Genomic DNA, 111,347 nt, shown 5'->3' on the forward strand with positions numbered 1-111,347 from the left:
GGGTGCCGGCGGCATCGCGCAGTTGCACGCGGTGCAGGGGCCGGTCCGCGTCGAGGGCGCGGCTGTGGCTCCAGAGGTCTTCCTCGACCAGGCCGAGGTGGTCCGCCTCGGCGCCGCCGAAGTGCCGGGCGATGCCCAGCGCTTCGGTGGAGCCGACCCCGTCCAGCACCTGGCCGCTGCGGGCGTCCACCGCGCGGTTGCCGCTGGCGTAGCCGAGCAGGTAGCGCGGCTGGCCCGCCACCTGGGCCAGGCGCAGGCTGCGCGGCGCCTCGCCGCCGGCCGCCTGCAGGGCCTGGGCCGGCGACACGCAGCCGGTACAGGCCAGCGGCGCCTGGTGCTGCAGGCGCTCGGCCTGGGTCAGCTTGGGGTAGCCGACGTAGAGCATGACGATGCCGGAGACGAACCACAGCGCCATGAACAGGCACAGCGCGATGCCCAGCCAGCGGTGCCAGAGGTAGAGGTGGCGTTTCATCACGGCCGCCTCAGAAACGCAGGTCCAGCGCTACTTCGAGGCTGCGCGGCTCACCCAGGTAGTACTGCGCGTTGCTCTGGTGGATGAAGCGTGCGTAGACCTCGTCGGTCAGGTTGCGCAGCCGCGCGCTGACCTTGGTGTTGGCGTCCAGCTGGTGCTCCACGAAGGCGCCGTAGAGGGTGTAGGAGGGCACCCACTGGGTGTTGGCGTTGTTGGCGTACACCGCCGACACGTAGCGCGCGTCCACGCCGGTGCGCCAGCCCTGCACCGGCTCCCAGGTGAGCCAGAGGTTGGCCAGGCGGTCGGGGATGTTCACTGGGGTCTTGCCCTTGCGCGAGACGTTGACGCCGCCGACGGTCTCGTTGAAGTCGTCGAAGCGGGCGTCCACCCAGGAGAAGTTACCTTCCAGGGTCCACTGCGGGGTGAAGCGGTAGGAGGCCGCCAGTTCCACGCCGTCGGAGGTCTGCTGGCCGGCCTGGACGGTGCCGTTGGGGTTGTTGACGTCGCTGATGGGGAAGTCCTTGCGGACGATCCGGTAGGCGGCGACGGTGGCGCTGCCACGGCCTTCGTCGAAGTCCAGCTTGCTGCCCACTTCCAGTTGCTTGCCGGTGCTCAGGTCGTAGTCGCGCACCTGGGTGAAGGAGGCGCCGGTGAGGGTGCCGCCCGGCGGCTCGGCCGAGGTGCTGTATTGCACATAGAGGTTGGCGTCGGAGGTGAACTGCCAGACCAGCCCGGCACGCCCGGTGATGGCGTCCCAGCGGCGCTCGAAGGAGGACGGCGCGTTGGCGCTGACGGCACCGTGGTTGGTGGCGTCCAGCTCGATGTGGTCGTAGCGCAGGGCGGTGATCAGCGAGAGGCTGTCGGTCAGCTGCTGGCGGTTCTCGGCGAAGCCGGAGGTGGTACGCACCTCGTTGCTGCGGGCCTTGACCAGCCCGCTGGCCATGCCGGGGATGTCGTCGAAGCTGCCGGGGTCGGGGTTGCCCGGGGTGACGATGTCGACGGTGCCGCTGCTGGAGCGCGGGTAGACGCTCTGCTGGTTGACGCTGTAGTCGAGGCCGAAGGCCCAGTCGCTGACGCGGCCGAACAGCTCGCCCTTGTGCAGCAGCTCCAGGCGGTTGCCGTTGAGCTCCTGGTCGTGGCGCTGCAGGTAGGCGCTGCTGCGGGCGATGTTGCCGGCGGCGTTGTACTTGTAGACCTCGAGGTTGCGGTAATCGCGCTGGCCTTCGTAGTGGTAGAAGGTGTTGCGCAGGCTGGTGGCGTCATCCACCTGGTAGTCGGTGATGGAGCGCAGCCAGCGGGTGCGTTGCTCGTAGCGGCCGTCGTCGACGTTGTAGTTGCTGAAGCGGTCGTGGCGGTCGATCTTCAGCTCGCCGGTGCGGTTGGCGTTGAGCGTCGGTGCGCCCCAGTAGGGGCTGTCTTCCTTCTCTTCCAGGTACTCCACCGCCAGGGTGTGGGAGAGGCGGTCGGTGAGGTCGCTGAGCAGGGAGAAGGCGACGTTGCTGGCGCCGCGCTCCTGGCGGTCGATGTAGCCGTTGCTGTCGTTGCGGCTGAAGTCCAGGCGCGCGTAATGACGCGGGCCGGGGCCGTCGTTGAGGGCACGGTTGATGCCGATGGAGGTTTCCCGGTCATCGAAGCGGGCGTAGCGGATGCGCGCTTCGCCGCTGTCCTCACGGCTGGCCAGGCGGGTGATGTAGTTGAGGCTGCCGCCCACCGAGCCGCTGCCGTGGAGGAAGGAGGAGGGGCCGCCGACCAGCTCGACGCGGTCGTAGATCCAGGCGTCCACCGGGCGGTTGGCGGCGCTGTACTGCAGGCTGATGCCGTTGAACAGCTGGTTGACCTGGGCGCCGTTGAAGCCGCGGTAGGCGACGTAGCCGCCCCAGCCGGGCGGGGCGGAGGCGTTGACGCCGGGCAGGGCGTTGGCCACGTCGAGGAAGTTGCGCGCGCCGATGCGGTCGATCTTCTCGCGGTCGGCCACGGCCACCGAGGCGGGGTTCTCCCGCAGGCTCAGGCCCAGGCGCGAGGTGCCGGGGGACTGGCTGTCCAGGTCCAGGCCGGGTTGCTTCTCACGGTCGGCGTTGACGGTGCTGGTGGGCAGTTCGAGGGCGTCGTGCTTGTTTTCAGCGGCGTAGGCGAGGTTGCAGGCGCAGATCGCCAGCGCCAGGCAGGTGTACTTCGGAGTCATGGAGGCTCTTTCCTTGCAAGCGTGCAGCAGCGGGCCGGCGCGTCAGGCGCCGGGGCGGTTCAGGCGGGCAGGAAAGGGGTGGGGGAGGCGCGGGGGTTGAGCGAGGGCCAGCGTTCGCGGGGAGGCGGCTGGGGGTGCTGGTTGGCGTCGAGGGGCACCACGCGCGGGGCGATGCCCAGGTCGAGCTGCCAGGCGTCGCTGTTCAGCGCAACGGCGGCAGCGTAGGAGGAGCACAGCGGGCAGGTGAACTGCATCTGCGCGTGGTCGCTGCCGTTGTCGCCGAGGCTGTCGGACGCATCGTGGCCGAGGCTGCAGTAGCCGCCATCAAGACCGCTGAGCTCCAGGCCGGTCATCTGGCCGTGGTGCAACCCGCAGGCGAACAGGCTGAACAGGACGCTCGCGTAGAGCAGCCAGGCGGTCAGTGTCCGGGTCGAGGGGGCGGGTTTCATGGGCGGCGACTTTATCAGTCGGCGGTACTGGCGCGATACGGACGTGTCCGAAATTTCCTTGCCAAATGAAGGAGTTGGGCCTCTGGCGCGGCCTTGGAAGCAGGGCTGCGACCATTGGGCGCAGCCCCGTGGCTAACGCGGCTACTGCCCGCCGCTGATGCCACCACTGGCGCCGCCGCTGGAGCCCCCGGTGGCACCGCCGCTCGCGCCCCCTGTGGAGGAGCCGCCCGTGGAGCCACCGGAGCCAGTGCCCGTCCCGGAGCCCGTGCCCGAGCCGCCGTTACCCATGCCGTCGCTGCCCATGCCGCCGGACCCGTTGCCGCCCGGGGTGGTGGGGCTGCCCGAGGTGCCGGTCCCGTTACCGGTGCCGTTCGACGAGCCATTGCTGCCAGGGCCGGTGTTGTTGCCCGGCAGCGCGCCCGGCGAACTGGGCGAGGCGGGGGAACCGGGGCTGGTGGCGCCGGGTTGGGTGGGGCCGGTGCTGCCGTCGTTGGCAGCGAGCGCCGGCAAGGCACTGGCACCGAGCATGGCGCCGAGCAGCAGGGCGCAGAGGGGGCGTTTCATGTCCATGGTCGTCTCCTGGGTTGCATTGACTGACACAGGGTTCGGCCTGTGCCGGCCCCGCAAGGTTCGGGTCAGGGGGACCAGCGGTCGCCCAGCGCGGCGCAGGCGAAACGCAGCCTTGAACGAGGCCCCGCGTGGCGCATAAGGTGTCCGCCTCGATGGAACCGGCTCCCGACGGAGCCCCGCACAGGGATAGCCCATGAGCACTGCACCGGACCGCGTCCCGGACACCGAACGCTCCCAGGCAGTCGTCCGCCTGGTGATGGCGGTGGCCGCCAGCCTCTACATCAGCTTCATGTTGTTCACCGGCCTGGCGACGCCGGCGCAGACGGTGCCCATCCTCATCTACTTCGGCTGCTTCTTCTTCGCCAGCCTGGTGCTGCTGGCCTGCATTGTGCGCTGGCCCGGGCATTACCCGGCGCGGCGGCTGTTCAGCATGCTGCATGACTATTCGGCGCTGACCTTCGGACTGGTGGTGGGCGGTCCGCCCCTGCTGCCGGTGTATGGCGTGCTGCTGTGGGTCACTGTGGGCAACGGCCTGCGCTATGGCTCGCGCTACCTGACCATCGCCACCGGCCTGGCGCTGTGCTGCCTGGCCATCGTCACCCTGACGTCATCGTACTGGCGGGAGCAGCCCTACCTGGTGCTCACCCTGGTGGTCACTACCCTGATCGTGCCGGCCTACGTCAACGTGCTGCTGGCCCAGGCCAAGCGCGCCAGCGAGGCGGAGCGTGCCGCCAACCTGGCCAAGTCGCGCTTCCTCGCCCAGGCCAGCCATGACCTGCGCCAGCCGATCCATTCCATCAGCCTGTTCACCGCCTGCCTGCGCGATGCCGAGCTGGGCCAGGACGAGCGCCGCCTGGTGGACAGCATCGACAAGTCGCTGCACAGCGTGGCCCAGCTGTTCCGTTCGATCCTCGACATGTACAGCCTGGACGGCGGCAAGGTGGCGCCGCGCCTGCAGCCGGTGTCGGTGTCCGAGCTGCTGGGCGAGCTGGTGGAGCAGAACGCCCAGGCGGCGCGCTGGGCCGGGGTGGACATCCGCTTGCGGGTGCCGGGCGACGTGCATGTCTCCTGCGACCCGAACCTGCTGGCGACCATGGTGCAGAACCTCATCTCCAACGCCCTCAAGTACGCGCCGGGCAAGCCCATGCTGGTGGCCTGCCGGCGGCGCAACGGCGGCTGGTCCATCGAGGTGCACGACCGGGGCAAGGGCATCGCCCCGCAGCACCTGGAGAACGTCTTCGACGAGTTCTACCGGGTGCGCCAGGCCCGTGACCACGACATCGAGGGCGTCGGCCTGGGGCTCGCCATCGTGCGTCGGCTCAGTGGCCTGATGGGGCTGGAGATCCGCATCGCCTCACGGCTCGGGCGCGGCACCAGCGTGGCCATCGAGGGCTTGCAGGCAGTCCAGGCGCCGCAGCGCCAGCCGTCGACCGTGAGCAGCCTGCCGCTGCGCCTGCTGGACGGGCTGCGGGTGCTGCTGCTGGAGGACGACCGCAACGTCCTGCATGCCACCGCCAGCCTGCTGGAGCGCTGGGGCTGCCGGGTGGAGGCCAGCGCGGCCCTGCCGGCGGCACCGGAGGCGTGCGACCTGGTGATCACCGACTTCGACCTGGGCACCGAGGCCTCCGGTGCGGACTGCATCGCCCGCCTGCGGGACCAGGCCGGCTGGCCGGTGCCGGCGGTGGTGATCACCGGGCACGACGTGCGCCGCGTGCAGGATGCGCTGGGCGACCCCGACGTGCCGGTGCTGTCCAAGCCGGTGCACCCGGCGGAGCTGCGTTCGGTGCTGATGGCGCTGAAGGTGGGGCTGGCGCGGGAGCACGCCGAGGCCTGAGCGGCCTCAGAGCCCCGTCTTGGCGGCCCAGGCCGCTGCGGCGGCGCGGCTGCTGACCCCCAGCACGCGCAACAGCGAGGAGACGTGGATGCGCACGGTGAAGGGCGAGATGTCCAGCTCCCGGGCGATCTCCTTGTTGGACAGGCCGTTGGCGATCAGCCGCAGCACGTCCTGCTGACGCGGGGTGAGCTGGGTGTAGAGCGGGTCGACGTCGAGCCCGCCGTCGAGGCCGGCCTGGCTGTGGTCGTAGCGCACCACGAACTCGCCGGCGAGGATCGCCGCCAGGGCCGCGCCCATCTCGTCCGGCGCCACGGCCTTGCCGATGAAGCCATCGGCCCCGGCGGCCATGACCTCGTCGACGGTCTTCTGGTTGTCCACCATCGACACCACTGCCAGGGAACTGCGCTTGAAGGCCTGGCGCAGCTCGCCGATGGCCGCCATGGACTGGCCGGGGAACAGCAGGTCGAGGATGAACAGGGCAGGGGGCGGGCCTTGGTGTGCAAGGGCCAGCACCTCGTCCATGGTGCCGGCTTCTTCGATCACGGCGTAGGGCAGGACGCGCTGCACGATGCGGCGCAGGCCTTCGCGGAATACGGGGTGGTCATCGGCGACGATGACCCGTTGCTGGGGTGTTTCTGCGGGCATCCGTACGTTCTTGTTCTGGCGGAATGAGGCGTCCAGATGTCGTGGGACAGGGCTCCGGGCGCGGCTCAGGGTAGAGCCAAACGTACCTTGGCGCCAACCGCCTGACGCGCTGACCTGATCATCGGCGATGCTGGCGCCTGGCCCCCATGGGAGGGTCCATCGCCCAGGTGGCGGGGCCTGCGGAGGTTTTGTGCGGGGCGTCATCGCCGCATGATCGCGCGGCCGTTATGCTGCGCGACCGATCACCGCAGGACGCCCCGGATGAGCGAGCCGACCCTCACCCCCTATCGCATCAGCGAGCAGGACTACCTGCGCAGCAGCCGCCTCGGCGGACGCCTGCGTACCCGCCACCGCAACCTGCTGCTTGCGGGGCTGTTCGTGCTGGTCGCCATGGCCTTGTACTCGCTGAAGATCGGGGACAAGGCGACGGCCTATCCCCTGGTGGGCGGTATCGGTGGCGGGGTGCTGGCCGCCCTGGTGATACGCCTGGTGGTGCGGCCGGTCCTGGTTCGCCGGCAGTACCGCCGCTATGCGCTGATGCAGCAGGAGCAGAAGGTCGGCTTCGCGCCAGAGGGCCTGCACTTCCAGTCGGCCGTCGGCCAGGCGGTCGTCAATTGGAGCAACTTCCACGGCTGGCGGGAGAACGACGAATTCCTGGTGCTGTTCATCGCACCCCGGGTCTTCTACGTGCTGCCCAAGCGGATCGCCGAGGCCGGCTTTCCCCTGGAGTCGCTGCGCACCACCCTGGCGCGGGAAGTCGGCCCGTCCTACTGAGGGGTATTCGGAATGGGGCCTGTGCACGGCCTCGTCCTGCCACTTCGAGTAGAGTGGCGGCCCCTCGATGCCACCACGGAAGGTCCATGAGCACGCCACGCATTCGTCTCTTCGCGAGCAACGTCCATTTCGTCGACACCGACTTCGAACGCCTGCAACCCCTGGCTCCCGTCAACAGCACGCTGGGCAAGCTCATCCTCGCCGTGATCCTGGGCATGCTCGGCTTGTTCGTGCTGGGCTTCTGGAGCGATCAGGAGTGGCTGGTGGCCCTGGGGCTGCTGGGTGCCGTGGTGGTACCGCTCGTCATGCTGGGGGTGAGCTGCTGGCTGCACCCGCCGGCGCGCGAGGAGGCCTATTTCGATGCCGAGGGCCTGTTGCTGAAGCTGGTGCCGGCACGCGAGTCGGAGCCGGGGCGGGAGGTGCGCATCCCCTTCGCGGCCCTGCAGGACCTGGTGATGGAGTCCAAGGTCAACCGCGAGGGCAGCCGCATCCACCAGTGGCGGCAGTACCGCATCCGCACCCATCAGGAGGGGGAGCACCCCCACGTGTTGATCAACACCTTCCGTCCGTTGCACCTGGTGCTCCAGGACCTGGAGCGGATCAGCCAATTGCCCGGTGCGGCCGAGTTGCCGATACGCCTCGAACTGCCCCGGGAGCAGCACGATGCGCTGATGCAGGCGGAGCGCTGAGGGTCAGCCGGCGGCGTCGGCCTGCCGCTCGGCGCGTTCGCTGACGAAGGCCTGGAACGCCTGCAGCGGCAGCGGGCGACTGAACAGGTAGCCCTGGTATTGCAGGCAACCGCTGTCGGCGAGGAAGCGTTGCTGCGCCTGGGTCTCCACGCCCTCGGCGATCACGCTCATGCCCATGCTCTGGCCCAGGGCGATGACGGTGCGCACGATGGTTTCGCTGCTGCTGTCGGTGAGCACGTCGCAGACGAAGGAGCGGTCGATCTTCAGCTTGTCCAGGGGCAGGCGCTTGAGGTGGCTGAGGGACGAGAAACCGGTGCCGAAGTCGTCGAGGGAAAAGCGCACGCCGTGTTCCACCAGGGCGGCCATCTTCCGCGACAGGTCCTCCATGTCCTGCACGATCAGGGTCTCGGTCAGTTCCAGTTCCAGGTTGCGCGCCTCGATGCCCGACTGCTGGATCAGCCCCAGCACGTCGTTGACGAAGGTGGGCTGGCGGAACTGGTTCTGGCTGATGTTCACCGCCAGACGCAGCTCGCGGAACAGCGGGATGGCCTTCCACGTGGCCAGCTGGGCGCAGGTCTCGTGCAGCACCCACTGGCCGATGGGGATGATCAGCCCGGTCTTCTCGGCGTGGTCGATGAATTCGGCAGGTGCCAGCAGGCCGCGCTGCGGGTGCTGCCAGCGGATCAGCACTTCGGCGCCGAGCACGCGCCCCTGGATGTCCAACTGCGGCTGGTAGTGCAGCACGAACTGCTGCTCCCGCAGGGCCGTGCGCAGGTCGCGGTCCAGCTCGGAGCGCTCGGCGGCATCGGTCTGCAGGATGTGCAGCAGCAGGAACAGCATCACCGCCGCGGCGATGCTCTGCACCCAGGAGCCGATCACCCGCAGCTCGTCCGGCAGGCCGTAGCCGAGGCCAGGGCTCCAGGAGGTGGAGGCCATGACGGTGAACAGCGCCAGGCAGAACAGCGACACGCCGTAGCGCAGCCACATCGGCTCATCACGGAAGGCCATCAGCGCGGCCACCGACACCGGCAACAGGTAGAGGTGGGATGCCCGTGGCGCTGCCGGGCTGGGCTCGTCCAGCAGCAGGGTGGAGATGCTGATGACCACCACCAGCACGGCGAACAGCAGGAGGTTGGCGCTGCGCGCGCGGTTGCGCAGGGTCAGGGCCAGCACGCCGATGCCGCAGAGCACCAGCAGCAGGTCCATCGCCACGATCAGCCAGGCGCTCCGCGCGGCGAACACGGCGCCCCAGAGCACCCCGATCACCAGCATCACCAGGCTGGCCAGCATGCGCATGCGCCGCTCGCGGCGCTGGCCGATCAAGGCCAGGTCGTGGGCGAGCCACAGCTGCTTCAGGCGTTTGAAAAAGGGCTGGGAGGCGGGCATCAGGGGCTGAATACCTGGAGGGTCGGTATTCATTCTTGAGGAGGTTTGGCGGTTTGCAACCTGGCGACCAGCGAAACGGCAGCCGGTGTCGTGGATGGATAAGGGAAACAGAAGGTTCCGGCGTGCCGGTGCCAGGTGGCGGGCACGAAAAAAGGGCCCGCCAGGGCGGGCCCGAGGTCCAGCGAGGAGGGGGCGTCAGAGCAGCGAGAGCGGGTAGCTCACGATCAGGCGGTTCTCGTCGAAGCTGTTGGTGTTGCCCCAGTCGCGGCGCTGGCTGGAGTTGCGCCATTTGACCGAGAGGCTCTTGAAGGTGCCCGACTGGATGACGTACGCCAGCTCGCTCTCGCGGCCCCATTCCTTGCCATCGGTCACGCCGCCGACATGGGCGTCGCTGCCGTGGATGTAGCGGTTCATCAGGGTCAGGCCGGGCGCGCCGAGGGCGGCGAAGTTGAAGTCGTGGCGCAGCTGCCAGGAGCGCTCCTTGGCGTTGTCGTAGCTGGAGTTGTAGCTGTCGTTGGCCAGGGTGCCGCCGCTGGTGCCGTTGACGCGCATCCAGGCGTCGTCGCCGCTGACCTTCTGCAGGCCCAGGTAGAAGGTGCTGCTGCCGTACTTGGCGGAGAGCAGGGCGGACCAGGTGCGGTTGTCGAGGTCGCCGGCCCGGGCGGAGCCGTCTTCCCGGCCGGTGAAGTAGCCGAGGTTGGCGCCCAGGGTCCAGTCGCCCAGGGGCTGGCTGTGCACCACCTGCAGGTAGTTCTGGCGGTAGATGTCCTGCAGCTCGGCGTACCAGAGCCCGACCAGGGTGCGGTTCTCGTTGAAGCTGTATTCGCCGCCGGCGAAGTTGAAGCGGTCGGAGGTGAAGGCCGCCTTACCCATCAGGGACAGGTCTTCCATGCTGGCGTCGTTGCGCGGGCTGTTGCCGCGGAACTGGCCGCCATAGAGGGTCAGGCCGGCGATCTCCCTGGAGGTCACCTGGGCGCCCCGGAAGGTCTGCGGCAGTGAGCGGCCATCGTCGGAACGCAGGATCGGCAGCACCGGCATCCACTCGCCCACCTTCAGTTCGGTGTTGGAGACCTTCATCTTGCCGGCCACCGCCAGGCGGCCGAAGTCGTCGGCCGGGCGGCCGTCGTCGTGCACCGGCAACAGCTGGGTGCCGCGGGTGCCCTTGCCGCCGTCGAGCTTGAGGGCGTAGAGCCCGAGCACATCGACCCCGAAGCCGACGGTGCCCTGGGTGAAGCCGGACTTGGCGTCGAGGATGAAGCTCTGGGTCCACTCCTCGGCCTGGTCCTGGGTGCTGGTGCCGACGAAGTTGCGGTTCATGTAGAAGTTGCGCAGGTTCAGCGTGGCGCTGCTGCCGTCGATGAATCCAGGGCTTTCGGCAGCCTGGGCGGCCTGGCTGGCGAGGGCGATGGTGCTGGCCAGGAGGGTGGTGTGCAGGGCGTGGCGATGAGTGAGGGGCATGGTGGCCTCTGTCTTGTTGTTGTCGGGGCGCAGGAGCCCCTTCGCGGCGTTGGCGAATGGGCGATGGGCGTGTAGCGGGTGATCAGGCTGGGCGCGGGCTGTGCGGTGCCGGGCAGGCGGCAGCGGGCTGGCGATCAGGGGCGCGAAGGCGTGCGAGGAAGCAGGTGGGGTGCATCGGGATGACCTTTCTTGTCGTTATTGGGGTCGCCGGCGTCAGGGCGCCGGGCCTGGGCCGATAGTGGTTGCAGGCTGGGCGCCGTTCAATTCGCCGAAGGCGCTTGTGTTCGATCAGCGAACGAAAACTAACTGGTTCGTACATTTATGCGCGAAACGACGGATGCGTTCCAGGTTTCGGCCTGGGGGCTGTGTCTTCTAGAATCGCCGCACCCTCACCCAGGACCCACGCCATGGCCGGTAGCCAGATCGAACGTGCCTTCAGCCTCCTCGAACGCCTGACCTCCGACCCCCAGGGGTTGGCGCTGCAGGCCCTCTCCGATGAGCTGCAGATCCCCAAGAGCGCGACCCACCGCATGCTGGCCGAGCTGATCCGCCTCGGCTACGTGCGGCAGAACCCCGACAACAGCCGTTACCAGCTGTCCACGCGGCTGGTGGCCATGGCCTTCCGCCACCTGGCCAGCAGCGGGGCGGACATCGTCCAGCCGATCCTCGACCGCCTGGCCCAGGAGAGCGCCGAACTGGTGCGCCTGGGCGTGACCGAGGGGGGGCGGCTGACCTGGATCGCCAAGTCCCAGGGGGCTCGCTCCGGCCTGCGCTACGACCCGGACATGGGCCGGGACGCGCCGTTGTTCTACACCGCCTCGGGGCACGCCTGGCTGGCGGCCCTGAGCGACGCCGAGGCGCTGGCCCTGGTGGAGCGCCAGGGCATCGCCGACCCGGCCGGCTTCGGCCCCAACGCGCCGCGCTCGAACATCGAGTTGCTGGAGCGCCTTCGCCGCGCCCGCGAGCGCGGCTACGCCTGGGTAGTGGAAAGCTCCGCCGTGGGCATGTCGGCGATGGCCGCCGTGGTACGCCATCCGGCCACTGACCAGGTCATCGGTGTGCTCAGCGTGGCCGGCCCCAGCGCCCGCCTGCCGGAGGCGCGCATGCACGAACTGGCCCCGTGCCTGCTGGCTGCGTCCACTGAACTGGGCGACGCGAGCCAGGCGTCCGAACTCTTCCCGTGATCCGCTGGGCCTCGCCACGGGCGGTGAAGATCGCCTATTGCGTAAAAATGGAACTCTGTTCTAAATAACGCGAAGCCGATTTCAGAACCCCCTTGCTGTGAGGTCCCCGTGTCCGTCCCGTCCTTTGCCAACCGGCTGCCTGGCCGGTTTTTTCATGCCTTCCCGATGATGCCGACCTGGCAGGAGGCCAGCCGTGGCTGACCGTGCGCTGTCGCTCGCCGCCTTGACGGTGCTGGAGCTGGCACCCCCGGACATGGTCGAGGTGGCCGCCCGCACCGGCTACAGCCATGTGGGCCTGCGGCTGATCCCGGCGACGCCGGAGGAGCACCACTTCCCCGTGGTGGCCGATGCCGATCTGCGTCGGCGCACCCTCCAGCGCCTGGGCGATACCGGGGTGCAGGTGCTGGACATCGAGATCCTGCGGCTGAAGCCGGAGACCTGTGTGGCGGACTTCGCCGCCGTGCTGGAAGCCGGGGCCGAGTTCGGCGCCAGCGAGGTGCTGGTGGCCGGCAACGACCCGGATGAAGCCCGGCTGACCGACCGCTTCGCCGAGCTGTGCGAGCGCGCGGCGCCCCTGGGGCTGCACGTCAGCCTGGAGTTCATGCCCTGGACCGACGCCCGCGACCTCGGCCAGGCGGCTCGGGTCGTCGAGCGGGCGGGCCAGCCCAATGGTGCGGTGCTGGTGGATGCCTTCCACTTCGACCGCTCGGCCTCACGCCTGGCGGACCTGCGGGCCCTGCCGCCGCAGCGCCTGCGCTACGCCCAGTTGTGCGACGTGGCCGGGCCGCGCCCGGACGACATGCAGGAAATCCTCCGCCAGGCGCGCAACGAGCGGCGCTTCCCGGGGGAGGGTGACTGCGACCTGGCGGGGTTGCTGCGGGCGTTGCCGGCAGGCATCCCCCTGAGCCTGGAGATCCCCACCCGGCAGTTGCTGGAGCAGGGCGTGAGCGCCGAGGCGCGGGCGTGCCTGGCGCGCGAGCGAACCCTGGCGCTGTTGGCCGGTCTCTGATCCATCGGCCTTTGCGCCGGTTCTCGAGGTGTCATGAGCGATCCGATTTCAGCCGCTGTCAGCCAGCCCTTGCGCGGTGTGGCGCTGGTCCTGCTGGCGACCTTCCTGTTCGCCGGGCACGACGCGCTGTCCAAGCACCTGGGGGGCCTGTACCCGGTGGTGATGGTGGTGTGGGCGCGCTACCTGGTGCACAGCCTGCTGATGGCCGGGCTGTTCCTGCCCCGCGCCGGCCTGCGCGGGCTGCGCACCCAACGACCGGTGCTGCAGGTGCTGCGGGCGCTGAGCCTGCTGAGCACCAGCCTGCTGTTCACCACCGGCCTGCAGTTCGTGCCGCTGGCCGAGGCCACGGCGGTGAACTTCCTGGCGCCGATCCTGGTGACGGCGCTCTCAGCACCGCTGCTGAAGGAGCGGGTCAGCGCCGGCCAGTGGCTGGCGGTGGCGATGGGCTTCGTCGGCGTGGTGGTGATCGTGCACCCGGGCGGGGCGCTGTTCACCCCGGCGATCCTCTTCCCGCTGGGCTCGGCTTTGGGTTTCTGCGCCTATCAGCTGCTGACGCGCATCCTCTCGGCCCACGACAGCCCCACCACCAGCAACTTCCTCGCGGGGGTGTGCAACACCCTGGTGATGAGCCTGCTGGTGCCGTTCTTCTGGCAGTTGCCGAGCCTGTTCGACGGCTTGCTGCTGGTGGCCCTGGGCACCCTGGGCATGGCGGCGCACCTGTTCCTGACCCAGGCCTTCCGCCATGCGCCGGCAGCCTTGCTGGCGCCCTTCGGCTACTGCCAGATCGTGTTCGCCGGGCTGCTGGGCTACCTGCTGTACGCCCACGCGCCGGACCTGACCACCCTGGTGGGCATCGGCATCGTCTGCCTCAGTGGGCTGGGGGCGGCCTGGCTGCAGCGCAGCCGTGGCTGAAGGTGGGGAGTGGAGCGTGCACAGCCTCGGGAAGGCCTGTGCGTGAGGGGGAAGCGGGGGCCGAAGCCCCCGCCGGTCAGTGTCCCGGGTCCTCCTCGTCCCGTTGCCCGCGCGGGCCGCGCAGGTGGTCGAAATAGAAGAGTACGAGGCCGAAGGCGACGATGATCGCCGAGACGGCCAGTCCGAGTTGAGCGTTCTGCATCATGGATTCCGTTTCCAATGGGTGCGGTGGGCTCAGGGCTGGTGGCGAGGGTGCGCCATTCGCCTGAGAAAGGCCAGCATGAGGCCGCTCAGGAGCAGCATCCCGAGCAGCAGGAGGGGGTAGGCGACCCACCAGGGCGCACCGGCGGTCATCATGCTGAATTCCGACATGCCGCCGATGCTGGCCACCAGGTTGAGCGGCAGGAACACCACGTTGATCAGTGTCAGCTTGCGCAGCATGTCGTTGATGCCGTGGTTGGCCAGGCTGCCCCGCGCGTCCATCAGCGCGGCGAATACCGTGGAGTAGATCCGCGCCTGCTTGTAGCACTGCTCGTTCTCGATGATCAGGTCGTCCAGGGTCGCCAGGGCGGCCGCATCCAGCTGGTACTCGGCGGCGTGGTTGCGCAGGCGCACCAGTACGGTGGCGTTGCTCTGGATGGCGTTGAGGTAGTGGATGAGGCTTTCGCTGAGGTTGACCATCTGCATCAGGTGGCTGTTGTCCAGCGAGCGGTTGAAGCGGGCCTGCAGCTCGCGGGCCACCAGCTTGATGACCCGCAGGTGGCCGAGGTAGTGGTGGACGCTGCTGAACAGCATGTCCAGCAGCACGTCGCGTGGGGTAGCGAGTGCGCCGCGCTGGCCGACCCCCTGCAGCAGCGAATCGCCGGCGGCGATCACCAGCAGCCGCGTCGGCTCCAGCAGCATGCCGAAGGCGCTCACCTCGAAGACCATGCCGTCCTGCCCGGTGCAGCGCTCCGGGCGCTTCCAGATCAGGAACAGCCGCTCGCCGTGGAATTCGATGCGTGATACCTCGTCGGGGTCCAGGGCCGAGTCCAGCGCGTGCTGGTCCAGCTGCCAGGTGCGGCACAGGTGCTCGCGTTCGCCGGCATCGGGGTCGACGCACAGCAGCACGCTGGCGTCCGCTTCGGAGGTGCGCTGCAGGCGGCCGTCGCCCAGGCGGTAGGCGTCGAGCATGGGCTCACCAGGCCTGGCCGCGACGGCGGAGATCGAGGCGGCGGATGAACTCCTCCAGCACCAGGGCGTAGAGGTCGTCCTGCAGGTAGGCGTCCTCGATGCCCGCATCCAGGTTGGGGTTGTCGTTCACCTCGATCACCACCACGCGGTCGCCGGCCTGCTTCAGGTCCACCCCGTAGAGGCCATCGCCGATCAGCCCGGCGGCCTGCAGGGCCAGGTCCACCACGGCACGTGGCGCCTCGTGCACCGGCAGGGTGCGGCACTCGCCGTTGATGTCGGCGCCCTTGGCCTTGTGGTTGTAGATCTGCCAGTGGCCCTTGGACATGAAGTACTGGCAGGCATACAGCGGCTTGCGGTTGAGGACGCCGATGCGCCAGTCGTACTCGGTGTAGCAGTACTCCTGGGCGAGCAGCAGCACCGAGTGCTCGAACAGCTCGCCGGCCGCGCGGCGCAGCTCGGCGGCGGAGGTCACCTTGATCACCCCGCGGGAGAAGCAGCCGTCGGGGATCTTCAGCACCAGGGGGAAGCCCAGGCGCTCGCCGACCTGCTCGATCTCGCCGAGCCGTTCGCGGTAGAGGATCTCGGTGGCGGGCATGCCCAGCCCGTGGCTGGCCAGCAGGTCGGCCAGGTAGACCTTGTTGGTGCAGCGCAGGATGGAGCTGGGGTCGTCCATCACCACCAGCCCTTCGCTCTCGGCCTTGCGGGCGAAGCGGTAGGTGTGGCTGTCGACGCTGGTGGTCTCGCGGATCAGCAGCGCGTCGTACTCGGCGAGCCGTGCATAGTCCTTGCGGCCGATCAGGTCCACGGCGATGCCCAGGCGCTCGCCCACCTCGACGAAGCGCTGCAGGGCCCGTGGGTTGGACGGCGGCAGCGCTTCGCCCGGGTCATGCAGGATGGCCAGGTCGTAGCGGGCCTGGCGCGGTGCGCGGGGCTGGCGCCAGACCTTGCGGCTGAAGCGGTCCAGGGCGTCGGCGAAGAGGTCCTGCTGGTCGTCCCGCAGGCGGTGCAGGGCACCCGGCCGTACACCGGTCACCTGCCAGCGTTCGCCCTTGCGGAAGTCCACCAGCAGGATCGGGCAGGGGAAGGCCTCGAACAGCTGGCGGGCAATGTCCTGGAGACTTTCAAGTTCGGTATGGCCGAAATAAAGACTCAAGGTGAACCCTTCGGTATTGCCGCAGGGTTGTTGTTCGAGTGCATCGTCCAGTGAAGTTTCAAGTTCATCCAGCGCCAGCCCGTAGATGGACTTGCGGGTCAGTTCATTGATGGTCTTCACCGACGGGATGACTTTATGTCCGCGTGCCTCGGCCAACAGCGAACAGTAATAACCGTGGCCCAGGTACTTGTAGTTTCGGCACAGGTTGATGACCTGTGCGCGCGGCCTGGAAGGCCCGCCGGGCGACTGTTCCAGGTAGTCGCGAGCGCTGATCAGGTAATCCGTGGGGAAGTAGGCCGACCAGTCTTCGGTCCGCTCGACAATGATCAGGGGGTGGTTGGAAAGTTCTTCCGTTTGAATCGGCGTCAATTTGAAAGTTGCTGCCGTTCGTGTTCTGTCCAATACTTCCTGCCACCGGTTCTGCACCGCATTCATGGGATTTATCGATCCGTTCGGGAACACAGGCTTTCTATTAAGCACGCGCTTTTGGAAATGTCCCGGACCGTTACGCACTCTTTACGGAGTTCCCATGAAACTTGATTTTCGCGTTGCTCGGGCGGCCGACCTGCCCGAACTGGTGGCCCTGGAAAACCGCACCTTCAGCCACGACCGGCTCAGCCCCCGCAGCCTGGCCTGGATGGTCAACCGTGCCCATGCCGCCTTCACCGTGGCGGAGCATGAGGGGGCGGTGGTGGGCTATGCCCTGGTGCTGTTCCACCGGGGCACCTCCCTGGCCCGGCTGTATTCCCTGGCCATTGCCGGGCACCTGCAGGGCCGGGGTATCGGCCGGCAGTTGCTGGAGCAGGCGGAACGCTGCGCCCATGCGCACGACTGCGCCTACCTGCGGCTGGAGGTGCGGGTCGACAACCCGGCGGCCATCGCCCTCTACGAGCGCGCCGGTTACCGGCGCTTCGCGGTGATCGACGACTACTACGAGGACCACGCCGGCGCGCTGCGCTACGAGAAGCGCATCCGCCAGCCGCGCCAGGCCGGCACCCGCCGTGTGCCCTATTACCCGCAAAGCACCGACTTCACCTGCGGCCCGGCCTGCCTGCTGATGGCCATGGCGGCGCTGTACCCGCAGCGGGCCATGGAGCGCCGCGAGGAAGTGCAGCTGTGGCGCGAGGCGACCACGGTGTTCATGACCGCCGGCCACGGTGGCTGCAGCCCCCAGGGCCTGGCACTGGCAGCCTGGCGACGGGGCTTCCGGGTGCGCCTGCAGGTGAGCCGGCGCGGGCCGCTGTTCCTCGAAGGCGTGCGCAGCGAGGACAAGCGCGCGGTGATGCGCCTGGTGCACGAGGTGTTTCTCGATGCGCTGGCCGGCACCGACGTGGAGCAGGTGGAGGCGCCCTGGGCGGAACTGGACGGCGGCCTGCGGGCCGGTGGGGTGCTGCTGGTGTTGATCAGCAGTTACCGGCTGACCCGTTCCAAGTCACCGCACTGGGTGGTGGTCACCGGGTGCGACGAGGATTTCGTCTACCTCCACGACCCCGATGTCGACCACAGCCGGCAGCCCCTGGATTGCCAGCACCTGCCGGTGAGCCGGGAGGCGTTCGCCCGCATGAGCGCTTTCGGCCGCCACAAGCTGCGGGCTTCGGTGACGCTGTTCCGCCGCGAGGGCTCAGTCGCCGCAGAAGCGCAGCCGGGTGACGCGGTAGTCGATCATGCTGCTGTGGGCCTGCATGGTCTGCAGCCACTGCTCGGCCACGTCGCGGCGGGTGAAGGCGCCCATGGAGGCGACCCGCTTCCAGATGCGCTCCTCCCGCAGGCGTGACTCCAGGACGAAGACCGCCTCCAGGCCGTGGTCCTGGTACCAGGGCAGCGCCGCATCGCGGTCGTCGGGGCGCTGCTGCAGCTGCCGGACCTGGGCTTCGAGGGCTTCCAGTCGGCGTTGCGCCTCCACCAGGGCGGCCTGGGCCTGGTCGCGCTCCTGGCGGAGGAACTCGGTGAGGCAGCTGCTGGCGTGGTCGTCCCGCGCCTGGCGCTCGCGCTGTTCAGCCTGGCGCTGGCGCCAGGCACGCTGGCGTTCGGCGTTGCTCTGGGCCTGGCCGTTGCAGGGGCGCCCGCGCTTGCGCGGCGGAGGGGCGGTTGGGCTCATGGAGATGTCCGGGTGGCCTGGAAGGCTGATTCAGGAGGCTGATTATCGTTACGTAACAGAAACCTGCAAGCCCTTGAGATCAAGGCCAATAGCAGCATTGGCGTTATTTTGCGTTACGTAACGAAATAAAAGAGCCACCCGCCCCGGGCGGGTGGCGGAGCGGGCTCACTGCCAGCCGTAGCGACGGGCGAACCATCCCTTCATGGCCTGTACCACAGCGGCATAACCCAGCAGCAGCGCCAGCAGGAAGGGGAAGTACGACAGCGGCAGGGGCTGCAGCTTGAAGTGCGCCGCCAGGGGCGAGAACGGCAGCAGCAAGCCGATGCTGGCGATCACCAGGGTCATCAGCAGCAGCGGCCAGCCGGCACGGCTCTGCAGGAAGGGCAGGCGACGGGTGCGGATCAGGTGCACCACCAGGGTCTGCGACAGCAGCCCTTCGACGAACCAGCCGGTCTGGAACAGGGTCTGGTGCGCCGGTGTGCTGGCAGCGAAGACGAACCACATCAGGGCGTAGGTGAGGATGTCGAAGATCGAGCTGAGCGGCCCGAAGAACACCATGAAGCGACCGATCTCGTCGGCCCGCCACTGCTGCGGCCTGGCCAGTTGCTCGTCGTCGACGTTGTCGAAGGGAATGGCGGTCTGCGACAGGTCGTAGAGCAGGTTCTGCACCAGCAGGTGCAGGGGCAGCATCGGCAGGAAGGGCAGGAAGGCGCTGGCCACCAGCACGCTGAACACGTTCCCGAAGTTCGAGCTGGCGGTCATCTTGATGTACTTGAGCATGTTGGAGAAGGTGCGCCGGCCCTCGCGAACCCCGGCTTCCAGCACCATCAGGCTCTTCTCCAGGAGGATGATGTCGGCCGCCTCCTTGGCGATGTCCACGGCGGTGTCCACCGAGATGCCGATGTCCGCCGCGCGTAGGGCCGGCGCGTCGTTGATGCCGTCGCCGAGGAAGCCCACCACGTGCCCGCGCTCGCGCAGCAGGCGCACCACCCGGGCCTTCTGCGCCGGCGTCAGGCGGGCGAACAGCGAGCAGGCGGCGGCCCGTTCGCCCAGCTCGCGGTCGTCCAGGGCGTCCACCTCGCTGCCCAGCAGCAGGCCCTCCACCGGCAGCCCCACTTCACGCAGCACGCGCTGGCTCACGCGCTCGTTGTCGCCGGTCAGCACCTTCACCGACACGCCATGCTCGCGCAGCGCCTGCAAGGCTTCGCGGCTGGTCTCCTTGGGGGGATCGAGGAAGGCGATGTAGCCGGTGAGCACCAGCTCCTGCTCGTCCTCCACGCGGTAGTCGCGGCGGTCCCCGGGGAACTGCCGCACGGCCACCGCCACCACCCGCAGCCCCTCGTCGTTGAGGCGGGCGGCGTGCTCGCGGATGTCGGCCCGCAGGGCGTCGTGCAGGGGGAATTCCTCACCGTCCAGGCGCACCCGGTCGCACACCGCCAGCACCTCGTCCAGCGCGCCCTTGCACACCAGCCGGTGGCCGTCGCCGTGTTCCGCCACCACCACCGACATGCGCCGCCGCTCGAAATCGAAGGGCAGTTCGTCGACCTTGCTGAACGCCTCGGCCAGCTGCGCCCGGCGCTGGGCATCGCCGTGCTCCAGCACCGCCACGTCCAGCAGGTTGCGCAGGCCGGTCTGGTGGTAGCTGTTCAGCCAGGCGTCGTCCAGCACCGCGTCGCAGGGGCGGCCCCGCACATCGGTGTGGCGTTCGAGCACGATGCGGTCCTGGGTGAGGGTGCCGGTCTTGTCGGTGCACAGCACGTCCATGGCGCCGAAGTTCTGGATGGCGTCGAGGCGCTTGACGATCACCTTCTTGCGCGAGAGCGCCAGGGCGCCCTTGGCCAGGGTCGAGGTGACGATCATCGGCAGCATTTCGGGCGTCAGGCCCACGGCAATGGAGAGGGCGAACAGCGAGGCCTGCAGCCAGTCGCCCTTGGTGAAACCATTGACCAGCAGCACCACCGGGGCCATCACCAGCATGAAGCGGATCAGCAGCCAGCTGACCTTGTTGACCCCCTGCTGGAAGGCGCTGGGCTCGCGGTCGGGCTCCAGCACATGGGCGGCGAGGTTGCCGAAGTAGGTGTTCGGCCCGGTGCCCAGCACCAGCGCGCGGGCGCTGCCGCTGACCACGTTGGTGCCCATGAAGCACAGGGTGTCGCGCTCCAGGGGCGTGCCCGGCGTCGGGCCCTGGGGCGTGGCGAACTTCTCCACCGGCAGCGCTTCGCCGGTGATGGCGGACTGGTTGAGGAAGAGGTTGCGCGCCTCCAGCACCCGCAGGTCCGCCGGGATCATGTCGCCGGCCGCCAGCAGCACCACGTCGCCCGGCACCAGGTCGCGGAACGGCACTTCCACCGCGCCGCGCCGGTCGGGTGACGGCGCACCGGGGCGCAGCACGCTGGCGGTGTTGTCCACCAGTGCCCGCAGGCTTTCCGCGGCGCGGTTGGAGCGGGTCTCCTGGACGAAACGGAGCAGCGTCGAGACCAGCACCATGCAGCCGATCACCAGCGCCGCCTGGAGGTCTTCGGTGACCCAGGAAAGCACCGCCAGGGCGGTCAGCAGCAGGTTGAACGGGTTGCAGTAGCAGAGCCAGAGGTGGTGCAGGGGCGACAGCGGCTTCTCCTGTTCCACCAGGTTGGTGCCGACCCGTTCGCGCACCCGCTGCACCTGGGTCGGGTCGAGGCCGCCGGGCTGGCTGTCCAGTTGCCGGAACAGCTGCTCGGGTGGGCAACTGGCGAACGCCTCCAGTTGCTGGACGAATGCCGGCGGCAGGGTGGCGGCGGTGCGCCGGCCGCGCAACGCGTCGAGCAAGGTGCGGCGTCGGAAATGGCGGCCGAGGCCGTGGTCGAACAGGGCCAGCAGGCGCCGGCCCAGGGCGGACATCAACATGGTGGTTTCCTCGTCACTCGTGGAGCGATGGCTGTTCGAGGGGCCGGGCGAGGGGCCCGGTGCCGATGGGTTATGCGTCCGCCGCCAGGTCGTGAAGCCGCCAGCGCACCGAGCTGACGCCTTTCTCCAGGCTCACCCGGCTGACCAGGCGCTCCAGCTGGGTGGTGGTGCCGGGCTTGCCGAGCAGTTCGGCGCGCACCTCCAGGCGCCCGGGCGTGGCCTGGTCCTGGCTGTGCAGCGATTGCAGGCGCAGGCTGCCGCCCTCCAGGTCATGCAGCATCAGGCTGCGCACCTGGATCTCGTCCTCGGCGCGGCAGACGATGTCGACGCTGTAGCGCTGCTCGACCTCGCTGCCGGGCAGGGTGTCCAGGTGGTTCAGGCGCTGGGCGATGTCACGCAGCAGGATGTTGGCGCAGAGCACCGCCAGGGTGCCGAGGGCGGCTTCCAGCAGCAGGCCCATGCTGCACAGCACGCCGATGGCGGCGGTGCACCAGAGCGTTGCGGCCGTGTTCAGGCCGCGCACGTTGAGGCCGTCGCGCATGATCACGCCACCCCCCAGGAAGCCGATGCCGGAGACCACGTAGGCGGCGATACGCGAGGCATCGCCCGCCATGCCCGGTACGCCCTGGCTCATCAGCACGAACAGGCAGGCGCCGGTGCTCACCAGGGCATTGGTGCGCAGTCCGGTGAGGCGCTGGCGCAGTTGACGCTCGGCGCCGATCAGGGCGCCGAGTACGAGCGCTGCGGCGACCCGCAGCAGGAAGACTTTCCAATCCATGTTCCACCTCGTGTCCGGCCAGGGGGCCGGGGTGTGTGCCGGGTGACCGGCGCTGAAGGGGCGTGGATTGCACAGGCAGGCGTCGCCGTCGCGCAGGCAGCGCGTCGGTGAACGTCAAGGAAGGGGCGTCGGGCCACCGTCCGCTGAAGGCAGCGAGACGACGGCGGAGGGAACCGCTGGACGTGCTCGCTGTTCAGCCCTGTCGCAATCGACCGGGGCAACTGTCCAAGGGGTTCTCCTGTTTCGGGTGGGAAGGCGGGCGGAATCTACGCCCGGCCCACAAGGGGGTCAATCGCCTCCTGCGTTTCATTCAGTCAGCGTTCAGGCGTCGGCCCTGTAGGTCGCTGCGAAACGTTGTCGCAGGACATCCCAAAGAACTACAGACGTGTAGGAATAGCCCTCTATAGTCTGGGGAAAATAATCAGGGTGCCCTTTGGAGGCCGTCATGGGTGTCTTCAGTCGCTTCACTGCCAACGGCTCGTCCCGCGCGGCTGCGCGCCACCTGAGCTGTTCGTCTGCCGAATTGTCCCGGGAGCTGGCCGCGCTTTCGCTGCGGCCCACCTTCATCACCGGGTATGTGTCCCCGCACTTGGACATCGACCGGGTGGCCCGCCAGGTCAGCGAGCGCTTCCCCGGCGTGGCACTGAGCCTGAGCAGCAGCGCCGGCGAGTTGTGCGAAGGCGGCGGGCGGCTCTATTGCGATGCTTCCGGGCAGTGGGACCGGGTGGTGCTGGCCCTGTTCGATGGCTCGGTGATCGCCTCGGCCGAGGTGGTCAGCGTGCCGCTGGAAAGCCAGGACATCCGCCAGGGCGGTGCCCGCATGGCGCTGCGCGAGCGCATCGCGCGGCTCACCCAGTCACTGAAGAACCTGCGGGTGACCACGCCCATCGATGCCCACGACACCCTGGCCTACGTGCTGTTCGATGGCCTGTCGGCCTCGGAATCCTTCTTCATGGAGGCGCTCTACGAATGCGGGCGCTTCCCCTGCCTGTTCGTGGGCGGCTCGGCTGGGGGCAAGGGGGATTTCCGCCAGACCTTCCTCCACGACGGTCGCCAGCGCTACGAGAACCACGCCCTGGTGGTGTTCCTCAAGAGCGCGCCGGGCATCCGCTTCGGGGTGTTCAAGAGCCAGAACTTCGAGCCCACCAGCGTCAGCTTCAGCGTGCTGACCGCGTCCCTGGAGGAGCGCAGCATCCGCCAGGTGGTGGACGCCAAGGGGCGCATCGTCAGCATGGTCACGGCACTGTGCGAGGCACTGGGCTGCCGCCCGGATGAACTGGAGCGGCGCCTGGCGGAATACTCCTTCGCCATTCGCGTCGGCGAGCAGCTGTTCGTGCGCTCCATCGCCCAGATCGACCTGCAGCGCGAGGTGGTGCACCTGTTCTGCGACGTGGCGCCGGGAGAAGAGCTGGTGATGGTCAAGCGCACCTCGCTGGTGGAGGCGACCCGCCGCGACTTCGCCCAGTTCCTCCGTGGCAAGGGCGGCACGCCGCTGCTCGGGCTGCTCAACGACTGCATCCTCCGGCGCCTGAACAACGGTGACGAGCTGGGCCGCATGAGCGGGGTGTTCGGCGAGGTGCCGGTGGTGGGGTTCTCCACCTTCGGCGAGATCCTCGGGCTCAACCTCAACCAGACCCTGACAGCGGTTTTCTTCTTCCAGGTGGCGCCCGGCGAGGCCTTCACCGACGAGTACATGGACCGCTTCCCCATCCACTACGGCGAGTTCAAGGCCTTCTTCCTGCGCCGCCAGGTGAAGAAGCTGGCCGGGCTCAGCCAGGTGGTGGTCAGCCAGATCGAGGCGTTCAAGCGCCACGACTACAGCAGCAGCGTCGACAGCGAGGGCCTGGACGAGCACATCCGCCCGGTGTTCCAGGGCCTGGCCGACCTGGGCCGCGTGCTGCAGGCCGCGGAGAGCAACCAGCGGGAGATCGGCGAACAGCTGCGCCTGCATGCCGACGACCTGCACCAGAGCATGGACGTGCTGACCGAGAACATCGCCCGCCAGGGCGAAGTCACCGGCCAGGCCGAGCAGACCGTGCGCAGCCTCACCGAGCAGGGCTCCACGGTGGTGCGCAGCGCCGACGAACTGGCGCGTTCCAGCCTGCGCATCCAGTCCATCGTCCAGGTCATCCAGCAGATCGCCGGGCAGACCAACCTGCTGGCACTCAACGCCGCCATCGAAGCGGCGCGGGCCGGGGAAATGGGACGCGGGTTCGCGGTGGTGGCGGACGAGGTGCGCAACCTGGCGCAGATCACCCACAAGAACGCCGCCGAGATCGGCACCGACGTCGACCAGCTGTCCCAGGCCATCACCGTGGTGGCCGGGCACATCCAGCAGCAGGCGGACGAAGTGGCGTCACTGGGCGGGATGATCGGCACGCTGCGCGAGTCAGCGCTGCTGACCGAGGAAACCTCCAGCCGCACGCGGGAGCTGGCGGACACCCTGAGCGGGTTGACGGGGCGGGTGAACGGCTAGGGAAGCGGCGCCCAAGGACAGGCGCCGCGAAGGGCATTACCGGGTTACTTGCTCATCCACTCGATCACGGCCTTGTAGTCCTCGGCCGAGCAGTCCATGCACAGGCCGCGCGGCGGCATGGCGTTGAAGCCTTCGGTGACGTGCTTGACCAGGGTGTCGTTGCCCTGGGCCAGGCGCGGGGCCCAGGCGGCTTGGTCGCCTTTCTTCGGAGCCTGGGGCAACTGGCCGTTGTGGCACATGCCGCAGGCGCGGTTGAACACGGCTTCCGGGTCCTGGGCGGCTTGGGCGGTCTGGATGGCGCCCAGGGACAGCAGGCCGAAAGCGAGCAGGATGGCTTTCATCGGGGATTCCTCATCTTGGGTGTTGTTATCGGATCACGGTGGCGTCTGCCGGGCGCTATCTTGCCGGGCCCGACAGCCTGAAAAAAAGACCCTCCCGTGCGGGAGGGTCGTCATCGACGGTGTCGATTCGAGGGGGGCCCCGAACCCAACCGTGGAAGCCCTGCCAAGGACAACTCCAGGTTCGGGGCCCCGCCATCCTAGTGGGGGCGTGAAAACCCCCTCAACTGCGACGGCCTGCCGCAGCCGGGTACCCGGCAGGCGCCGTTACACGCCGGACAGGTGCCTGCGGCAGGCTGTCGCAGGTTCAATCGTGGATCCTCAGCCAGCGGCGGAAGCTGCCGATGCCGCCACGACCCAGGGGCGACCAGGCGAAGTCGAAGCGTGCCGGCGGCAGCACCTGGATATCGGCGTCGCTGCCGACGGCGTTGCCTTCCTTCCATTCCACGGTGGTCATGGGGAAGGCGCTGCACGCCAGGAGGATGCCCTGGGCCTCGCTGGGGTCGCTGTTGATCCAGCGTGCCGCTGCCGCGGAGAGCAGGCTCTCCACATGGGCGGCCTTCACCTGGGGGGCGTACTCGGACTGCAGCAGCCAGCGGCAGAAGCTGATGTGGAAGGTCCAGTCCTGCGCCGGCTGGTGGCGGTAGGCCCAGACCATGAAGGCGCGGAACAGCCCCACGCCCTCCGGCGGATCGAGCTTGAGCAGCACCGGGCAGAGGTCGAACAGCATGTGCCAGTACGGCAGCAACCGCGTGTCCAGCGCAATGAACGACCGCGCATTGCTGGGGTAGTCGGGAAAGGGTTGCTCGCCACCCGCGCGGCGGGTGGAGAGGGTGGACCTGAGTTTGGGTGAACGCATCGCTCACGCTCCTTGTCATCGCGGGCCTCTTGGCCCGTCTAACCCTGGGTTCGGCCGGTGTTGCAGGCCGGCCGGTGACGGACGATCAGGCGATGGCCGGAGGCGCCCGGGAGCGGGAGGAGGGGAAGTGCAGGGCGGCAAGCGCCGCCAGGGGCTGGCCCGAGCACACCGGTGTACCGGGGTGGGCGCAGGGCAGCGGCTGCCAGAGCGGGCCGGTGGCCGCCGGGGAGTTGAGCAGCAGCGAGCAGTAGCCGCAGGCGTCCAGCACCGTCAGCGTGGGGGCTTCGAGCGCCTTGGGTTGCAACGGAAGGGGCGCCGGCCCCGGGCTGGCCTGGACGCCGCCGGCGTGGCAGGCCAGCGCCTGCAGCCAGCTCCAGTCCTGCACGGGGGCCTGCAGGCGGGCCACCAGCGGCCCCAGCACGATGAGCGCCAGGGCCAGCAGCCCGAGATGCGCGCCCAGCCGGCGCAGGCGCGCGTTCATCGACGCTCACCTGGGCAGGACGAAGGGACCGGGCGCATGGGCATCCGCCTCAGAAGTCCAGGGTCAGGCCGGCATAGAGCGCGCGGCCGTCGCCGGGGGCGTGCAGGTCCTGCTGCACACCGGCGGTGGAGTCGTACCAGACGTACTCGTAGTAGCGGTTGGCGACGTTCTTCAGCTGCATGTCCACGCTCACGGACTCGGTCAGGCGGTAGGTGGCGCCCAGGTTGAGCAGCACGAAGCCGCCGTACTCACCGGTGCTGTTGGTGCGCTCCAGGTAGTAGTCGCTCTGGCCGTTGAGCCAGGCGCTCAGCTGCAGGCGCTCGGTGGCCTGGTACTCGGCGCCCAGGGCGTAGAGGTGATGGGGCACATGGTCCATTTCCCGGCCCTTGCTGGCGGGAAGGTTCGGGTTGGGTTCAAGGATCTCGGAGAACTGCCGCGAGTAGGACAGCCACACGCGGGTGCGCTCGTCCGGGGTCAGGTTCAGCTGCAGGTCATAGCCCCGGCGCAGGGTCTCGCCGACGTTCTCCGAATCGCCGACTGCGTCGTTGAGCTTGCGCTGCACTTCGTCGGTGGCGTGCTGCTCCCAGTAGGCGATGCGGCCGTCGAGCCACTGCACCGGGCTGAACTTCAGGCCGGTTTCCCAGCCTTCGTTGATGGACGGCTTGAGGTCGTCGCTCTGGCTGGCCAGGCGGTAGGCGCCGGAGCCGACGCCGACCTGGAAGGTGCGGCCCCAGTTGGCGTACAGGCTGGCCTCGCGCCAGGGGCTGTAGACGATGCTGAACTTGGGCTGGCGGATGCTGCCGTAGTCGTTCACCTCGGCACGCTCGCCGGTCAGGCCGTTCTTGTAGTCGCCGTAGAGGCGGTCGACGCGGTAGGCCGGGACCAGACGCAAGGATTCCACCGGCTCGATCACCGTCTGCACGTAGGCGCCATAGATGTTCAGGTCGAAGCGCTGGTCGCGGGTCTGGGCCAGGCGGGTGCGCTGGCTGGTGCGGTAGCGCAGGCTCTCGTTCTCCTGCCGTTGCACCTCGGCGCCGCCCTCCAGGGCGAAGTCGTGCAGGCCGCTGACCACGGGGCGCCAGGTGAGGCTGCTGAGGGCGCCGTACTGGGTTTCGTCGGCCACCCGTTCCTGCTGGCTCACGGTGCGCCAGTAGCGGGTCCAGCGCTGGTCCTTGAAGGTGTTGACGTAGCTCTTGGCGGACCAGGCCAGGTCATCGGCCAGGTCGGCGTCCAGGTGCAGGCTGAGCTGGTTCATCTCGCGGTTGCCCTGGTCCGTGGCATTGCTGGCGTAGGACTGGCGCGGGTCGTCGTTGGCATCGGCGTGGCTCAGGTAGCCCGCTTCCAGGGCGTCGGCGCTGTAGTGGCGAGCGATCAGGCCGGCGCGCCAGCCGGCGTCGGCGGTGTAGAACCACTTGCCGGCGAAGCTCTGGCGCTCGGTGTCGGCGTGGTCGCGGTAGCCGCCGCTCTTCTGGTAGGCGACGAAGTAGTTCTGCGACCAGTTGCCCGACTCGATGCCCTTGACCGCCTGCAGCTCCTGGGTGTCGAAGCTGCCGGTGCGCAGGCGCAGGTGGCCGTCGTTGCCGCCGATGCGGGTGTGGATGCCGGCGTTGCCGGCGATGTTGTGCAGGCCGTAGCGCGGGTCGTTGGTGCCCCGCACCACCTCGATGTCCTCGATGTCGAGTGGGTAGACCATGTCGATGAACGGCATGTTGCCGTCGTTGGTGTTGCTGGGGATGCCGTCGATCAGCAGCTTCACGGCGTTGACTTCGCCTTCGCCGTTGAAGCCCCGGAACGACAGCTTGCCGGAGGTGGTGCCCTGGTTGAACTGGGTGAGCATCACCCCCGGGGCGCGGTTGAACAGCTCCCAGCTGTACTGCACGGGTTGCTGCTGCAGCACATCGCTGCCGATCACATCCACCGAACTGAGGATGTCGCGGCTGGACAGCGGGCCGCTCTCCTGGCCAGACACCTCCACGGTGCCGAGGGTCAGGGTGCTGTCGGCGTGGGCCGACAGGCAGAGCGCGGCCAGGGACAGGCCGGAACAGGAAACGAAACCCCGAAGGGTGCATGGGCGGAACGTCGACGACATGAGTTCGATCAGCCTTGCAAAGGACGCACAGGGCGCCGGTCTTCAATGCCGGAGCGCGGGCATCCCAGCCCTGGGCCGCCTCATCGGGCGGGCGGCAGGGCTCCGGTTGGAATTGGGATGGTTCAGCCGGCAGCGGCGTCGGTACGGTCCAGCGGGCGCAGCAGGCGGACCACCCGGTCCAGCAGCCACACGGCCACCAGCGAGGCCCCCACCAGCGGGAAGGCCACGGCCAGCACCAGCATCACGCCGATGGCCGTCTTCCAGCGCGGCAGGTCATGGCGCAGCGGCGGCACACCGAGGCGGCCGGCCGGGCGACGCTTCCACCAGAGCACCAGGCCGCTGACCGAGCTGAACAGGATCAGCAGGCACACGGCCGCCATCAGCAGCTGGTTGGGCAGGCCGAACAGCTTGCCTTCGTGGAGCATCACCCCGGTCTCGACGGTGCGCGCCACCGGCCCGTAGTCGGCCCAGCGCACGTCCGCCAGCACCTTGCCGCTGTACTGGTCCAGGTGCAGGGTGGCGTCGTTGCGCGGGTCGTCGGCGAACACCGAGACGCTGAACACGCCCTCGGCGCCCTTGGGGAAGCTGATGCTGTAGCCCGGCGTCACCTGGCGTTGGTGGGCGGTGTCCACCACCTGCTGCAGGGGGATGCGCGACGCACTGGCCGGCGCCTGCTCGCCACCGTGGGCGTGGTGCGCGGCATGCGGGTCGGAGGCGGGCAGGGGCGTGGTCTCCACCGCCCAGGGCACGGTCTGGCGATGGGCCTCGTTGAGGCTGGCTGCCGCCTGGCCGGACTTCGGCACGTCGTCCCACATGGCCGCCGGGAAGTGGTTCCAGGCGCCGGCGAACTGGGCACCCCAGAAGCCGGTCCAGGTCATCCCGGTCATCAGCATGAACAGCAGCAACAGCGAGCCCCAGAACCCGGTCACGCCGTGCAGGTCCCGCCACAGCAGGCGCCCGCGTGCCGATAGGCGCGGCCACAGCACGCCGGCACCGCCGCTGCCCCGTGGCCACCAGAGGTAGAGCCCGGAGAGCACCAGCACGATGCCCCAGCCAGCGGCCAGCTCGATCAGGCGATCACCCAGCGGGCCGATCAGCAGGTCGCCGTGCAGCTTGCGCGCGGCGGCCTGGAGGTTCCACAGCGCATCCTGGGTGCCCAGCACCCGGCCGCTGTACGGGTCGATGAAGAGGTTCAGCTCGCGGCCCTGCTCGGTGATCACGAACTGCCCGCTCCAGCCTTCGGCCACCGGCGGCAGGTACTTGCTGACCACTGCCTCTGGATGGGCGGCCTGCGCCCGCTGCAGCAGGGTATCGGCGCTGAGCGGCTGGCCGGCTGCCGGTACGCGCAGCAGGTCGGCGTACATCGCCTGGTCCAGTTGCGGCTTGAACAGGTAGATCAGCCCGGTGACGGACAGCAGGATCATGAACGGGATGACGAACAGGCCGGCATAGAAATGCCAGCGCCAGGCCAGGGTGTAGAACGCCGGGCGGGCAGCGGTCGCCGACTGGGCCGGCGCAGGGGTACGGGTGGTCATCTTCGGGCCTCCAGGCCACGACTTGCCGGACAGGCCGGCACAAACGGTTCGCAGGGTCAGGCAACGGCCAGTGAGGCCGATGGGTCAGGCGAACAGCGGGGAGGCGCGGGGGTTGGCGAGCACCCAGGCTCGCCGAGGAGGATGGCGGTGGACCGCCTCGGGCACCGGCCAGTGGCGGCTGGGCGCCAGCAGGGCGAGCAGGCCGAAGAACGCCGCGAGGAGGAGGGCACCGAAGCTGGAGCTCAGTGCACAACCCGAGCCGGAGGCCAGGTTGCCGCCGACCACGCCCATGTCGCCGAGGCTCTTGCTGCTGCCGCTGGCATCGTCCAGGGAGCAGAACTGACCGTCGAGGCCGCTCAGGGCGAGGCCGGCCATCTGCCCGTGACCCACCGCGCAGGCGAGCGCGCCGAACAGGATGCTGAAATACAGCATCCAGGCGATCAGCGAGCGGTGTCGGCGGGCCATGTTCATCAGCGGGCTTCGGGCTGGTTGGGTCGGGCTGGGGGCAATGCTAGCAGAGTGTCGCCGTTGTGAAACAGCGAGCCCTGCATGAAAGCGAATCGGTCAAAAAGCCCCGTACACAGGCCGCCAAGCCGTGCACGGGGAAGCTTCCACACTAGTTGGCCGGGCGAATGACCACGCCCGAGCCCAGGTCCGCGCCGGTGATGGAGTCACGGCTCGGGTCCGAGGCGGTGCGCTCGCGCATCTGCTCCAGCGTGGCCCGCTGGCTATCGGGCAGGTTCACGCTCGGCAGGCCGTTGCCGCCGTCCACGGCCGGCTCCGGCGCCTCGACGAAGGTCCATTCGTCTCCGCGGTTCCACGGCCCCCGACAGTCGCCTTCGCCCTGGGACAGGTTGAAGTACACGCTGGTGAAGGCCGGCATGCCCGGCAGCTTGCCCTGGGGAAAGTTCGGCTGGATCGAATGCAGCGCCTTCTCGAAGGACTTCTGGTGGGCTAGCTCGCGGGTCATGAGGAAGCCCAGGGCCTCCTTGATGCCCGGGTCGTCGGTGACGTTGATCAGCCGCTCGTAGATGATCTTGGCCCGCGCCTCGGCCGCGATGTTGGAGCGGAAGTCGGCCGTCGGCTCGCCGATGGAGTCGATGTAGGCCGCCGACCAGGGCACACCGGCCGAGTTGGTCAGCGCCGGCCCGCCGCCATACAGCAGGCTGGTGACGTGGGAGTCGTTGCCGGCGCCGGTCAGGGAGCGGTACAGGTCGGCTTCTGCCTCGATGCCTTCGGCCAGGTCGCCCTTGGCGCCCTTGTTGAGCATCCCGACGATGGAACCGATCACCTCCAGGTGGCTCAGTTCCTCGGTGGCGATGTCCAGCAGCAGGTCCTTGCGGCCGGCGTCGTCCTCGTTCAGGGCCTGGGTGAAGTAGCGCATGGCGGCGGTGAGTTCGCCCTGGGGACCGCCGAACTGTTCCAGCAGCAGATTCGCCAGCCCGGGATTGGGGGCCGAAACCCGAACGGTGTATTGCAAACGCTTGTTGTGAACGAACATGAAAGTTCTCCTCGAGTTGATCGTGACGTGATAGCGCGACGGGCCATGGGCCACTCACTAGGGAAGAACCGGATGTTGCCGGGGATGTTCAACGAAAGTTTCGAACGGTCGACTTGGAAAGTTGCATTCGCGGACGGAACGCCGCCCTCTTTTTTCAAGGGCGGCGACGCCGACACGTTGCCTCAAGCGCGGTTCAGGTGGAACGACTGCGGGCGCATGGGAAGCAGGGGTTTCTTTTGCGGCGCGATATTCAGCACGGTGATGCCGACCTCTTCCAGCCAGGCCGCCATGGCCGCGCTGGACCTTGAAGGACGGGGCGTTCCAGGAAATTCGAGATCCTGGATGGCAAACGCCAGCGCCTTCAGGGTGGGCGTGGAGCGGGACTTCATCAGCAGCGTTCGGCGCTCGCCGTGCATCAGGTAGGTGACCAGCCAGTTCATGGCAACTCCTTCTGTCAATGATCCGAAGCGGAACTTAGCAAGACGCAGCGGTATTTCAATACTGGCCAGCTGATGCGTAGGAAAGTTGCGCGAAACAGCAAATTCTAAGACTGGGCAAGTTGCCTTTTGAAAGTCTGGTTAGTTGGGCTTTGTTATCGCCGTCTGGCTTCGTTTTTGTTGTACGGAAGTTCTCGTTTCATTGGCTGTGTATAACGCGTTGAACCATTCGGCCTTTCACCTGAACTTGTTCTGCCCGTGTTCACACGAAACCAGAACAGATCCCGGAGAACAGGCCATGCACAACCACACGGAAACCCCCAGCAACGACACCCCTCGGCCGGAGGACGAGACCGCCACCTGGCCCATCCAGCAGGACCCGGAACCCGAGGCCCTGCCGGACGACCCCGACATCCAGGGCGACGACGCCTCCACCACCCCACAATGAGCCGATGCCCCGCTGCGGCGGGGCACTGCACAGGAGCACCGAGATGATCGAGCGCCACACGCTAACGCCCCACACCGTCCCCGGCCACGTCATGGCACCCGGCCTGGAGGCCAAGCGATGAAGCGCGGACTGCCGGGCTGCTGCGGCCATTCCAGCGGGGCGGAGCAGCCCTTGGTGAAGACCCTCAGCTTCGCCGTGCTGCACTTCAGCATCGCCTTCTGCGTGGCCTACGCCTTGACCGGGAGCGCGCTGCAGGGCGGGCTGATCGCCCTGATCGAACCCGCCTGCAACACCGTGGCGTTCTACTTCCACGAGCGCTTCTGGCGCTGGCGGGGCACCTGCTCCGACCGGGAACAGGGCTGCGGCCATGGCAACCTGGCTGGCGTCATCAAGTCACCCCAGGCCATGGAGTGCCGCGAGCCTTGAGCCGAGGGGCTCAGCCCTCGGGGCGTTCGCCAGGCCCTGCCAGGCTGGCCCAGGCCTTCCTGCTGTGCAGCCCCGTGATCACGCACAGTTCGGGCAGCAGCAGATAGGCATAGGCCAGGGGTGGGCAGTCCAGCGCCATGCCCGCCAGCAGCACCGGCAGGCCGACCAGCCACAGGGCAGCGGCCTCCAGCCGGCCGACCTCGGCGAAACGCCCGGCCGCCTGGTACTGGGCGCGCTGGAGGTTGCCCAGCACCCGCAACGGCAGGGACAGCGCGAGCAGCAGCAGGCCGGCCGTCCACCAGGGGCCCGATTGCCCGTAGAGCTGGCCGAGGGCCTGAATTGCCAGCAGCAGGCCCGCCGACGCCACGGCAGCGACGGGCAGCGCCCGCCGCCGCACTTCATCACGGATCGCCACCGGGTCACCCGCAGCCAGGCGCAGGGCGAGAAAGCGCAGCAGGGCGTTGAGCGGCGACAGCACCAACATCCCCAGGGTGAGCACGGCGGAGAATCCATCCAGGCGCCCGGCGGACTCCGGCCAGGGGCGGTCCATGGCCACCAGCGTCACCGCCGCCAGGCCGAAGGCCTGGATCGCCAGCACCCGCTGGCTCTCCCAGCCGCTGTGCAGCAGCGCCTGCCGGCACCAGGCCCACCGAGGGCGCCACGGTTGGCCTGGGGAGGCGTGGGCCAGGTGGCGTAGCAGCCAGGCGCAGGTGCCGAGGTTCAGCAACAGGCCAGCGATGAAGCAGCCCGAGAGGCCCGCACCGAACCCCAGGACCAGCGCCAGGTCCAGCACCAGCCGTGCCAGCAGCTCGACGCCCTTGATGCGCAGCGCCTGGCGGCCCTCGCCACGGGCGTGGAGCAACAGGCCGGCGCAGCTGTTGAGCAGGCGCAAGGGCGTGGCGAGGAAGAACCAGGGCAGCGCCGCCATCACCTCGGGCAACTGCGCTGCTTCGCTGTGCAGCAGCATCGGCAGCAACCCCAGGCCGGCCAGGGCGCCGAGCAGGCCCAGAGGTACGCCCAGCGCCCCTGCCAGCACCAGGGCCGGACGCAGTCCTTCCCCGTGCCGGCCCGCGCGCTGGGCCTGGCTGGCCATCACCGACAGCGCGGTGCCCAGGGCCATGGTGACCACCAGTTCCAGCAGTGCCAGGCGGGTGAGCAGTGCATACAGGCCGGCCTGACCGTCGCCGGCCCGGGCCAGCACCGCCAGGTCGATCTGCGGCCCCAGCTGGCCGGCGGCAAAGGCCAGCAGCAGGGCCAGGTAGCCGTGCCAGAACCGGGTGATCAACGGGGCAGGCCGGTCCATCCGGGGAACCCGTCGGAGAGGTCGCCGGTGGCGCTGGTGAAGTAGCCGAAGGCGGCAGCGGGTGCGGGCAGGGGCTCCTCCAGCTCGAAGCGCTCGACCTGGCGGCCGGCCTCCAGGCTGCTGGCCTTCCAGCCGCATACCAGGTCGGGCAGGGCGGCGCTGCCGAGCACGATGCCGCGCCGGCGGGAGCGGTCGCCGGTGGCCCAGCGGGCGGCGGAGGCGGCCATCAGGCTGTAGCGCAGCTCATCGTCCACCGCGTCGCGGAACGCCGACTGCTGCAGCCACACGTCCACCCACAGGTACCAGGCCCAGTTGAACGAGCAGCCCTGTTCCACCGCCCAGGCCATGAACGGGCGGAAGATCGCCAGGCCATCGGGGCCGGAGAGCGCCAGCAGGCCGGGGCAGATGTCGAACAGGCTGTGCCAGTAGACCCGCAGGCTGGTGTCGATGCGCACGAAGGCGCGGGAGTCGCGGGGGTAGTCGCCCTGGCGGGCCGGTTGGTAGAGGGCCGCCAGCAACTGGCTGTCGGTGCGCGGCTGGTCAGCCATGGCGGCGCACCTCCGGTTGGGCGAACAGCGTGCGCAGGGTGGCCAGGTCGCTGTCGATCTCGCGCTGCACGAAGGCGTCGTCACGCTCGTAGGTGAGGGTGGCGCCGGGGCTGTCGAAGCGCTCGCGCCAGGTTTCGATGAAGGCCAGGGTTTCGTCCGACAGCGGGCGGTCGTGGGTGTCCAGCACCAGGTGCGGCTGGAGGATCGACAGGTTGTAGCCGGCGACGTGGAAGTGCCGGGAGGCGTCGATCACCGGCAGCCAGGCCTCCAGGGGCACGCCGCAGTTGAGGTGGGCGCACACCGCGTTGGAGATGTCGAACAGCACCCCCGCACCGGTCTCCCGGCACAGCCGCTCGAAGAAGGCCGGCGCGTCGTGGCCGCCTTCGAGGATGGACGGGTAGTTCTCCAGCAGCAGCTGGCAGCCCAGGCGCTGCTGCCAGGCGTCCACGGCGTCGCGCACGCGGGCGTAGTCGGCCTGGTAGTCGATCTCGGCCAGGTGGTAGAGCTGGCGCCCCTCGTGGCTGAAGCGGGCGACATGATCGGAGACGTACAGCGGCTTGACCCGGTCGATCAGCGTGCGTAGGCGCTGGGCCATGTCGTCCAGGCTGGCGGCGTCGGCCTCGATGAACCGCGAGAACATGATGTGGAACCCCATCGGCGCGTCGAAGGCCCCGGCCAGGGTGTCCGCGTCGAGGGTGAGGAAGTTGTCGATCAGCAGTTCCACATAATCGATCCGCCCTTCGGCCAGCAGGCGATGGACCAGGGGCGTGGTTTCCCCGAGGGTGAAGTTGAATCCCAGGCGCATGGTTCCTCCTTGTCGGGAACCCACGCCGGCGCCAGGCGCCGGCGTGGGTGGGGCTCAGTTCACCCCGAGCGGGGCGCAGCAGGCACCACAGCAGGCACCGGCACGACCGGCGACGGTGAGGGTTTTCTTGCTGGCGATCTTGATGTTCATGGGGTTTCTCCTTGTGGATCAGCAATGAAAGGAACGTCGTTCGACGGCAACGCCGTCAGGGTTGTGAGGTGGAACGGTGGGCGGTTTCTCGGTGCGCAGCCTCCTGGGTGTGGGTGGGTTGGAACCGGTAGCCCGCCGGCCAGGGGTCGGCGTAGCGAGGGTCATGGGGCAGGCTCAGGTCGGTGAGGCTGCCGAGGAAGGCTTCGAGGTCGTCCAGCTCGGCCTCGCTGAGGTCGATGCGGGCGATCAGCCCGCTCTTGTGCGGGTTGCGCCGGCCATCGCCCTTCAGCGGCCCCTCGGGAATGTCGCGGCCGCCGGCCGAGTAGATGCGCAGTACCTCGCGCAGGGTGGCGGCGCTGCCGTCGTGGAAGTAGGGCGCGGTCAGTGCCACGTTGCGCAGGCTGGGGGCGCGGAAGGCGCCCATGTCCTGGGACTGGGCGGTCAGCTCGAACACGCCCCGGTTGGGGAAGGGGTAGGTGCCCTGGTCGTCCAGGTTGTAGAGCCCGGTGTTGTGGAAGGGCGTTTCCACCTCGCGGGTGCGGGCATGCACCACCTGGTCGTTGAAGTTGAAGCTGCCGTGGCAGTGGTGGCATTCGGCGCGTTCGCCGAAGAACAGCTCCATGCCGCGCTTTTCCGCGGCCGTCAGTTGCAGGCGCCCTTGCAGGTAGCGGTCGTAGCGGCTGTCCACCGCCAGCAGGGTGCGCTCGAAGGCGGCGATGGCGCGGATCACCGAGGCCATGGTGATGGGCTCGGGGTTTTCGGGGAACGCCTGGGCGAACAGCGGCGGGTACAGCGGCTCGTTCCGCAGGCGCTGGAGGATGGTGGCGCGGTTGCCGTCGTTCACCCCCATCTCCACCGGGTCGTCGCCGAACAGCGGGCCTTCCATCTGCCGCTCCAGGGACACCACGGCCGGGTTGGCCCAGTTGTAGGTGGCGTTCCAGGCCACGTTGGCCAGGCCCGGTGCGTTGCGGTGGGTGAGGGCGCCGGCGCTGCCGGTGGAGCGTGGCGTGCGGTCGCTGAAGGCCTTGGCCTGCAGGTGGCAGCCGGCGCAGGCGAGGGTGCCGTTGCCGGAGAGGCGCGGGTCGTAGAACAGCCGGCGGCCCAGCTCCACCTTGGCGGCGCTCATGGGGTTGTCCGCCGGTACGCGGGGCGCGGGCACGTGGCTGGGCAGTGGCCAGGCCCAGTCCTGCGCCAGGGCGCTGCCGACCAGCCCGAGGCCGGCCAGCAGTGCGGCGAGTCGGCCGATGCGCCGCGTCATGGCCGGGGTACGACGCGGAAGGCCGGAACCTGGCCATCCGGCAGCGGCTGGCCGCTGGCCAGGTCCAGGCCGAGGCGGGCGAACACCGCCGGGCATTCGGGGTCGTCCGGGCCACTCATGCAGCCCACCGCGCCGCCCTGGTCACGGCCGAGCTGGCTGCCGGCCAGCAGGCTGGACAGGTCCAGCGCCACGGCATCGCGCCGGGGGTCGAAACCGCGCAGGGTGACGGGCACCCGGTTGGCCCGCAGGCAGGCCACCGTTTCGCCGGTGAGCGGGTTGCCGCTGCAGCCGGTGGAGCCAAGGTGCAGGTACCAGCTGGGGGCGCGGGCGCCATCGGCCTTGGCCACGCCGCCCTCCGGGTTGACCTCGACCTTGGCGAACTTGCGCCCGGCCTGCCAGCTCCAGCCCATGGCGGCGATGTCCAGGGGCGGGCCCTGGAGTTCGGTGCTGGTGTGGTTGAGGGCCTCGGGCACGCCGAGGCTGAAGCGCAGGCCGACGTAGTCACCGGCCGGTGCCTGGCCGCGCACCTGGGTGCGGGTGGCCGGGGTGCCGCCCTGGCAGGTGCCGGTGGCGTCCTCGAAGTCCAGCAGGGCGACCTGGCCGTCCTGCCAGTCGTCGTGGTCGAGCACCAGGGGCACGGCCTGGCCGTCGCCGCGGACCAGCGCCACGTCCTGCACGTAGAGCCGTGCATCGCGCAGGGTCGAGGGGCGGGCATCGGCGCCCAGCGGGCCCAGGGGCGCACCGCAGCGGGCGGGGTGTCCGTTGGCCAGCAGGGCGAAGTCGATCACCACCGGTTGCGGGCCGCTGGGGGCCTGGGCGGCGCATGCCGAGAGCAGGGCCGTGCCGAGCAGAAGGGGAAAGCGATAGGCGTGCATGGACGGCCTCTCAGAAGCGCGAGCTGAGGGTGAGGTTGACGCTGCGGCCTTCCTCGTAGCTGAAGGTGTTGGCCTGGGTCTGCTGGTAGGTGGCGTAGGCCTGGTCGAACAGGTTGGTCACCCCCAGGTCGACGCGGTACGGGTCGCGCTCCCAGGTCAGGCCGATGTCGTGCAGGGCGTAACCGTCGCGGCGGCGCAGCAGGGTGTCGTCGTAGTCCTGGGCCTTGACGAACTGCCCGCGGTAGTTGACCGACCATTGCTCGTCGAGGCGGTAGCCCAGGGTCAGGGCCAGCTTGTCCGGCGGGGCGTAGAGGTCGGCGCCGGTCTGGGCGTTGCGCGAGCGCAGCTGGGAATACCCCAGGCCGACGCTCAGGCGGTCCAGCTCGTAGGCCGCTTCGATCTCGCCACCCCGGCGCTCGGCCCGGGCCACGTTGCGCCGCTGGAACACCTGGCCGACGCCGGCGAAGGGCGCCTGGCGCACATAGGTGCCGACCACCTGGGAGTCGATCAGGTCGTAGACGTCCTCGTCGAAGCCGGTGGCCTTGAGGCGGAACTGGTCGCCGCTGGTCAGCAGGTCGCTGAAGTCCAGGGTGAAGCCGGCTTCCCAGGTCTTGCTGGTCTCCGGTTCCAGGCCCGGGTTGGGGCGGAAGTTGAACAGCGCCCGGCGGGTGTCCAGGTTGCCGTACATCTCGGTCATGGTCGGCGCGCGGAAGGCTTCGCCGTAGCTGACGAACAGCCCCAGGGGGTCGATGGGTTGGTACTTCAGGGCGATCTTCGGCGAGAGGCGGCTGTGGCGGGCGTCGCCCTGGCCGGGGGAGGACAGCTTGTAGTCGTCGTGGCGCAACGCGGCGATCAGGGTCCAGCGGTCGAAGGTCTGCTCGCTCTGGATGAAGCCGCCAAGGGCGCGCAGCTCGCCGTCGGGCAGCACCGAATTGCCCTGGCCGTTGGAGGTGTTCTCGGCGGTGTCCTTGTAGTAGTCCACGCCGTAGGTGAGGCGCTGCCGGTAGTGCTCGCCCACCTCGAAGGTGCTGGTGTTCTGCAGGCTGCCGCCGTCGGTGCGGGTCATGGCCGAGGTGTCGGCCTGGGGCGGTGTCGAGCGGCTGTGGCCGGCGAGGCTGAAGCGGGTGCGGTAGAGGCTCAGCTTGCCGTCCAGCCAGCTGCGGTCGGTGTCGTGGAACGACCAGTTGCCGGTGTACTGCTCCTGCCGGCGGCGGGTGTCCTGGTCGAAGGGGAACACCAGGTTGCCGCCGGGGTTGGTGGGGCCGGTGAAGTCGTCGTCGAAGGTCTGGCGGCTCAGCTCCACCCGGTTCAGTTCGCCCAGGTTGAGGCCGGCCTTGAGCAGGCTGGCGCCCAGGTCGCCGTCGTTGGGGTACTCCGAATCAGCGCCGCCCTTGCCGGTGTGAATGGCGCCGTAGTTGCGGTAGGTGGCACTGGCCAGCACGTCGGCCTGGTCGTTCATCGCTGCGGCGGTGAGGTGGGTGGAGAAGGCCTCGTTGCCGCTGCGGTAACCCACCTTGGCCTGGCCGCCGTAGCCGCGCTCGGGGTCGACGTAGTCCTCCGCTGCCAGGGTTTCGAAGGCCATCACGCCGCCCAGGCCGCCGCTGCCATAGGCCGCCGACATGGGGCCGCGCACCACGTCCACCTGGCGGATGAAGTCGGGGTCGAGCAGCAGCGGGCTGTTCACCCCGCCCTCGTTGTTACGCCGCGCACCGTCCATCGTGAGGATGATGCGTGGCCCCTGCAGGCCACGGATGGCGGGGATCTGTGCCGCAGGGCGGGGGCCGCCGCCGAAGTTCACGTTGGGCAGGCTGCGCAGCACGCTGGACAGGCTATCGGCCTGGGCATCGTCGAGGGCCTTGCGGTCCACCGTGGACACCGAGGCTGGGAGGTCAAAGCTGCTGTTGGCGCTGCGGGTGGCGGTGACGGTGGTGCTGTCCAGCACCAGAGTCTTGCCGTCTTCCTGGGCCTGGGCGGCGGCGCAGAGCAGGAGCAGCAGCGGCCAGGCCGTGGCGGGCGAGGGGAGGAAGGCGGAGCGCCAGAACGAAGGGGATGGCATCACGGCCATGGGCGTCGGTCCCTGTTGTTGTCGAGTGGTTCCGGGAACGACCTGAGCCGCATGGTGCCGAGCTGTCCGATCCCTGGATGACTACCGGGCGCCTCATGGCGCCCGCATGCACTTGGCAGGCCTCTGGGGCGCTGCGGGACGGATGCTAGCAAGGGCCCCCGATGCGGCCCGACTGCGACGAGCTGCCACACCCCGGGCACCCGGTGGCCTGCGGGTGGCGCCTGGCTGGCAGGGGAAAGTCGACTGTGGCGGACTGTCGCAGGCAGGGAGGCGCACGGGGCGCTCGCGGGGGCGCAAAAATTTGCCTTTGCCGCCCGCAGGCCCGCCAGTAAGATGGCCGCCGATGGTTTCCGGGCAACCGCCCGGAGCAACAGGGAACATGGTGCGGCGCAACGCCCAGGCCATGGCTGCCCCCGCAACTGTAAGCAGCGAGCGAAACCCGAAGCACCACTGGCCCCGGCCGGGAAGGTGGGTGAAGCATTGACCTGCGAGCCAGGAGACCTGCCATCCGTAACGGGCACGAGGCCCGACCCCTAGAACTGGTCACCGCGCGGTGGGCGCGGCAAGGAACCGCACATGCATATCGAACCCGGCGTCGTCGAAGGCGCCAAGCTCCTGCTCAGCTATGGCACCGCCGTCACCGCCTTCGGCCTGACCGCCAAGATGGCCTACGACAGCATCCGCACCAACGGCGGCATCAGTGCCCTGGCCCTGCGCAGCCTGATCGCCACCGCCCTGGTGTTCTGCTTCTTCGAGGTGTTCCCGCATCACGCGGTGGGCGTCTCCGAGGTCCACCTGATCCTCGGCTCGACCCTGTTGCTGATGTTCGGCGCCGGCGCGGCCGCCATCGGCCTGGCCGCCGGGCTGCTGGTCCAGGGCCTGTTCTTCGCCCCCTTCGACCTGCCGCAGTACGGCATGAACGTCACCACCCTGCTGGTGCCGCTGTGGGGCATCAGCCTGCTGGCCAACCGCATCATCCCGGCCCGCACCGCCTACGTGGAAACCCGCTACAGCCAGGCCCTGGCGCTGTCCACCGCCTACCAGGGCGGCATCGTCGCCTGGGTGGCCTTCTGGGCCTTCTACGGCCACGGCTTCACCGCCGAGACCCTGGCTTCGGTGAGCACCTTCGGCCTGGCCTACATGAGCGTGATCCTGGTGGAGCCGCTGATCGACCTGGGCGTACTGGCCCTGGCCAAGACCCTGTCGCGCTACAGCCAGGGCCCGCTGTTCAACGTCCGCCTGCACCACGCCGCGGCCTGATCCGACACACCTGCCGCCCGGCTGCAATGGCCGGGCGGCCTCGTCATTACCCTTCGAATCCGTCCTGTTTCCGTCGCTCAAGTTTCACATGGCTGTGAAAGTGACGACTTTCCGACGCCTCGCAACATCCAAGTTCGCCAGTAAACGGCGGCACATGACAACTTCCCCGGATTAATCCCGTCGCTCACAACTTGGCCAACTTCCAAGTTTCGTCCGGCTCAATACGAAATTTTCCCTCGAACTGCTGAAAGCCCCGCCGCGCGTGGGCTTGGCGCACTCCTTGACAAAAGTCCGGCGCCATTGAATCGACCGCGCAAAGCACGGCAGTTAGCGCGCTACTTGCCGGCTAAGTTCATTCGAAAAATGGAGATTGGCAGTCCGGAAATGTAGGTTCTCTGCAAAAAATACGGCTGTTAGCATGAAAACTGCACGACGCGGATAAGTCTCGACGAGTTTCGAAGTTGGTGAAGATGCTGGATGACTTGGCTTTATTCGTGCAGATCGTACGGGCAGGGAGCTTCGCAAAAGCAAGCAGGGTACTAGGGATACCTGCCAATACCCTCAGCCGCCGCCTGATGAGCCTGGAACGCAGTCTCGGCACGGCCCTTTTTCTCCGCTCCACCCGGTTGCTGCGCTGCACGGCCGATGGGGAGCGGCTCTACCAGAAATGCAAGACGAGCATCGACCACCTGGGCAACGCCCTGGCCACCTTGCGTGACGACGCCCAGGGCATCGTCGGCCAGGTGCGCATCCAGGTTCCCACGGGCTTTTTCGAATGCCAGGAGAACGGCTTCTTCAGCCAGCTCCTGCGCCAGCACCCGGGGCTGGAACTGGACGTGGTGGTGGCGGACCATGAGCCGGACCTGGTGCTGGACGGGCTGGACCTGCTGTTCTTCCTCGGTGAGCTGAAGAACGACGCCTACGTGGTACGCAAGCTGTTCGACCTGGAGCTGGGCCTCTACGCCAGCCCCGGCTACCTGGCCATGCACGGCGTGCCGGAGCGGGTGGAGGACCTGGCCGAACACGCCTGCCTGCACCTGAAGAACGTCCAAAGCTGCGAGTTGCATTCGAGCTGCGGCCGCCGGACCTATCGCCTGCGCCCCAACGGACGGCTGGCGACCACCTCCGGTTCGGCGCTGCTCAACGCGGCGATCAACGATTCGGGCATCGCCCTGCTGTCCACCCTGGCCGCGGAATGGCGCAAGGAGCAGCTGGTGCGCATCCTGCCCGACTACGCCGTACGCGGGCGGGCGCTGCATGCCGCCTATTCCAGCCACCGCACGCTCTCGGCCTGCGGGCGTGCGGTGCTCGACTTCGCCGTGGCGACGGCCCAGCAGGCCTGCGACCTGGTGCAGACCGGGCATGCCTGATGGGGACCGGCGCCGCCGGGGGGAGAGTAGGGAATGCGCGATCCGGACAACGAGCAGCTGTACCAGGCACACCAGGGCCGGACCTTCATGCGTCCGCGCTTTCCGCCCCGCCTGGAGCAGCAGTACCGCGAATCGCTGACGCGGGATTTCCTGCCGTTCCAGAAGGCCTCGGCCGTGGTGGTGCTGCTGGTGTGGGCGCTGTTCATGGGGCTGGACCTGCTGCACTTCGACCTGCAGGCCGGCCTCGATGGCTGGCTGGTACTGCTGGCGGTGGTGCGGGTCGGCATCCTGTTGCTGCTCACCAGCCTGGTGCTGCAGATGCTGCTGCGCGGCATCGAGGCCTACTCGGTACGCTTCGCCTCGTGGGTGCTGCTATTGGTGCTGGCCGGTGGCATGGCCTCGATCTTCATCTACCGCATCAAGGGCCTGTATTTCTCCGACGGCATCTTCGCCTTGCTCGGCGTGGCGGCCTTCTTCCCCCTGGGCATCAGCTTCCGCCGCAGCCTGCTGGTGGCCCTGGCGCTGTTCGCTCTCTGGCTGCTGGTGGGCTACCCGGTGTACGCCGCAGAGGCACCCGAGCAGTACGGCTCGGTGTCCCTGGTGTTCCTGCTGTCGATCCTCGCCTGTGCCACGGGGGGCTACATCCGCGATCAGGTCAAGCGCGAGCAGTTCCTCCTGCGCGAGCTGCTCAAGTGGCAGTCCAGCCATGACCCGCTGACCGGCCTGCACAACCGTCGCGCCTTCGACCAGCACGTGCAGACCGTGCTGGGCCTGGCCGCGCGGGAGCGCGCGAGCCTGGCCCAGCTGATCATCGATCTCGACTACTTCAAGCAGTACAACGACTACTACGGCCACCAGGCCGGGGACGCCGCCCTGTGCGCGGTGGCCAGGGTGCTGGAGGCCTTCGCCCGCCGCCCGCTGGACATCGCCGCGCGGCTGGGTGGCGAGGAGTTCACCCTGGTGCTCTACGACGTGGAAGAGGCCCATCTGGAAACGGTGGCGCTGCGGATCGTCCAGCAGGTGCGGGCCCTGGAAGTTCCCCATGCGCGATCGGCGGCCGCCCCGGTGCTGACGGTGAGCGTCGGTGCCTGCCTGTTCCACCTGCCCGTCAGTGAGGCGCTGATGTACCGCCGCTCCGACGAACTGCTCTACGAGGCCAAGCGCCTCGGCCGCAACCGCAGCTGCGTGGCCGTGGAGGGTTCGCCGGTGGCGCTTCAGGAGGAGGCCAGCAGCGCCCTCAGGTAGCCGGCGAAGCCCTCCGGCGCGCGCCCCAGCAGCCGGGCACTGGTGTACACCCGGGGCCGCGCGCTCCAGGCGATGCGCGCGCCGATCCGGGCGAAGGCCTGCACCAGGTGCACGTCCTCATGGGCCGGCAGGGGCGCAAAGCCCCCGGCGCGCAGGTAGGCGCGGGCGCAGAAGCCGAGGTTGGCGCCGTGCACGTGGCGGTGGTCGTCCGCGTCGCAGTAGTGCTGCTCATAGCGGTCCCGGACGTGCCCCGGCAGGTCGTCCCAGTCGGTGACCTGCACGGTGCCGCAGACCAGTTCCGCCCCCATTTCGAGCTGATCCACCAGCCAGTTGGCATCCACCACGCTGTCGGCGTCGGTGCAGGCGATCCAGCGGGCGCCGGCTTCCAGCAGCGTCCTCGCCCCTTCGCCTCGCGCACGGCCCACGTTGCGCGCCTGCAGCGCCCGCGTCTCCACCCCGTAGGCATGAGCGATGGCGGCGCTGCCGTCGCTGCAGCTGTCCAGCACCACCAGCACGCGCACCGGCTCGCCGCCCAGCCCTGGGTGCGTGGCTGCAAGGAGTACGGAGTCGAGGCAGGCACCCAGGTGGGCTTCTTCGTCATGCACGGGGATCACCACGCCGATCATGCCGGCCCCTCGCGCAGGCCTTCACTCTGGGCCACCGTGGTGGCGTCGCGGCTCCACACCTCCAGCAGCAGGTCGGGCTCCTCGTGATAGAGCAGCCGGGGCATGTCCAGCGCGCCTCGCAGGTAGCCGTGGACGTCGTCGCCGGTCAGCGGGCAGCCCTCGATGGCGGGGCGCCAGTGGCAGGCCAGCAGCGTGCCCTGCTCGGTCAGCGACGCGCGCGCCTGCTTCACCAGCCGCTGCAGGTCCGTCGTGTCCAGGTAGTAGCCCAGCTCGCTGAACAGGACCAGGTCGAAGCGCCCCCGTGGCCATTGCTGGGGCAGGCGCGCCTGCACGAAGCGCACGTTGGGCTTGCGCGCCACCCGCCGCCGGGCCAGCTCCACGGCCCGTTCCGAGGTGTCGCAGGCCAGCAGCTCGTGGCAGCGGTCGGCCAGGCGCAGGCTCAGCTCGCCGTTGCCGCAGCCGGGCTCGAAGACCCGCTCGTAGAAGCCGCGCGGCAGCGCCGCCAGCACCAGGTTGCGCTTGCGCCGCTCGTACCAGCGGCGGCGGAAGGCCCAGGGGTCGGCGCTGCGTTGGTACAGCGCCTCGAAATAGGCATCACCCACGCTCATATGAACACCAGTTCGAAGGGTTGCAGCAGGCGCGCCAGGGCCGCGTCGTCGAGGATCGGTCCGTGGCCGTCCGGCGAGGCATCCAGCTGGCTGGCGAAGGCCGCCACCGCCCGCTGCTTGCGCACCCGTTGAGAGGGATCGAGGGGCAGCCGACGGGCCCGCTCCCAGGGCAGGCGCGGGTCCTCCGGCGTGGCCCAGTGCCAGGCCCACACCGGGTACTCGCAGACGTGGCAGCCCACCGCCTGGGCAGCGGCCAGGGTGGCCCGGCCACAGGCCTCGTGGTCCGGATGGCCGTCCCCGCGCCAGGTGGTGAACACCACGTCGTCTGCCCGCAGGCGCTGGCCGAGCCAGTCGACCAGCGCCTGCTCACTGGCAGCGATCCCGCCATCCGGCAGGCCGGCCCGCCAGCAGGGAATGTCCCGGTCCGGTACCAGGCGCCGCAGCGCCTCGCGGCTTTCCTCCGGGCGTACCCGGGCCAGGTGGCTGGGCGGCCAGGCACGGGAACCGGGATGACTGGCCTCGCCATCGGTCATGGCGATCACCTGGCACGCGCGCCCCAGCTGCGCCAGCTGCTGAATCAGCCCGCCGCAGCCGAGCACCTCGTCATCCGGATGGGGCGCGACGATCACCGCGCGCTGCCCGGGGCGCACCATTTCCGCTGCGTCGAGGGTGGGCACCTGCGCCAGGTGCGACGAGGCCTGCCAGGCCGCCAGCGACGTGCCGAAGCCCCAGGCGGGGTCGGCCCTCATGGCAGCCAGCCTCCGGCCGGCGCCTGGGCGGCCAGTTGGCCCAATGCCGCCAGGTCCCGTTCGGCGTGGCTCTGGCGCAGGTACACCGGCAGGTCGGCGAGCAGCCTCGCCAGGTGCGGGTCCAGGCAATAGGGCGCCGCGCCCAGGGCGTGGCCGACATGCAGCAGGGTGGCTTCGGCGGCCGCCTCGACCACCGCACGCAGGCGCCGGGCAATGTGCTCGGCGTCCTCCAGGGGGTGGGCGTCGATCCATTCCGCCGCATCGGCCAGGGCGCAGCCGGCTGCGTAGAGCTGCGCGTCCACCGCACCCAGGTGGGCGAGGGCATGGGGTTCGCCCTGCTCGGCGCAGCGTCTGCGCAAGGCTTCGGCCAGTGCCTGGGTGGCGCCGAACCAGCAGGCGGCGATGCCGGCGCCACCGTGCCAGAAGCCCGGCCGGTGCAGGTAGCCGTCCGCCGGGCCGACGCAGTGCCCCCGGGCCTGGTCGAAGAGCACGCTGTGGCTGCCGGTGGTGCCCATGCCGCAGGCGTGCCAGACCCCATCCTCGAAGGCCACGCCCGGCTGGTCCAGGGCCACGGCCACCAGTTGCTGGCTGCCGTCCTCGGCCCAGGCGGTGAGCAGCGCATGGCTGAGCACCCGCGCGCCGGAACACCAGGCCTTGCGGCCATCCAGGCGCACGTCCTGGGACGTGGTGCGGCCGTTGAGGTGGACCCGGGCGTCCGGCGGTTCGGCGGCCCAGGTGCCCCAGGTGCTGTCCGGCGGCGGTGCGTCCGCCCCCAGTTCGTGGAGGATGGCCAGGGCATCGGTGTGCCCCTCGTAGAGCTTGCACAGCCCCAGGTCCCGCGCGGCGACGCGGGCCAGGGCGCGCCAGCGGTCCAGGGTGGCGCCGTCACCGGGTTGCGGCAGGCAGTCCAGCCCGGCGGCCACCAGCTCCCGCAGCGCCTGCCCGAGGGCGGCGGTGTCGTCCACCGGCAGGGGTTCCAGTGCAAGGCGCAGGCGGTCGAGGAAGAAGCCGCCCGCCATCAATCGGCCTCCTTGCGCAGCTCGAACAGCACCAGGGCGCGGCCGGTCACCACGAATTCCTCGCCGAACTCGTGCCGGGCCAGGCCCCGCTCATCCGGGCGGGCGGTGTCCGCCAGGCACACCCAGGCCACGCCCTGGGCCACTTCCGGAAGCTGGAAGGCCACGCCCTCGTGGTGCGCGTTGAGCAGGATCAGCAGCGTGGCGTCGGCACCGCTGCGGCGGATGCCGGTGGGCTGCGCGCGGCCGTCCAGCAGCACGCCCAGGCTGCGGGTGTGGCCGTCGTCCCATTGCTCGGGGGTCATCTCCTCGCCGTCGGGGGCGAGCCAGGTGACGTCGCGCACCCCCAGCTCCTCGTTGTAGTCGCCCACCAGGAAGCGGCCCCGGCGGAGGATCGGGTAGGCGCGGCGCAGGCTGATCAGGCGCCGGGTGAAGTCCAGCAGGCCCCGGCCTTCGTCGTCCATCTCCCAGTCCACCCAGCCGATCTCGTTGTCCTGGCAGTAGGCGTTGTTGTTGCCGTGCTGGGTGCGGCCGAACTCGTCGCCGGCCACCAGCATCGGCGTGCCCTGGGAGAACAGCAGCGTGGCCATCAGGTTGCGCATCTGGCGCAGGCGCAGCTCGCGGATCTCCGGGGCGTCCGTGGGGCCTTCGGCACCGTGGTTCCAGGACAGGTTGTTGTCGCTGCCGTCGCGGTTGTCCTCGTCGTTGGCCTCGTTGTGCTTGTGGTCGTAGCTGACCACGTCGCGCAGGGTGAAACCGTCGTGGGCGGTGATGAAGTTGACCGAGGCGAAGGGCCGCCGGCCGCGCTGGTTGAACAGGTCGCCGGAGGCGGTGAGCCGCCGGGCCAGGTGCGCCACCTGGCCGGGGTCGCCGCGCCAGAAGGCGCGCACGGTGTCGCGGAAGCGGTCGTTCCACTCCACCCAGCCCGGCGGGAAGCCGCCCACCTGGTAGCCGCCGGGGCCGCAGTCCCAGGGTTCGGCGATGAGTTTGACCTTGCTCAGCACCGGGTCCTGGCGGCAGGCGACGAGGAAGCCGTGGCGCTCGTCGAAGCCGTGGGGGTGGCGGCCGAGGATGGTGGCGAGGTCGAAGCGGAAGCCGTCCACGCGCATCTCCGTGGCCCAGTAGCGCAGGGAGTCGGTGACCATCTGCAGCACGCAGGGGTGGCTCAGGTCGAGGGTGTTGCCGGTGCCGGAGTCGTTGATGTAGTAGCGCCGCTCATCGGGCATGAGGCGGTAGTAGGTGGCGTTGTCGATGCCGCGCATGGACAGGGTCGGGCCCAGCTCGTTGCCCTCGGCGGTGTGGTTGTAGACCACGTCGAGGATCAGCTCCAGCCCGGCGTCGTGCAGGTGCGCCACCAGCTCCTTGAATTCGTTGACGTGGCCGCTGGCGAGGTACGCCGGGTGCGGCGCGAAGAAGGCCAGGGTGTTGTAGCCCCAGTAGTTGTTCATGCCCTTTTCCAGCAGATGCTGGTCGTTGACGAAGGCATGGATGGGCAGCAGCTCGATGCTGCTCACGCCCAGGGATCGCACGTGCTGCAACAGGTCGGCGTTCATCAGCCCGGCGAAGGTGCCGCGCAGGTGCTCCGGCACCGAGGGGTGGCGCATGCTGATGCCGCGCAGGTGGGTCTCGTAGATCACCGTGGAGTCCCAGGGCACCCGCACCGGCTTCTGCTCGGGCCAGGTGAAGGCCGGGTCCAGCACCTTGGACTTGGGCACGAAGGGCGCGCTGTCGCGCTCGTCGAAGGAGAGGTCGGCGTCCGGGTGGCCGATGGTGTAGCCGAACAGCGACTCCGACCAGCGCAGCCGCCCCACCAGCTGGCGGGCGTAAGGGTCTACCAGCAGCTTGTTGGGGTTGAAGCGGTGGCCGGCGTCGGGTTCGTAGGGGCCGTGCACCCGGTAGCCATAGATCAGCCCCGGGTGGGCGTCGGGCAGGTAGCCGTGCCAGATCTCGTCGGTGTACTCGGGCAGTTCGATGCGCTCCAGTTCCCGCTCGCCCTTGCTGTCGAAGAGGCACAGCTCGACCTTGGTGGCGTGGGCGGAGAACAGCGCGAAATTCACGCCCAGGCCGTCCCAGGTGGCGCCGAGTGGAAAGGGGTGGCCTTCGGTGATCCGTGAGCGTTGCCTGCTCATGTGGTGGCTCCTGTACGGCCTGGGGTCAGGCTTTGGGTGTCTTGGGGGTGCGTGGGGCGCGGGATTTCTTCAGCAGGGCGGGCTTTTCCTCGGCCTCGCTGGCGGCGGGCTTGGCCGCCCGAGGGCGGCGCGTGGGGGTGACCGGGCCGGAGGAGGTGTCCACCGCCCGGGGTTTGCTGGCCGGCCGCGAGGTGGGTTCCGGCGGGGTATCGCGGGGCTTCTCGCGCTGGGCCAGCTTGCGCGCCATCTCCCAGTGGCGAGCGTCCTGGCCGTGGGGACGGCCCTCGGATTCCCAGATCTGGTAGGCGAGTTCGCGGACGCGCTGATCGTCGGTGTTCATGGCATGGCTCCTGTGGCATGGGGGCGGAAACACAGCAGGTTGACGGGGAAGTCGGCGAGCGCCCGGGACAGGGCCAGGCCTTCGGGACCCACCTGGGGCGGCTCGCGGCTGAACACACCGGCGAGGGCGCCGGTGGCCGGGTCGAAGGGCAGCTCCACGCGGGTATCGCCCCAGCGCAGGGGCGGCACCTGGGGCACCTTGGTGCCTTCCAGCAAGGCATCCACCAGGCGCGGGGCGATCACCACCAGGTATTCGCCGTCGCGCTGGCGGGCGAAGGCGATCACCCGCTCGGCGTGTTCGCCGTGCACCGGCAGGGGCTGGTAGTCGCCCCGGGCGAACAGCCCGGCGCGGGCGTAGCGCACCGACAGCACGCTGCCGATCAGCCACTGCTTGATGCGCCCGTCGCGCCAGCCCAGCAGCAGGTCGGCCTGGTCGCGCAGGGTGCCCAGGGCGTCGATGCGCGCGGCGTAATCCACCGGCCGGCGGTTGTCCGGGTCCACCAGGCTGAAGTCCCAGAACTCGGTGCCCTGGTAGAGGTCCGGCACCCCTGGCGTGGTCATGCGCAGCAGGCATTGCACCAGCCCGTTGAGGGCGCCGCCGGGGGCGATGGCCATGGCCGCGTCGGCAATGCTGCGACGCAGCTGGGTGGCGGCATCGCTGCCCAGCAGGCTGTCGAGGAAGGCGCGGCAGGCGCCCTCGTAGTCGCCGTTGGGGGCGCTCCAGCTGGTCTGCAGCTTGGCTTCGCGCAGGGCCTTTTCCTGCCAGCGCAGCAGGCGCTCGCGGTAGGCGGCGAGGCCGGCGTGGTCGTCGGCTGCCAGGTCCAGCGGCCAACTGCCCAGCAGGCACTGGTAGAGCATCAGTTCGTCGCCGGGGCTGATGGCCAGCGGGCCGGTGGCTTCGCGCAGGGGCGCGGCCAGGCGCCGCCACTGTTCGCAGCACTCGGCGAACCAGGCAGCGCGCTCGCTGAGCACCGCCAGGCGCGCACGGCTGTCCTCGCCGCGCTTGTGGTCATGGGTGGCGGTGGTCAGCAGGTTGTCCGGGAAGCTCTGCGCGCGGGCCTGGCAGGCCGCGTGGAAGGCTTCCAGCGGGGCGCTGAAGCGTTGCGGGTCGAAGCCCACGTCGTTGCGTGAGAGCAGCACCGCCGAGCGGTAGCAGGCGGTGTCCTCCACGGCCTTGGCCGCCGCCGGCGCGGTGAGCTGCTGGAAGCGCGCCACAACCTGCCGGCGCAGCCGGCGCTGGGCCAGGGGCACGGCCCTCAGCGGTTCGCCGCCGAGCCAGCGCTCCAGGTGGTCGAGCAGCGGGCGGTCGGCGTCGCCCAGTTCGGTGCAGGCCGCGTCGAAGGCCTGGCGGAACAGCCGCTGGTCCTGGGCGGAGCGGCCGCAGGCGTTGACGTAGGTGCGGTAGACGCTGAACTGGCCGATCAGCGCGTGCAGTGCCCGGCGGATGCCGCCGAGGGTCAGGTCGCGGGTCGCCAGGTCGCTGCGCGCCACCTGCAGCAGCGCCTGGGCGAGGTTCTCCAGGTCGCCGGCGAGGTTGCTGCCGAGGATCAGTTCGCGGGCCTCGCGGACCTCGTCGAGGAAGCGCGGCGAACGCCCGCTGGTCTCGCTCCACAGGCCGCACAGCTGCAACTCGCCGAGGGGCGAGTGCTGCAGCAGCGACACCTGGTTCATGAATTCGTAGCCGGTGGTGCCGTCCACCAGCCAGTCGCCGGGCAGCGCCTCGTCGGGGCCGAGGATCTTCTCCACGTAGAGGGGGAAAGGCTGCTCCGCCAGGCCGGCCGGTCGTTGTGCCGCCAGCCGCTGCACCCGGCGGCGCAGGCGTCGGCAGTAGCCGCGCGGGTCGGCCAGGCCGTCGACGTGGTCCAGGCGCAGCCCGTCCACCAGGCCGCGCTGGATCAGCTCGAAGACCTTGGCATGCACCGCCTCGAACACCTCCGGGCGTTCCACCCGCAGGCCGCCCAGCTCGTTGATGTCGAAGAAGCGCCGCCAGTTGATGTCGTCGGCGGCGGTGCGCCAGCTGGCCAGGCGGTAGTGCTGGCGCTCCAGCAGGGCGTGCAGGCGTTCGAAGCCCGCCGGGTCGTCGCCCCGGAACGCCGCCAGGGCGTTCGCCAGTGCCTCGCCGGTCGGCGCGGCGCGGCCCAGGGCCTGGCGCAGCTCACGGGCGCGCTGCCAGGCGTCGGCGGAGCCTTCGAGGGCGTCGAAGCTGGCGGCCAGGGCCTGCAATGCCGGGTCGTCGGCGCGCCGCAGCACCTCGCCGTAGGTGGCCGGCCAGAGCGGGAAGCGGTGGTCGAAATGCTGGGCGTAGAGCGCGCCGCTGCTGCCGTCGTAATGCAGGCGCACCTCGCCGGCGGCGAGGACTTCAGCGTAGTCGCTGCGCAGGAAGGGGATCAGCAGCTGCCCGCGCAGCAGCGGGTCGTGGGATTGCCACTGGATGTCGAAGAACTGCGCGTAGGGGCTGGCGCGGCCCCATTCGAGCACGTCCAGCCACCAGGGGTTGTCGCCGCCGCCCACGGCCATGTGGTTGGGCACCAGGTCGAGGATGAGCCCCATGTGGTGCTCGCGCAGGGCGGCCACCAGGCGCTCCAGGGCCGGCTCGCCGCCCAGCTCGGGGTTGACCCGGGTGGGGTCGACCACGTCGTAGCCGTGGGTGGAACCGGCCCGGGCCTGGAGCACGGGCGACAGGTACAGGTGGCTCACGCCGAGACGGGCGAAGTAGGGCACCTGGGCGCGGGCGTCGTCGAGGGTGAAGCCGGCGTGCAGTTGCAGGCGCAGCGTGGCACGCAGTTCAGTCATGGGGGTGTTCCTGTTGCCGGCGGGTGTGGTCGAGGCGCTGCAGGCGGGCGCTCACCTCGGGGCGTTCGAGCAGGCTGGCGGCGGCTTCCGGCCAGCGCCGGCGCCAGTTGGGGTGCAGGTCGCCGGGGCCGGGGAGGTTGGGTTGCTCCTCGCTGCCGACGGCGTCCTCTAGGGGCAGCAGCACCAGGGGCGCGGGGGTCCTGCCGATGAAGGCGATGGCCGCATCGAGGTCGTCTTCGGGGGCCTGGCCGTGGCGCTGGCCGCTGGCGTGCAGGGCGCTTTCCAGGGCCTGGCGTTCCCGCTGGCGGTGCTCACGGTCGGCCTCGGCCTGCTCGGGCCGGGTCTGGCCGGCGGCCTCGCGCCAGTGGATGTCGCGCCCGGCGAGCCAGCCGCGCAGGGTCGGCAGGTCGTGGGTGGTGGTGGTGGCCAGGGCATCCGCCGGCCAGGCGTCGGGCGGCGTGAAGCGACCGTCGGCCTGCTCGAACAGCAGCACGCGCATGCCGAGGATCAGCCGCCGGCCGAGGGCTTCGCGCAGCCCCTCGGGCACGGTGCCGAGGTCTTCACCGACGATCAGCGCACGGTGGCGGGTGGCTTCCAGGCAGAGCAGGCGCAGCAGGTCTTCCCGGGGGTAGTTGAGGTAGGCGCCATGTCGGGGATCGGCGCCTTCCGGTAGGACCCAGAGGCGCTGCAGGCCCATCACGTGGTCGATGCGCAGGCCGCCGGCGTGGGCGAGGTTGGCCCGCAGCATCTCGATGAAGGCGCGGAAGCCCTGTTGGCGCAGGCCCTCGGGGGAGAAGGCGGAAATGCCCCAGGCCTGGCCGCTGCGGTTGAGGATGTCCGGCGGGGCGCCTACCGTCAGCGACGGCAGCAGTTCGGCCTGGCGCGCCCAGGCCTGGCTGCCGGCACCGTCGGCGCCCACGGCCAGGTCGGCGATCAGCCCGACGGCCATGCCGGCGCCGCGCGCGGCACTCTGGGCGCGGTCCAGCCCGCGCGCCACCAGCCACTGGGCGAAGGCGTGGAAGCGCACCTCGTCGGCATGCTCTTCGGCGAAGTGCAGCACCGCCGGGCTGGCGGGGTCGCGGTAGGGCTCCGGCCAGGTGCGCCAGTCGGTGGGCAGGCCGCTGCGGCTCATGAAGCCGTGCAGGGCTTCGAAGCGGCAGTGCTGCACCAGGGCGTCGCCGGCGTGCTGGCAGAAGCTGTCGAAGTCGACGCTGTGCAGGTTCTCCCCGGCGGCGAAACCCTGGTAGAGCTGGCGCAGCAGCTGCAGGCGGGCGGCGGAGGCGGCCGGCCAGTCCACCAGCGGGAGGGATTCCAGGCGCTGCAGCTCGGGGCCGAGGCCGGTGGCGAGGACCGCCTCGCGCCAGGCGCGGTCGCCGAGGATGCTGGCCGGCGCGGCGTGCAGCACGTTGAACAGCAGGCGGCTGGAGGGCGAATAGGGGCTGTAGCGCTGCAGGTCGGCGCTGAACATGGCGTGCACCGGGCTCAGGGCGATGGCGTCGGCACCCTGGGCGGCGGCGCTGCGTACCAGCTCTTCCAGGGCCTGGGTGTCCCCCAGGCCACCGTCACCGGGGCGGCGCAGGCCGTACAGCTGGGCCGCCAGGCCCCAGATGTGGCGGCGGCGGTGGTCGCTGAGCTGGGCGACGCTGGGGCAGGCCGGCGGGGCGACGGCGAGGGTCACCGCCTGGTCGCCCAGGTGCAGCTGGTGGTAGCCCCAGGCGGTGAGGGCGGGCAGGCGCGCCTGGTCGTCCAGGTGGCCATCCACCACGCCGCCGTCCTCCAGCTGGACGCGGAAGGCGGCGCCGGGCCGGGCATGGGAGGCGAGCGCCAGGGGCTGGCCCTGGTCCAGGGTCAGCAGCCGGGGCAGGGTGGCGGCCTCATGCCGGGCCTGCAGGTGGGCCAGGCTGCCGGCGATCTGCTGCTCGCTCCGGGCCGGGTAGCCGAGGGCCTCCAGCAGCGCGCGCAGGCTGTCGGGAGCGATCTGTTGCGGGCGGCCGTCGGCGTCGGTCCAGTGGACGCTGAACCCCGCCGCCGTGGCCAGGGCTTCCAGCTGGGCGTCGCTCATCGCGGGTCCTCCAGGGTGACCACCACGCTGTGGGGCGGCAGCACGCCCTGGCGGTAGTCGGCGTCGTCGATGCCGTCGGCGTGCAGGGTGCGGGCCTCGGGGTGGGGCAGCGGGGTGCGCACGGTGACCGCCGAGAGGTTCAGGTCGATGCGCAGGTGGCTGCCGTCGCCCAGCCGCCAGCCGGCGGAGACGGCCTTGTCCTCCAGGACCCGCGCGCCGATGGCCTGGCTGCCCGGCAGGCGCGGCACCAGGTGGGCATGGCGCACCTGCAGCAGGCGCTGGTAGAGCCGGCGCCAGGCCTCGGCATCGGCTTCGGTGGCGGCGGCGCTGTCGGGCATGGAGCGGCTGAAGGTGGAGAAATCGTTGGGGTCGGGGATGGCGTCGCGCTGCTCGGGCCGGGTGAAGGCGCTGAAGGCGGCGAACTCGGCGCGGCGGCCTTCGCGCACGGCCTGGCCGAGGGCTTCGTTGTGGGAGGTGAAGTACAGGAAGGGCTGCTCGGAGCCCCATTCCTCGCCCATGAACAGCAGCGGCACCATGGGGCTGAGCAGCAACAGGGCAACGCTGGCCCGCAGCGCGGCGGGCTCCGCCAGGCTGGCCAGGCGCTCGCCCAGGGCGCGGTTGCCCACCTGGTCGTGGTTCTGCAGGAATAGCACGAAGGCGGTGGGCGGCAGGTGCGCGCTGGGTTCGCCGCGCTGGGCGCCGCGCGGGCTGGTCTCGCCCTGGTAGACGAAGCCCTCGCCCAGGCAGCGGGCCAGGTGGCTGGTGGGTTCGCGGGCGAAGTCGGCGTAGTAGCCCTCGTTCTCGCCGGTGAGCAGCACGTGCAGCACGTTGTGGCCGTCGTCGTTCCACTGGGCGTCGAAGCCCTGTTCCAGCAGGCTGGCGGCGTTGTCTTCGTTCTCCAGCACCAGGTGCACGTGGCGCCCGGCGGTGGCGCGGCGCACGCGGTCGGCCAGCTCGACGAGGAAGTCGCGGTCGGGGATGGCGTGCACCGCATCCAGGCGCAGGCCGTCCATGCGGTAGTCCAGCAGCCACATCAGCGCGTTCTCGCAGAAGAAGTCGCGCACCTGCACGCGGCGGAAGTCGATGGCCGGCCCCCAGGGGGTGTGGCGGTCGTCGCGGAAGAAGGCGCCGGCGTAGCGGCCAAGGTAGTTGCCGTCCGGGCCGAAGTGGTTGTAGACCACGTCCACCAGCACCATCAGGCCCAGCTCGTGGGCACGGTCCACCAGGGCGCGCAGCTCGTCGGGGGTGCCGTAGGAGGATTCCGGGGCGAACGGCAGCACGCCGTCGTAGCCCCAGTTGCGCGCGCCGGGGAATTCGGCCAGGGGCATCAGTTCGATGGCGGTCACCCCCAGTTCGGCGAGGCCGGGCAGCAGGGCGGTGACCTGGCTGAAACCGCCGAGCAGGCCGACGTGTAGCTCGTAGATCACCGCCTCGTGCCAGGGGCGCCCGTTCCACTCGGTGCAGCGCCAGGCGTAGCGGGACGGGTCCTGCACTTCGCTGTCGCCGTGCACGTCGTCCAGCTGGCGGCGCGAGGCCGGGTCGGGCACCTCCAGTTCGCCGTCGATGCGGAAGCGGTAGGCGGTGCCGGCCCCCACCGGCAGCTGCACGCTGTACCAGCCGTCGGCGTGGGGAGCCATGGAGTGGGTCTCGCCCGAGGCGAGGCGCAGCTCCACCTGGCGGGCGTCCGGTGCCCAGAGGGCGAAGCGGGTGCTGCCGTCGTCCTGGAACCAGGCGCCGTGGCTGCGGGTGACCGGGTACATCAGCGCGCCCCTCCGCTGGCGAGGGTGACGCGCTGGCCGATCAGCCGCTGGTACAGCTGGTCGTAGGGCAGCACCGACTCGCGCCAGAACAGTGGCGCGGCCATGGCCTGGCAGCGCATGGCGTCCAGCAGTTCGGGGTGGCGGTAGACGTTCAGCGCGCGCTGCACGGCGTCCCAGTAGCTGGCGGCATCGGGCTCGCGGAACAGGAAGCCGGTGACGCCGTCCTCGATGGTGTCCGCCAGGCCGCCGGTGCAGCGGGCGATGGGCAGGGAGCCGAAGCGCTGGGCGTACATCTGGCTCAGGCCGCAGGGTTCGAAGCGCGACGGCATGAGCAGGAAATCGCTGGCGGCGAACAGGCGGCGGGCGTCGGTCTCGTTGAAGCCGACGCGCACGCCGATGCGCCCGGCATGGCGCTGCGCCAGGGCCTCCATGGCCAGCTCCAGCTCGGGCTCGCCACGGCCGATCACCGCCAGGCGGCCGCCCTGGGCGACGATGCGGTCGGCGATCTCCAGGGTCAGGTCGATGCCTTTCTGCTGCACCAGGCGCGAGACCACGGCGAACAGCGGGGCGGGTTCGCTGTCCAGGCCGTAGAGCTGCTCCACGAAGCGGCGGTTGGCCTGCTTGCCCTGCCAGGCGCGGGGGGCGAAGCCTTCTACCAGGTGGGTGTCGCTGCGCGGGTCCCAGCTCTCGTCGATGCCGTTGGTGATGCCGCTCAGGCGGCCTTCGGCGACGCGCTGGCGCAGCATGCCTTCCAGGCCGCAGCCGAAGGCCTCGGTGGTGATCTCGCGGGCGTAGTTGTCGCTCACCGTGGTGGTGTGCCGGGCGTGGGCGATGCCGGCCTTGAGGAACGACAGCTTGCCGTAGAACTCCATGCTCTCCGGGCGGAAGGCCTGCTCCGGCAGGCCCAGCTCGGGGGCGCTGTGGGGGTCGCAGAGACCCTGGTAGGCCAGGTTGTGGATGGTGAACACGCTGGGGGTGGCCTGGCCGCGCCAGGCCAGGTAGGCCGGCGCCAGGCCGCTGGGCCAGTCGTTGGCGTGCACCAGCTCGGGCACCCAGCTGAGGCCGGCCTGGCCGCCGGCGAGGTCGGCGGCGGCCAGGCCCAGGCGGGCGAAGCGGATGTGGTTGTCGGCCCAGTCGCGGCCATGGGCGTCGCCATAGGGGGTGCCTTCGCGCTCGTACAGCTCGGGGCAGATCAGCACGTAGACGATCAGCCCGTCCGGCAGGTCCATGCGCCCGACCCGGCAGGGCGGCAGGGCGGCGTGCCCCGGCAGGCGGCCGATGACCCGGATCGGGTGGCCGCTGTGCAGCACCGAGCGGTAGCCGGGGATCAGCACGCGGATGTCGTGGCGGGAGGCGAGGGCTCGGGGCAGGGCAGCGGAAACGTCCCCCAGGCCACCGACCTTGACCAGGTCGGCGAACTCCGAGGTGACGAAGAGGATTCGTTTTTTCTGGCTATTGGTTCCAAGGCTTTCCACGTGCAACTGGGGCCGACTGGCGAGGGTGGACCCCAGGCCTTCGAGTTGAAGGCTCACTACCGCATTTCCCATACCATCCTCCGCTTTCGAATATCCCTGAACGGGGCGGCGGAGCGCCGGGGCGCAAGCCATCTATCACTGCTGGCGGTCCGGGCCGCCGGCCGCTTGGAAGATGAGTTGAAGGTCCCGACGCAGACGTCCGCTCCCCACATGAATCGAGACCGGAGGCCCGGCGGGATAGTTTCGACTTTATTTCCCGGCGGCCTCCGCCGGACGGCGGCGCTGCGGGGGGAACTCGGCCCCGGGGCCGGCCTTCATAGCTAGCAACAGCGAACGGAGGAAAGGGCCATGCAGCATGTCGAGCAGGTGGTGAGCTTCCTGGAGCGGTACCAGTTGACCCTGGTGACCGCGGAGTCCTGCACGGCGGGGCTGATGACCTCGATCCTCGCGGACGTGCCCGGGTGCGGGCAGGTGCTGGACGCGGGCTACGTGGTGTACTCCCCCGAGGCCAAGCAGCGCTGCCTGGGGGTGTCGCCGGACACCATGGAGCGCTTCGGCCTGACCAGCGAGGAAGTCGCCCGGGAAATGGCCCTGGGGGCGCTGGAGGCCGCCGACCGTGCCGGTGTGGCCCTCGCCAACACCGGGTTGGCCGAAGGGGCCGGCGAGGCGGATGGGCTGGTGTGCTTCGCCTGCGCCATGTACCTGGACGGCGAGCCCTGGGTGGTGAGCGAGCAGCGCCATTTCGACGGAGAGCGCAACAGGGTGCGTGAGCAGGCGGCCCGCCATGGCCTGCTGCAGCTGCCCTATTACTACGAGCGCCTGCACCAGGCCTGGGCGGTGCGCCAGCCGGTGGATCAGACCGGCGGCTGACGCTCGGGCCCGGCGATGGGGCCGTCGCCAACTGCCGGGGCCTGGGGCGGCTGCAGCGAGCGCAGTTCGGCCCGCATGCGCGGCAGGCTGTCGGGGTAGTTGCGGTTGACGAAGCTGATGAGGTTCTCCCGCAGGTAGCAGCGCAGGTCCCAGTTGCGCGAGGAGTCGGCGGAGCTGACCAGCACCCGAAGCTGCATGGCGCGGTCGGTGGCGTCCACCACCTGCAGCACGCTGACGCGGCCGTCCCAGAGCTTGGGCTGCTCGCCGCAGAGCCGGTCCAGCTCGCGCCGCAGGGGCTCCAGGGGCAGGGCGTAGTCGACCCAGATGATCACCGCGCCGGTGATCGACGCGCCGACCCGGGTCCAGTTCTGGAAGGGGTTCTCGATGAACCACTGCAGCGGCACCACCAGGCGGCGGTCATCCCAGATGCGCACCACGACATAGGTGCCGGTGATCTCCTCGATGCGCCCCCATTCGCCCTGGACGATCACCACGTCGTCCAGGCGGATCGGCTGGGTCAGGGCAATCTGCAGGCCGGCGATGAGGTTGCCCAGCACCGGCTTGGCGGCGAAGCCCACCGCCAGCCCGGCCACCCCGGCCGAGGCCAGCAGGCTGGTGCCCAGCTGCCGGGCGGTGGGGAAGGTCATCAGCATGCAGGCCACGCCGAACAGCACCACGAAGAAGCTCAGGGTGCGCACCAGCACACGGGTCTGGGTCTGGATGCGGCGGGCTTGCAGGTTGTCGGCGATGTCCACCGGGTGGCGCAGCAGGATCACCTGCTGCACCGCGTCCACCGCGCGCAGGCCGAGCCAGGTGAAGGTGCCGATCAGCACCAGGGAGGTGAGGCGGCGCAGCGGCTCGATGAACAGCAGGTCGTCCGGCGCGGAGCTGAGCACCGTCTGCACCCCCAGCAGCGGCAGCAGCAGGTACAGCGGGCGGCGCACCCGCTGCAGCAGCTCGCGCAGAAACAGCACGGGGCGGGTCAGGCGCTCGAACACCCGCAGGACAGCGCGGGACACCAGGGACAGGACGAGGAAGACCGCGAGGACGGTGAGCAGCAGGCGCAACTCGGGCCAGGGCAGGTGGGGCAGCCAGGCTTCGGGCATGGGGCACTCCTGGAACGGCGGGTTTTCGATGGCCGGGGCACTCGGCGAAGCAGCGACGCGTCGGCCAACGCTTGGGGATTCCCTGTTAGTGACCCGGTGAGGGGGAGGGGGTTCGGGTGAATCGCCCTGGCCGTTCGTCGTCCTTACACAACCTTTACCCGGGCGCTGCGATCCGTTTTGTGCCGTTGCGGTCTGAACAGGCATCCCGGCACCTGTCCCGCCGGGCAGGAGGAAAACCATGTTTCGTCGTTTGCCCCAGGTGGCCCTGTTGGTGGGAGCCGCCGCACTGGCCGGCCAGGCGTCCGCCCATGGGCATGATGCCGGCCCGGCGATCGTCGGCGCCGTCGTGGGGGCCGTGGTCGGCGGAGCCATCGTCGCGTCCCGTCCGGCGCCGGTCTATGTGGAACAACCCGCCCCGGTGTATGTGCAGCCGGCCCCCGTCTACGTGGCGCCGCCGCCACCGCCGCCGGTCTACGTCTACCCGGCACAACCGGTGTATTACCAGAGCGTGCCGGTGTACGCCCCGCCGCCGCGCTACTACGGGCCCCGCTACTACGGCCCGCCCCATCGCTGGGGTGGCCCGCACTGGTAACCCATGCCAACGAGCCCCACTCCGGTGGGGCTCGCTGCGTCTGGCGACCGTTCGGCGGCTGGGGCGAGCGCACAGCGGCACGGGGCTTCCAAGCTCCATCGCCACCCGAGGGAACACCCATGGAACGCCCGATCGCCGCAGCGGATGCCTACCGGTTCGGAACCACCTGTGAACGCGCCGTACGCCCCGGCACCCGCCCGGAGGGCTCGGGCAGCCTGGCCCGTCGCGACGAACCCGCACCGGGCAGCCTGCTCATGGAGCGCAACGCCGTCACCGTCGAGCGACGGGGCGAGCCGGGTGGTTCACGGGGCTGAGGCTCACCCGGGCTGCCGACGGCGAGGGGGAATCGGTTAGCATCGCGGCCTTTGCCCGGCCATGTGCGCCGGGCCCCGACAGGCTGCAGGCACATGAACAGAGACGACATCCCTTCCTTCGGCATCGGCACCCAGCTGTCCATGCTCGGGCGCGACCCTTCCGAGCAGTACGGCTTCGTCAACGGCCCGCTGTACCGGGGCTCCACGGTCATCTACAAGACCCTCGACGACATCGAGCAGCGCCGCGCGCGCTTCTCCTACGGCACCGCCGGCACGCCCACCATCGCCAACCTGGAAGATGCCTGGACCCAACTGGCCGGCGCCGCTGGCACGGTGCTCTCGCCCTCGGGCCTGGGCGCGGTGTCCCTGGCGCTGTTCAGCACCACCCGCGCGGGTGACCACATCCTGGTGCCGGACAGCGTCTACCGGCCGACCCGGCATTTCTGCAACCACATGCTGGCCCGCTACGGCGTCACCACCACCTACTACGACCCGATGATCGGCGCCGGCATCGAGGCGCTGATGCGCCCCGAGACCACCACGCTGTTCCTCGAAGCGCCGGGCTCGCAGACCTTCGAAGTGCCGGACCTGCCGGCCTTGGTGGAGGTGGCGCGGCGGCGCGGGGTGCGCACTATCCTCGACAACACCTGGGCGACCCCGCTGTTCCTGCGGGCCCATGACCTGGGCATCGACCTGACGGTGGAGGCGGGCACCAAGTACCTGGGCGGGCATTCGGACCTGCTGCTGGGCCTGGTGACGGCCAACGCCGAATGCTGGCCGGCCCTGCGTGCCACCTACGACAGCATGTCCATGCTGCCGGGGGCCGAGGATTGCGTACTGGCGCTGCGCGGCCTGCGCACGCTGAAGCTGCGGCTGGAAGAGGCCCAGCGCCGGGGCCTGGAAATGGCCCACTGGCTCAAGGCCCGGCCGGAGGTGAAGCGCGTGCTGCACCCGGCCTTCGAGGACTGCCCCGGGCATGCGCACTGGAAGCGTGACTTCACGGGGGCTTCGGGGCTGTTCTCCATCGTTCTGGAGGACCGCTACAGCCGCGAGGGCCTGGCGGCCATGCTGGACCAGCTGCGGGTGTTCAGCATGGGCTTCTCCTGGGGCGGCTACGAGAGCCTGGTGATCCCCTTCGACTGCCGCAGCTACCGCACCGCCACGGCCTGGACGGAGCCGGGCTTCTGCCTGCGCCTGCAGATCGGCCTGGAGGACATGGACGACCTCAAGGCCGACCTGGCCGAGGGCTTCGCCCGGCTGGCGGCCTGCTGAGGCGGTTCAGTCCAGCACGTCGTGTAGGACGTCCTGGATGAGCCCGGTGGCCACGGCCACCAACAGCAGGTCGGTCCCGGCCTGCACCCAGTCGTAGCCGGGGTAGGACGGCAGCCGCTGCAGCAGGCGGCCGTCCAGCTTGCGGGCGATGCCGGGCGGTAGCGGCTTGCCCCGCGCGAGGTTCTTGCGGATGCCCGGGGGCAGCGAAGCGCCGGGGCTCCAGTAGTCACGGTTGTCCTGCAGGACGATGCGGATGCCGCCGAGGTCGATGCTCGGCCCCGCCGACTGGGTCGCCGCATTGCCGTGGCCGCCGTGCCCATTGCCGTTGCCATGACCGTTGTTGCCCTTGCCGTTGCCATTGCCGGGCGACGCCAGGGCGGAGGCGCTCGCGCCTGCCAGCAACAGGGCGCAGGCGAGCAGCAGCGGGCGGTGGTTCGGGGTGTGCATGATCAGGACTCCGTGGAGTGGGGACGGGCGGAAGGCCGCGGGACCGGCCCCAGCAGGCAGGGCCCACGGGCCACCATGGCGGTGGCCTGGGCGGTGGACACCGGCGGGCTGAAGTAATACCCCTGGCCTTGCCGGCAGCCGACGCTCTGCAGCCATTCCAGCTGCCGCTGCGTCTCGATGCCTTCGGCAACGGTGGGAATGCCGAGTTCCTGGCTGAGGCCGAGCATGGCCCGCAGGATGCTTTCGTCCTTGCTGCCGTTGTCCAGTGCGGCGACGAACTGGCGGTCGATCTTGAGCTTGTCGAAGTTGTAGCGGCTGATGTGGGCGAGGGACGAGTAGCCGGTGCCGAAGTCGTCCAGCGACACGCGGATGCCCATGGCCTGCAGCGCCTGGATGTTGGCGTTGGCCCGCTCGACGTGGTCGATCACGGCGGTCTCGGTCACCTCCAGCTCCAGCCGCCTGGGCGGGAAACCTACCTTGTTGAGGATGCGCGAGACGTGGAACGGCAGGCTTTCGTCGGCCAGGTCGATGGCGCTGAGGTTGAACGAGAGGAACACGCCGGTGGGCCACTGGCGGGCTTCCTCGCAGGCGCGCTGGAGCAGTTCGCGGGTGATGCGGGTGATGTAGCCGAGGCGCTCGGCTGCGGGGATGAACTGCGCCGGCCCCAGGCTGCCGGCCTCGGGGTGGTCGAGCCGGGCGAGGGCCTCGAAGCCGAGGATTTCGCCGCTTTCCAGGGCGACGATGGGTTGGTAGTCCACCCGCAGGTAGCCGGCCTTCATGCCTTCGTCGAGCAGCTTCACCAGGCGCGTCTGCTGCTCCAGCTCGGTGTCGTTGCCGGGCTCGTAGAACACCACCATGTTGCGCCCCTCGCGCTTGCCTGACTGCACGCAGAAGGCGGCGCGGGCCATGAGGTCGTCCAGTCGCCGACCATCGTCCGGGTAACGGGCGACGCCGAGGGTGGCGCTGACTTCGATACGTGCGTCCTCATGCTGTACCGGCTGGCGGATCAGCTCCAGCAGGGCCTCCAGCAGGGCGCTGGCGGCGGTGTGGCTCTTCTGGGAATGCAGCACCAGGGTGAATTCGTCGGCACCGCTGCGGCCGATCAGGTCGCCCTCGGGCAGCGCCGTGCCCAGCCGGCGGGCCAGCACCTGCAACAGGTGGTCGCCGGCCTCGTGGCTGTGCAGGTCGTTGACCAGGCGGAAGCCGTCCAGGTCCACCAGCACGAAGTAGAACGGCGAGTCAGAAACCCCCAGGCAGGGTTCCAGGTGGCTGCGCAGCCCCCGGCGGTTGGGCAGGCCGGTGAGCATGTCGTGTTCGGCCAGGCGGGTGACCTTGAGTTCCGCGCTGCGCCGGGCCTGGGCCTCCCAGCGCATCTCCATCAGCCGGCGCACACCGAAGATGAAACCGCACCAGCCCACCAGGCTGAGCATCAGCAGGATCTCGTCCAGTTCCCAGTGCTCGTGACGTACGGCCGCCCGTTGCAGGAGGTCGCCCACATCGAAGTGGACCAGCAGGGCGAGGCTGACCAGGGCGAACAGCAGGATCAGGACGATGTCACGCTTCATCCGGCCGGTGCGTGGGCGGGCAGGGCGGTCGTGGGTATCGGGCATGCGGGATCGGCACTCCGGAGCCCCGGCGCAGGGCTGTCGCCGGGGATACGGAAAATATAGACGCGCCTGGTGAGGGTGGGGGCCCGCTGAATCTAACGGGGCCGGGCGCATGGCCGGGTGATGGCACAGGCACCATCACCCGGCTGCGTTCGCTCAGCCCAGCTCGCGCACCGCGCGCCAGGCTTCGTCGATGGCGGCGTGGGCGTAGGCGCTCCAGGCCGCGTCGGAGTTGGCGATGGTGACGTTGCCCAGCTTGCGGCGGGCGAGGTTCATCAGCTTCTCGCTCTCGTCTTCGTCGTCGAACAGGCTGTTGGAGAAGTAGGCGTAGCCGTGGGACCAGCGGTTGACGGTGATGGCGAGGATGTCCTTCTCGTGGTCGAAACCGGCCGGGCCGAGCATGGCCTGGAGCTGCTCGCGGATCATCGTTTCCATCTGCTCGAAGCTCATGGCGTAGAGCTTGCCGCGGCCGACACGGGCCTGGGTGCGGGCGTCCATGCCCATGCCGGGGCTGGTGGGCACGTAGACCATGTGCAGGCCGATGGGCTGGGCCGGGTCGCGGGGGTGGCGGTAGCCGCCGATGTCCACCGGGTAGTCGAGCTTGACGCGGCTGTAAGGCTGGCTGGGGGCGTAGATCTCGTGGACGCCGAGCTTGGCGAAGCTGTGCCAGTTGCGGATCACCACCTTGGTGTACACCAGCGGGAACTTGACGTTCTGCGCCAGGGCGTGGGCCTGCGGGGCGGGCAGGTCGCGGAGCAGGTAGGGAATCATCATGTTGTAGCAGGCCAGCACGCAGTGCCGGGCGCGCACGCGGTGCAGCTGGCCGCCCCGGCTGTAGCCCACGTCCACGGCGCCGGCGCGGTTGCGCACGCTGACGGCGGTGCTGTTCAGACGCAGGCGCACGGCGTTGGAGGGCAGGTCGAGGCGGGCGTAGTCGAAGTCGGCGAGGACGATGTCGTCCATGCCCTTGCCGGCGGCCACGCCCGGGATCAGGCTGCGCACCAGCAGGCGCGCCACCGAGGCGTTGCCGTCGGGGAAGTGGTAGATGTACGGCTCTTCCATCTCGGCCTTGGCTTCCTCGCTGATGGGCGAGAGGTCCATCGCGGCGAAGCCGGGGAAGCCGACGGCGTAGGCATCCGCTGCGGCGACGGCGTCGATGCTGAGGGCGGAGAAGTCGTTGGTGCGGCTGAGGAAGTAGCGGGTGGCGGCTTCGCTCAGGCCGACGTCCTTGCGCAGGAAGTCCTGGTAGCTGGTCTTGGCCAGGTGGGCTTCCTTCTCCTCGCGGCTCTTGCCGGCCAGGTAGTCACGGGGTGCTTCGTGCAGGGCGATGAGAGCCTCGCGGTCGGCTTCGGGCAGCGGGAAGTCGTTGATGAAGGCGCGCCAGCTGCGGGCGTTGAGTTTTTCCGGGGCGATGTCGTCGGCCACCATCGGTGTCGGGTCGCCGGTCACCAGCTTGTCTTCACCGAAGCCGGCCTTGTCGAAGAACACCCCGCGGGACAGCCCGAGGCCGGGGTAGAAGTCGCGGTCGAAGGCGGTCTCGAAACGGTCGATGTCCACCCCCAGCTGCTTGAGCAGGCCGTTCACCTGACTGCTGTAGAGGTGCTTGGGCGACTGGAAGGCTTCGCTGCCGCCGTAGCCGAGGATCATCCGGCCGCCGGCCTGGAATTCGTTGCGCTTGGCGTGGCCGCCGAAGTCGTCGTGGTTCTCGACGATGAGGATGCGCGCGTCGGGGTTCTGCTGCCGGTAGAACCAGGCCGCCGAGAGGCCGCTGATGCCGCCGCCGACCACCACCAGGTCGTACTGCTCCTCGATGGGCAGGCCGTCGGTGTCGAACACCTTCTTCTCCCAGCCCATCTGGTGGGCCACGTCGAAGGAGCCGGGGTGGCTGCCGCGCAGGCCGGTGAGGGCAGGGGGGTAGTAGCGCCCGGAGGGGGCTGCGCGCAGCAGCTGCAGCGGGGTGAGGCCGAGGCCGACGGTGAGGGCGGCGCCGTTGAGGAAGTCGCGGCGGGTGATGCTCATGGTGTACCTGCAAGGCGTTTGTTGTGGGTGCGGGCGCCCGGATCGTTGCCGGGCCCCCGTGGGCTTACCAGCCCAATTGCTTATTGAAGCCGAGGGCGTCGTAGTAGTCGCCCTGGTAGACGATCTTGCCGTCCTTGATACGGACGAAGCTGACCCCTTCGAACTTCAGGGGTTTGCCGGTGGCCGGGGTCTCGGCGCTCCAGGCGCCGCTGTTGGTGCCGGCGAACTCCCACTGGAAGGCGATGCCGTCGGGCCCGACGATGGGCGCGCTGGTCATCTTCCAGGTCAGGTCCGGCACGGCGCCGATGAACACCTTGATGACGTTGTCGCGGGCCGCTGCCTTGCCGTTCTGCGGCGTGCCGACGGTGGCGTCGAAGTACACCGCGTCATCGGCGAGGAAGGTGGCGGCCTTGTCGGCGTCGTGGGCGTTCCAGGCGGCCATGTAGCCCTCGACGACGGACTTGGCGTCGCTGGCGGCCTGGGCGAGACCGGCGGCGGTGCAGAGCAGGATGAAGCTGAAACTACGCAGGGTGGTTCGCATTTCGGGTTCTCCTGGGGGTGGGGTGCAGCGGTGGTGAAGCAAAGCCAGTGGAGAGGAGCCCGTAGCCCGGGCTTCAGCCCGGGAGCAGGTCCCAAAAGAGCGGGCGAATGAATTCGCCCCTACAGGGGGGGCATGAAGCGCTGAGCGTCGAGCGCGCAGGCCGGGCTAGGCGAGAAGCGCGGAGAAAGCGGAATGTACTGCAGTACATGAGCATTTCGACGTGCTTCTCAACAACGCCCGGGCCAGCGAGCGGCGCTCAGGGTCAGTGTTTGAACATGACGTGGCGGATGGCGGTGTAATCCTCGAGTCCGTACATCGACATGTCCTTCCCGTAGCCCGACAGCTTCACGCCGCCGTGGGGCATTTCGCTGACCAGCATGAAGTGGGTGTTGACCCAGGTGCAGCCGTACTGCAGGCGGGCGGCGAGGCGGTGGGCGCGGCCGACGTCGGCGGTCCACACGGAGGAGGCCAGGCCGTAGTCGGAGTCGTTGGCCCAGGCCAGCGCCTGGGCTTCGTCGTCGAAGGCGGTGACCGAAACCACCGGGCCGAAGATCTCGCGGCGCACCACTTCGTCGTCCTGGCGGGCATCGGCCAGCACGGTGGGCTCGAAGAAGAAGCCGGGACGGTCGGCACGCTTGCCGCCGGTGACCACGCGGATGTGGCTCTGCTGGCGGGCGCGTTCGACGAAGCCTTCGACGCGGGCCAGGTGCTGTTCGGTGATCAGCGGGCCGAGTTCGGTCTGCGGGTCGTCCTGCTCGCCGTAGCGGATGCTGGCGACGGCGGCGCCGAGCTTCTCGACGAACTTCTCGTAGATGCCTTTCTGGGCGTAGATGCGGCAGGCGGCGGTGCAGTCCTGGCCGGCGTTGTAGAAGCCGAAGGTGCGGATGCCTTCCACGGCGGCGTCGATGTCGGCGTCGTCGAAGATGATCACCGGGGCCTTGCCGCCCAGTTCCATGTGCATGCGCTTAACGGTGTCGGCGGTGCCGGCGATGATGCGGCTGCCGGTGGCGACCGAGCCGGTGAGGGAGACCATGCGCACCTTGGGGTGGGTGGTCAGCGGCTCGCCGACGCTGGGGCCACGGCCCACCACCAGGTTGACCACGCCGGCTGGGAAGATCGAGGCGATCAGCTCGCCCAGGCGCAGGGCGGTCAGCGGGGTCTGCTCGGAGGGCTTGAGGACCACGGTGTTGCCGGCGGCCAGGGCCGGGCCGAGTTTCCAGGCGGCCATCATCAGCGGGTAGTTCCAGGGGGCGATGGAGGCGACCACGCCCACCGGGTCGCGGCGGATCATCGAGGTGTGGCCCGGCAGGTACTCACCGGCGGCGGAGCCCTGCAGGCAGCGGCTGGCACCGGCGAAGAAGCGGAACACGTCGGCCACGGCCGGCAGTTCGTCGTTCAGCGCGGCGTTGAAGGGCTTGCCGCAGTTCTGCGATTCCAGGCGCGCCAGTTCTTCGGCGTGGGCGTCGATGGCATCGGCGAGCTTGAGCAGCAGCAGGGAGCGGTCCTTCGGTGCGGTCTGCGACCAGCCGTCGAAGGCGGCATCGGCGGCGCGTACGGCGGCGTCGACCTGGGCCGGGGTGGCTTCGGCGATTTCCACCAGGGTGCTGCCCAGGGAGGGGTTCAGGACGGCGAGCTTCTCGCCTTCGCCAGCGACCAGTTGGCCATTGATCAGGAGCTTGGTTTGCATCGTTGAAGTCCTCTTGTTCTTGAACGGGGAACGTCGTCGTTCGGCTGGGGTTCGGGCCTGGGGGCGAGCGGCTATTTGCCGCTGCCGGCCACGCCTTCGCCCCCTTTGGTCAGGTAGTAGGCGCCGAGGATCGGCAGCATGGTCACCAGCATCACCAGCATGGCCACCACGTTGGTCACTGGAACGTCACGCGGGCGACTGAGCTGGTTGAGCAGCCAGATCGGCAGGGTGCGCTCGTGGCCGGCGGTGAAGGTGGTGACGATGATCTCGTCGAAGGAGAGGGCGAAGGCGAGCATGCCGCCGGCCAGCAGGGCCGAGCCGAGGTTCGGCAGGATCACGTAGCGGAAGGTCTGCCAGCCGTCGGCGCCCAGGTCCATGGAGGCCTCGATGAGGCTGTTGGAGGTGCGGCGGAAGCGGGCGATGACGTTGTTGTAGACGATCACCACGCAGAAGGTGGCGTGGCCGATGACGATGGTCATCAGGCCGGGCTCGATGCCCAGGGCCTTGAACGCCGCCAGCAGTGCGATGCCGGTGATGATGCCGGGCAGGGCGATGGGCAGGATCAGCATCAGCGAGATGCCTTCCTTGCCGAAGAACTCCCGGCGGTACAGCGCGGCCGCGGCCAGGGTGCCGAGCACCATGGCGATGAGCGTGGCGATGCTGGCGACCTTGAGCGACAGGACGATGGATTCGATCACGTCCTGGCGCTCGAAGGCGACGCTGAACCAGTGCAGGGTGAAGCCCTGGGGCGGGAAGCTGAACGCGGCGTCTTCGGTGTTGAAGGCGTACAGGAAGATGATGAGGATCGGGAAGTGCAGGAACACCAGCCCGCCCCAGGCGGCAGCCTTGAGGCTCCAGGAAGCGTTTTCAGAGTGCATCGAAGGCCCCCAGGCGTTTGACGATGGACAGGTACACGGCGATCAGCACGATGGGCACCAGGGTGAACGCGGCGGCCATGGGCATGTTGCCGATGGCGCCCTGCTGGGCGTAGACCATGCTGCCGATGAAGTAGCCGGGCGGGCCCACCAGCTGCGGCACGATGAAGTCGCCCAGGGTGAGGCTGAAGGTGAAGATCGAGCCGGCGGCGATGCCGGGCACCGACAGCGGCAGGATCACCTGCATGAAGGTCTGCCGCGGGTGCGCGCCGAGGTCGGCCGAGGCTTGCAGCAGCGACGGCGGCAGGCGCTCCAGGGAGGCCTGGATCGGCAGGATCATGAACGGCAGCCAGATGTAGACGAACACCAGGAAGCGCCCGAAGTTGGAGGTGGACAGGGTGTTGCCGCCCACGCCGGGGGTCGCCAGCAGCAGGTTCAGCAACGGCTCCAGGCCCAGGTGCTGGACGAACCACATGGCGACGCCGCCCTTGGCCAGCAGCAGGGTCCAGGCGTAGGCCTTGACGATGTAGCTGGCCCACATCGGCATCATCACGGCGATGTAGAAGAACGCCTTGGTCTTGCCGGTGGTGTAGCGCGCCATGTAGTAGGCGATGGGGAAGGCCAGGGCGGCGCTGGCCACCGAGACCGCCACGGCCATCACCAGGGTGCGCTGGATGATGTCGAAGTTGGCGGCCTGGAACAGGGCCTGGAAGTTCGCCAGGGTCAGGTCGGTGGAGACCGCCATGGTGAAGTCATCGAAGGTGTAGAAGCCCTGCCACAGCAGCGTCAGCAGCGAGCCGAGGTAGACCGCGCCGAACCACAGCAGCGGCGGCACCAGCAGCAGCGAGAGGTACAGCGTCGGCTTGCGGTAGAGCAGGTTGGACAGGCGCCGCATCGGGCCCTTGGGGGCCTGCGCGCGGGCGGCGTTGAGTGTCAGTTCCATCTCAGGCGCCCTCGTTCAGCAGCACCATCGCCTCGCGGGCCCAGCGCAGGGTGACGCGCTGGCCGCTCTGGTGGGCGAGGTCGATGGCTTGCCATTGGTCGTTGGCCTGGCTGACGCAGAGGTTCTGGCCGTTGTCCAGGCGGATCTCGTAGCGGGTGGCGGCGCCCTGGTACTGGATGTCGTGCAGCAGGCCGCTCAGTTCCACCTCGCCGCTGGCGCAGGCGCCCTGGGCGAAGCGGATGTGCTCGGGGCGGATGGAGAAGGGTTGCGGGTTGCCGGTGAGCTGGCGGGCCAGGTCGTCGCGCAGGACGTTGGAGGTGCCGACGAACTCGGCGACGAAGGGGGTGGCCGGCTTCATGTAGAGGTTGCGCGGGGTGTCCACCTGCTCGATGCGGCCCTTGTTGAACACGGCCACGCGGTCGGACATGGACAGCGCTTCGCTCTGGTCGTGGGTGACGAAGATGAAGGTGATGCCCAGCTGGCGCTGGAGCTTCTTCAGCTCGCTCTGCATCTGCTCGCGCAGCTTGAGGTCGAGGGCGCCGAGGGGTTCGTCCAGCAGCAATACGCGGGGGCGGTTGACCAGGGCACGGGCCAGGGCCACGCGCTGGCGCTGGCCGCCGGACAGCTGCACCGGCTTGCGGCCGCCGTAGCCGCCCAGGGCCACCATGCCCAGGGCCTCTTCGGCACGGGCCAGGCGCTCGGACTTGGCCACGCCCTTGACCTTGAGGCCGTAGGCGACGTTCTCCAGCACGCTCATGTGCGGGAACAGGGCGTAGTCCTGGAAGACGGTGTTGACGTCCCGCAGGTAGGGCGGCAGGCCGGCGGCCTCCTCGCCGTGGATGCGGATGGAACCCGCGCTGGGCTGCTCGAAACCGGCGATCAGGCGCAGGCAGGTGGTCTTGCCCGAGCCGGAGGGGCCGAGCATGGAAAAGAACTCCCCGTCCTGGATATCGATGGAAACCCGGTCGACAGCCTTGACCTCGCCAAACTGGCGGGAGACCTGGGTGAATTGAACGGCGGGAGTGGTCATGGTGCGTGCTCCGGTAAAGCGAAAAGGGTGCAGGTGTGGCGTAAGAGCCCCTCGCCAGCGGCGAGGGGAGGGTGCGGGGCACCGGGCTGGGCCGAGCGAGCGGTCCGAGGGCTAGGCGCCCCGCAGCGAGACGCGAGACATACCGTGTGGTAGGCGAGCGTCGAGCGAGGACGCAACGACGCCCTCGGGTCGCGCAGCCGGGTCAGCGGCCGCCCATGATCGCGATGTAGTCCTGGGTCCAGCGACTATAGGGGACGAACTTGCCGCCCTCGGCCTGCGGGGTCTTCCAGAAGGCGATCTTGTCGAACTGGTCGTAGCCGTTGGTGCTGCAGCCTTCGGCACCCAGCAGGGCGCTGGCCTTGCAGCCTTCCGGCGCGGCGGGCACGGAGCCGAACCAGGCGGCGACGTCGCCCTGGACCTTGGGCTCCAGGGACCAGTTCATCCACTTGTAGGCGCAGTTCGGGTGCTGGGCCTCGGCGTGCAGCATGGTGGTGTCGGCCCAGCCGGTGACGCCTTCCTTGGGGAACACGGTGGCGATGGGCTGGCCTTCGGTCTTCAGGGCGTTGGCCTGGTACGGCCAGGCGCTGGAGGCGACCACGCCTTCGTTCTTGAAGTCGCTCATCTGCACGGTGGTGTCGTGCCAGTAGCGGTGGATCAGGTCGTGCTGCTTGCGCAGCAGGTCGAGCACGGCGGCGTACTGCTTCTCGTCGAGCTGGTAGGGGTCGGTGATGCCCAGGGCAGGCTGGGTGGCCTTGAGGTAGAGGGCGGCGTCGGCGATGTAGATCGGGCCGTCATAGGCCTGCACGCGGCCCTTGTTGGGCTTGCCGTCGGGCAGGTTCTGCGCTTCGAACACCACGGACCAGCTGTCCGGGGCCTTGGTGAAGGCCTGGGCGTTGTACATCAGCAGGTTCGGGCCCCACTGGTAGGGGGTGCCGTAGGTCTTGCCGGCGACGGTGTACCAGGGCGCGTCCTTCAGGCGTGGGTCGATGTTCTTCCAGTTGGGGATCAGGTTGGGGTCGATGGGCTGCACGCGCTTGCCGTAGATCAGGCGCAGCGAGGCATCGCCGGAGGCGGTGACCAGGTCGTAGCCGCCCTTGGCCATGAGGCTGACCATCTCGTCGGAGGTGGCGGCGGTCTTCACGTTGACCTGGCAGCCGGTGTCCTTTTCGAACTGGCTGACCCAGTCGTAGTTCTTGTCGGACTGGCCGCGTTCGATGTAGCCGGGCCAGGCGACGATGTCGAGGCGGCCTTCGCCGGCTCCCACGGTGGTGATGGCGTCGGCGGCCTGGAGGCTGGCACTGGCGAGCAGGCCGGTGGTGATGGCGCTGAGCAGGGTGATCTGGCGCATTGGTGTCTCCCTCGTTGTTGTCTCTTTTGGTAGGGCAGCTTCAATGGGGTGCAGCGTCCCGCGTGCGGCCGGGATGAGCGGTCCGCCGGGGTGTCTTGTTGTGCGCCGGCAGCGTGCCGCCGGCGTTCGTTCAGTCCTGTAGCTGGCCGTGGCAGGCCATGATGTGGCGCACCACGCTGTAGTCCTGCAGCGAGTCGCTGGACAGGTCCTTGCCGTAGCCGGAGCGCTTCAGCCCGCCGTGGGGCATCTCGCTGGCCAGCATGAAATGGGTGTTGATCCAGGTGCAGCCGTACTGCAGCCGGTTGGCGATCTGGAAGGCGCGGTCGAGGTTCTGCGTCCACACCGAGGAGGCCAGGCCGTATTCGGAGTCGTTGGCCCAGTCCACGGCCTGTTCCAGGTGCTCGAAACGGGTGACGGTGACCACCGGGCCGAAGACTTCGCGCTGGACGATCTCGTCCTGCTGCCTGCAGCCGGCCAGCAGGGTGGGCTGGTAGTAGAAGCCGGGGCCGGAGTGCACGGCGGCGCCGGTGACGCGTTCGATGTGGGGCTGGCCGAGGGCGCGTTCGACGAAGCTGGCGACGCGGTCGCGCTGGCGGGCGCTGATCAGCGGGCTGATCTCGTTGTCGGCGTCGCGCTTGCGGGCGAAGCGGATGCTCGCCACGGCGTCGCCCAGTTCGGCCACCAGGCGGTCATGGATGCCGGCCTGGGCGTAGATGCGGCAGGCGGCGGTGCAGTCCTGCCCGGCGTTGTAGTAGCCGTGGGTGCGTACGCCCTGGACCACGGCGGCCAGGTCGGCGTCGTTGCAGACGATGACCGGGGCCTTGCCGCCCAGCTCCAGGTGGGTGCGCTTGAGGGTGCGGGAGGCGGCCTGGAGGATCTTCTGCCCGGTGACGATGTCGCCGGTGAGGGAAACCATGCGCACCTTGGGGTGGCTGACCAGGTGGCTGCCGACGCTCTCGCCGCCGCCGCAGACGATGTTGAGGACACCGGCCGGCAGCAGGTCCACCAGCAGCGGGGCCAGGGCCAGCACGCTCAGCGGGGTGTGCTCGGAGGGCTTGAACACCAGGGTGTTGCCGGCGGCCAGTGCGGGGGCGATCTTCCACGCGGCCATCATCAGCGGGTAGTTCCAGGGCGCGATGGAGGCAACCACGCCCACGGGGTCGCGGCGCACCATGCTGGTGTGCCCGGCGACATATTCACCGGTGAGCTGGCCCTGCTGGCAGCGCACGGCGCCGGCGAAGAAGCGGAACACGTCGGCGGTGGCCGGCAGGTCGTCCTGGCGGGCCAGGTGCAGGGGCTTGCCGCAGTTCAGCGATTCCAGCTGGGCCAGTTGCTCGGCCTTGTGCTCGATGGCATCGGCGATGGCCAGGAGGGCACGGGCGCGGTGGGCGGGGGTGGTGCGGGACCAGGCGGGGAAGGCGCGGTGGGCGGCGGCGATGGCCTGTTCGACCTGGTCCTGGGAGGCATCGGCGATGCTCACCAGGGTTTCGCCGGTGGCGGGGTTGATGATGGCTTCGGCCATGCCTTCGCCGGTGACCAGCTGGCCATCGATCAGAAGCGCGGTATGCAAGGTCGGGCCGGTCATCTTCGTGGTTCTTCTTTTATCGGTCTTGTTATCGGGCATGCGGGGCTCCGTGGACGGGCCGGGCGCTGACCTTCTGGTATAGCGACAGAGACTAGAGCCCGGGCCTGGGGTCGACAAATTCTAAATAACGAAAGGCGCGTTCGATTAAATCGAAGGCCGCTTGGTGTTCGGATGCTCGCGGGCGACGGTGAGGAAGGGGTCCACCATCGGCGGTCGGGTGGTGCCCCGGCGCCAGGCCAGGCCCACGTCCAGGGGCTCGCTGAGGTCCACCAGGGGGCGGGCTTCGATGATGTCGCCCTCCAGGGACCAGGGGCGGTAGGTCATGTCCGGCTGGATCGACAGGCCGAGCCCGGCGGCCACCAGGCTGCGCACGGCCTCCACCGAGGCGGTGCGCAGGGTGACCTGGGGCGTGAGCCCGGCGCGGGACCAGATGCGCTGGGTGTGCAGGCCCATTTCGTCGGCGTTGAGCTGGATCAGCGGCTGCCCGGCGACGTCCGCCAGGCTGATGCTGTCGCGCTCCAGCAGCGGGTGCTGGGCCGGCAGCCAGAGGCGATGCGGGGAATGGGTCAGCACCTCGGTCTGCAGGGCGTGGCGGTCTTCCAGGTTGGAGAGGATGAGCACGCCGACGTCGATCTCGCCGCTCACCAGAAGGTGTTCGATGTAGGGGCGTTCGTCCTCCACCACGCGGGTCTGCACGTTGGGGTAGGCCCGCTGGAAACGGTTGATCAGGTCCGCCAGGTAGTAGCCGGCCACCAGGCTGGTGACGCCGATGGTGAGGCGCCCGGACACCTGGTCGGTGCTCTGCTGCAGGCTGCGCTTGGCGTTCTCCACCGTCGCCAGGATCAGGTGCGCCTGGCGCAGGAACTGGTGGCCCTGGTGGGTGAGGGTCATGCCCTTGGCATGGCGGTCGAACAGCCGCACGCCAATCTCGTCCTCCAGCTGCTGGATGGCCAGGGTCAGGGTGGACTGGGAAATGAACACCGCCTGGGCTGCAGCGGAAATCGAGCCGCTTTCGGCCACGGCAATGAAATGACGGATCTGGCGGAGGGTCATCATGGGAGAGGGTCGGCCATGGAATGGGGTGTTTTAGGAAAAGGAAGCGGCGTTTTTAAGAAAATGCATGGTTGCATTCTTTTTTATAGAACAAAACCCATCGTGCCCAGGCGTTCGCTCGGATCGGCGGGCCTCAACCGGGGTGCGACATTCGCGCACGTGCCGTGGGCACCCATGGGAGCGTCCCCGTCCGGGTGGGCATGCCGCCGAACCTCAACGAATGAATGCGCCTGAATTTTAGGGTTGATCGATCCGCTTTTTTTGCATTACTTTTTAAAAAGTTATCGCGAGACGATAATTTATTAATCCGAAATGCAATTGAACCCAGGACGGTTTCCCTATGCAACACCTTCCCTTGCTGTCTTCCTTCAAGCGCCTCAAGTGGGCCGGGCTGGCCACCGCCGGCCTGGCCTGTGTCATGGCCCTGAGCGACATCATCATCAACACCGCCATGTGGCACAGCGGCCTGATCAGTACCGGCTACCTGGAATTCTGGGGCGAGAGCATCCCGCTGCTGCTGGCGGAGGACTACCAGCTCCCTACGCTGAACCTGGTGCTGCTGGTGGCGCTGGACTATGTGCCGGTGCTGATCTCCAGCCTGGGCCTGCTGCTGACCGGGCTGTTCTTCCTGCGGCTGTCGCGCCGCGAGCTGTGGTCCACCCGTAATGCGCGGCTGCTGATGACCATCGGCGGGCTGTCGATCCTCGGTCTTGTGCTGCAACCAGTTCTCTACACCCTGACCGGTCTAGTACTATCGCTCGGCCTTCCCCCGGGGGAGGGTCTCCTGGCGGTTTCCGTCGGTTTCAATACCGAATCCATGTCCGAACTCCTCAAGGCGGTCTTCGTCTGCTCGTTCGGTTTCATGATGAATGAAGCCCGCTCGCTCAACGAGGAAGTCAAGGCGTTCGTATAACGGCACCATGAGCATCATCATCAGGCTGGACGTGGTCCTGGCGCAGAACAAGGTTCGCTCCAAGGAACTCGCTGAAATCATCGGCATCACCGAGCAGAACCTTTCCCTTCTGAAGAACGGCAAGGTGAAGGGCATTCGCCTGGAAACCCTCGACCGCATCTGCCGGACCCTCAACTGCCAGCCTGGCGACATCCTCGAGTACCAGCCGGACGACTGATCCGGCCCCACCCCAACCCCGGTGAATCCCCTTGAAACGACTCCTGTCCCTGGCAGGCGCGGCGACTGCGCTCGCCCTGCTTTCGGCCTGTGGCCCCTCCGGCCGCTACCAATACGACCTCCCCAAGGATGGTTACTCCCAGGCCTGCGTCGCCCAGTGCCGCATGCAGAAGCAGCAATGCGGCTACCTGGACGACAGCAAGCGGCGCCTGCAGGAAGCCCGCATGGACGCCTACCACTACTGCGTGGCGGGCAAGGACAAGCGCCAGGCCCGCAAGGACTGCGCCTACCCCGGCACCTACGGTGGCTATGGCAGCTACGGCGGCGGCTACAGCGCCTTCAGCTCCTGCGCCGACGACTACGACCAGTGCTTCACCAGCTGCGGCGGCACCATCCGCTGGATACCGGCGCCGACGCAGTAGGCCGCGACCTCAAGGGCCGGTGCGTTGCCAGGCGCAGATGTCCAGGGTGGCGCCGCGCTTGAGCAACGGGCCGGCCTCGCGGGTCTCCACCAGGCGCGACTGCCCATGCCAGCACAGCAGCGTGCGCCGCCCGCCGTAGGCCAGGTCCGCGAGGATCTGCCCCCAGTGGCGGTACTGCACGTCGTGACCCTCGCCGGGGTACAGGCGGGTGGCCACGACATTGGCGTAGTGGCTGCGCCAGAACGCGGCGTGGGCCGGCACCACCGTGGTGTCGGCCTCGCCGTGGTAGATGAACACCGGCGCGGCCACCGCCGAGACGTCCGCCACTGGCTGGCTGCAGTAGAGCTTCAGCTCGTGCACCAGGGGTTGCAGGTCGAAACCGGTCGAGCCCTTGCCATAGAAGAAGCGCGCGCCTTCGTCGGCGGCCTCGTCGAGGAAGCCCGGCACCCGGTTCACTGCGGTGTTCGGCCCCAGGTCCCACCACACCGAGGGCACGTCGTAACGGGCGGCCAGGTAATTGTCGATGATCTGCTGGTCACTGAGCGCGCAGGACGGGGAGGGCGCCGCCACCCCTGCGTTCTGCGAGATGGCCGCCGCCAGGTGCACCGAGCGCAGGCGTGTCGGCAGGCGCGAGGCGATGGCCGCGCTGTAGGGCCCACCGCCGGAAATCGCCACCAGGGAGAAACGCTGCACGCCCAGGTGGGCCAGCAGCGCCTCCACCTCGGCGGCGTAGCTGGCGTAGTCGCCGCTGGGGTCGAAGGCGGTTTCGCCGAAGCCGTTGCGTTCCAGGGCGATGAAGCGCAGCCCCAGGGATTGCCGCAGGCTGCGCAGGAAGTCGGTCAGCGCCAGGGCCCGACCACTGGTGCCGTGCCCGCTGACCAGTACCACCGGGATGCCGTTGCGCGGGCCTTCGTCCAGGTAATGCAGGGTCTTGCCGTTGCCATCCACCCAGCGCTGCATCGCCGGGCCCATGTAGTCGAAGTCGTTCTGCACCTTCACATCCGCCAGCGCCGTGCCCAGGCTCAGGGCAAGGGCCAGCAGCCATCCGAAGCAACCCTTCATGGGTGTTCTCCTGTTCGTCGTGGTTTCGTCCGATCCACCGCATCCCGACTGCCAGGCCACCTGGGAAACGGAGCGGCACCAGTGTAGGAAGACCCCGGGCATCCGTTTTGACGTGAAGCGACGCTTTCTCGGACGGTGACGACTCCACACGGCGTGCCTGTGCCGGCATTTGGCCTGCAAACACCCGACCAGCGTCTACGCTGTCGAAAAGCAGCCGCCGGGGCGTCAAGACGTCTTGCCCCGGCTGTTCGGGACAGACGCCGGGAACGAAGGATGATCAGAAGGCAGGCCGTGATCGTGGTGGCATGGATGCTGGTGGTGCTGGGTGCCGGGCTGCTCGCCAGCCTGCTGGTCAGCCAGCACCAGGCCAATCGCAACCAGAGCTTCATCCACCAGATACTGCTCAACGACGGCAAGCTGATCGAGCACGAGCTGATCGGCCGGCTGGACATCTACACCTACCGCCTGCGCAGCATCCGCGGCGCGATCTACATGCTGCAGTTGCCCAACGTCACCCGTGATCTACTGGCGCGCTTCGGGCGTGTCCGCGACATCGAGAAGGAGTTTCCCGGAGCCCGGGGCTTCGGCTTCATACGCCGCGTCGCGCCCGAGGATGAAGCTGCGTTTCTCCGTCGGACCCGGGCGGACGGCATGCCGGACTTCAGCATTCGTCAATTCGCCCCCCACGCCGGCGAGCGCTACGTGATCGAGTTCGTAGACCCTGCCCAGCGCAACCAGGCCGCTTTCGGCCTCGACATCGCCTCCGAAACTCATCGGCGCGTCGCCGCCGTCACGGCGATGAACACCGGCCAGCCGACCCTTACCGCGCCCATCACCCTGGTGCAGGAGTCGGTCGAGCCTTCGCGCGCCTTTCTCCTGCTGCTGCCGGTCTACGCCACGCCGGGTACGCCGCCCACCGTCGACGAGCGCCAGCGCAATGCCCTGGGCTGGACCTATGCGCCCCTGTCCATGCAGGAAGTGATGCGCTCGATGACCTACCCGGCCAGCGACCTGCACCTGGCTCTCTACGACGTGGTGGACAGCAACACCAACCACCTCATCTACGACTCCTCGCCCGACCATGTGGACGACGGGGTTGCCAGCGCCATCTTCCAGCGCGAGGTCTACGGGCGCACCTGGCGCTTCGAGATCAGTCCCCACGCCAACTACATCCAGCGCCTGGAGTTGCCCAGCCCGGAGCGCGTGTTCGGCATCGGCACCCTGGCCAGCCTGTTGCTCACCGGCATGACCGGTGCCCTGCTGGTGTCGCGGCAGCGGCAGAGGACCATCTCCGCGCAACAGGCGCGCCTGGCCACCATCATCGAGAACTCCCGGGATGCCATCATCGGCGAGGCCCTGGATGGCACCATCGTCACCTGGAACCCCGCCGCCGAGCAGATGTTCGGCTACCGCGCCGATGAGGTCATCGGCCGCCCCCTGGCGCCGCTGCTGGTGCCCCCCGAACGCTTCTGGGAGGACGAAGAGCTGCTCGAACGGGTCTCGCGGGGCGAGCTGGGTTCGACCCTGGAGACCCAGCGTCGGCACAAGCAGGGCCACCTGATCGACGTGGCCATCACCTGCAGCCTGATCCGCGAGCCGGACGGCAAGATCCTCGCCGCCGCCAAGCTGATGCACGACATCAGCGACCGCCTGCGCGCCGAGAACTACCTGCGCGAATTCAACGCCAAGCTCGAACTGGAGGTGAGCCAGCGCACCGCCGAGCTGTCACGCCTTGCCGGCCTGCTGCAGGGCGTGCTCAACGCCTCCTCGGAGGTGTCCATCATCGCCACCGACACCCACGGCCAGGTGGCGATCTTCAACCGGGGCGCCGAGCGCCTGCTGGGCTACCGGGCCGACGACGCGGTGGGCCTGCTGTCGATCCTCTCGCTCCACGAGCAGGGCGAGATCAACCGGCGCGGCGAAGAACTCAGCGCCGAAGCCGGGCGCAGGGTTCAGGGGCTGGAGGTGCTGTGCCTGAAAGCCGACAGCCAGGGCGCGGAAACCCGTGAGTGGACCTACATCCGCCAGGATGGCAGCGCGGTGCCGGTGTCCATGGTGATGACCGCCATCCGCACCACCGGCGGCGAAGCCATCGGCTACCTGAGCATCGCCCAGGACATCACCGAGCGGCGGCGATCCAGCGAGGAGCTGCGTGCCGCCACGGTGGCGGCCGAACGCGCCAACGCGGCCAAGAGCCTGTTCCTGGCCAACATGAGCCACGAGATCCGCACCCCGATGAACGCCGTGATCGGCGTCGCCCACCTGCTGCAGAACACCCCGCTCAACGAGGAGCAGCGCAACCTGCTGGGCAAGCTGGAGATCGCCGGGCGTTCGCTGCTGGGGATCATCAACGACATCCTCGACATCGCCAAGATCGAGGCCGGCGAGATGCGCCTGGAAAGCCGCCCCTTCAGCCTCCGCCAGGTGCTGCAGGAGCTGGGCGAGCTGTTCTCGCCCCAGGCCGAGGCCAAGGGCCTGGGCTTCACCCTGGAGGGCCTCGACGAACTGCCGGCGCAAGTGCTGGGGGACTCCCTGCGGATCAACCAGATCCTCATGAACCTGGTGGGCAACGCGCTGAAGTTCACCGCCACCGGGCAGATCACCGTTCGTGTCGCCTGCCGGGAGGTCGATGCCGAACAGGTCCGGGTGACCCTCACGGTCGTCGACACCGGCTGCGGCATCGCCGCCGACGTGGTGGACCAACTGTTCTCGCCCTTCACCCAGGCCGATGCCTCCACCACCCGTCGCTTCGGCGGCACCGGGCTGGGGTTGTCGGTGGTGCGTGGCCTGGCCGAGCAGATGGGCGGCAGCGCCGGGGTGCGCAGCGTACTGGGGCAGGGCAGCGAGTTCTGGGTGGAGATTCCACTGGAAATCGCCCAGACCGATCTGGACTCCACCGCCACCGCACGCAGCCTGGAAGTGGTGGTGGTGGACGACAGCGCAGCCGACCGTCAGCAACTGGCGCGCCATTGCCGTGGGCTCGGCTGGCGGGTGCGCATGCTGGACAGCGGCGAAGCCCTGCTGGATCTGCTGCGCGAGCGCGTGCAGCACGGCTTGCAGCTGCCCGACGTGCTACTGGTTGACTGGCAGATGCCAGGGCTCGACGGCGTTGCCGTGCTGGAAGAGAGCGCACGTATTCTCGCCCCGACCCGCCTGCCCAGCAGCCTGCTGGTCTCGGCCCACGAGCTCGACGGCTATGTGCGGGAGAGTGGCGGACTGGTGGACCAGGCCCTGCGCAAGCCGGTGGACAGCTCCAGCCTGTTCAATGCCGTCAACTCGGCAGTGGTCCGCCATGTCGGCAACACCGAGAAGGTGATGCTCGGCACCGACCTGGATACCCGCTCCACCCGCTGGCTGGAGGGCACCCGCCTGCTGCTGGTGGACGACAGCGAGATCAATCTCGAAGTGGCCAGCCTGCTGCTTGGCCAGCAGGGCGCCGAGGTGGACACCGCCATGAACGGGCGCGAAGCGGTGCAACGTCTCGAACAGGCACCGGATCACTACGACGCGGTGCTGATGGACGTGCAGATGCCGGAAATGGACGGCTATGAAGCCACCCGCACCCTGCGCGGGAAGCTCGGCCTGACCCGCCTGCCGGTGATCGCCCTGACCGCCGGTGCCCTGGCCGAGGAGCGCCGCCAGGCCGAGGCGGCCGGCATGAACGAGTTCCTTTCCAAGCCCCTGGAGCCGGCCTCGCTGATCCGCACCCTGCGTCGGCTGATCGAGCAGTTCCGCCTGGAGCCGCTGCCCGTGCGCAACCTCTCCGCACGCCTGGAGCAGAAAGACGAGCAGGCGTGGCCGGTGATCCCCGGCATCGACGCCCGGGAGGCGGCGAACCGGCTGGGAAACGACATCGACCTCTTCCTCGGGTCGCTGAACAAGCTGTTCAACGAATTTGCCGACCTCGAGGACACCCAGCTCGCCCAGCAACTGCTCAGCCGTGATGCGGCGACCCTGGCTGGCAAGCTGCACAAGCTGCGAGGCTCCGCCGGCCTGCTGGGGGCCATGGCGCTGCACCGGGCCTGCGGCGATGGCGAGTCGAGCATCCGCAGGCCGGCCGGCAGCGCCGAGCAACGCCTGGCCCTGCAGCAGGTGTCCGAAGCCCTGGTGGCCCTGCGCGCGGCCGCTGCGCCTTATCTGGAGACACAGCTGAGTACCCCGGTCTCCGGACCGCAGGACGCCGGCGAGGCCGAGCAGGCCCTGCAGCGGCTGGTCAGCCAGCTGCAGGGCCGTGACATGGCGGCCATCGACACCTTTCCCGACGCCGTGGCGGCCCTGCTGGCAAAAGGCGGCCAGGCATTGGCGGACGCGGCCTGGAAGGCGGTGGACGACCTGCAATTCGACCAGGCACTGGACGTCCTGGCGGCCCATGGACTGATTGACGACGAGGGAAGCGAGCATGCATGACGCCATCATCCTGCTGGTGGATGACGACACCCTGGCCATCCGCGCACTGAGCAAGGCCCTGAACGGCCTGGGTCAGATCCGCTTCGCCACCTCCGGGGAGGAGGGGTTGCGCATTGCCCGGGAGAGCTTCCCGGATTTGGTCATCCTCGACTCGGAGATGCCCGGCATGAGCGGCTTCCAGGTATGCGAGGCGCTGAAGAAGGACCCGGTGCTGGAGGCCATCCCGGTGATCTTCATCACCAGCCACACTGAAGGCGACATGGAGGAGGCCGGCCTGGCCCTGGGCGCGGTGGACTTCATCGCCAAGCCCATCCGCCCGGCCATCGTCGCCGCCCGGGTGCGCACCCACCTCCGGCTCAAGCAGGCCCTCGACCGCCTCAACGTGCTGGCCCAGACCGACGGCCTCACCGGGCTTTCCAACCGCCGCACCCTCGATGCCGCCCTGGAGCGCGAGTGCGTCCGCGCCAGCCGCAGCGGCAGCGCGGTGTCCCTGGTGTTGCTCGATATCGACTTCTTCAAGCGCTACAACGACACCTACGGCCACATCCAGGGCGACCAGTGCCTGGTGTTGGTGTCGGCGGCCCTGCGTCGGTGCGCCAAGCGTGCAATCGACCTGGTGGCGCGCTACGGCGGCGAGGAGTTCGCCCTGCTGCTGCCGGATACGGGAGCGGATGGCGCGCGGGAAGTGGCCGAGCACATCCACCAGGAGGTGGCACTGCTGGGCATCCCGCACTCGGCCAGTGACAAAGGCCAGGTTTCTGTCTCCATCGGCGTCGCCAGTTTCGTGCCAGCAGAACCGACGTTGCACCCGCACCTGTCTCCGGCCGACCTGCTCAAGGAGGCGGATGCGGCCCTCTACGAGGCCAAGACGGCTGGGCGCTCCTGCAGCCGCCAGCGTGACGTGCCCGGCGAGCCCGTAACCGGATAATGCCGTTCATTCCGCTCGTGCCGCGCTTCGCCGGGTCGCCCTCGACAGGGCGCCCGGCCCTGGTCCAGGCTGCTTCCCCCAGTTCCTACAGGGTTCCTTCATGCGCTCGATCCTGCTTGCCGCTGTCCTGCTGTTGCCCGTCGCCACGTTCGCGGCGGAGCCGGCGCTCTACCTCACCGACTTCGTCGCGCAAGACCCAGGCGATGCCCAGCAGCGCGAGCGAGCAACCCAGTTGGGCGCCGCGTTGCAGCAGGCCCTTGGCGCACGGCAGGTGCAGGTGTCGCGTCTGGATGAACGCCAGCCCCTGCCGCAGAGTGGCTGGCTGATCCAGGGTCAGGTCGCCAGCCAGGGCGGCCGGCGCCTGGTGCGCACGGCGGTGGGGTTCGGCGCGGGTGCCAGCAGCGTCGAGGCCCAGGTGTGGATCAGCGACCTGGCTGCCGGCGAACTGCGCCAGCTGGCCGCCCAGGACCGTTCCGGGCGCCTGCCGGGTGCACTGGTGTCACGTAATCCTCAAGTGGCAGCAGCCAAGTTCCTGCTGGAGCGCCGGGCACTGGACCGCAACCTGGACGAGGTCGCCGCCGAACTGGCCGACGAGATCGTCCGGGACCTGGCCACGGCGCGCTGATCAGCCCAGTCCGGTCAGGGGAATGCGGCGGATGCGGCCGTCCAGCGGGGCGGTGCCCGCCCCCGGCGTCGGCAACGGTCGACCGCTGAGCCCCATGCCTTCGCTGACCAGCACCGCATCGGGCAGCAGGCAGAGGTTGGACGGCGTATCCAGCCCTTCGGCCAGCACCGCGACCGTGCCACGGCTCAGGTCGCAGTGCAGCAGGCGCCCGCTGAAGCGCTCGAACCCGCCGTGCCAGGCGGCGCCGGCCCAATCCGGGGTCAGCGGTTGCAGCAGTCGCTGACACAGCTCCAGGACCAGCAGGTTGCCGTCCTTCGTCAGTGCCAGGCCGGTAGGCAGCTGCAAGCCGAACACCACCGTCTCGATACGGCCGTCTTCGGGCCAGACGCGGATCACCTGCCCGGCGTGGTCGGCGAACTCCACGCCGCGCAGCGCCGGGTCGCGGCGCAACTCACCGGAGAACAGCGTCACCAGCAGCGCACCGGTGGCCGGCTCGTGCACCAGGGTCACCGGCACCGCCTCCTGGCCCTGGGCAAGGTCCGGCAACTGGACCAGCACCCGCTCGTCATAGCCCTCGACGAACTCCACCACCTGGTTGGTATCCGGTTTGACCGACAGCCAGCTGCGCCGCCCCGGGTGGTAGCACAGGGCGTTGAGGTTGCCCCGGCTGCGGAACAGCGTGGCCGGCGGCGACTGGCCAAGGTCCAGGATGCGCGAGCCGTCCACGTAGTCAGTGAGGCTGGCCAGGCAGCGCCCACCGGCGCAGCACACGTCGGACAGCCCCATGATCTCGTCCCGCAGCATGCGCACCTGCATGTTCATGGAGCGGAAGCCCTCGGCGATCACCTCCGGCGCCTGGTAGTGGCCGGAGAGGCCCGGCGCCGGGCGCAACCGGCTGATGCGCCCGCTGAGGGGCTGGTCGGCATGCCCGGAGCCGGCCTCCACCAGCAGCAGGCTGCCGTCGGGCTCCAGGCACAGGCCCCGGGGGTTGAGCAGGCCTTCCGCGATCACCCTGCCGCTGCGCACGGCGTCGCGTGGGTTGAAGGGGATATGGATGGTCATGGCTGCTGCTCCTCAGGCTGCCGGGGGTTGCCAGGAGCTGCTGGTGAGGTAGGCCTTGAGCAGCGCCCGCTGGCACGGCGACATGGAGCGCACCACCGGCATGTACAGCGTGGTGCCTTTGTAGGCGTCGTCGGTGCGCGCGAGGATCGCCTGGCGCGCATTCCAGATCGCGTCCTGCTGGTTCAGCGGGATGAAGCGGGACATGGCCGGGAAGGCCAGGTAGTGGAAGCGCAGCACTGCGGGGTAGACCTGGTCCCAGGTGACGGTGCTGCCGGCGGGAATGCCGAAGGTGCTTTGGGAATAGAAGCGGAAGTTGGTGAATCCGCTTGAGGTGCCGAGGCTGTAGGTCAGAGAGGTGTAGCCGGCGTTCCCCGAGGTGTCCTTCTTGCGTGAGAGAGCCACCACCACCTCGGTCTGCCCGGGCTCGATCTTCACCGGCGTTTCGGGGTACTGCAACAGGTCCCAGTTCGAGGGATCGGCGAGGATGCCAGCCGGCCCTGCGCTCAAGCTGATCGCATTGGCCAGCGGCAGCGGTCCGCCGAGGTAGCGCACCTGCAGGGTGAGATTCAGGCCACTGGGGTAGTCGTCCATGTACAGGTTGCGCTGGTCGCTGTAGATGCGTAGCGGGGTTTCGGTGACGGTCAACTGGGTACCCGCGACCATGTTCGGCGCGTGCATGCCCAGGGCGGTGACGCGGGCCAACTCGCAGGCAGGCTGGGTGAGGGGGATGTCCACCAGGCCGCCGTAGACGTAGTACTGCTGCAGCAGCGCGGAGTCGGCGGGGAGGGTGGCCAGTGGCTGCCCCCCGGCGGTGATGGTGACCGGACCATAGTCGATGTTGGGCCCGATGGGGCTGGTGATGTCGGTGCGGTCTGCGCGGAAGGTCGCCTTGGGAATCAGGTTGACCATGTCCAGGCTCAGCCAGCCGCAATGGCCTGGCGCGCTGGCGGGCACCACCTGGGCATAGCCCGCCGCGCCGGTGTCGGCGTTGAACAGCGAGCGGCCGGCCGGGCAGATCTGCGGTTCACCGGCGAACGCCGGGGCCAGCGTGCCGATGACCCGGCCGATGCTCGGGTTGGGCGTGTAGCGGCCGGCTGCATAGTCCGCGTCCAGTTGGGTGCTGGTCATGCCCGGGCACATTTCGAACATCACGAAGCGCAGCACCAGGCCGGTAGCGCCGGGGGCTTCGATCAGGCTCTTGAGGGCCGCGCTGTTCTGGTTCCAGCTGACGATGGCGCTCAGCGGGAAGGTGACCTGGAAGGTGCCGCTGATGACGCAGGAGCCCGGCGCATCCTCGATACGTTTCAGAATCCGCTTGGCCAGGTCGAAGCTGCTGGCCACCACATTGGCATGGATCACCAGTTGCGGGTCGGTGGTACCGCCGATCTGCAGGCCGCCGATGTAGATCTGGGTGGAGATCGAGCCGGTGGGATCCAGGTCCACCATCATCGGGCCGGATACCGGAGCCTGGCCGGTCACCGGGTCCACCGAGCCGAGCAGGTACACCGGCTGGCCCACCAGGTCACCGGTGGTGCTGATGGCGCCGGGGGTGCCCTGGGAGCTGATCAGCACGTTCTGCATGTCCACCACATGCTGGCCGTAATGGTTCCAGCCCCCGGCGGTGTAGTAGTTCCCGCTGGGGGCATTCATCAGGTTGTTCAGTTCGTCGTCGCTGTAGCCCTGGGCCTGGGTGGCCACCTGGGAGTTGGGGATGTCGAACAGGTCGAGGGTCTGCGAGTCGTCGGTGCCCATGGGAATGGTCGGCGAGTTGTTGGGCAGGCTCACGTCGGTGCGGATGCCGCCCCAGAAGTTCAGTCGGGGTCCGTTCAGGATGCTCATGGGGTCATTCCTCGTCCTTGTTGAGAGCGGCCAAGGCGGGCGCCTTGGCGAATTTGAACAGGTAGGAGAAGTCGGACTTGTAGGGGCTGTTCTTCGCCGTGGCCATGGAGTGGCAGTTCATGCAGCTGCTGTTGGGCTGGATATAGCTCTCCATGGTGACGTTGGCGGACAGCGCCGGGGTCGGCTGGCCCAATGGGTTGCCCGGGTTGTCCGGCATCAGCGGGCGCTGGGTGGTGACCAGCTGGTAGTAGCGCAGCACGCTCTGCTGCACGTTCTGCTGGTACTGGGCGTTGACCGCCGCCGTGTCGCTGGCGATGGGGGTGACGCGGGTCAGCGGGTCGGGGGTCTGGAAGGTGGTGCCGGGCTTGGGAACGCAGATCAGGTCGCTGCCCTGCTGCTGCCAGGTGCAGGGCGACTGGTTGACGCTGCTCGCCGGGGCGCTGGCGTCGTAGTAGCTGTAGGGACTGGCGCTGCCGCTGCCACCGGGCACGTTGTCCACCTGCTCGAAGGTGGACCAGACCCACTGCGGGTAGCCCGGTGCCTTGACGATGATGTGCAGCCCCACCAGGCCCAGGGTGGCTTCCACCGTGGTGCCGGTGGCGACGCCCTGGCTGTTGAACTGCGCCACCTGGGCGCGGGTGGTGAAGTAGCGCGCGGCATTGTCCTGGGGCGTCAGCACCCGCCAGGCGGCCTTGATCTCGGTGGCCTGGGCGGGGAAGGCGATGTTGCGCGCCTGGCTCACCACGCTCAGGTCATAGAAATGGTTCTGCACGATGTAGTCGTACGAGACCTCGTTGGCGGCGATGTCGTAGTAGGTGGGGTTGCCACGCTGGTCGATCAGCCAGCCGCCCACGGCCTGGTCCACCGCCTGCACCACGGAGGTGTTCTTCAGCGCGGCGATGTTGATGAGGCCCAGGCTGCGGGCGCTCATCGGGGTGTTCCAGGGCCCGGGGTTCTGCCCGTTGGGCAGGAAGATCTCGTTCACGTCCTTGTAGCTCTGCCAGACGGTGGGCCCGGGTGAGCCAAGGGGCTGGCTGCAGTCCGGCTGGCCGCGCTGGCCGGCCTGCACCGGCCAGTTGAGGGCGATGAAGAGCTGCCAGCTGTAGCGGTCGAAATCCGCCTGGGCGGCAGTGGGGGCCGGCGCGCTGGTGGGCGGCTGGCAGGCCGGGGTGGTGCCGGTGACGGCGGCCTGGGGCTGCTCGCGTGCCTGGCAGGCGAGGGCACTGGCCAGCAGCAGGGCGGAGCCGGCGTAGCGGAAGGTCGGGTTCATGAGGGCGCTCCTTGCCGATCAGGGCTGCATGGATTTCAGCTGGTTCCACTGCGCCTTGGCCCCGTTGGCCTGGGGCGCCGGCGGGTTGAACAGCTGGCAGGGCTCGGGGTTGACCGGGCACTTCTTGGCCACCTGGTCCCAGGTCTTGGCCGGGTCGGGCTTCTCGATGCGGAAGTTCACGTAGTTCTGGCTGACGATGGGCGCGTTGGCGACGCTGGCGTCCCCTGAGAAGTAGAACGATTGCGGGTGGCGGAACAGCGGCTGGCCCGGTGCTGCGCGGGTGGCGTCCTTGTAGAAGGCGTAGCCGAACAGGATCGGCCCCTGGGGCGACTGCACGTCCAGCGCATAGGCCTGCACGCTGCCGCCCAGGTTCTGGCTGCGGGTCGGGCTGTAGGGCAGGTGCTGGACGAAGTCCTGCCGCGCCGGGTGGTTCATCGGCGAGAAGGAGCAGCACTCGGGCATGGTCTTGGGCCGGTCCTCGTAGGTGAGGAAGTAGGCCTTGTTGCCCAGGGAAACGAAGGAGCAGGTGTAGTTGTTGTCCTTGATCGGGAAGATCGGCAGGCAGTACTTCTCGTAGTGCTCCATCATCGCGCCGTAGCCGTCACCATCGGCGGGGATGTAGGTGGTGTCGTAGTAGCTGGTGCCCTTGGAGACGGTGTAGTCGGCCGGTTTCAGGGTGCTGGGCGGGTTGCTGTAGGGCGGCGGGTTCTTCTCGTAGTTCTGGGTGACGCGGAACATGGTCCAGTCACTGACCCAGGTGGCAGGGAAGAACGGGTCGCTGGGCTCGCCGGGCTTGCGCTCGGCGATGCAGTTGCCGTTGCTGGCGTCGCAGCCGAGGGTGTTGTGCACGCCGTTGGTGAAGAACACGTCGCCTTCGTCATCGGCGGCGAGGGCGGGTTGGCCGAGCAGTGCGAGGGGCAGCAGCCAGGCGAGCAGTCGGGTTTTCTTCATGGGGACTCTCCTTCGTAACGGCAGGGCGGGCGAGCGGTGCCGGCCCGCCTGCGGGTTCCAGGTCAACGACGGTTCAGGTCAGGGGCCGGGGCGGGTAGTTGAGCTTCACCAGCTCGTTGGCCCAGCGTTCCAGCACCGCACGCCGGCTCTGCGGCAGGTCGCGGGTGATGGGCATGGCAAGGGTGCTTTCCTCCTGGTAGGGCTTGCTGACCAGGCGGATCAACTGGTCGATGGCGCCCTCGATGCGCTGCAGGGAATTCAGCGGCATGTACTTGTCCATGATCGGGTAGAGGTAATAGAACGGCTCGAAGATGCGCGGGTAGATGAAGCCCTCCCAGATCAGCACCCGTGCGTCCGTCTGCTTGCACACCTGGTTCCAGGCCGTGACGAACTCGTCCATCAGCCCGGGCTCGTCCGGAAGCACCCGCAAGGGCGCGAGGAAGTCGGTGTAGGCCTCCATGTAATCGAAGCTGAAGGGCACCGCAGGCGCCGCACCGGGGCCGTCCTGGACGAAGAAGCGCAGGGTCGGGAAGCCGGCGGCGATGGCCTTGACCGTCACCTGGGCGATGCCGTTGGCGTCAGTGGTGATCTGGGTGAGGCTGTAGTCCACCCTGGCGCCGTTATCCAGCACGCCGGAACGCGGGATGGACGGGATGAACTGCAGGCAGGGTGCCAGGCTGAGACCGGCCGGGGTTTTCAGGTAGGTCTGGTAGCGGATGGGTACGAAATCATCCTCCGGGGCATCTTCAGTGGTACGCAGGCTGCGCCCACTGCCCTCGTTGATCACGGCCCCCGGTGCCTGGGTACCGAGAAACTGCGGCATACCCGGTTTGTTGTCCTTGCGGTGGGTGGGGTGGTCCTTGATCAGGGTGAAGTCGATGTCGTTGCTGAACGCCAGGTAGTAGTTGCTGGTGGTCAGCATGAAGGGGTTGTTGTACTCCGCCACCCACAGGGTGGTTCCGGCTGGGGCGGGCAGGCCGTCGTACTGCACCATGATCTGCAGGGTGCGGGTGTCCCCCACATCGATGAAGGTGCCACTCTCGACCACCTCGGCGGTCCACATCTGCTGCTGGGCGGCGAGCATCGGGCTGCTGCCCTGGGTCTGCAGGGCCAGGGTGCCGACCTCGGTCTTGGAGACGGCATCCGTCACCGGCAGGTCCACCAGGCCTGCACGCTTGTCGAAGGCGGCCTGGGCGTACTGGGTGAAAGTCAGGTCGGCCAGGGGCTGGAACTCGCCGTTCTGCTGGATGCCGACCTGGAAATCACCCAGTTGCAGCTTCTCGCACTCCGGTACCGTGTTTTGGCTGTTCGCCAGGGGGGCGAAGGGGAAACCGGTGCCCAGGTCCAGTGACAGCAGGTCGCCCTGGGCCTGGGCGGAGATCACCCCCAACTGGATCGTTGCCTTCGGGTTCCCGCCCGGGATCGGGAATTCCCCGACCGGCTCCAGCCGGCGACCGGCCGGGGCGGTGGGGTACTCATCGGCGAACCACAGGCCCAACACACCCGCCGTGCGGCTGTAGGCGGGGTTGAGGACGATGTCGGCCACGTTGTCGAGGCCGGCCTGGTAGATGCCGTGAAGCGCCTCAAGGGCTTTAAGGCTGTTACTGCGCGTGTTGACCGGCGGGTAGTCGTTGAAGATGCCGTTACGGTCGTAGTAGGTCAGGTAGGTGGTGAAGCGGAACATCAGCCCCTGGGCGTTCTGCGCCTCCATCTGTTGTTGCAGGGCCTTGAGCAGGGCCGAGTCGCCCAGTTGCCACTGCAGGTTCTCGCGGGGGAAGCAGGTCTGCCAGGCGGTGGTGACGGTGTTCAGGCCCTGCACGGCCCCCCAGTTGAAGTTGAGGAAGCGGTCGAGCATGCGGTAGGCGCGGGTGGCCGTCAGCCCGCAGGTGGCGTCGCCCAGCACCAGGCGGTCGAAGTACAGCGCGGTGAAGGTGTTCTGCCAGGGGCTGATGTCGACGAAGCGCGCCGGGGTGGGCTTGTCGCTGCCGAAGGGGTTGCCCAGCAACTGATAGCCCTTGCCCACGATGGGGTCCTGCTCGATGTAGCTGTTGGCCTGCAACTCGCCGCCGATGATCAGCGAGCGGATGTCCTTGTAGTCCACGGTGCCGCAGGCGTTGTCGCCGAACAGGTCCCATTCCGCCGGCATCATCGGGTAGCCGTTGGGGCTCCCGTTGCCCGGCACCTGCAGCACGTAGTCCGGGACCTGGTCATAGGGCAGCGCACTGATGATCCAGGGCAGGAGTTTCGTGCGGGCGTTCTCGGGATGGATCCCGTAGTGCGACAGGAACGGCCAGTTCAGGTCCATCTTCACCGCGTCGTAGAGCGGGAGGACGTCGTTGTTGTTGGCCGTGGGCGGGTTCCAGAAGAAATGCCCGTTCATGTAGAGCCGTGGGAAGTTCAAGACGCTCATGGTTCGTCCTCCTTAACGTTTCCACTGGGCGCGCTTGAGCGACCAGACGTAGTCCAGCTGGTTGTAGCCGGCGAAGGCGCTCTCCGGCAGCGGCTCCACGGGGTAGGCGATGCCGTCCTGGGACGGCAGGGCGAAGTTGAAGTAGCCCTTCTTCGCCGAATAGGCCGCCGTGCCATGGCAGGCCAGGCACGAGGATTGGCTCTGGAAGGCCGACTCCAGCTGCGAGTTGGCCAGCAGCTTGGGCTCGCCGCCGGCGATGTACTGCACGCCGATCAGCTCGTACTGGCCCAGCGTGGCGTACTGCGGCTGGAATTGGGCGTTGGCGGTCTGGGCCGCCGGGGTCGGGCCGGTGCTGTTGGTCATCGGCTTGGGCGGGATGTCGTTGGTGACGGTGTACTTGCTGTTGTTGCGGTTCTCGAAGGTGGTCCAGACCCAGTCGGGGGTGAGCTTGTTGATCACGTGCATGCCGCTGAGGGCGGCGTAGCCCACCTCGTACTGGCTGCCGTTCTTCAGGTAGTAGGCCTGGGCGATGTAGTAACCGTCGTTCTCCAGGGTCTTGCGGAAGTTGGCGTCGGTGCCGATCCAGATCCACGCCGTCTTCACCTCCCAGGCGTTGGCGGGGAAGGCCAGGTTGGCGGTCAGTGCGGCCTGGCCATCGACGTTGTAGACCTGCTTGTCGACGATGTAGTCGAAGGTGCCCTGGCCCATCAGCAGCTGGAAGCGTACCGGCTTGCCTTTCTGCGCCGCCGGCACCTGGCCGCCCATTTCCAGCACCAGGCCGTCCACCTGCTGGATGCTGTCGAGGTTGTGGAAGGTGGCCTTGGTGTCCAGGCCCAGTTGCTCGGCCTGTTTCAGCACCGTGGTGGGGGTGGGTTCGCGCTCGTTGTAGGGCAGCGGCTTGCCACCGTTGGGCAGGAACACCTGGTCGGTGGGCTTGAGACCCTCCCAGACACGGCTGGTGCTGCCTTTGACTTCGGGCTGGTTGAGGCAGACGAACCAGTTCCAGGCGGTGACTTCCGGTGCGCCGGTGAACTGCGTTCGCAGGGCATCGGCATGGCCGCCGTAGTCGAAGAAACCGGTGCAGTCGAAGGAGGGTTGGCTCTGGGCCTGGGCCGAACCGGCCAGGATGCTCAGGACTGCAAGGGAGAGGGCTCGTTGCATGGGGTCTCCTTGGCCGAAGCCTTGTCGAGAGAGCGATGCCCCAGGAAGTACTGCAGGAGCAGGTGTTTTACCGAGGTGACCGGCAGGCGGTCCGGTAAGGGGAGGTCGCAATCGGTGATCAGCAGCGGCCCATCCTGGTCGCTGGCGGGAAGACGGCCGTGGCTCCCGCGCACCAGGCGGGTGTCCAGGGGGATCAGGTCCATGTAGTAGCGGAAGCCGAGCAGCTTCTGCGCCAGGCGCCGCGCCACCCGCAGGCGCGGGAAGGCGATGGCGGGGTCGACGAACAGTTCCAGCGGGTCGTAGCCGGGCTTGCGGTGGATGTCCACGGTGCGGGCGAAGTCCGGCGCGAGGCGGTCGTCGAACCAGTAGTAGTAATCGAACCAGTAGCCGGGCGCGGCCATGGCCACCAGGTCGCCGGCGCGGGGGTGGTCCAGCTGCCAGGCGCGCTGCTCGTCACGGTCCAGCACCCGCTCGATGCCCGGCTGGCGGGCCAGCAGCGCCTTGACCCGGCGCAGCTCGCGGGGCTCGCGCACGTAGACGTGGGCCACCTGGTGGTCGGCCACGGCGAAGGCCGCGCTGGCGCCGGGGTCGAGCAGCTCCCAGCTCAGCGAGCGGCGCACCTGCAGCCAGCCTTCGGCCCGCAGCAGGCGGTTGATGGAGATGGACTGCTGCACCGGCTCGATGCCGTACTCGGACACCAGCATCACCGCGGCGTCCTGGGTGCGGGCGAAGTCCAGCAGGCGGCCCACCTCGGCGTCGATGGCGCGCACCTGGGCACCGATCTCCGGGTGGCGTGGGCCGAGGCGCTGCAGGTCGTAGTCCAGGTGGGGCAGGTAGACCAGTTGCAGGTGCGGCCGGTTGAGGTCGAACTCGGCCATGGCGCAGTCGACGATCCAGCGGCTGGAGCCGATGCCGGCCATCGGGCCCCAGAAGCTGTGGAAGGGGAAGGTGCCGATGCGCTGCTCGATCTCCGCGTGCAGCGAGGCGGGGGACGAGTAGAGGCCGAACACCTTGCGCCCGTCGGCGGGGTAGTGGGGGCGCGGGGTGATGGAGGCGCTCACGTCGGCGTACATGTTGTACCACCAGAACAGCTGGCTGCAGCGGAACTCCGGCCACTGGCGGGCGATGGCCTGCCAGATCTTCTCGCCCTGGACCAGGGCGTTGGGCTGCAGCCAGAAGCGCACCTCGGCCTGGTCGCGAAAGTACCAGCCATTGCCGACGATGCCGTGCCCCGACGGCGGCAGGCCGGTGAGCATGGAGGCCTGCACGCTGGTGGTGACGGCCGGGAACACCGGCTGCAGGCCGGCCATGCGCCCGCGCTTGAGCAGGGCGTTGATGTGCGGGGTGTTATCGCCGAGCAGGGATGGGGTCAGCCCGACCACGTCCACCAGCAGCAGGGGCCTGGGATCAGCCATGGCGCACCGCCCGCCGGCGCAGGGCCGGGCCGAAGCGCGAGACCAGCTGGTCATCGACCCAGGCCAGTTCCGCGGCGATGCCCTGGGCCAGGGCGGTTTCGCTGGCCGGGCGCAGGGCTTCGGGCAGCACGTTCCAGCTGTAGGTTTCCACCTCCAGCACCGGGTGCAGCCCGGGGTGCGCGGCCAGGGTGTCGAAGACGGCATGCAGGGCCGCCTGGGTGCCGTGCAGCTCCGGCCACTGGAAGCGCTCGGTGAACAGCGGCACGTGGAAGTGCACGCGCAGCTCCACGCAGGCGTGCAGCGCCGGGTCGGCCAGGGCCTGGGGCAGGTCGGCCCAGCTGCTCAGCCCGCCGTCGTGACGGCGGCCCTTCACCTGGTGCAGGTAGACGCCTTCGGCGAAGCCGGCCAGCCGCTCCAGGGCCAGGGCACGGGCGCGTGCCTGGATCGGCAGCTGGCAGGCGAGGGCGTTGGAGAGCTGGATCTTGCCCACCGGGATGCCGGCCTGGTGCAGCTGCACCAGGGATTCGCCCACCTCCTCGAACAGCACCGCCTGGTGGCACACGTCGACGCACAGCGCCAGGTAGCGCCAGTTCGGGTCCGTGTCGCGCCAGCGGGTGAAGAACGCCAGGGCCTCCTCGGTGCGTTCCAGCACGCAATCCGGCTCCATCTCCAGGCACAGGCGGATGTGCTTGCCGGTGCGCTGGCGCAGTTCGGCCAGGCCTCGGGTGAGCTGGCGCAGACGGTTCTCCGCGTGCTGCTGGCGGGCCGGCGTCCAATGCGCGCGGTAGCCCAGGGGCACGCTGGAGATGACGCCCTGGTTGCAGTCCTCCGGCAGGGCCTCGGCCAGCAGCTCCGCCAGTTGCAGGCTGTAGGCCAGGCGCCGGGGATCGGCCCAGTCGGGCTGGTACACCTCGGCCTTGACCGCCGCACCGTGGAAGCGCCCGAAGGGGAAGCCGTTCAGCGAGGTCAGGCGCAGCCCGCAACGCCGCAGCAGGGCGATGAAGGCGCGGCGGCGGGCCGGCACCTGCAGTTCGCTGGCAGCGTGGGCGCTGATCCACAGGCCGCTGTCCTGTTCGGCCAGGCCACGCTGCCGGCGCACCGCCTGGAACGGCCCGGAGATGGAGGCACAGAGTGCCTCCAGGTCATGGGCCGGGTGGACGTTGCCGCAGTAACCCAGTTGCGCTGGGGTCCATCCCATCGCGCCGTTCATTTCACCACCGGTTCCTGGCCGCGCAGGGCCGAGTTTTCCTGCCAGAGACGGCGTTGATCGATGGGCAGCAGGCTGCCGACTTCGGCCTTGTCCAGCTGGCCGCTCTGGGCGAAGAAGTCCACCGGGTTGTCGAACAGCACCTGCTCCACCTGGGCCTCGCTGAAGCCGGCCTGGCGCATGGCTTCGCCGGTCTTGGGCACCTTCAGCGGGTCGCTGACGCCCCAGTCGGCGGCGCTGTTGACCACCATCTTCTCGGTGCCGTACTGCTGCAGCAGCGCCACCATGCGCTGCTCGGACATCTTGGTGTTGGGGTAGATGGAGTGCCCGCGCCAGCAGTCGCTTTCCATCACCAGGGGCAGGGTCAGTTCGTTGAGGTGGTCGATTAGTACCAGGTGCTCGGGGACGCCCACCTCGCGGATCACCGAGAGGGTGCGGCGGGTGCCGCCGATCTTGTCGCGGTGTGGGGTGTGCACCAGCACCGGCAGGTTGAAGCGCTTGGCCAGGTCCAGCTGGCGGGCGAAGAAGTGCTCCTCCTCGGGGGTGATGTCGTCGTAGCCGATCTCGCCGACGCCCACCACGCCTTCCTTGACCAGGTAGCGCGGGAGGATGTCCAACACCTCGTTGGCCAGGGCCATGTTGTTGGCCTCCTTGGGGTTGAGGCCGATGGTGCAGAAGTGGTGGATGCCGAACATGCTGGCGCGGAAGCGCTCCCAGCCCACCAGGGTGTCGAAGTAGTCGATGAAGCTGCCCAGGCTGGTGCGGGCCTGGCCCTGCCAGAAGGCCGGCTCGATGACGCCGGTGATGCCGGCGTCGGCCATGTTCTGGTAGTCGTCGGTGGTGCGGCTGACCATGTGGATGTGCGGGTCGAAGTACCTGGGCATGGGGGCGTCCTTTCTCGGTGTGCGGGGAATCAGGTGCGGGGGAAGTCGGCGGGCAGCCAGCCGGGCGGCAGCCGGCCGGCGCGGGCGTGGGCCTGCAGGTTGGCGATCTGCGCCGGGCTCAGCAGGGGCCAGGCCAGCAGTTGGGCAAGGCCGGGCAGGGCGCTGCGGCCGGCGGCCAGGCGCTCGTTCAACTGGTCCAGCACCAGTTGGTTGAGCACCCCGTTGCGCCGCGTCTCCAGCCCCTGTACGCGGCGCATGTCCAGCTCCATGGCGACGCCCTTGAGCATCAGCTGGTGGAAGGCGCGCTCGGGGAAGAAGCGGGCGGCGTAGGGGTTGTCCAGGGCCAGGGCGGCGAACACGTCGCTGCTGTTGGTGCGGGTGGCCTGCTGGGCGAGGTCCAGGCAGATGCCGTCGCCGTCGAGCCAGTCCAGGGCCTTGAGCAGGGCGGCCTTCTCCAGGTCGTCGCCCCAGGCGAAGTAGCGCTTCAACAGCGCTTCGCGGGCGCCTTCGGGCTGGGCTTCCAGTGCCTGGGCCAGCAGCAACGCGCGGCCAAGCTCACCGCGCCGCCAGTGCAGGCCCGGCACGTACTGCTCGCCGAGCTGGCGCCGCAGGCGGCCACTGAGCAGGGCCAGGGTGTCGCCATCGGGGTGTTCGGCCAGGCGCTGGCAGGTCAGCTCCCAGGCCGCTCGCGCGTCATCGTCCAGGGCGGCGACCAGAGCCTGGTGCAGGTCGGCAATCCGTGCGGTGTCGAGGCGCAGGTCAGGCAGGAGGCAGGCAATGTGATTCATGTCGGTTTCACCCAGCGTTGCAGGCGCGGCAGGAGCAGGAACACGCCGATGCACAGAAGGCTGCCCAGGGGCACGTTGGCCAGCGCCAGGACCATGCCGTCGTACAGCGGCAGCGCACTCAGCCCGGCGCCGATGAAGGCCCGCACGTTGCGCTGGTCCGGTCGTGCCAGGTGCTGGCGGTAGCTCTTGCCCAGCCAGCCGAGCCAGAGCAGCAGCATCAGCCAGAACATCAGGCCTTCTCCGCGGAAGGCCAGCAGCAGCGGGCTGAGCATCAGCAGCAGCGGAACCAGGCTGGTGAGCCGGTTGAGGTGCTCCTGCCGGGCCACGTAGGTGAGGCCGCTGATGTAGGTGCCCAGCAGCAGCGCACAGAGCCACAGGGACGCCGACGGGGCGCCGAGGCTGGCGGCCGCCGTGAGGTACAGCGCGACACGGCAGCCGCCCATCAGCCACACGCTGTGCAGGTAGTGCTTGTGCAGCAGGTTGTAGGCCAGGATCAGCCCGGCCAGGGCGGCGGCGCTGGCCAGCAGCCAGAGGGGCTGCATGGCGAGGCGGCTGAGCAGGAGCACGGCCAGGGCCGCCACGGCCAGCAGCCCGGCGCTGGCCAGCAGCACCTGCTGCCGGCTGGCCTGGCCGAGGGCGATGGGGCGCGGGTTCTGGTGCTGGCTGTCCCAGTCGGCGTCGAACAGGTCATTGAGCAGCATGCCCGCCAGGTACAGCGCGGACCCAGCCGCCAGCAGCAGGAGCCAGCCCAGGGAGGAGGGCGGGGCATAGGGCCCGGACGCGCTGGCGATCAGCGCGGCGGCCAGGACGTTGGTCCAGACCGTGGGCAGGTTGGAGACCCGCCCCAGGGTCAGCCAGGTGTGCAGCGAGCCCTGGGCCATCATGACGGGGCGCCCTCTGCAGGGGCGAAGGCCTGGTGGCCGAAGCCGGCGAGGCGTTCGATGGCCTGCTCCATGCGCAGGTCGTCGATCTGGTGCAGGTCCACGGCGTGGCCGATGCGGTCGAGCATGGGGATCGACAGGGCGCCGCCCAGGTGCTGGCGGAAGTCCTCCAGCCCTTGCAGCACCCGCAGTTGGCCCTGTTCATCGCGCAGGGTCAGCTCCGCCGGGGAGAGGTCGAAGCCCAAGCCCAGCAGCAGGTGCAGCAGGCGCTCCAGCTCGGAGGTGGGCAGCAGCCCGCTGGCCTGGGCGTAGAGCGCATCCAGGGCCATGCCGACGGCCACCGCTTCGCCGTGGCGGAGCCGGTGGCGGCTGAGTTTCTCCAGCTTGTGGGCGGCCCAGTGGCCGTAGTCCAGCGGCCGGCCGTTGCCGCGCTCGAAGGGGTCGCCGGCGCGGGTGATGTGCTGCAGGTGCAGTTCGGCGCAGCGGTGGATGGCGTGGCGGCTGGGGGCGTGCTCGAAACGGGCGAGTGCGTCGGCGTGCTGCTCCATCCAGGCGAAGAAGGCGGCGTCCTTGATGGCGGCGACCTTCACTGTCTCGGCCAGCCCGGCCAACTGGTCGCGGCGCGGCAGGCTGAGCAGCAGCTGGAAGTCGTTGAGCACCGCATCGGCGGGCTGGAAGGCGCCCAGCAGGTTCTTCTGCTCGAAGGCGTTGATGCCGTTCTTGACGCCGATGCCGGCGTCGTTCTGGGCCAGCACGGTGGTGGGGATGCGCACCAGGCGCACGCCCCGGTGGAAGGTGGCGCAGGCGTAGCCGACGCTGTCCAGCAGCGCACCGCCGCCCAGGGCGAGCACGTAGCAATGACGGTCCAGGCCGTGTTCGAGCATCTGCGCGTAGAGCCGCTGCAGCACCTCGGCGGTTTTCGCCGCTTCGCCGGCCGGCACCGGGATGGGCGCGGCCAGCAGGCGCAGGTCCCCGTGGGCCTGCACGTAGCGGGTGATGCGTTCGCCGAGGCCGGGCGCGGCATCGAGCAGGCCCTGGTCGGCGAAGGCCAGCAGCGAGACGGGGCCGCTGCCGCGCTGGGTCAGTTGCTCATGCAGGCAGGGGTTGGCGGGGTCGAACAGGTGGTCGGTGAAACGCACCGGGTAGTGGTACGCCACGGTGAAGCGGCCATCCAGGGTTTCGCCGGCCTCGGCGGCACGGGGCTGGCGACGGGCCAGGGCGCCCTTGCCGAGCAGGAACAGCCCGGGCAGGACCATGCTGGCCATCACTGCCCAGAGCAGCACCTGCTCCTCGGCAACGACGCTGCCCAGGGCGCTGTACACCAGCGCCAGGCCGGCGTTGGCCAGGGTGGTGATGACCAGGAAGCGGCGCAGCGGGTAGCGCTGCATGCCGGCGGCGAGCACGGAGGTTTCCGCCAGCACCGGCACGCCGCGCAGGCAGATCAGCGACAGGGTGTTGATGCGGTTGGCGAGGCGGCTGGCCTTGTCCCAGTCGGCGAGGTTGAGCCAGCCCGAGAGCAGGCGGATGTAGCCGGCGCCCAGCCAGTACCCCAGCAGCGAGCCCAGGCACAGCCCGGTGAAGATCGCCAGGTAGCCGCCGACGGCGCCCAGGGCCGCCACGGCCAGCAGAGAAACCATGCTGGAGGGCACCGGCAGCACCACGTCCAGGGCCAGCAGGGCCACCAGCAGGGCGGCCAGGCCCAGGCTGCGCAGCGGGTCGGTCGCGGTCGGGCCGAGGCCGTCCAGCCATTGCTGCAAGGGGGCTTCGAGCAGCAGGAAGCTGACGATCACCAGGCCCACGAAGAGGGCGAGCGATAGGCAAAGGAATTCCGTACGGCCTCTGCGGGAGAGGACGTGAGTCATCAGGCCACGTTTCATGCGAAGTCCTTGTTCTTATGGCGGATTTCCGTATCCCGTCTGTCTCAAGGCGCGCTGCCGGGCAGCGGATTCAGCGGGGCCGACACACTTCCGGATGGGTCGGTTGGGAGAAGGCTTACCTGTGCTGTGGTTTTGCTATCAACGTAGCCAGCGAAGGGGTATTTGCAAGGCGCGCCCCCAGCCCCGTCCAAGACCGGGAAGGCCCGCACCAGGGCGGTGCGTTGTACGTGTGGGAGGGGCTGAAAGCCGCGCCGGGCGAGGGCTTTGCCGCATCGGCGGGCAGGGGCTGCGGCCGTGCATCCAAAGCCATTGGTTATGGATGCACGGCCTTGTGATGAAGAAAGGCTCTAGCCGGCGGTGCCCGGCGATGCAGGGTTGACGACGGACGAGTCGGTCAAGACGGCCACTGGGGCCGATACCCTGCGGGCTGTTTTTGGTAGGCGGGGCGGTGGGCGCCGCCCACGTCATCAGGCGCCGGGTCGGCTGGCCGCATCGAGCCGGGCCAGGCCCTCGGCGTCCAGGGTGAGCCGGCTCGCCCGCACCAGGCTGGCCAATTGGGCTTCGCTGGTGGCGCTGGCGATGGGTGCGGTGACCCCCGGCTGGTGGCGCAACCAGGCCAGGGCCACTTCGCCGGGCGCGGCGTCGAGGCGTTCGGCCTCGGCGTCGAGGGCGGCGAGGATGCGCATGCCCCGGTCGTCGAAGTACTTCTCCAGGTCTTCGCGCCGGGCGCTGTCGCCCAGGTCGGCCAGGCGGCGGTATTTCCCGGTGAGGAAGCCGGAGGCGAGGCTGAAGTAGGTGGTCACCACGCAGCCCTGCTCGGCGGCCAGGGGCAGGTCATCGGCCTCGCAGCGGGCACGGTCGAAGAGGTTGTATTCCACCTGCAGCGCCGAGTAGGCCGGCAACCCGGCCTGGTCGGCGCTGGCCCGCGCCGCGCGCAGTTGCTTCGGGCTGAAGTTGGAGGCGCCGATGGCCCGTACCTTGCCGGCGCGGATCAGTTCCTCGTAGGCCCGCAGGGTTTCTTCGTGGGGCGTTTCCGGGTCCGGGTAGTGGGAGAAGTAGAGGTCGATGTAGTCGGTGCGCAGGCGCCGCAGGGAGTCTTCCACGGCCTGGCTGATCCAGTGCCGCGAGAGCCCCTTGCGGGTCGGCGAAAGCTCGGCACCGACCTTGGTGAACAGGGTGATGCGGTCGCGCTCGCCAGGCCGGCTGGCCAGCCAGTTGCCGATGATGCATTCGGACTCGCCGCCGCTGTTGCCGCTGGCCCAGGCGGAGTAGAGGTCGGCGGTGTCGATGCTGGTGAGGCCGGCATCGAGGCTGGCGTCCAGCAGGCGCCGGGAGTGCGCTTCGTCGAGGGTCCAGCCGAACACGTTGCCGCCGAGCACGATCGGGGAGATGGCCAGCGCGCGGGCATGGGTGGGGTGCAGGGACATGGTCGCTTCCTTCAGCAGACGGCGATGTGGGAGTCGGCGCGGGGCTCGGTGCCGCCGCAGAGCACGCCGGTCTGCGGGTCGCGGACGATGATCTGGCCGCGGCCGAAGTCCGTCAGGTCGCAGGCCACCTGCACCTCGTGGCCCCGGCGGGCCAGGGCGAAGGCCAGGTCGCGGGAGGCGGCCTGCTCGATGCCTACCTTCAGCCCGCCCAGCCATTGCCAGCGCGGGGCATCCAGCGCGGCCTGGGGGTTGAGGCCGAAATCCACCAGGTTCATCACCATCTGCACGTGGCCCTGGGGCTGCATGTAGCCGCCCATGACGCCGAACGGCCCGACGGCGACGCCGTCCTTGCTGAGGAAGCCGGGGATGATGGTGTGGAAGGTCTGCTTGCCCGGGGCCAGTGCGTTGGCGTGGGTGGGGTCGAGGCTGAATTCCGAGCCGCGGTTCTGCAGGGCGATGCCGCTGTCCGGCAGGACCACGCCGGAGCCGAAGCCGTGGTAGGCGCTCTGGATGAAGGACACCATGTTACCTTCGCCGTCGGCAGTGGCGATGTACACGGTGCCGCTGGCATCGGGGTTGCCGTGCCGGGGCGGGGCGGCCTGCTCGCCGATTTCGCCACGGCGGCGGGCGGCGTAATCGTCGGCCAGCAGCGCGGCGGTGCTGACACGCATGTGCTCGGCGTCGGTGATGAAGTGCAGACCGTCGGCGTAGGCGAGCTTCATCGCCTCCAGCTGGCGGTGCCAGGTGAGCTGGCTGTCGCGGTGGTCGAAGTCGAAGCCCTGGAGGATGTTGAGGGTCATCAGGGCGATCAGGCCCTGGCCGCTGGGGGGAATCTCCCAGACGTCATAACCCCGGTAGTTGACCTTGATCGGCTCGACCCAGCGCGGCCGGTAGCCGGCCAGGTCGGCGCTGCCGAGGTGGCCGCCGCTGGCGGCGGCGTGGGCGGCCAGGCGCTCGGCGAGAGCGCCCCGGTAGAAGCTCTCGCAGCGGGTCTCGGCCAGCTCGGCGAGGGTGCGTGCCTGGGCCGGGTTGCGGAACAGCTGGCCGGCACGTGGCGCCTGGCCGTCCACTAGGTAGGTGTCGAACCAGGTTTCCAGCGCCGGGTGCTCGGCGCGGCTTTCCTGGTATTCGCGGCGTGCCACTTCCCACTGGTGGGCCACCACCGGGGAGACCGGGAAGCCGTCGCGGGCGAGGGTGATGGCCGGTTGCAGCAGCTCGGCGAAGGGCAGCCGGCCGAAGCGCGCGGACAGCTCGGCCCAGGCCGAGGGGCAGCCCGGTACGGTGACCGGCAACCAGCCGTGCACCGGCATCTGGGTGTGCCCGACGGCCTTCACCGCGTCGATGCTCAGGGAGGCCGGTGCGCGGCCGCTGGCGTCGAGGCCGTGGAGTTGGTCCTTGACCCAGACCAGGGCGAAGGCATCGCCGCCGATGGCGCAGCCAGTGGGCTCGACCACGGTAAGCGCCGCCGCCGTGGCGATGGCGGCGTCGATGGCGTTGCCGCCGGCGCGCAGCAGGCTGATGCCGGCTTCGGCGGCCAGGGGCTGCGAGGTGGCGACCATGCCATTACGGGCGAACACGCTCTGGCGCTGGGAGGCATAGGGGTATTCGTGGGCAGAGAAGCTCAGCATGGAAAACTCTCTTCGGTTCAGCGGTCGGTCTTGATGCGGGTCCACTCGCGGGTGATCACGCGCTGGATCTTCGGCGGCAGGTCGGCGGAGACGTAGAGCTTTTCGATCACCGCGTCGCTGGGGTAGATGCCGGGGTTGTCACGCACCTTGGGGTCGAGCAGTTTCGTGGCGTCCGGGTTGGGGTTGGCGTAGCCGACGTAGTCGCTCACCGGGGCGATCACCTCGGGGCGCAGCAGGTAGTTCACCAGGGCGTGGGCGCCCTTGGGGTTCTTCGCGTCACGGGGGATGGCGAGCATGTCGAACCAGAGGTTGGCGCCTTCCCTGGGGATCACGTAGCGCACGTCGATCTGCTTGCCGGCCTCCTGAGCGCGGGTGCGGGCCTGCATCACGTCGCCGGAGTAGCCCACGGCCACGCAGATGTCGCCATTGGCGAGGTCGGTGGTGTACTTCGAGGAGCTGAAGTAGGTGATCGACGGGCGCAGTTTCTGCAGCAGCGCGGAGGCCTTGGTGTAGTCGTCCGGATTAGTGCTGTTGGGGTCCAGGCCGAGGTAGTGCAGGGCCTGGGGGATGATCTTCACCGGCGCGTCGAGGAAGGCCACGCCGCAGCCGTGCAGCCTGGCCAGGTTCTCGGGCTTGAACACCAGGTCCCAGGAATCCAGCGGGGCGCTGTCGCCCAGGGCGGCCTTGACCTTGTCGAGGTTGTAGCCGATGCCCACGGTGCCCCACATGTAGGGCACGGCGTAGCGGTTGCCGGGGTCGGCGGCTTCCAGGCGCTGCATCAGGCGGGGGTCGAGGTGCGTCCAGTTGGGCAGCTGGGCGCGGTCCAGAGGCTGGTAGACGCCGGCCTTGATCTGCTTGGTGAGGAACTGGCTGGAGGGCACCACCAGGTCGTAGCCGGAGTGGCCGGACAGCAGCTTGGCCTCGAGCATTTCGTTGGTGTCGAAGACGTCGTAGCGGACCGGGGTGCCGGTCTCCTTCTCGAAGTTCTTCAGGGTGTCCGGGGCGATGTAGTCGGACCAGTTGTAGAAGCGCACGGGCACTTCTTCGGCCTGGGCGACGAGGGCGCAGGCGATCAGGGACGTGCTGGCCAGCAGTGGGAGGGCGCGCATGGGTTGTCCTTGGGTCAGAGAACGCGGCTGAGGAATTCCCGCGTACGCGGGTGGTGGGGGTTGCCGAAGACCTGGGCCGGCGGGCCTTCTTCGATGAGCTCGCCCTGGTGCAGCACCACCACGCGGTCGGCCACTTCGCGGGCGAAGCCCATTTCGTGGGTGACCACGACCATGGTCATGCCGTCCTCGGCGAGCTCCTTCATCACCTGCAGCACCTCGCCGACGGTTTCCGGGTCGAGGGCGCTGGTGGGTTCGTCGAAGAGCATTGCCTGGGGCTTCATCGCCAGGGCGCGGGCGATGGCCACCCGTTGCTGCTGCCCGCCGGACAGCTGGCTGGGGTAGTGCCCGGCCTTGTCCGCCAGGCGCACCCGGGCGAGCAGGCGCTGGGCCTGTTCGATGGCCTCGGCGCGGGGCACGCCGAGAACCTGGGTGGGGGCCTCGATGATGTTCTGCAGCACGGTCATGTGGGGGAACAGGTTGAAGCGCTGGAACACCATGCCGATGTCGCGGCGGCGCCGTGCGATGTTGCGTTCGGAGTCGCGCACCAGGCGGCCGTCGGGGCGTTCGCGGTAGCCCATCAGTTCGCCGTTGACGCGGATGCTGCCACCCTGGATGTCCTCCAGCAGGTTGATGCAGCGGATGAAGGTGGTCTTGCCCGAGCCGGAGGCGCCGATCAGCACCACCACTTCGCCTTTGCGCACCTCCAGCGAGACGCCCTTGAGGATCGTCAGGTCGCCGAAGGCCTTGTGCACGTCGCGGGCCTGGATCACCACGTCGTTCGTGGTCGGGATCATGTCAACGCCCTCTCAGCAGTTTCAGGGCCTGCTGGCCGAACAGGCGCCCCGAGGCGGCCGGCGCCGGGGACTCGGACCGCCCGAAGCGCACTTCCAGCCAGCGCTGGAAGACGCCCCAGAGGGTGGTCAGCAGCAGGAAGTACAGGGCCACCACCAGGTACAGCTCGAACACCCGGAAGGTGGCGGAGGTGACCATCTGGGTGCTGAGCAGCAGCTCCTGCACGCCGATCACGCTCACCAGGGTGGTGTTCTTCAGCATCACGTTGAACTCGTTGCCCAGCGGCGGGACGATCACGCGCAGCGCCTGGGGCAGCACGATGCGCCGCATCAGCCGTGGGAAGGTCATGCCCAGGGACCGCCCGGCTTCGTACTGGCCCTTGTCCACCGCGCCGATGCCGGCGCGGATGATCTCGGCCATGTAGGCGCCTTCGTTGAGGCCCAGGGCGATGATCGCCGCCTGGATGTTGCCGGGCAGGACGAACAGCCCGAGGTCCAGGTCCTCGAAGCGGAACACCCCGCCGGCGGCCAGTGCCGTGTAGAGGAAGACGATCTGCACCAGCAGCGGCGTGCCGCGCATCAGCCACACGTAGAAGCGCACCGGGTATTGCAGCACGGGGTTGGTGGACAGCCGCATCAGCGCTGCCAGCAAGCCCAGCGCGCAGCCCAGGAACATGGCGCTGACCGCGATCACGCAGGTCAGCCAGAGCCCGTACAGGTAGATGTCGCTGGGCCTGAGCAGGTACTGCCAGAACACATCCCAACTGAAGTTCATGGGGTCACCTCGGCTCAGTCGAGCTTGTCGCCTTCGATGTGCCATTTGGCGAGAAGGGCCTGGTAGCTGCCGTCGGCTTGCATGTCGCGGATGATCTGCTGCACGGCGGCGCTCAGTTGCGGATCGTCCTTGCGGATGCCGACCCCGGTGAGGATGCGGGCGAAGGCCGGGACGCCGATCTCGAACAGGTCGGGGGCCATGCCCTGGTAGTAGCCGGCGGTTTCCAGGGTGGTGCCGTAGGCGTCGGCCTGGCCGACCCGCAGGGCCTGGAAGGCGTCGGTGTCGGTGTTGTAGACGACGATCTTCATCGGCGCCTTGCCGGCCTGGGCGAGCACCTGGTTGTGGGCGTCGAGCAGGGTGCGGATGGTAGAGCCGTTGAGCACCGCGACCTTGCGCCCGGACAGGTCGTCGAGGCTGCGAATGCCGCGAGGGTTGCCCTTGCCGACCACCACGGCCTGGCTGGAGTACATGTAGTTGACCATGTCGATCACTTCACGCCGTTCGGGCTTGTCGAACAGCTGGTCGACGAGCATGTCGCATTGCCCGGCGAGCAGGGCAGGAATCAGCCCGGAGAAGGGCGTGACACGCCATTCGATGGCCTTGTTGCCCAGGCGCTGGGCGAAGGCCTGGCCCAGCTCGACGGTGAACCCGGTGGGTTTCTGCGCGCTGTCGTAGAAGCCCATGGGCGGCGAGTCCATGCCGCCGCAGAACACCAGTTTGTCGGTGTTTTTCAGGCGGTCGGGAATCTTCACCGCGTCGGCCTGGGCCAGCGGGGCGGCCAGGCAAAGGGCAAGAAGGCACTGCGGGATCCTGCGTACGAACATGATCAGCTCCTGTGGGCGGGGTTGCCGAGGCAGTTCAGGGGAGGAATGAAGGCCGGGTCTCAGGCGCCCGTTGCTTCAAGGAATTCCAGCAGCGAGGGCACGGTGCCCTCGATGTGTTCGCAGATCACCCGCTCGGCTTCGCGGGCATCGCCGGTGCGCAGGGCGTCGAGGATCACCGAGTGTTCCTCGCGGGCACTCATGGGTTTGTCGACGTGCTGCAGCCAGAGTCGCATGTGTGGCTCGATCACCGAGTAGAGGGCGTTGATCTGGCGCATCAGCCGTGGCCGCTCGGCCAGGCTGCAGAGGTATTCGTGGAAGGCGCGGTGGCGGCTGACCCACTCGGCGCTGTCGTCGCGGTAGTCGTCCATTTCGTCCAGCTGGCGTTCCAGGCGGGCCAGGTGGCGCTCGGTGAGCTTGGGCACGGCCAGGCGGATGGCCAGGCCTTCGAGGGCGCTGCGCATTTCGAAGACTTCGCGCATCTCCTCGATGTTGAGGCCGCTGACGATGGCGCCGCGGTTGGGGCGCAGGGTCACCAGGCCTTCGGCCGCCAGGCGGCGGAAGGCTTCGCGCACGGGCATGCGGCTCATGCCGATGTCGGTGGCGATGTCCTCGGCGATCAGCCGGTCACCGGTGCGGTACTGGCCTTTGCAGATGGCGTCCAGCAGGTAGCTGTAGGCCTCTTCTTCGGCGGTGGCGGGGGCTCGCTCGTAATTGGGGACCAGGCGCATTGGGGTGGCTCCGTTTGTATTATTGGATCCAATTATCCATGCATGCACTAATGCACGTGCTGTGCCAAGGCGCGGCGGCAACGGACAAGTGATTGATGCGCCAGGAATTATCCGGTCGAGAACCGGCTGTGCAGGGGAGGAGGGTGGGGTCGGGCGTAACACCGGGAGGGCGCAGGGTGCTTCCTCCTGGTGCGGGCTGTAACCGCTGCGCCCACTCGGTGAGCAGGCGCGGGTGGGGAAGAGAGGAGCGAGGCGGGACCTCGCTCCGGGGCGTCACAGCGCCATGCGGTATTCGATCACGCCGGGTTTCTCGGCGATCCAGTCATACAGGCGCTGGGCGGTGTGGTTGGTCTCCTGGGTGTGCCAGTAGAGGCGGTCGCAGTGGCGGGCACGGGCCTGGCGCTGGACGTGTTCGATGAGCTGCTTGCCGATCATCCGCCCACGGGCTTCGGGGGAGACGAAGAGGTCCTCCAGGTAGCAGAAGTCGTTCTGCCCCCAGGTGGAGCGGTGGAACACGTAGTGGACGAAGCCGAGCACCCGCTCGCCCTCGACGGCCACGGCGCACTCCACCGGCTCGGCCGCGTCGAAGAAACGGGCCCAGGTGCGCCGGGTGATCTCCGGCCCCAGTTCCACCTTGTAGAACACCTGGTACTGGTCCCAGTACGCCTGCCATTGCTCGAAGTCCGCTTCCGTCACGGGGCGAACGGCTACCACCTGCTGCATCGCTGTCATGGGTATGAATCCTTGCTGGTCTTGAAGGCCTGGGTCGGCAACTGCCAGGACCCAGGCCGGGATTTATACCGGGGCAGTGGTGGGTGAGAGCGGACCAGTCGCGAGCAGTCGGGCAGACCAATTGCCGGCATGTGCCTGTGGTTCAGCCCTCGTCTACGGCTTGGGGCGCCTGGTAGCGTTTCTGCATGCGCTCGCTGGCCAGCAGCTCGACGACACCCTGGTAGACTTGATCGACGGTTTCGTCGCTGAAGTCTTCGCCGTAGCGCTTCCTCAACCCGTACTTGCTGAGAATCAGGTGCTGGCTGGCTTTGACACCGTGCTGGTCCAGGCAGCCGCGTACACATTGCAGCGGGCAGCCGTCGAGGGCCAGGATCGGTCGCCCGCTGTTGGCCTTGCTCACCAGCGCGGCGACACGACCGCCGACACCGGCGATGCAGGACATCTCCGCGAGCCCGGCGCGGTCCAGCCGGACGGCGAGGGTATTGGCCAGTTGCGCCACGTTGGAACAACCGGAGCAGGAGTAGACCAAGGGCAGCTTCGGGTCGTGCATGGGACCTCCTCGTGCGGGGTGGGGCGTTGCCTATTCGTGGTAGTTGGCCAGGCTGGGGCGGTCGAGGACACGTATGACACGGCGTTCCACCGCGATTAGTCCAGCATCGATCAGGCGGTGCAGGATGCGTGAGAAGGTTTCCGGCTGGATGCCCAACTGCGAGGCGATCAGGCGTTTGGGGACACAGAGGCGCACATGGCCGCCGCTGGCTTCCTCTTCCTGGCACAGGTAGCGCGCTACCCGTCGGCTGGCATTGCCCAGGCTCAGGGTGTCGATCTCGTTGAGGCGCTGGTGCAGGCGCACGCTCAGGTTGCCAAGCAGCTCCAGGCAGGCCTTGGGCTGCTCTTCCAGGAGCCGACGGTAATGCGCGCCGTCGATGCTGATGAGGCTGCTGGTCTTGAACGCCAGTGCGGTGACCGGGTAGTGCCGTGCTTCGCTGAACAGCAGGGCTTCGGCGAAGCTCTGACCAGGGGCGATGACCTCCACCAGTTTCTCCTGCCCCTCGGGAAGCACGCGGGTGAGGGTGACCTGCCCGTCGAGCAGCACGTAGAAGCGGTCCGCCACGTCGCCCTGGTGGAAGAGGGTGTTGCCCGACTCCAGACGGCGATGATTGGCCAGGCAACAGACCTCCTGGAACAGGGCTTCCGGCAGTCGGTCGAACAGCGGATGTTGGCGCAGAAGCGCCTGGGTTGCGCGGTCGGTAAGCATGGTCCACCTCCATGCCGGGCATGTTAGATGGACCTGCGCAGCACTCCCATTCCTCCTAGGCGCTACCTCCAAAGAGGCAGGCTTGCCCAGGGCCGCAGGCTAGAGGGCGTACTCCAGTTGCAGCCAGAGCTTGTCGATGTCGCGGCTGCGGGCGCTGTCCTCGGAGACGTAGCGGGCGTACTTGAGCAGCCCCGACAGCCCTTTTACGCCGGGGATCGGGTGGCCGTAGGCGAGATCGATCTCGTTGCCATAGCGGTCATGCCCCTGTTCGGTATCGAAGGCGTGGTACCAACCCTGCAGGGTCCCGCCGAGCACTGGCACGCTAGCGCCGGCATAGCGGTCTTCCACACCATCGGCCGGGGTGGTGAGAAACACGTCGGCCCAGCCCTGGAAGGCATGCTTGGTCGCCAGTGGGGTCTGGAAGGCGCGGTTACCCGGCCCGTGGTCACCCCCCAACACTTCGTAGCTGGCCTTGAGCTGCACGCCATCGAGGGTGTAGCCGAGTTCAGCCAGGTAGTAGCGGCTGTCCAGTGCCTGGGGGTTGTCGCCGTAGTCACCCTGGCGGGCGTACTCCAGGGCGTAGCTGAAGCCGGCGACCATCCCGCTCAGGCGCAGGCCGCTGGTCTGGCTGGACAGGGTGCCTTGGGGGCCGCTGGGTGCCAGGGCGAGATTGTCCAGCTCCAGCAGGTAGCGGTAGGCGGTGGCGGTGAGTTGCGGTGCGGCCACGTACTGGGCGTTGAACAGGTGGCTGTGGCCGCTGATGTTGGCCGGGTTGGTGGCGTTGTCGTAGCGGCCGTTGCCTGGTCCGAACACGGTGTTGATCTGGTCGAGGTAGGCGTAGGTCAGGGTCAGCCCGTCGAACGGCTTGAGCTGGGCCAGTGCACCGTCGTAGGTCTGTTCGTTCTGCCGCCAGGCCATGCTGCCGATGAACCGTTGGTTGTCGAGGTTGATGCGCTGGCGACCGATCACCGCGTTGCCAAGGCTGTGGTCATAGCGCAGCAGTGCCTGGTTCACCTCGCTGCCGTCGGGGTCGGCGATCACTGGGTAGACGCTCTGCCCGTTGCGGGTGTCGTTGTAGGCGGCATGGCCGAGGCGGCTGACGTTGTCCACCTCGACCAGCCCCGAAAACCCTTGCCAGGAGCCGCTCTGCACCCCGACGCGGGTGCGCAGGGTCAAGGCCTCGGCGTTGTGCGGGGTGCCGTCCTGGTGAACGTTTTCGTAGCGCAGGCGCGCACCGAGGATGGGCTTGGCTTCGCTGAACAGGTCGCTGGGCGTGTCGCCGGCCCAGGACGGTGCGGCGATGGCCAGGAATGGCAGGGTGAGCCAGTGCAGGCGGGGAGTGGGCATGGTGCATCTCCAGGATTGGGAATGCAGCGACCTTAGGCTGCCACCCAACGCCGGCCTTGATGGGCATCAAGTTCGAAAAATGGCTGGAGGTGGATAGTCAACAGCATTGGCAGGCGGTTTCGGCAGACCCAAACGCTCACGACGCCTTGAAATGCCGGCGAGGCCAAGCCCGGCGTTCAACTTGGTCTAATCTGCTTGGCTGTATGGTCATCGGGTCGCCTATCAACCGTTGCAGCGGCCATGCCGGTTGCGTTTGACACCGAGGCACAGCACCACCGCATTAGCAAAGGGCCACCCAAGAGCCCCCGCTTCCTGCACGGTCGCCAGCCTCGGTGTTGGCGCTGATCGTCGTAACTTCGCCTGCCGACACCCAAAAGACGACGAGGCCTACCACCGATGCTTAGAAATGCCCCATTGAGCGTGAAGCTCCTGCTCATTCTCATTTTCCCCCTGCTCGGTTTCCTGGCTTTCGCCAGCGTCTATGTCTCCGACAAGTACCAGACGCTCAACGAGATGGACCGTACCGTGATGGCCAGTGTCGAGGCACAGGCGATCAGCCGCGTGGTCACCGCGCTGCAGCGCGAGCGTGGCGCCAGTGGCGTCTTTCTCGGCAGCGGCGGCACCGTCATGGGCGACAAGCTCATCGAGTTCCGCCATGACAGCGACGAGGCAGTCAGCCGCCTGCGCGAATTGGCAGCACAGGGGATGACCGGCCTGGACGAGGCCCTGCGAGCCCTTGATGAACTGGGCACGCTGCGCCCGAAGGTTGATGCCCTGGGCCTGAAAAGCACCGAGTCGGGGGGGCGCTACACGGACATGATCCGGACTCTGATCGGTTACACCCACTCCCTGGAAGCAGATGTCACGGATTCGCAGATTCTGGCCTCACTGGGCGTGCTCAACCAGTTCGTGGAAATGAAGGAGCGTGCCGGGCGCGAACGTGTGCTGCTCGGTCTGACCTTCACACAGGACCACTTCGATGCCGACCTGCTGTCACGCTTCAGCCGCAACCTGGGTGAGTTCTCCGCCTACATGGATTATTTCCTGCGACGCGCTCCGGCAGCATTCAAGACCCAGTTCGCGGCCATGCAGCAGAGCCCGGATGCGCAGGAAGTGTCACGCCTGCAACGCCTGGCGTTCGAAAAGCCTCTCGGCGAGGCGCTTGGCATCAAGCCTGAGGCCTGGTTCAAGCTCTCCACCAGTCGCATCGACCAGATGACCCAGATCGAGGTTGAATTGAGCCACAGTGTCGGCAACCTGGCCGCCCAGGCCCGCAGTGATGCAGCACGCAACCTCTGGCTGACCCTCGGCGCCATGCTGGGTGTGCTGGCTGCCGTGCTGCTGCTCGCGACCCTGATCATTCGCAACATCAAGTCGGCGGTTGGCGACGTCAATGACACCCTGGTCGCCCTGGCCACCCGTGACCTGACCGCCCACACGCGCTACGAGGGTGGCGACGAGTTCGGCCAGATCGCCCGCAACCTCAACAACATGGCGCAGCAGATCCGCGAGGTGATCCAGGAGATCGGCAGCGCGGCAGCCCAGGTCGCCACTGCGGCCGAAGAAGCATCGGCAGTCGCGGTGCAGACCAGCCAGAACGTCGCCCAGCAACGCCTGGGCACCGACCAGGTCTCCACCGCCATCAACGAGATGAGCGCCACCGTGCGCGACGTCGCGCGCAGCACCACCGAAGCGGCGGAGATGTCCCGCCAGGTCAACGACAGCACCGTGCAGGGCAAGGCCGAGATCGAGAATACCGTGCGCCTGGTTCAGGCACTGTCGGCCCAGGCGGAGCAGACCGCTGGGCTCATCCAGGAGCTGAAGCGCGAGAGCGACGGGATTTCCTCGGTGCTCGACGTCATCCGGGGCGTGGCCGAGCAGACCAACCTGCTGGCCCTGAACGCCGCCATTGAAGCGGCACGGGCCGGGGAACAAGGACGTGGCTTTGCCGTGGTCGCCGATGAGGTGCGTCAGCTGGCGCAGAAGTCGCAAGACTCCACCGTCAGCATCCAGCAGATGATCAGCAACCTGCAGAACGGCTCCGATCGCGCCAGCCGCTCCATGCAGGACACCCTGGACAAGGCTCAGGCCGGGGCGGGCAATGTGGTGAAAGCCGGGGAGCTGCTGGTGCGGATCGCCAACGGCATCGCCAGCATCAGCGACCGCAACATCCAGGTCGCCTCCGCCGCCGAGGAGCAGAGCCTGGTGTCGGAAGAGATCAACCGCAACGTCAACGAGATCAACGAGCTGGTCATCCAGGTCAGCTCAGCGGCCGAACAGACCGCTGTCACCAGCCGTGAACTGGCACGCCTGGCCGCCCATCAGCAGCAGTTGGTCGACCGGTTCCGCATCAATTGACCCGACCACCCGGCCGGGCCACGGCTCAGCCGAGGTTCTCCAGGGCCCAGACGGCCGCCTCAACCCGTGAGCGCAGGCCCAGCTTGTG

General features: G+C 68.8%; 98 protein-coding genes, 2 pseudogenes and 1 riboswitch (2 of these 101 only partly in view). Of the genes and pseudogenes, 26 read left to right on the forward strand and 74 right to left on the reverse strand.

The features are described 5' to 3' along the window. From RTK35_RS10950 to RTK35_RS10965, 4 genes are all read right to left on the reverse strand, one after another. Window positions 1-472: the 5' portion of a PepSY-associated TM helix domain-containing protein gene (locus RTK35_RS10950; RefSeq protein ID WP_316907992.1), read on the reverse strand. The gene continues 989 nt to the left of window position 1, outside the view; 472 of the gene's 1,461 nt are visible here — the first part of the coding sequence; the start codon lies at window positions 470-472; the stop codon falls past the left edge of the window. A gap of 10 nt (window positions 473-482) precedes the next feature. Then, complete coding sequence (locus RTK35_RS10955; protein WP_316907993.1) at window positions 483-2,654, reverse strand: TonB-dependent receptor; 2,172 nt, start codon at window positions 2,652-2,654, stop codon at window positions 483-485. A 59-nt stretch (window positions 2,655-2,713) separates the two neighbouring features. Next, window positions 2,714-3,103: a DUF2946 domain-containing protein gene (locus RTK35_RS10960; protein ID WP_316907994.1), complete on the reverse strand. Its 390-nt coding sequence runs from the start codon at window positions 3,101-3,103 to the stop codon at window positions 2,714-2,716. 141 nt (window positions 3,104-3,244) lie between these two features. Then, window positions 3,245-3,673, reverse strand: a complete 429-nt coding sequence (locus RTK35_RS10965) for a hypothetical protein (protein WP_316907995.1) — start codon at window positions 3,671-3,673, stop codon at window positions 3,245-3,247. 193 nt (window positions 3,674-3,866) lie between these two features. On the opposite strand from RTK35_RS10965, the gene RTK35_RS10970 reads away from it, so the two are divergent. Further along, entirely contained in the window at window positions 3,867-5,507 is a 1,641-nt protein-coding gene (locus RTK35_RS10970; protein ID WP_316907996.1) for a hybrid sensor histidine kinase/response regulator, read from the forward strand. Between the two features lie 6 nt (window positions 5,508-5,513). Here the strand turns inward: RTK35_RS10970 and RTK35_RS10975 are convergent, their stop codons facing one another. After that, on the reverse strand, window positions 5,514-6,152 hold the full coding sequence (locus RTK35_RS10975) for a LuxR C-terminal-related transcriptional regulator (protein WP_160481767.1): 639 nt from the start codon (window positions 6,150-6,152) through the stop codon (window positions 5,514-5,516). Between the two features lie 261 nt (window positions 6,153-6,413). Between RTK35_RS10975 and RTK35_RS10980 the strand changes: the two genes are divergently transcribed. Both RTK35_RS10980 and RTK35_RS10985 read left to right on the forward strand, forming a co-directional pair. Continuing rightward, window positions 6,414-6,926, forward strand: a complete 513-nt coding sequence (locus RTK35_RS10980; protein ID WP_208276278.1) for a YcxB family protein — start codon at window positions 6,414-6,416, stop codon at window positions 6,924-6,926. Window positions 6,927-7,012: 86 nt separating this feature from the next. Next, entirely contained in the window at window positions 7,013-7,615 is a 603-nt protein-coding gene (locus RTK35_RS10985) for a hypothetical protein (RefSeq protein ID WP_182850060.1), read from the forward strand. Between the two features lie 3 nt (window positions 7,616-7,618). Here RTK35_RS10985 and RTK35_RS10990 read toward each other — a convergent pair whose 3' ends face one another. Together RTK35_RS10990 and RTK35_RS10995 are read right to left on the reverse strand one after the other, a co-directional pair. Continuing rightward, window positions 7,619-9,001: an EAL domain-containing protein gene (locus RTK35_RS10990; RefSeq protein ID WP_316907997.1), complete on the reverse strand. Its 1,383-nt coding sequence runs from the start codon at window positions 8,999-9,001 to the stop codon at window positions 7,619-7,621. Between the two features lie 195 nt (window positions 9,002-9,196). Continuing rightward, complete coding sequence (locus RTK35_RS10995; protein WP_316907998.1) at window positions 9,197-10,459, reverse strand: OprD family porin; 1,263 nt, start codon at window positions 10,457-10,459, stop codon at window positions 9,197-9,199. A gap of 407 nt (window positions 10,460-10,866) precedes the next feature. Between RTK35_RS10995 and RTK35_RS11000 the strand changes: the two genes are divergently transcribed. From RTK35_RS11000 to RTK35_RS11010, 3 genes are all read left to right on the forward strand, one after another. Continuing rightward, on the forward strand, window positions 10,867-11,643 hold the full coding sequence (locus RTK35_RS11000) for an IclR family transcriptional regulator (protein ID WP_316907999.1): 777 nt from the start codon (window positions 10,867-10,869) through the stop codon (window positions 11,641-11,643). 193 nt (window positions 11,644-11,836) lie between these two features. Further along, window positions 11,837-12,652, forward strand: a complete 816-nt coding sequence (locus RTK35_RS11005) for a sugar phosphate isomerase/epimerase (protein ID WP_316908000.1) — start codon at window positions 11,837-11,839, stop codon at window positions 12,650-12,652. 33 nt (window positions 12,653-12,685) lie between these two features. Beyond that, window positions 12,686-13,564: a DMT family transporter gene (locus tag RTK35_RS11010; RefSeq protein WP_316908001.1), complete on the forward strand. Its 879-nt coding sequence runs from the start codon at window positions 12,686-12,688 to the stop codon at window positions 13,562-13,564. Window positions 13,565-13,640: 76 nt separating this feature from the next. Here RTK35_RS11010 and RTK35_RS11015 read toward each other — a convergent pair whose 3' ends face one another. Genes RTK35_RS11015 through RTK35_RS11025 form a run of 3 tightly spaced genes read right to left on the reverse strand, consistent with a single transcriptional unit; the run spans window position 13,641 to window position 16,325 of the window. Then, window positions 13,641-13,766 carry a hypothetical protein gene (locus RTK35_RS11015; protein WP_260845184.1) on the reverse strand — a complete coding sequence of 42 codons (126 nt, stop codon included), beginning with the start codon at window positions 13,764-13,766 and terminating at the stop codon, window positions 13,641-13,643. Between the two features lie 32 nt (window positions 13,767-13,798). Further along, window positions 13,799-14,737 carry a magnesium transporter CorA family protein gene (locus RTK35_RS11020; protein ID WP_044402622.1) on the reverse strand — a complete coding sequence of 313 codons (939 nt, stop codon included), beginning with the start codon at window positions 14,735-14,737 and terminating at the stop codon, window positions 13,799-13,801. Between the two features lie 4 nt (window positions 14,738-14,741). Then, window positions 14,742-16,325, reverse strand: a complete 1,584-nt coding sequence (locus tag RTK35_RS11025) for a RimK family protein (RefSeq protein ID WP_142009010.1) — start codon at window positions 16,323-16,325, stop codon at window positions 14,742-14,744. Between the two features lie 94 nt (window positions 16,326-16,419). Between RTK35_RS11025 and rimI the strand changes: the two genes are divergently transcribed. Further along, the gene (rimI, locus tag RTK35_RS11030; RefSeq protein WP_222899332.1) at window positions 16,420-17,664 is read left to right on the forward strand and encodes a ribosomal protein S18-alanine N-acetyltransferase; all 1,245 of its coding nucleotides are present in this window, start codon (window positions 16,420-16,422) and stop codon (window positions 17,662-17,664) included. Between the two features lie 489 nt (window positions 17,665-18,153). Here the strand turns inward: rimI and mgtA are convergent, their stop codons facing one another. Both mgtA and RTK35_RS11040 read right to left on the reverse strand, forming a co-directional pair. Next, window positions 18,154-20,871, reverse strand: coding sequence for a magnesium-translocating P-type ATPase (mgtA, locus tag RTK35_RS11035; RefSeq protein ID WP_316908002.1), 2,718 nt, complete (start codon window positions 20,869-20,871; stop codon window positions 18,154-18,156). A gap of 70 nt (window positions 20,872-20,941) precedes the next feature. Beyond that, window positions 20,942-21,649, reverse strand: coding sequence for an MgtC/SapB family protein (locus RTK35_RS11040; RefSeq protein ID WP_044402634.1), 708 nt, complete (start codon window positions 21,647-21,649; stop codon window positions 20,942-20,944). Window positions 21,650-22,094: 445 nt separating this feature from the next. Here RTK35_RS11040 and RTK35_RS30540 point away from each other — a divergent pair. Both RTK35_RS30540 and RTK35_RS30545 read left to right on the forward strand, forming a co-directional pair. Next, window positions 22,095-23,201 (forward strand): annotated as a pseudogene (locus tag RTK35_RS30540) (FIST signal transduction protein); the annotation flags it as partial. A gap of 420 nt (window positions 23,202-23,621) precedes the next feature. Next, on the forward strand, window positions 23,622-24,125 hold the full coding sequence (locus RTK35_RS30545; RefSeq protein ID WP_371320941.1) for a methyl-accepting chemotaxis protein: 504 nt from the start codon (window positions 23,622-23,624) through the stop codon (window positions 24,123-24,125). 44 nt (window positions 24,126-24,169) lie between these two features. Here RTK35_RS30545 and RTK35_RS11050 read toward each other — a convergent pair whose 3' ends face one another. The 8 genes from RTK35_RS11050 to RTK35_RS11085 all read right to left on the reverse strand — a co-directional run bounded on the left by RTK35_RS11050 (window position 24,170) and on the right by RTK35_RS11085 (window position 31,368). Continuing rightward, window positions 24,170-24,466 (reverse strand): c-type cytochrome, encoded by a 297-nt coding sequence (locus RTK35_RS11050; RefSeq protein ID WP_182850051.1) that lies wholly within the window; start codon window positions 24,464-24,466, stop codon window positions 24,170-24,172. Between the two features lie 304 nt (window positions 24,467-24,770). Further along, on the reverse strand, window positions 24,771-25,322 hold the full coding sequence (locus RTK35_RS11055; RefSeq protein ID WP_236215078.1) for a putative natural product biosynthesis protein: 552 nt from the start codon (window positions 25,320-25,322) through the stop codon (window positions 24,771-24,773). A gap of 85 nt (window positions 25,323-25,407) precedes the next feature. Then, window positions 25,408-25,803 carry a DUF2946 family protein gene (locus tag RTK35_RS11060; protein WP_316908004.1) on the reverse strand — a complete coding sequence of 132 codons (396 nt, stop codon included), beginning with the start codon at window positions 25,801-25,803 and terminating at the stop codon, window positions 25,408-25,410. A gap of 49 nt (window positions 25,804-25,852) precedes the next feature. Then, the gene (locus tag RTK35_RS11065) at window positions 25,853-27,892 is read right to left on the reverse strand and encodes a TonB-dependent receptor (protein ID WP_316908005.1); all 2,040 of its coding nucleotides are present in this window, start codon (window positions 27,890-27,892) and stop codon (window positions 25,853-25,855) included. Window positions 27,893-28,014: 122 nt separating this feature from the next. After that, window positions 28,015-29,427 (reverse strand): PepSY-associated TM helix domain-containing protein, encoded by a 1,413-nt coding sequence (locus RTK35_RS11070; protein WP_172433727.1) that lies wholly within the window; start codon window positions 29,425-29,427, stop codon window positions 28,015-28,017. Window positions 29,428-29,511: 84 nt separating this feature from the next. Continuing rightward, window positions 29,512-29,898: a DUF2946 domain-containing protein gene (locus RTK35_RS11075; RefSeq protein ID WP_316908006.1), complete on the reverse strand. Its 387-nt coding sequence runs from the start codon at window positions 29,896-29,898 to the stop codon at window positions 29,512-29,514. Window positions 29,899-30,043: 145 nt separating this feature from the next. Beyond that, window positions 30,044-30,928, reverse strand: coding sequence for a manganese catalase family protein (locus RTK35_RS11080; RefSeq protein ID WP_316908007.1), 885 nt, complete (start codon window positions 30,926-30,928; stop codon window positions 30,044-30,046). A gap of 182 nt (window positions 30,929-31,110) precedes the next feature. Beyond that, the gene (locus tag RTK35_RS11085) at window positions 31,111-31,368 is read right to left on the reverse strand and encodes a hypothetical protein (protein ID WP_044402655.1); all 258 of its coding nucleotides are present in this window, start codon (window positions 31,366-31,368) and stop codon (window positions 31,111-31,113) included. 295 nt (window positions 31,369-31,663) lie between these two features. Between RTK35_RS11085 and RTK35_RS11090 the strand changes: the two genes are divergently transcribed. Continuing rightward, window positions 31,664-31,813 carry a hypothetical protein gene (locus tag RTK35_RS11090; RefSeq protein WP_160298833.1) on the forward strand — a complete coding sequence of 50 codons (150 nt, stop codon included), beginning with the start codon at window positions 31,664-31,666 and terminating at the stop codon, window positions 31,811-31,813. A 117-nt stretch (window positions 31,814-31,930) separates the two neighbouring features. Beyond that, the gene (locus RTK35_RS11095) at window positions 31,931-32,239 is read left to right on the forward strand and encodes a DUF2061 domain-containing protein (RefSeq protein ID WP_316908008.1); all 309 of its coding nucleotides are present in this window, start codon (window positions 31,931-31,933) and stop codon (window positions 32,237-32,239) included. Window positions 32,240-32,249: 10 nt separating this feature from the next. Here RTK35_RS11095 and mbnM read toward each other — a convergent pair whose 3' ends face one another. From mbnM to RTK35_RS11130, 7 genes are read right to left on the reverse strand one after another with little or no spacing between them, the layout of a single operon-like run. Then, window positions 32,250-33,542, reverse strand: a complete 1,293-nt coding sequence (gene mbnM, locus RTK35_RS11100; protein WP_316908009.1) for a hypothetical protein — start codon at window positions 33,540-33,542, stop codon at window positions 32,250-32,252. Further along, a complete protein-coding gene (mbnC, locus tag RTK35_RS11105; protein WP_316908010.1) occupies window positions 33,521-34,090 on the reverse strand; it encodes a methanobactin biosynthesis protein MbnC in 570 nt (189 codons plus the stop codon). The genes mbnM and mbnC overlap by 22 nt, the downstream gene beginning before the upstream one ends. Further along, window positions 34,083-34,895, reverse strand: coding sequence for a methanobactin biosynthesis protein MbnB (gene mbnB, locus RTK35_RS11110; protein ID WP_316908011.1), 813 nt, complete (start codon window positions 34,893-34,895; stop codon window positions 34,083-34,085). Before mbnB ends, mbnC begins: the two co-directional genes overlap by 8 nt. Before the next feature lie 54 nt (window positions 34,896-34,949). Next, window positions 34,950-35,045, reverse strand: a complete 96-nt coding sequence (gene mbnA, locus RTK35_RS11115; protein WP_074971730.1) for a methanobactin — start codon at window positions 35,043-35,045, stop codon at window positions 34,950-34,952. A gap of 55 nt (window positions 35,046-35,100) precedes the next feature. Next, on the reverse strand, window positions 35,101-36,303 hold the full coding sequence (locus tag RTK35_RS11120) for a methanobactin export MATE transporter MbnM (RefSeq protein ID WP_316908012.1): 1,203 nt from the start codon (window positions 36,301-36,303) through the stop codon (window positions 35,101-35,103). Next, the gene (locus tag RTK35_RS11125) at window positions 36,300-37,178 is read right to left on the reverse strand and encodes an MbnP family copper-binding protein (RefSeq protein WP_316908013.1); all 879 of its coding nucleotides are present in this window, start codon (window positions 37,176-37,178) and stop codon (window positions 36,300-36,302) included. The genes RTK35_RS11120 and RTK35_RS11125 overlap by 4 nt, the downstream gene beginning before the upstream one ends. Before the next feature lie 10 nt (window positions 37,179-37,188). Continuing rightward, on the reverse strand, window positions 37,189-39,243 hold the full coding sequence (locus tag RTK35_RS11130; protein WP_316908014.1) for a TonB-dependent hemoglobin/transferrin/lactoferrin family receptor: 2,055 nt from the start codon (window positions 39,241-39,243) through the stop codon (window positions 37,189-37,191). A 327-nt stretch (window positions 39,244-39,570) separates the two neighbouring features. Further along, a riboswitch (cobalamin riboswitch) is annotated at window positions 39,571-39,767 on the forward strand. A 52-nt stretch (window positions 39,768-39,819) separates the two neighbouring features. Here RTK35_RS11130 and RTK35_RS11135 point away from each other — a divergent pair. The 3 genes from RTK35_RS11135 to RTK35_RS11145 all read left to right on the forward strand — a co-directional run bounded on the left by RTK35_RS11135 (window position 39,820) and on the right by RTK35_RS11145 (window position 43,118). After that, window positions 39,820-40,503 (forward strand): energy-coupling factor ABC transporter permease, encoded by a 684-nt coding sequence (locus tag RTK35_RS11135; RefSeq protein ID WP_044402672.1) that lies wholly within the window; start codon window positions 39,820-39,822, stop codon window positions 40,501-40,503. A gap of 470 nt (window positions 40,504-40,973) precedes the next feature. Then, on the forward strand, window positions 40,974-41,873 hold the full coding sequence (locus tag RTK35_RS11140; protein WP_044403180.1) for a LysR family transcriptional regulator: 900 nt from the start codon (window positions 40,974-40,976) through the stop codon (window positions 41,871-41,873). A gap of 33 nt (window positions 41,874-41,906) precedes the next feature. After that, entirely contained in the window at window positions 41,907-43,118 is a 1,212-nt protein-coding gene (locus tag RTK35_RS11145; protein WP_236215251.1) for a sensor domain-containing diguanylate cyclase, read from the forward strand. On the opposite strand, the gene RTK35_RS11150 is transcribed toward RTK35_RS11145, so the two are convergent. The 10 genes from RTK35_RS11150 to glgA are packed head-to-tail and all read right to left on the reverse strand — an operon-like array spanning window position 43,088 to window position 56,747. Then, window positions 43,088-43,744, reverse strand: a complete 657-nt coding sequence (locus RTK35_RS11150) for a glycosyltransferase family A protein (protein WP_316908015.1) — start codon at window positions 43,742-43,744, stop codon at window positions 43,088-43,090. The genes RTK35_RS11145 and RTK35_RS11150 overlap by 31 nt on opposite strands. Then, window positions 43,741-44,352 carry a class I SAM-dependent methyltransferase gene (locus RTK35_RS11155; RefSeq protein ID WP_316908016.1) on the reverse strand — a complete coding sequence of 204 codons (612 nt, stop codon included), beginning with the start codon at window positions 44,350-44,352 and terminating at the stop codon, window positions 43,741-43,743. The genes RTK35_RS11150 and RTK35_RS11155 overlap by 4 nt, the downstream gene beginning before the upstream one ends. Continuing rightward, window positions 44,349-45,101, reverse strand: coding sequence for a PIG-L family deacetylase (locus RTK35_RS11160; RefSeq protein WP_316908017.1), 753 nt, complete (start codon window positions 45,099-45,101; stop codon window positions 44,349-44,351). Before RTK35_RS11160 ends, RTK35_RS11155 begins: the two co-directional genes overlap by 4 nt. Next, window positions 45,098-46,120 carry an acyl-CoA dehydrogenase gene (locus RTK35_RS11165; protein ID WP_107328695.1) on the reverse strand — a complete coding sequence of 341 codons (1,023 nt, stop codon included), beginning with the start codon at window positions 46,118-46,120 and terminating at the stop codon, window positions 45,098-45,100. The genes RTK35_RS11160 and RTK35_RS11165 overlap by 4 nt, the downstream gene beginning before the upstream one ends. Beyond that, the gene (gene glgX, locus RTK35_RS11170; protein WP_316908018.1) at window positions 46,120-48,246 is read right to left on the reverse strand and encodes a glycogen debranching protein GlgX; all 2,127 of its coding nucleotides are present in this window, start codon (window positions 48,244-48,246) and stop codon (window positions 46,120-46,122) included. The genes RTK35_RS11165 and glgX overlap by 1 nt, the downstream gene beginning before the upstream one ends. A gap of 25 nt (window positions 48,247-48,271) precedes the next feature. Continuing rightward, window positions 48,272-48,586: a DUF2934 domain-containing protein gene (locus RTK35_RS11175; RefSeq protein WP_316908019.1), complete on the reverse strand. Its 315-nt coding sequence runs from the start codon at window positions 48,584-48,586 to the stop codon at window positions 48,272-48,274. Further along, the gene (locus RTK35_RS11180) at window positions 48,583-51,378 is read right to left on the reverse strand and encodes a malto-oligosyltrehalose synthase (RefSeq protein ID WP_316908020.1); all 2,796 of its coding nucleotides are present in this window, start codon (window positions 51,376-51,378) and stop codon (window positions 48,583-48,585) included. The genes RTK35_RS11175 and RTK35_RS11180 overlap by 4 nt, the downstream gene beginning before the upstream one ends. Further along, window positions 51,371-53,440 carry a 4-alpha-glucanotransferase gene (gene malQ / locus RTK35_RS11185; RefSeq protein WP_316908021.1) on the reverse strand — a complete coding sequence of 690 codons (2,070 nt, stop codon included), beginning with the start codon at window positions 53,438-53,440 and terminating at the stop codon, window positions 51,371-51,373. The genes RTK35_RS11180 and malQ overlap by 8 nt, the downstream gene beginning before the upstream one ends. Beyond that, a complete protein-coding gene (gene treZ, locus RTK35_RS11190) occupies window positions 53,437-55,200 on the reverse strand; it encodes a malto-oligosyltrehalose trehalohydrolase (protein ID WP_316908022.1) in 1,764 nt (587 codons plus the stop codon). The genes malQ and treZ overlap by 4 nt, the downstream gene beginning before the upstream one ends. Continuing rightward, window positions 55,200-56,747 (reverse strand): glycogen synthase GlgA, encoded by a 1,548-nt coding sequence (gene glgA / locus RTK35_RS11195; RefSeq protein WP_316908023.1) that lies wholly within the window; start codon window positions 56,745-56,747, stop codon window positions 55,200-55,202. The genes treZ and glgA overlap by 1 nt, the downstream gene beginning before the upstream one ends. A gap of 276 nt (window positions 56,748-57,023) precedes the next feature. Here glgA and RTK35_RS11200 point away from each other — a divergent pair, with 276 nt between their 5' ends. Beyond that, complete coding sequence (locus tag RTK35_RS11200; protein ID WP_208275973.1) at window positions 57,024-57,545, forward strand: CinA family protein; 522 nt, start codon at window positions 57,024-57,026, stop codon at window positions 57,543-57,545. On the opposite strand, the gene RTK35_RS11205 is transcribed toward RTK35_RS11200, so the two are convergent. Further along, window positions 57,530-58,651 carry a mechanosensitive ion channel family protein gene (locus RTK35_RS11205; RefSeq protein WP_172433710.1) on the reverse strand — a complete coding sequence of 374 codons (1,122 nt, stop codon included), beginning with the start codon at window positions 58,649-58,651 and terminating at the stop codon, window positions 57,530-57,532. The two genes, RTK35_RS11200 and RTK35_RS11205, sit on opposite strands and share 16 nt — an antisense overlap. Before the next feature lie 238 nt (window positions 58,652-58,889). Between RTK35_RS11205 and RTK35_RS11210 the strand changes: the two genes are divergently transcribed. The 3 genes from RTK35_RS11210 (at window position 58,890) to metC (ending at window position 60,829) form a co-directional block, all read left to right on the forward strand. Further along, on the forward strand, window positions 58,890-59,243 hold the full coding sequence (locus RTK35_RS11210; RefSeq protein WP_074971714.1) for a hypothetical protein: 354 nt from the start codon (window positions 58,890-58,892) through the stop codon (window positions 59,241-59,243). Window positions 59,244-59,362: 119 nt separating this feature from the next. Then, window positions 59,363-59,557 (forward strand): hypothetical protein, encoded by a 195-nt coding sequence (locus RTK35_RS11215; RefSeq protein WP_074971713.1) that lies wholly within the window; start codon window positions 59,363-59,365, stop codon window positions 59,555-59,557. Between the two features lie 93 nt (window positions 59,558-59,650). Then, window positions 59,651-60,829, forward strand: a complete 1,179-nt coding sequence (gene metC, locus RTK35_RS11220; RefSeq protein ID WP_316908024.1) for a cystathionine beta-lyase — start codon at window positions 59,651-59,653, stop codon at window positions 60,827-60,829. 6 nt (window positions 60,830-60,835) lie between these two features. Here the strand turns inward: metC and RTK35_RS11225 are convergent, their stop codons facing one another. The 11 genes from RTK35_RS11225 to RTK35_RS11275 all read right to left on the reverse strand — a co-directional run bounded on the left by RTK35_RS11225 (window position 60,836) and on the right by RTK35_RS11275 (window position 73,967). After that, complete coding sequence (locus tag RTK35_RS11225) at window positions 60,836-61,276, reverse strand: anti-virulence regulator CigR family protein (protein ID WP_074971711.1); 441 nt, start codon at window positions 61,274-61,276, stop codon at window positions 60,836-60,838. 2 nt (window positions 61,277-61,278) lie between these two features. Further along, complete coding sequence (locus tag RTK35_RS11230) at window positions 61,279-62,886, reverse strand: putative bifunctional diguanylate cyclase/phosphodiesterase (RefSeq protein ID WP_316908025.1); 1,608 nt, start codon at window positions 62,884-62,886, stop codon at window positions 61,279-61,281. 153 nt (window positions 62,887-63,039) lie between these two features. After that, window positions 63,040-64,902: an NAD(P)-binding protein gene (locus tag RTK35_RS11235; protein ID WP_160482555.1), complete on the reverse strand. Its 1,863-nt coding sequence runs from the start codon at window positions 64,900-64,902 to the stop codon at window positions 63,040-63,042. 64 nt (window positions 64,903-64,966) lie between these two features. Continuing rightward, window positions 64,967-65,443 (reverse strand): ester cyclase, encoded by a 477-nt coding sequence (locus RTK35_RS11240; protein ID WP_074971708.1) that lies wholly within the window; start codon window positions 65,441-65,443, stop codon window positions 64,967-64,969. A 262-nt stretch (window positions 65,444-65,705) separates the two neighbouring features. Continuing rightward, window positions 65,706-67,130: a gamma-aminobutyraldehyde dehydrogenase gene (locus RTK35_RS11245; RefSeq protein ID WP_316908026.1), complete on the reverse strand. Its 1,425-nt coding sequence runs from the start codon at window positions 67,128-67,130 to the stop codon at window positions 65,706-65,708. A 71-nt stretch (window positions 67,131-67,201) separates the two neighbouring features. Continuing rightward, complete coding sequence (locus RTK35_RS11250; RefSeq protein WP_044402735.1) at window positions 67,202-68,008, reverse strand: ABC transporter permease; 807 nt, start codon at window positions 68,006-68,008, stop codon at window positions 67,202-67,204. Next, window positions 67,998-68,948 (reverse strand): ABC transporter permease, encoded by a 951-nt coding sequence (locus RTK35_RS11255; protein WP_044402738.1) that lies wholly within the window; start codon window positions 68,946-68,948, stop codon window positions 67,998-68,000. The genes RTK35_RS11250 and RTK35_RS11255 overlap by 11 nt, the downstream gene beginning before the upstream one ends. 1 nt (window position 68,949) lies before the next feature. Then, a complete protein-coding gene (locus tag RTK35_RS11260) occupies window positions 68,950-69,978 on the reverse strand; it encodes an ABC transporter ATP-binding protein (RefSeq protein ID WP_044402741.1) in 1,029 nt (342 codons plus the stop codon). Between the two features lie 202 nt (window positions 69,979-70,180). After that, window positions 70,181-71,326, reverse strand: coding sequence for a putative ABC transporter substrate-binding protein YdcS (ydcS, locus tag RTK35_RS11265; protein WP_316908027.1), 1,146 nt, complete (start codon window positions 71,324-71,326; stop codon window positions 70,181-70,183). A gap of 130 nt (window positions 71,327-71,456) precedes the next feature. Further along, window positions 71,457-72,950, reverse strand: a complete 1,494-nt coding sequence (locus RTK35_RS11270; protein ID WP_410478650.1) for a gamma-aminobutyraldehyde dehydrogenase — start codon at window positions 72,948-72,950, stop codon at window positions 71,457-71,459. Between the two features lie 105 nt (window positions 72,951-73,055). After that, complete coding sequence (locus RTK35_RS11275) at window positions 73,056-73,967, reverse strand: LysR family transcriptional regulator (RefSeq protein WP_044402750.1); 912 nt, start codon at window positions 73,965-73,967, stop codon at window positions 73,056-73,058. Between the two features lie 337 nt (window positions 73,968-74,304). Between RTK35_RS11275 and RTK35_RS11280 the strand changes: the two genes are divergently transcribed. The 3 genes from RTK35_RS11280 to RTK35_RS11290 are packed head-to-tail and all read left to right on the forward strand — an operon-like array spanning window position 74,305 to window position 75,515. Then, on the forward strand, window positions 74,305-74,877 hold the full coding sequence (locus tag RTK35_RS11280) for a hypothetical protein (RefSeq protein WP_044402753.1): 573 nt from the start codon (window positions 74,305-74,307) through the stop codon (window positions 74,875-74,877). Between the two features lie 7 nt (window positions 74,878-74,884). Further along, window positions 74,885-75,094 carry a helix-turn-helix domain-containing protein gene (locus RTK35_RS11285; RefSeq protein WP_044402756.1) on the forward strand — a complete coding sequence of 70 codons (210 nt, stop codon included), beginning with the start codon at window positions 74,885-74,887 and terminating at the stop codon, window positions 75,092-75,094. A gap of 31 nt (window positions 75,095-75,125) precedes the next feature. After that, window positions 75,126-75,515, forward strand: a complete 390-nt coding sequence (locus tag RTK35_RS11290) for a hypothetical protein (RefSeq protein ID WP_316908028.1) — start codon at window positions 75,126-75,128, stop codon at window positions 75,513-75,515. A gap of 9 nt (window positions 75,516-75,524) precedes the next feature. Here RTK35_RS11290 and RTK35_RS11295 read toward each other — a convergent pair whose 3' ends face one another. After that, entirely contained in the window at window positions 75,525-76,577 is a 1,053-nt protein-coding gene (locus RTK35_RS11295; RefSeq protein WP_316908029.1) for an alpha/beta hydrolase, read from the reverse strand. Window positions 76,578-76,850: 273 nt separating this feature from the next. Between RTK35_RS11295 and RTK35_RS11300 the strand changes: the two genes are divergently transcribed. The 3 genes from RTK35_RS11300 to RTK35_RS11310 all read left to right on the forward strand — a co-directional run bounded on the left by RTK35_RS11300 (window position 76,851) and on the right by RTK35_RS11310 (window position 82,537). Continuing rightward, window positions 76,851-80,984 (forward strand): CHASE domain-containing protein, encoded by a 4,134-nt coding sequence (locus tag RTK35_RS11300; protein ID WP_316908030.1) that lies wholly within the window; start codon window positions 76,851-76,853, stop codon window positions 80,982-80,984. Beyond that, window positions 80,977-81,912 carry a diguanylate cyclase gene (locus RTK35_RS11305; RefSeq protein WP_316908031.1) on the forward strand — a complete coding sequence of 312 codons (936 nt, stop codon included), beginning with the start codon at window positions 80,977-80,979 and terminating at the stop codon, window positions 81,910-81,912. Before RTK35_RS11300 ends, RTK35_RS11305 begins: the two co-directional genes overlap by 8 nt. A gap of 100 nt (window positions 81,913-82,012) precedes the next feature. Beyond that, the gene (locus tag RTK35_RS11310) at window positions 82,013-82,537 is read left to right on the forward strand and encodes a DUF4410 domain-containing protein (protein WP_074971700.1); all 525 of its coding nucleotides are present in this window, start codon (window positions 82,013-82,015) and stop codon (window positions 82,535-82,537) included. On the opposite strand, the gene RTK35_RS11315 is transcribed toward RTK35_RS11310, so the two are convergent. From RTK35_RS11315 to RTK35_RS11425, 23 genes are all read right to left on the reverse strand, one after another. Next, window positions 82,538-83,599, reverse strand: coding sequence for a hypothetical protein (locus RTK35_RS11315; protein ID WP_316908032.1), 1,062 nt, complete (start codon window positions 83,597-83,599; stop codon window positions 82,538-82,540). It lies immediately after the preceding gene. Between the two features lie 12 nt (window positions 83,600-83,611). Next, window positions 83,612-85,438 (reverse strand): hypothetical protein, encoded by a 1,827-nt coding sequence (locus RTK35_RS11320; RefSeq protein ID WP_316908033.1) that lies wholly within the window; start codon window positions 85,436-85,438, stop codon window positions 83,612-83,614. Between the two features lie 4 nt (window positions 85,439-85,442). Beyond that, window positions 85,443-86,708, reverse strand: coding sequence for a hypothetical protein (locus RTK35_RS11325; protein WP_316908034.1), 1,266 nt, complete (start codon window positions 86,706-86,708; stop codon window positions 85,443-85,445). A gap of 18 nt (window positions 86,709-86,726) precedes the next feature. After that, entirely contained in the window at window positions 86,727-87,659 is a 933-nt protein-coding gene (locus RTK35_RS11330) for a hypothetical protein (protein ID WP_142009101.1), read from the reverse strand. A gap of 73 nt (window positions 87,660-87,732) precedes the next feature. Continuing rightward, window positions 87,733-90,069, reverse strand: a complete 2,337-nt coding sequence (locus RTK35_RS11335; protein ID WP_316908035.1) for a hypothetical protein — start codon at window positions 90,067-90,069, stop codon at window positions 87,733-87,735. 12 nt (window positions 90,070-90,081) lie between these two features. After that, window positions 90,082-91,230: a hypothetical protein gene (locus RTK35_RS11340; RefSeq protein WP_316908036.1), complete on the reverse strand. Its 1,149-nt coding sequence runs from the start codon at window positions 91,228-91,230 to the stop codon at window positions 90,082-90,084. After that, the gene (locus RTK35_RS11345) at window positions 91,200-92,645 is read right to left on the reverse strand and encodes an alkaline phosphatase family protein (RefSeq protein ID WP_316908037.1); all 1,446 of its coding nucleotides are present in this window, start codon (window positions 92,643-92,645) and stop codon (window positions 91,200-91,202) included. The genes RTK35_RS11340 and RTK35_RS11345 overlap by 31 nt, the downstream gene beginning before the upstream one ends. After that, window positions 92,638-93,855 carry a metabolite traffic protein EboE gene (eboE, locus tag RTK35_RS11350; protein WP_074971692.1) on the reverse strand — a complete coding sequence of 406 codons (1,218 nt, stop codon included), beginning with the start codon at window positions 93,853-93,855 and terminating at the stop codon, window positions 92,638-92,640. Before eboE ends, RTK35_RS11345 begins: the two co-directional genes overlap by 8 nt. After that, a complete protein-coding gene (locus RTK35_RS11355) occupies window positions 93,852-94,736 on the reverse strand; it encodes a TatD family hydrolase (protein WP_074971691.1) in 885 nt (294 codons plus the stop codon). The genes eboE and RTK35_RS11355 overlap by 4 nt, the downstream gene beginning before the upstream one ends. Before the next feature lie 29 nt (window positions 94,737-94,765). Continuing rightward, window positions 94,766-95,524: an EboA domain-containing protein gene (locus RTK35_RS11360; RefSeq protein ID WP_316908038.1), complete on the reverse strand. Its 759-nt coding sequence runs from the start codon at window positions 95,522-95,524 to the stop codon at window positions 94,766-94,768. Beyond that, entirely contained in the window at window positions 95,521-96,405 is an 885-nt protein-coding gene (locus tag RTK35_RS11365; RefSeq protein WP_074971816.1) for a UbiA family prenyltransferase, read from the reverse strand. Before RTK35_RS11365 ends, RTK35_RS11360 begins: the two co-directional genes overlap by 4 nt. Then, window positions 96,405-98,282 carry a 3-dehydroquinate synthase gene (locus RTK35_RS11370; RefSeq protein ID WP_208276146.1) on the reverse strand — a complete coding sequence of 626 codons (1,878 nt, stop codon included), beginning with the start codon at window positions 98,280-98,282 and terminating at the stop codon, window positions 96,405-96,407. The genes RTK35_RS11365 and RTK35_RS11370 overlap by 1 nt, the downstream gene beginning before the upstream one ends. 467 nt (window positions 98,283-98,749) lie before the next feature. Continuing rightward, a complete protein-coding gene (locus RTK35_RS11375; protein ID WP_316908039.1) occupies window positions 98,750-99,709 on the reverse strand; it encodes an aldo/keto reductase in 960 nt (319 codons plus the stop codon). Window positions 99,710-99,720: 11 nt separating this feature from the next. Next, on the reverse strand, window positions 99,721-101,337 hold the full coding sequence (locus RTK35_RS11380; RefSeq protein ID WP_316908040.1) for a gamma-glutamyltransferase family protein: 1,617 nt from the start codon (window positions 101,335-101,337) through the stop codon (window positions 99,721-99,723). 17 nt (window positions 101,338-101,354) lie between these two features. Next, window positions 101,355-102,446 carry a polyamine ABC transporter substrate-binding protein gene (locus tag RTK35_RS11385; RefSeq protein WP_316908041.1) on the reverse strand — a complete coding sequence of 364 codons (1,092 nt, stop codon included), beginning with the start codon at window positions 102,444-102,446 and terminating at the stop codon, window positions 101,355-101,357. Window positions 102,447-102,460: 14 nt separating this feature from the next. Beyond that, window positions 102,461-103,240 carry an amino acid ABC transporter ATP-binding protein gene (locus RTK35_RS11390; protein WP_107330027.1) on the reverse strand — a complete coding sequence of 260 codons (780 nt, stop codon included), beginning with the start codon at window positions 103,238-103,240 and terminating at the stop codon, window positions 102,461-102,463. Window position 103,241: 1 nt separating this feature from the next. Further along, complete coding sequence (locus tag RTK35_RS11395; RefSeq protein ID WP_316908042.1) at window positions 103,242-104,012, reverse strand: amino acid ABC transporter permease; 771 nt, start codon at window positions 104,010-104,012, stop codon at window positions 103,242-103,244. Window positions 104,013-104,026: 14 nt separating this feature from the next. Next, window positions 104,027-104,836, reverse strand: a complete 810-nt coding sequence (locus tag RTK35_RS11400) for an ABC transporter substrate-binding protein (protein ID WP_284546375.1) — start codon at window positions 104,834-104,836, stop codon at window positions 104,027-104,029. A 59-nt stretch (window positions 104,837-104,895) separates the two neighbouring features. After that, window positions 104,896-105,564, reverse strand: a complete 669-nt coding sequence (locus RTK35_RS11405) for a GntR family transcriptional regulator (RefSeq protein WP_074971683.1) — start codon at window positions 105,562-105,564, stop codon at window positions 104,896-104,898. A gap of 273 nt (window positions 105,565-105,837) precedes the next feature. After that, the gene (locus RTK35_RS11410; RefSeq protein WP_243899399.1) at window positions 105,838-106,296 is read right to left on the reverse strand and encodes a GNAT family N-acetyltransferase; all 459 of its coding nucleotides are present in this window, start codon (window positions 106,294-106,296) and stop codon (window positions 105,838-105,840) included. Window positions 106,297-106,438: 142 nt separating this feature from the next. After that, complete coding sequence (locus RTK35_RS11415) at window positions 106,439-106,846, reverse strand: putative zinc-binding protein (protein WP_107329859.1); 408 nt, start codon at window positions 106,844-106,846, stop codon at window positions 106,439-106,441. A gap of 30 nt (window positions 106,847-106,876) precedes the next feature. Next, window positions 106,877-107,554, reverse strand: a complete 678-nt coding sequence (locus RTK35_RS11420) for a Crp/Fnr family transcriptional regulator (RefSeq protein WP_107329860.1) — start codon at window positions 107,552-107,554, stop codon at window positions 106,877-106,879. Window positions 107,555-107,653: 99 nt separating this feature from the next. After that, window positions 107,654-108,901: an alginate export family protein gene (locus RTK35_RS11425; RefSeq protein ID WP_316908043.1), complete on the reverse strand. Its 1,248-nt coding sequence runs from the start codon at window positions 108,899-108,901 to the stop codon at window positions 107,654-107,656. Between the two features lie 528 nt (window positions 108,902-109,429). Between RTK35_RS11425 and RTK35_RS30550 the strand changes: the two are divergent. Further along, window positions 109,430-110,401, forward strand: a pseudogene (locus tag RTK35_RS30550) (nitrate- and nitrite sensing domain-containing protein); the annotation flags it as partial. Continuing rightward, the gene (locus RTK35_RS30555; protein WP_373323422.1) at window positions 110,393-111,259 is read left to right on the forward strand and encodes a methyl-accepting chemotaxis protein; all 867 of its coding nucleotides are present in this window, start codon (window positions 110,393-110,395) and stop codon (window positions 111,257-111,259) included. The pseudogene RTK35_RS30550 and the gene RTK35_RS30555, both read left to right, overlap by 9 nt. A gap of 25 nt (window positions 111,260-111,284) precedes the next feature. Here RTK35_RS30555 and narL read toward each other — a convergent pair whose 3' ends face one another. After that, window positions 111,285-111,347, reverse strand: the 3' portion of a protein-coding gene (gene narL, locus RTK35_RS11435) for a two-component system response regulator NarL (protein ID WP_107329863.1). It continues 576 nt past the right edge of the window; 63 of the gene's 639 nt are visible here — the last part of the coding sequence; its start codon lies off the right edge, out of view — the gene reads right to left on this strand; its stop codon occupies window positions 111,285-111,287.

The organism is Pseudomonas sp. zfem003, assembly GCF_032621675.1.
In the GTDB taxonomy this organism is placed as follows: domain Bacteria; phylum Pseudomonadota; class Gammaproteobacteria; order Pseudomonadales; family Pseudomonadaceae; genus Metapseudomonas; species Metapseudomonas otitidis.

Bases quoted from the DNA above. Each gene is read 5' to 3' on its own strand.
- RTK35_RS11000 (WP_316907999.1), top strand. From the start codon at position 10,867: ATGGCCGGTAGCCAGATCGAACGTGCCTTCAGCCTCCTCGAACGCCTG.
- RTK35_RS10970 (WP_316907996.1), top strand. From the start codon at position 3,867: ATGAGCACTGCACCGGACCGCGTCCCGGACACCGAACGCTCCCAGGCA.
- RTK35_RS11280 (WP_044402753.1), top strand. From the start codon at position 74,305: ATGCAACACCTTCCCTTGCTGTCTTCCTTCAAGCGCCTCAAGTGGGCC.
- RTK35_RS11165 (WP_107328695.1), bottom strand. From the start codon at position 46,120: ATGGCGGGCGGCTTCTTCCTCGACCGCCTGCGCCTTGCACTGGAACCC.
- mbnB (WP_316908011.1), bottom strand. From the start codon at position 34,895: ATGCGCCTGGGATTCAACTTCACCCTCGGGGAAACCACGCCCCTGGTC.
- mbnA (WP_074971730.1), bottom strand. From the start codon at position 35,045: ATGAACATCAAGATCGCCAGCAAGAAAACCCTCACCGTCGCCGGTCGT.
- ydcS (WP_316908027.1), bottom strand. From the start codon at position 71,326: ATGCGCCAGATCACCCTGCTCAGCGCCATCACCACCGGCCTGCTCGCC.
- RTK35_RS11120 (WP_316908012.1), bottom strand. From the start codon at position 36,303: ATGACGCGGCGCATCGGCCGACTCGCCGCACTGCTGGCCGGCCTCGGG.
- RTK35_RS10960 (WP_316907994.1), bottom strand. From the start codon at position 3,103: ATGAAACCCGCCCCCTCGACCCGGACACTGACCGCCTGGCTGCTCTAC.
- RTK35_RS11330 (WP_142009101.1), bottom strand. From the start codon at position 87,659: ATGAAGAAAACCCGACTGCTCGCCTGGCTGCTGCCCCTCGCACTGCTC.
- RTK35_RS11315 (WP_316908032.1), bottom strand. From the start codon at position 83,599: ATGACCATCCATATCCCCTTCAACCCACGCGACGCCGTGCGCAGCGGC.
- RTK35_RS11135 (WP_044402672.1), top strand. From the start codon at position 39,820: ATGCATATCGAACCCGGCGTCGTCGAAGGCGCCAAGCTCCTGCTCAGC.
- RTK35_RS11385 (WP_316908041.1), bottom strand. From the start codon at position 102,446: ATGCGCGCCCTCCCACTGCTGGCCAGCACGTCCCTGATCGCCTGCGCC.
- RTK35_RS11255 (WP_044402738.1), bottom strand. From the start codon at position 68,948: ATGGAACTGACACTCAACGCCGCCCGCGCGCAGGCCCCCAAGGGCCCG.
- RTK35_RS11235 (WP_160482555.1), bottom strand. From the start codon at position 64,902: ATGAGCATCACCCGCCGCGACTTCCTCAACGGCGCCGCCCTCACCGTC.
- treZ (WP_316908022.1), bottom strand. From the start codon at position 55,200: ATGTACCCGGTCACCCGCAGCCACGGCGCCTGGTTCCAGGACGACGGC.
- RTK35_RS11155 (WP_316908016.1), bottom strand. From the start codon at position 44,352: ATGAGCGTGGGTGATGCCTATTTCGAGGCGCTGTACCAACGCAGCGCC.
- RTK35_RS11310 (WP_074971700.1), top strand. From the start codon at position 82,013: ATGCGCTCGATCCTGCTTGCCGCTGTCCTGCTGTTGCCCGTCGCCACG.
- RTK35_RS11250 (WP_044402735.1), bottom strand. From the start codon at position 68,008: ATGCACTCTGAAAACGCTTCCTGGAGCCTCAAGGCTGCCGCCTGGGGC.
- rimI (WP_222899332.1), top strand. From the start codon at position 16,420: ATGAAACTTGATTTTCGCGTTGCTCGGGCGGCCGACCTGCCCGAACTG.
- RTK35_RS11080 (WP_316908007.1), bottom strand. From the start codon at position 30,928: ATGTTCGTTCACAACAAGCGTTTGCAATACACCGTTCGGGTTTCGGCC.
- RTK35_RS10955 (WP_316907993.1), bottom strand. From the start codon at position 2,654: ATGACTCCGAAGTACACCTGCCTGGCGCTGGCGATCTGCGCCTGCAAC.
- RTK35_RS11375 (WP_316908039.1), bottom strand. From the start codon at position 99,709: ATGTCCCTGCACCCCACCCATGCCCGCGCGCTGGCCATCTCCCCGATC.
- RTK35_RS11040 (WP_044402634.1), bottom strand. From the start codon at position 21,649: ATGGATTGGAAAGTCTTCCTGCTGCGGGTCGCCGCAGCGCTCGTACTC.
- RTK35_RS11055 (WP_236215078.1), bottom strand. From the start codon at position 25,322: ATGCGTTCACCCAAACTCAGGTCCACCCTCTCCACCCGCCGCGCGGGT.
- RTK35_RS11025 (WP_142009010.1), bottom strand. From the start codon at position 16,325: ATGAATGCGGTGCAGAACCGGTGGCAGGAAGTATTGGACAGAACACGA.
- RTK35_RS11270 (WP_410478650.1), bottom strand. From the start codon at position 72,950: ATGCCCGATAACAAGACCGATAAAAGAAGAACCACGAAGATGACCGGC.
- RTK35_RS11395 (WP_316908042.1), bottom strand. From the start codon at position 104,012: ATGAACTTCAGTTGGGATGTGTTCTGGCAGTACCTGCTCAGGCCCAGC.
- glgX (WP_316908018.1), bottom strand. From the start codon at position 48,246: ATGAGCAGGCAACGCTCACGGATCACCGAAGGCCACCCCTTTCCACTC.
- RTK35_RS11390 (WP_107330027.1), bottom strand. From the start codon at position 103,240: ATGATCCCGACCACGAACGACGTGGTGATCCAGGCCCGCGACGTGCAC.
- RTK35_RS10985 (WP_182850060.1), top strand. From the start codon at position 7,013: ATGAGCACGCCACGCATTCGTCTCTTCGCGAGCAACGTCCATTTCGTC.
- RTK35_RS11200 (WP_208275973.1), top strand. From the start codon at position 57,024: ATGCAGCATGTCGAGCAGGTGGTGAGCTTCCTGGAGCGGTACCAGTTG.
- RTK35_RS11295 (WP_316908029.1), bottom strand. From the start codon at position 76,577: ATGAAGGGTTGCTTCGGATGGCTGCTGGCCCTTGCCCTGAGCCTGGGC.
- RTK35_RS11050 (WP_182850051.1), bottom strand. From the start codon at position 24,466: ATGAAAGCCATCCTGCTCGCTTTCGGCCTGCTGTCCCTGGGCGCCATC.
- RTK35_RS11140 (WP_044403180.1), top strand. From the start codon at position 40,974: ATGCTGGATGACTTGGCTTTATTCGTGCAGATCGTACGGGCAGGGAGC.
- RTK35_RS11075 (WP_316908006.1), bottom strand. From the start codon at position 29,898: ATGAACATGGCCCGCCGACACCGCTCGCTGATCGCCTGGATGCTGTAT.
- RTK35_RS11085 (WP_044402655.1), bottom strand. From the start codon at position 31,368: ATGAACTGGCTGGTCACCTACCTGATGCACGGCGAGCGCCGAACGCTG.
- mbnM (WP_316908009.1), bottom strand. From the start codon at position 33,542: ATGGACCGGCCTGCCCCGTTGATCACCCGGTTCTGGCACGGCTACCTG.
- RTK35_RS11210 (WP_074971714.1), top strand. From the start codon at position 58,890: ATGTTTCGTCGTTTGCCCCAGGTGGCCCTGTTGGTGGGAGCCGCCGCA.
- RTK35_RS11380 (WP_316908040.1), bottom strand. From the start codon at position 101,337: ATGCTGAGCTTCTCTGCCCACGAATACCCCTATGCCTCCCAGCGCCAG.
- RTK35_RS11275 (WP_044402750.1), bottom strand. From the start codon at position 73,967: ATGATGACCCTCCGCCAGATCCGTCATTTCATTGCCGTGGCCGAAAGC.
- malQ (WP_316908021.1), bottom strand. From the start codon at position 53,440: ATGAGCGACGCCCAGCTGGAAGCCCTGGCCACGGCGGCGGGGTTCAGC.
- RTK35_RS11425 (WP_316908043.1), bottom strand. From the start codon at position 108,901: ATGCCCACTCCCCGCCTGCACTGGCTCACCCTGCCATTCCTGGCCATC.
- RTK35_RS11370 (WP_208276146.1), bottom strand. From the start codon at position 98,282: ATGAAACGTGGCCTGATGACTCACGTCCTCTCCCGCAGAGGCCGTACG.
- RTK35_RS11325 (WP_316908034.1), bottom strand. From the start codon at position 86,708: ATGAACCCGACCTTCCGCTACGCCGGCTCCGCCCTGCTGCTGGCCAGT.
- RTK35_RS11065 (WP_316908005.1), bottom strand. From the start codon at position 27,892: ATGTCGTCGACGTTCCGCCCATGCACCCTTCGGGGTTTCGTTTCCTGT.
- RTK35_RS11260 (WP_044402741.1), bottom strand. From the start codon at position 69,978: ATGACCACTCCCGCCGTTCAATTCACCCAGGTCTCCCGCCAGTTTGGC.
- RTK35_RS11010 (WP_316908001.1), top strand. From the start codon at position 12,686: ATGAGCGATCCGATTTCAGCCGCTGTCAGCCAGCCCTTGCGCGGTGTG.
- eboE (WP_074971692.1), bottom strand. From the start codon at position 93,855: ATGAACGGCGCGATGGGATGGACCCCAGCGCAACTGGGTTACTGCGGC.
- RTK35_RS11410 (WP_243899399.1), bottom strand. From the start codon at position 106,296: ATGACAGCGATGCAGCAGGTGGTAGCCGTTCGCCCCGTGACGGAAGCG.
- RTK35_RS10975 (WP_160481767.1), bottom strand. From the start codon at position 6,152: ATGCCCGCAGAAACACCCCAGCAACGGGTCATCGTCGCCGATGACCAC.
- RTK35_RS11175 (WP_316908019.1), bottom strand. From the start codon at position 48,586: ATGAACACCGACGATCAGCGCGTCCGCGAACTCGCCTACCAGATCTGG.
- RTK35_RS11405 (WP_074971683.1), bottom strand. From the start codon at position 105,564: ATGCGCCTGGTCCCCAATTACGAGCGAGCCCCCGCCACCGCCGAAGAA.
- RTK35_RS11335 (WP_316908035.1), bottom strand. From the start codon at position 90,069: ATGAGCGTCTTGAACTTCCCACGGCTCTACATGAACGGGCATTTCTTC.
- RTK35_RS11090 (WP_160298833.1), top strand. From the start codon at position 31,664: ATGCACAACCACACGGAAACCCCCAGCAACGACACCCCTCGGCCGGAG.
- RTK35_RS11420 (WP_107329860.1), bottom strand. From the start codon at position 107,554: ATGCTTACCGACCGCGCAACCCAGGCGCTTCTGCGCCAACATCCGCTG.
- RTK35_RS30555 (WP_373323422.1), top strand. From the start codon at position 110,393: ATGGCGCAGCAGATCCGCGAGGTGATCCAGGAGATCGGCAGCGCGGCA.
- RTK35_RS11145 (WP_236215251.1), top strand. From the start codon at position 41,907: ATGCGCGATCCGGACAACGAGCAGCTGTACCAGGCACACCAGGGCCGG.
- RTK35_RS11365 (WP_074971816.1), bottom strand. From the start codon at position 96,405: ATGGCCCAGGGCTCGCTGCACACCTGGCTGACCCTGGGGCGGGTCTCC.
- glgA (WP_316908023.1), bottom strand. From the start codon at position 56,747: ATGGGAAATGCGGTAGTGAGCCTTCAACTCGAAGGCCTGGGGTCCACC.
- RTK35_RS11070 (WP_172433727.1), bottom strand. From the start codon at position 29,427: ATGACCACCCGTACCCCTGCGCCGGCCCAGTCGGCGACCGCTGCCCGC.
- RTK35_RS11160 (WP_316908017.1), bottom strand. From the start codon at position 45,101: ATGAGGGCCGACCCCGCCTGGGGCTTCGGCACGTCGCTGGCGGCCTGG.
- RTK35_RS30545 (WP_371320941.1), top strand. From the start codon at position 23,622: ATGGACGTGCTGACCGAGAACATCGCCCGCCAGGGCGAAGTCACCGGC.
- mbnC (WP_316908010.1), bottom strand. From the start codon at position 34,090: ATGGCTGACCAGCCGCGCACCGACAGCCAGTTGCTGGCGGCCCTCTAC.
- RTK35_RS11305 (WP_316908031.1), top strand. From the start codon at position 80,977: ATGCATGACGCCATCATCCTGCTGGTGGATGACGACACCCTGGCCATC.
- RTK35_RS11345 (WP_316908037.1), bottom strand. From the start codon at position 92,645: ATGGCTGATCCCAGGCCCCTGCTGCTGGTGGACGTGGTCGGGCTGACC.
- mgtA (WP_316908002.1), bottom strand. From the start codon at position 20,871: ATGTTGATGTCCGCCCTGGGCCGGCGCCTGCTGGCCCTGTTCGACCAC.
- metC (WP_316908024.1), top strand. From the start codon at position 59,651: ATGAACAGAGACGACATCCCTTCCTTCGGCATCGGCACCCAGCTGTCC.
- RTK35_RS11285 (WP_044402756.1), top strand. From the start codon at position 74,885: ATGAGCATCATCATCAGGCTGGACGTGGTCCTGGCGCAGAACAAGGTT.
- RTK35_RS11205 (WP_172433710.1), bottom strand. From the start codon at position 58,651: ATGCCCGAAGCCTGGCTGCCCCACCTGCCCTGGCCCGAGTTGCGCCTG.
- RTK35_RS11400 (WP_284546375.1), bottom strand. From the start codon at position 104,836: ATGTTCGTACGCAGGATCCCGCAGTGCCTTCTTGCCCTTTGCCTGGCC.
- RTK35_RS11020 (WP_044402622.1), bottom strand. From the start codon at position 14,737: ATGCTCGACGCCTACCGCCTGGGCGACGGCCGCCTGCAGCGCACCTCC.
- RTK35_RS11360 (WP_316908038.1), bottom strand. From the start codon at position 95,524: ATGAATCACATTGCCTGCCTCCTGCCTGACCTGCGCCTCGACACCGCA.
- RTK35_RS11230 (WP_316908025.1), bottom strand. From the start codon at position 62,886: ATGCCCGATACCCACGACCGCCCTGCCCGCCCACGCACCGGCCGGATG.
- RTK35_RS11225 (WP_074971711.1), bottom strand. From the start codon at position 61,276: ATGCACACCCCGAACCACCGCCCGCTGCTGCTCGCCTGCGCCCTGTTG.
- RTK35_RS11180 (WP_316908020.1), bottom strand. From the start codon at position 51,378: ATGACTGAACTGCGTGCCACGCTGCGCCTGCAACTGCACGCCGGCTTC.
- RTK35_RS10965 (WP_316907995.1), bottom strand. From the start codon at position 3,673: ATGGACATGAAACGCCCCCTCTGCGCCCTGCTGCTCGGCGCCATGCTC.
- RTK35_RS11215 (WP_074971713.1), top strand. From the start codon at position 59,363: ATGGAACGCCCGATCGCCGCAGCGGATGCCTACCGGTTCGGAACCACC.
- RTK35_RS11320 (WP_316908033.1), bottom strand. From the start codon at position 85,438: ATGAGCATCCTGAACGGACCCCGACTGAACTTCTGGGGCGGCATCCGC.
- RTK35_RS11355 (WP_074971691.1), bottom strand. From the start codon at position 94,736: ATGCCCAGGTACTTCGACCCGCACATCCACATGGTCAGCCGCACCACC.
- RTK35_RS10995 (WP_316907998.1), bottom strand. From the start codon at position 10,459: ATGCCCCTCACTCATCGCCACGCCCTGCACACCACCCTCCTGGCCAGC.
- RTK35_RS11130 (WP_316908014.1), bottom strand. From the start codon at position 39,243: ATGGCCGTGATGCCATCCCCTTCGTTCTGGCGCTCCGCCTTCCTCCCC.
- RTK35_RS11240 (WP_074971708.1), bottom strand. From the start codon at position 65,443: ATGCGAACCACCCTGCGTAGTTTCAGCTTCATCCTGCTCTGCACCGCC.
- RTK35_RS11150 (WP_316908015.1), bottom strand. From the start codon at position 43,744: ATGATCGGCGTGGTGATCCCCGTGCATGACGAAGAAGCCCACCTGGGT.
- RTK35_RS11245 (WP_316908026.1), bottom strand. From the start codon at position 67,130: ATGCAAACCAAGCTCCTGATCAATGGCCAACTGGTCGCTGGCGAAGGC.
- RTK35_RS11125 (WP_316908013.1), bottom strand. From the start codon at position 37,178: ATGCACGCCTATCGCTTTCCCCTTCTGCTCGGCACGGCCCTGCTCTCG.
- RTK35_RS11340 (WP_316908036.1), bottom strand. From the start codon at position 91,230: ATGCAACGAGCCCTCTCCCTTGCAGTCCTGAGCATCCTGGCCGGTTCG.
- RTK35_RS11015 (WP_260845184.1), bottom strand. From the start codon at position 13,766: ATGCAGAACGCTCAACTCGGACTGGCCGTCTCGGCGATCATCGTCGCC.
- RTK35_RS10980 (WP_208276278.1), top strand. From the start codon at position 6,414: ATGAGCGAGCCGACCCTCACCCCCTATCGCATCAGCGAGCAGGACTAC.
- RTK35_RS11095 (WP_316908008.1), top strand. From the start codon at position 31,931: ATGAAGCGCGGACTGCCGGGCTGCTGCGGCCATTCCAGCGGGGCGGAG.
- RTK35_RS11415 (WP_107329859.1), bottom strand. From the start codon at position 106,846: ATGCACGACCCGAAGCTGCCCTTGGTCTACTCCTGCTCCGGTTGTTCC.
- RTK35_RS11300 (WP_316908030.1), top strand. From the start codon at position 76,851: ATGATCAGAAGGCAGGCCGTGATCGTGGTGGCATGGATGCTGGTGGTG.
- RTK35_RS10990 (WP_316907997.1), bottom strand. From the start codon at position 9,001: ATGCCCGCCTCCCAGCCCTTTTTCAAACGCCTGAAGCAGCTGTGGCTC.
- RTK35_RS11060 (WP_316908004.1), bottom strand. From the start codon at position 25,803: ATGAACGCGCGCCTGCGCCGGCTGGGCGCGCATCTCGGGCTGCTGGCC.